This window comes from Sulfobacillus thermosulfidooxidans DSM 9293, assembly GCF_900176145.1.
Taxonomy (GTDB): Bacteria; Bacillota; Sulfobacillia; order Sulfobacillales; family Sulfobacillaceae; genus Sulfobacillus; species Sulfobacillus thermosulfidooxidans.
The window spans coordinates 853,819-969,161 of the sequence record NZ_FWWY01000001.1 but is presented as its reverse complement, the minus strand read 5'-3'; the positions used below and the strand labels follow the sequence as shown (position 1 = coordinate 969,161).

The window sequence follows — 115,343 nt, the reverse complement described above, 5'->3', positions numbered from 1 at the left end:
TATCATAAAGCCATCCGGTTTGACGAGGACAAGATAAATGTTGGCGAGCAAACCATCCGGGAAACATTTTCAGACCCGCTTGCGTATCCGAAACCGGAAGATGAAGAGCGAGCGTTGCCAATTGGTGGGCGACTTTTGACGTGACCCGTTCAAACCATGGGCGTTTATCCTCTGTGCGGTAGGCAACTGCACAGGAATGGGGGTAGGTTTCCAATAAGGACGCCATAATGGGCAAAGACTGTGGAGGATACTCAAGATCGGCATCCATGAAGGCTACAAGATCACCAGTGCTTACGGCAAACCCCTTGGCAATGGCATACCCTTTGCCTAATGACTGGGTTGTGGCAATAATGCGGCAGGGAACGGAAAGCAATTGGCGACAGGCCCATTTAGCTTGCGAAACCGTATCGTCACAGGACATATCATCAACCACAATGATTTCAAAGACGTAACCAGCAGCTTTAAGGATTTCGGCCACCGTCATCATGGTCCCTGCGATAAGGAGGGCTTCGTTTTTGGCGGGAATGATGACCGAAATGGTGGGCCGTAAGTGGGTAGAATGGGTACTTCTTAACGCGTGTCTCACCCGGCATCCCTTTCTTTCGTGGAATTGTTCGTTACCTTTACGCTAGCATCCGGTGTTCAACAGAGCAGTCCCAGCCATGGTCGCATGTGCCGTCTCGGACTTTGTCTCGACAGCACTTCCCAGGAAAAATCTGTTGCGGCACGAACGGTGTGGCAAAAAAACGCTTTACAGGATCCAAAACGCGGTGATTCAATCATTTTGACGACGGGAAAAAAGTGGTCTATAATCTAAGAACTTGCAACGAGAGGGAGCGTTCAAATCCCCAAGTCCGATGATAGCGAGCTGATGAGGGTGGGAGATCAGCCGGATGGATTTGAGCTATGGCCCTTGAGCAGGAGTGCGAAATTTGAGTAGTACTCCCGGTGTCTTCCGTTAACGGACCAAAGAGGCCCTATGGTGAACAAGGGTGGTACCGCGGCAATCGTCCGCCCCTTGACAGTGGGGCATTTTTTTATGGAAAACCCGTGAAATACAGATGAGGAAGGTGTGCAGCATGACATCAGGCGAGAAGCAGGGATCGACCGGGCAGAAGGTCTGGTATTTAACAACGCCCATTTATTATCCCAGTGATAATTTGCATATCGGTCACGCTTACACGACGGTGGCAGCCGATGCATTGGCTCGCTTTCACCGGTTAAAGGGAGAGCCGGTTTGGTTTGTGACCGGAACCGATGAACACGGGCAAAAGATTGCGCAAAAGGCTCAAGAAGCGGGAAAAACACCTAAAGAATTCGTCGATGGCATCGTCAGTTTTATCCGTGATCCCTTGTGGAAAACCTTAGGCATTTCCTATGACCGCTTTATTCGCACTACCGATCCCGATCATGCCCAGGTGGTCCAAAATGTGTTTGAGCAACTGCTAGCCCAAGGCGACATCTATAAGGGGACCTATGAAGGATGGTATTGTCTTCCCGACGAAACGTTTTGGACCGAATCGAAATTGGTCGATGGAAAGTGTCCCGATTGTGGACGGCCGGTAGAGCGGGTTCAACAAGATAGTTATTTCTTTAAAATGAGTCGCTACCAGGACCGGATGATTGAATATATTCTGTCCCATCCCGATTTTATTCAGCCGACTAGCCGCCGCAATGAGATGCTGAGTTTCCTCGAAAGCGGGCTCGAAGATCTGTCGATTTCTCGGACGGGGATGAGTTGGGGCATTCCCGTGCCTCATGATCCGGAACACGTGATTTATGTCTGGTTTGATGCCCTAGTCAATTATTTGACGGCTGCTGGCTATCTAGAGGATCCCGACAAGTTTGCTAGGACATGGCCCCCCAATGTTCAACTGGTTGGCAAAGAAATTGTGCGGTTTCATACCATTATTTGGCCTATCATTCTGATGGCACTAAATTTGCCCTTACCCGAACGGGTCTTTGGGCATGGGTGGTTGTTGATTGGTGATACCAAAATGTCTAAGTCCCGCGGTAATGCAGTAGATCCTATTGCCTTAACCAAGAAGTACGGGGTCGATGCCGTGCGCTATTATCTTTTGCGGGAAGTGCCCTTTGGCGCGGATGGAAGTTATACCGAAGATGCCTTAAGACTCCGGATTAACGTGGATTTGGCGAATGATTTAGGGAACTTGCTAAGCCGGACGACCGCGATGATTAACCGTTTCGCCCAAGGGCAAATTCCTGAGCCCCATCCATCGCCCAAGGAGATCGATCGCAGCTTAGCGAAATTGGCTGCGGAGATTTTTGATGAAGTGGACAAGGCGATGCAACAACTTCTGATTTCCGACGCCTTAACCCAAATCTACCGGTTGATTCATGCCGCCAATAAATATATTGAAGACCGGGCTCCGTGGAATTTAGCCAAGGATCCGGCTCAGAAAGAAGACCTTGACAATGTGCTGTATAATTTGGCAGAGACGTTGCGCATCGTTTCTGTCTTATTAACGCCGTTTTTGATTGAAACGCCGCAAAAGATTCGGCAGCAACTGGGTCTAACGCACCCCGTGGTTTCTTACCAAGAAGCCATTTTTGGCCAGCTGCAAGGCGGTGAACGCATTAACCGGGGAGATCCGTTGTTTCCGCGCTTAGAGTTATATAGTGAGCCAGAGGAAGATAAGGAGGCAGGACGTGTCGTGTCGGCATCACCAAGTGTCACCGGTGTGAGTGCTCAGGATTCTCACAATGCTCCTGAACAGGTCAATGAAATAACCATTGAAGAATTTCAAAAGATTGATTTGCGGGTGGGGACTATCCGGCACGCCGAAGTGGTACCTAACGCCGATCGTCTGTTGAAATTGACCGTATTTGATGGGCTGCGGGAACGAACGATTGTATCCGGGATTCGGGCACATTACAATCCCGAGCAGCTGATCGGACAACAAGTGGTATTGGTGGCCAATTTGAAACCGGTGAAGTTGCGGGGCATTTTGAGTGAAGGAATGCTGTTAGCAGGATCCGACAACGGGCAACTAAGCCTTGTTGCGCCTGTAGTGAAGTTGCCTGAAGGGGCCCGGGTCAAGTGAACCTGCGAGGATTTGACTCACATTGTCATCTTCAGGATCCCGCGTTTGACCCCGATCGGGAGGAGGTTTATCAGCGGGCGCGTGAACAAGACTTGGGGATGATTATCCCCGGTTATGACATGCCGTCCTCTGAGCAGGCGATCCGTTTTGCCCAGGTCCACGAGGCGACCTGGGCCCTAATTGGTGTGCACCCGCATGATGCCAAAACGTTTACGGATGCCGACAAAGAACAATTGAAAACGTGGGCGAGGGAACAGCCTGTCATCGGTATAGGCGAAATTGGCCTCGACTATCATTACATGAACAGTCCTAAAGACGTTCAAATCGCAGTATTTCGGGAGCAAGCGGAACTCGCTCGGGCGTTGAATTTACCCATTGTCGTTCATTCCCGAGAAGCGGAGGAAGACACTCTTGGGGTCTTGCGCGATATACCAGGCATTCAAGGCATTTTGCATTGTTTTACCGGAAGTCCAGAATTTGCCCGGGCGCTACTCGATTTAGGGTTCTATCTATCTTTTGCCGGACCGATTTCTTTTAAGAGCGCCCATGGGCTACGGGATATTGTCAAGTGGGTTCCTATGGACCGCCTGCTCATTGAAACCGATTCGCCATACTTATCTCCAGTGCCGTGGAGAGGGCGCCGGAATGAGCCGCTGCGGGTCATTCGCGTAGCTGAAGTGGTCGCGGCTCAAAAAAATTTTTCGACACAGCAGGTATTTGAAGCGACTGCGTCGAATATATTCTCTGTGTTTCGCGTTTTAGGACGATAATTACAGTTTTTGGAAGATATGGAGGCGAATGGTAGCGGAAGAGCACTGATGCATATCAGTGAACTCTCGCCGAAGAGCAAAACAGAATCATAAAGGAGGACAGCTTTTGGCTACATGGACTCTAAAAGCGGTACGGCCATGGTTATTTGGAGCCTTAGCCGCTACAGCCATTGGCACGGGGCTGGCTAGCACACATTATCGACCAGTAAGTATCAATGTTTTCAGCCCAACAGGCAATCGATCGATCAAATTATGGACGTTTAAAACGAAGGTTCGGAACATATTAGCTCAAGCACATATTCCGTTAAGTTCCCGGGATAAAGTGCAGGTCGTGGAGAAAAATGGGAATACGGCGATTTCCATTCGGGAAGCTGTACCCGTATGGGTGCGCACCGCTCATCGACATTTCAAGTATTGGACCACAGATTATCATGTCGGCAGTATTTTGTCGGCACTAGGCATCAAACTCGGTCCATTAGACAAAGTTAGACCACCGCTCACGGCTTCCATTGCTCCAGGAAGCACCGTCGATGTCATTCGCCAGTGGTTGGTCAAGAAAACGATTACGTCAAGTTTGCCTTTTACTGTTACCTATCGTCCTGATCCGAATCTTATTAAAGGACGGCACCAAGTCCTTCAAAATGGACAGCAGGGTGTAGAATCGACCACCATTCAATACCTCGTCCAAGATGGTTCTCCCCTTACTGGCAAGGTTGTTGCCAAGAAAATTATGAAATCCCCCTCACCAGAAGTCATAGCTTACGGAACCGCTCAACCGTTAACGGTGAATGGGCAAGCTTTACCCATTACAGGGGAACTCTATATGGTCAGTACGGGATATTGGCCGAATCCGGCTTGGTCTACAGGGTTAACCGCGATGGGAACCGCCGCGCATTATGGGATTGTTGCCGTAGATCCGGCGGTGATTCCTTTGGGGACTCATCTTTATATCCCTGGATATGGCTATGCCGTGGCAGAAGATACGGGTTCCGCCATTGTGGGAAACCGGATTGACTTGTGTTTTAATGATCAAAGTCAGGCTATTGAGTGGGGCGTACGACCATTAACAGTGTATATTCTTGGTAATTAATTGAGGCAGGTGTCAGTTCACACGACAGATATTATTGATCCCAGAACGGTTCAGGGACTACAACGGGTGCTCGCAACGGTCATGGTACGGCCAGAAAAACGGTTAGGCCAAAACTTTTTAATTGCGCCAGAAGCATTTGATCTAATTGCGGATGCCATCTTGAAGACGCGGCCGGACTGGGTCTTGGAAATCGGTCCTGGCCCTGGCGGACTGACACGGGCCCTGTTAGAAAGGGGGCTCACGGTCGTTGCGATTGAAGTGGATCCGACGTGGGTAAATTGGCTTTCCCAGACATTGTGTTCGGTGTATCCTAAGACGCTAACGGTTCTAGAACAGGACGCCTTAAGCATTTCGTGGCAATCGTTAGCGGATGAACGGGGAGGCTCCTGGAGCATTTGCGGGAATCTCCCCTATTACATTACCTCGCCCCTGTTGGCTAAATTGTTTGAAGATGCATCGTCCTGGCAACAAGCCGTGTTCATGGTCCAAAAAGAGGTCGCTGTGCGTTTGTTAGCGGAACCGGGACAAAGAGAGACCTCTGCGCTTAGCGTGTTGTTGCGTTATGTCGCAGATATTCGGGGCTTAGGCGAAGTCTCCCGGCAACAATTCTATCCCCCACCGGAAGTTGATTCATTTGTGATACAATTAACACGAATCCCATCACCGGCGATTCCCTTTGAGTCTCTTCAACGGGTGGTACGCGCGGCGTTTTTGCATAGGCGCAAGATGATCCGGCAGTCATTAGCCAAGGCTCCAGGCTCGTCATGGAATTCGCAACAGTGGGCAAGAATTTTGACTGAAGGAGGCATTGATCCGGCAAAACGAGCCGAGGCGTTATCGTGGTCGGAATGGATTCAATTAGCCAGGCTAGCGGCGAAAAAGTGAGGTGATTGAGCATGCTTTTCGAAAGTCCTTCCAAAGGGCGGTTAACGATCGAAAGTATGTTTGGTGAGATTCTTGGATATATCTCTGAAGCCCCGAATGCACGCTATAAACTGATTATTGGATCGGATTCGCATACGCGCCATGAAACCATTTTTGTCACGGCTGTGGTCATTCATCGTCTCGGAAAAGGGGGACGATACTTTTTTAGCAAATCCCAGCGTCGAGCTATCAAAAGCTTGCGGCAAAAGATTATGTATGAGACGTCATTAAGCTTAAATGTGGCGGCCCAATTGACCGACCTTTTGCAGAAATCAGGGCATCCTGATTTGGATGTGGAAATCCACATTGACGTCGGGCAGCAAGGGGAGACCAAAGATTTAATTCGAGAAATTGTGGGGATGGTTACCGGAAGCGGATACCATGCCGCGATTAAACCGTTTTCTTTTGGAGCCTCCAAAGTCGCCGACAAGTATACGAAATAAGCTGGCAAATCCTTCGCTCATCTAGCTGGTATTTTTACCAAAGTGGGGCGGGAAATGAACTGGCTCTGTTAGCCACTGTCTCTTGCAACGTCTTACCCTCAATGATGGCTTGAATGATGGCGATGGACATCATCTTGCGATTGTGCTTCGGGTCAAAAGCGCCTGACCCATTCTTGAATGTCGCCTGAATCCTTTCTTGGCGCGAAGATTGATAACCACATATGACCTACTGAATTTGTCTTGCCAATCACAATCTGTGTTCCGATCACCCATGTTCTTTGGCTCATTGAGCGACGTCAAAAGGCGTTCAGCTGTCCACTGATTTTCGTGATCGTTTAAAAAATAGTATTGACCAGATCTTCATGGACTTGGTAGAATAAATGTCTTTAACTTGACACCTATAGAAATAAATGCTAACCTTTATACGTTGCCCTTCATCAGCTGAGGAAGGAAGTGAGCGTGTGGCCGCTAAAAGTATCCTCGAGGATATAAAAAAAGAACTCGAATCCCACGTCGGAGAGAAAATTCGACTGAAAGCCAATAAAGGTCGGAAAAAGGTTGACGAAAAAGAAGGTATTCTGGAAAAAACGTATCCCCATATTTTTGTCGTCAAAATTGAAGAAGAACACCTTTCCGAGAAAAGCGAACGGCGCGTCTCGTATTCTTATACCGACGTGCTAACTGAAACGGTTGAGCTTATCCTTCCTGAATCTCTGTCGAATTAGTCACGGTGGTCTCCCTGGGAGACCTTTTTCGTATAAAACGATGAATATGCGAACACACTGAGAACGCCTTAGGGCGTTCTTTTTCTTTATGCGATACTCAACACGAGTTCTTGGGAACAGGAGGCAATGGACATCGGCCCGCTTGTTATTATTGGCGGAAAAGAAGATAAGACCAGAACGCCGGAAATCCTTTTGCAGTTTGTAAAGCTCATTCAAAAATCCCACCGTCGCGATGTTGTGGGGGTGGTAACCACGGCATCACAACTTGAAGAACAGGTCTTTCGTACATATCAACACGCTTTTGAGGACATTGGAATGGTTCGTGTCGAGCCGGTCATTATTGACTCACGTGCCGAGGCCAACGCGCCTTTTTGGTACCAACGCGTGACAGAGCTCGGGGCTCTCTTTTTTGCGGGGGGCGATCAATTACGGATTACCAGTCTTTTAGGGGGAACCGTATTTGACATGGCACTGCACCAGGCCTTTCGTGAAGGTCTCATCATTGCTGGAACGTCTGCGGGAGCCGCCATGATGTCGACAACGATGATCGTCGAGGGAGAGCAGGACGATATTCCGACGAAGAGTTCTGTCCGTTTAGCGACAGGGATGGGATTGTGGCCACATACGGTGGTGGATCAACATTTTACCCAGCGCGGGCGTCTTGGACGACTCTTGGCGGCATTAGCGCAAAATCCCGGGGTGTTAGGGGTGGGCATTGATGAGGATACAGCCATTTTTGTGGATCAAGACCGCGAGTGGCTGGAAGTCTGGGGATCTCAAACCGTGAGCATTCTTGACGGACGGAGTATTGGCGAGAGTAATGTCCACAGCACTCCTTTAGGCCAACCCCTCTCTATAACCCATGTGACCCTGCATGTATTGTCGAAAGGTTACGGATTTCATTTGAAAACTCGGCAGCCGATGCGTGTCGAGGAGGAGGACAGCGGTGAATATTGATATCACATCTGAGCGATTTTATCCAGGACCCAATCGCCATACCTTGCATAGTGCCTATGAAGCTATTGTGCATCTGGGCTCTTATGGATCCACTCCAACGTGTGAACGGCAAGATTTTGTATCTCAGATTTTGACTCTACTACCAGGCCTCCACGATCATGTGTGTTCGTTGGGAGTGCCCGGGGGGTTTGTGACACGTCTTCAACAAGGCACTTATTTAGGGCATGTGATGGAACATGTGGCTCTGGAATTTTTGTATTTAGCCGGCGAAGAGGGTCATTATGGCAAAACGCGAGAAATTCCTGGTCAAGATGGTGTGCGAATTGTGTTTGAAAGCGAAACCGAAGAAGGTGGACGACTAGCTTTGCAAGCGGCGAGCCAATGGGTCAAGGCGTTATGGGATCAGGAGAGGATCTTGGCATGGTCACATGCGTTATCTACCCTTCTTGATCAAATTCGAGAATATCATTTGGGTCCGTCGACCCGGGCAATTATTAATGCGGCCAAGGCCCGGGACATTCCGGTTTGGCGACTCACGCAAGAGAACATGGTGCGCTTAGGCCAAGGAATTTATCAAAAACGCATTATGGCTGCCTTGAGCGATGAGACGTCGGCTATTGCCGTAGATGTTTGTCAGGATAAAGAGTTAACCAAGCAATTGTTGCAACGCCACGGCATTATGGTGCCGAGAGGCCGTAGTGTGAAGAGCCATGAGGATGCCATAGCGGCGGCACAGGAACTGGGATATCCGGTGGTGGTCAAACCGCAACGTGGGCATCAAGGTCAAGGCGTCAGCCTCAATGTCCAAGATGCGAATGAATTGTCCCGGGCCTATGCATGGGCTGCCGAGCATAGTGATGATGGAGCCATCATGATTGAAGAGCAGGCGCCAGGAAAGCCCTACCGGATTTTGGTGGTCGGAAATAAAGTGGTTGCTGCCAGCTTGCGGTGGCCACCCTCAGTAACGGGAGACGGTATCCACAGCATCGATCAATTGATAGAACAAGAAAACCACAATCCCTTGCGCGGGCTTCATCACACGTTGCCGTTAAGCCCAATTGTCCGGGATCAAGGAACCATGATGGCACTCATCCACCAACATTTGACCCTTCACAGTATTCCAAATCCAGGTCAGAAAGTTTGGCTAAGGGAAAGTGCCAATCTTTCTAGTGGAGGCGAAGCGGTGGATGTGACCGATGACATTTCTGGGGCCTTAGCATGGGATATGGTCAGAACCGCACAAATTGTTGGGTTAGATATTGCGGGGATCGATATCGTCACGCCCAATTTGAGCGAGGATCTTAGGAGCAGTGGCGGGATGGTGATTGAAGTCAATGCGGTCCCTGGTCTTCGTATGCATGTCTATCCTTCCCACGGTCAAAGCCGTCCAGTGGGTGAAGCCATTATTCAGCATTTATTTCCCCATCATAACGGGCGTATTCCGGTGTGCGCGATTACGGGGACCAATGGCAAAACCACGGTGACGCGCATGCTGGCGCATATTTGGCGGCAGACGGGTCGGGTGGTGGGAATGACGTCGACGGGAGGAATTATGATCGGCAATCATCTGGTGCAGTCCGGGGACTTAACAGGTCCCTGGTCGGCCCAAGTCGTTTTAGGGGATCCGACGGTGGAGGTAGCCATTTTAGAAACGGCCCGGGGAGGCATGGCCCGTTATGGCCTGGGATTTTCCGATCTCGACGTGGCCGTGGTCACCAATATTGGACCGGATCATTTGGGACAAGATGGGATTGATACCTTAGAGGATTTGACCCATCTGAAAGCGTTGCTGGTGGATGTCGTTCGACCCGGAGGCACAGTGGTGTTAAATGCCGATGATCCCTATGTGGTGAAAATGGCCCAGCGAACCCCAAACCGCATTATATGGTTTTCGACAAATAAAGATCAGACCTTTATTACTGAGCAAGTGGCTGAAGGCCGTGGGGCGGTAGTCCTGAGTCATGGATATCTTGTCTACCGCGATCAAGATGGAATGCGCCGGATTATCGGAAACCGGGTGCTGCCAGCCAGTTGGCATGGGCGGGCAGAAATTAACGTCAAAAATGCTATGGCGGCGGCTGCGGCGGCCATTGCGATGGGACTGGATCCGGCTTTTGTGGGCAAAAGTTTAAGTCATTTTGCGGTGGAACAAGGAGCCAATCCCGGGCGCTTAGAGTTGATTCATGGCGAAGCAGTGGACGTGTTATTGGATTATGCGCACAATGCTCCCGCTCTCGAAGCGCTGGGACAAATTGTGAAACGTCTGCGCTATGGGCATGTGCGTACGGTGCTGGGATTACCGGGTGATAGACGCAATCAAGATTTGGAACAGGCCATCAAGGCGGCTGCTGCGTTTTCGGGTGACATTGTGGTTCGGGAAGATGCGGATCTTCGGGGCCGAAAGCCCGGAGAAATGACCGAATTCATGACCCGTACCCTTCAACAAGTCGGGTTTAAGCCAGGACAGCTCATGACAGTTCCCCAAGAAAGGGAGGCCGTCATTCACGCGGTAAAGACCGCACCCCCCCATAGTTTGGTCGTGGTATTGCTTGAAAATTATCAAACGGTTAAGGACGCGGTGTGCCGCGTTCTTCAGCCCGTGAAAGATACCGAGGACGTTTCATAACGTCCCAAAAAATGGCCGGTTTGAGACATCTTTAGCTCCCTGGCGCTTTGGTGTAAGATACTCGCAGTACAGCCCAGGAGGGATTTTAACGCAACCGGATACATGGCGGCTAAAAGCCTATGCCAAAATTAATTTAGGATTATGGGTGGAGCCTCGTGATGCACGAGGCTATCATCCTGTCCGTTCTTTGATGCAGACGATCCAGTTTTTTGACCAGATCGAGATTCGGCGAGCGAGTGCGTATCATGTCGATATGCTTAAGGGCCCAGGATTACCTTCTGCGCATCCGGTATCCCTACCCGTCCACGACAATTTAGTGACCAAGGCCTATAGACTCGTCCGAAGTTTAGATAAAGCGGTTCCTACGGTGCACATTCGTGTACGGAAGTATATTCCTATGGGAGCAGGACTTGGTGGCGGCAGTGCAGACGCTGCCAGCATATTGCGTTGGGCAGGACAGTTTATGTCCGCACCTCTACCTGCCAAAGACGCAGCCGTATTAGGGATGGACGTGCCATTTCTCGTTCAGGGGGGAACCGCGAAAGCTAGCGGTTACGGAGAAGAAGTGGAACATTTACCTCCTCTGCGTGATTGGTATGTTCTCTTGGTAAGCCCTAACTTTGGGCTATCAACCAGGCGCGTCTATGAGGCTTTTGACGCGCTGAACTTGGCACATCGCCCAGGACATACGTTAGAGGAGATTGTGGAGGCATTGCGCCAGGGAATATTACCCGATAACCTATTTAACGCCTTAGAACCTGCGGCATGGACAGTGAATTCGGCTTTACAATCTCTAAAAGAGACCTTAACCTCTTTAACCTCGAAACCGTGGTTTTTGACGGGGAGCGGATCGACGTATTTTACCTTGTTGCGCGATAGAGATGAAGCGTCGGCTATAAAGCACCGGTTGCAAAAACAGCCTCTTGCGAGGCTTAGTCATATTGAAGTGGCAGAGTTTGGGGAGCCTGGGACTTGCGAAAATCCCGAAAATATTTAGGACAGACCAGAGAAAAATTGTTTAGGGCGCAAAGCGGTGGTGAAGAGTTCTCTTTATGCGGTAAGATGACTACAATTCCCAAGTGGTGTCTATAAACCCGAAGGGACGGCATCTTCCATGGGAAGAGCCGCGAGATGAAGGAAAACAGGATGAGGAAAGGTTGATGGATCCCTTGAACCAACGTCCAGCGATCGTGCTGGCGGGTCAGCACAATGACGGTAAATTACGCACGATCTCAGATAAAGAGTGGGAAGCGGAAATTTTATTGCAAGGTCGTCCCATGGTCGAGTATGTGGTGGAAGCCTTGCGCAATTCCGGCCGTGTGAATCCCATAATCGTTGTCGGTCCACCCCATTTAGGGTTGCACGATGTGATCTGGGCCGATGTCCATGACGATATGCTGGAGAATGTCCTAAGCGGGTTAAATGCGGTGGATGAACCTACTGTACTCATTGCCACGGCGGATATCCCTTTATTGACAGGTTATATCGTGAATGCTTTTTTGGATCAAGCTGATCCCCGCTACGATGTCGTCTATCCCGTGATTGAAAAATCTGTGGTGGAGGCGAAATTTCCCGATACCCACCGTACCTATGTGCGGTTAAAAGATGGCACATTTACGGGAGGGAACCTGTTAATGGTCAAAAAAGACGCCGTAATCAAAAGTCATCGGACGGTACGCGATTTACTCAGCCACCGCAAGTCGCCGATGCGTCTGGCATCAGATATTGGCCTCATGACCTTGGCGCGTTGGTTAATGGGAAATCTTCGCATTGTGGATGCCGAACGGCGAATGAAAACATTGCTGGACGTGGACGGTAAGGCGTTAATATTTGATTATCCGGAAGTGGGGGTTGATGTTGATAAACCCGAAGACTGGGTTCTGGCTGACAAATGGCTGAGCCAAACCGATCAGACCTCCTTCCTCGTACCATGAATCATCTTGAATCATCACAGATCACGATGTAGCTTTCTTAAAATCGTCTCATAAGAAAGCATAAGACGCGTACAACCATAAAAACCTTGGGGCAAGACAAGAAGTTTTAAAGAAGAAACACAAGAAAAAAGGACAAAGGAAAGGAAGGAGGGAACATCACGGACATTAAATCGCCAAGCCGCATGCGTGAGCGGTACAAACGACTGATTGTGCTGACCAGCTATTTGCTTGATCATCCCCGTATTCAGCTGAGTTTAACGGAATTGAGCGGAATATTGCAAGTCGCAAAATCGACTCTGTCGGAAGATCTGATGTTTGTGAAGGGTATCTTAGAAAGTTCCGGGCGGGGAAGGGTGATGACCCAAGTCGGCGTGCAAGGGGGCGTCATATATTTGCCCAACTTGGACCGGGCGCGGGCCAGAAATTCCTTGCAACAATGGGCCGAGCGTTTAATGGAACCGGAGCGATTAACGGCGGATGGTTTTCTTTATATGACCGATTTATTATTTGATCCCGCTATGGTGGATCCGTTAGGGGAATTGTTGGCTGCGCCATTTAACAAACTCCATGTCGATTCGGTGGCCACCGTGGAAACTAAAGGGATTCCTTTGGCCATGGCTTGTGCTAGGGCATTAGGCACTGAAGTGGTGTTAATTCGGCGCGATAGCCGCCTGTCGGAAGGGTCGGCTTTATCGATAAACTATTTATCCGGGTCATCCCGGCGGATTCAATCGATGTCTTTAAGCCGCCGCGCGTTAAAGCCGGGTAGTTCGGTATTGTTTGTTGATGACTTTATGAAGGCCGGGGGTACGGCACGGGCGGCATCGGATCTCTTAGGAGAATTTGGGGCCACGGTGGTTGGCGTCGGCGTGTTAGTGGCGACACGCGAGCCAGCCAATAAACTGGTTGACAAGTTTTGGAGTTTATTAGAGTGGCAAGAAAACGCCCCGTCTCGTGTGGTGCCGAGTGAATGGGCCAATGCGCTATGCGAAATGAGAGAGGAGCACTAAAGAATGCATGTGGGTCAAGAGCTAACAATAGAGAGTATTAGACAAGCGGCCAAAGCCTTGCAAGGTGTGACGGTCATGACTCCCCTGCAAGAATCGGTCTACATCAATGACCTGTTAGGCGCACGGGTTTTTTTTAAATTAGAAAATCTCCAACGTACGGGATCCTTCAAATTACGCGGGGCATACAACCGCATTCGGCAATTGACGCCGGAAGAATTAAAACGGGGTGTCATTGCCGCATCGGCGGGCAATCATGCCCAGGGTGTAGCCCTGGCTGCGGGTTTGGTTGGCACGACCTCGTTAATTTATATGCCAGAAGGGGCTTCGTTAACGAAAATCGAATCCACCCGGGGATATGGCGCGGATATTTGTCTCTTTGGAGAAACCTTTGATGATGCCTATCATGAAGCGGAACGCGTGGCCCAAGAAACGGGCCGCGTCTTGATTCCGGCATTTAATGATCCGGCAATCATTGCGGGCCAAGGAACGATTGCCCTGGAAATGTTGGATGAGCGTCCCCATTTGGATGTATTGGTTGTGCCTGTTGGGGGAGGTGGGTTGATTGCGGGCATGGCGCTAGCGGCGAAAGAGCAAAACTGCCGCATCAAGGTGATAGGGGTTCAAACCGATTCCGTGCCCGCATTTGTCCTATCGCGGCAGGAGCATCACGTGGTGGAAGCACATGGAGGGCGAACGATTGCGGACGGGATTGCGGTCAAGCGCCCTGGAGACTTGACGTTTGAACTGGTCGAGCAATATGTGGATGATGTGGTCACCGTTTCCGAACATGATATTTCTCGCGCGATTCTGATATTTTTGGAGCGCACGAAGCTGGTGGTCGAAGGGGCAGGGGCGGTCGGCTTAGCGGCGATGTTGGCCGGCAAAATTCCTTTAGGGTTAGGAACGGTGGGTGTGGTCGTCAGTGGGGGCAATATTGATGTCACCTTATTAAACCGCATTATTGAAAAAGGGTTAGTGGAAGAAGGACGTCAAGTGCACCTCAAAACAACCGTGGGAGACAGGCCTGGTCAATTGGCCCGGGTGTTGCGCCGGGTTGCGGAATTAAAAGCCAATGTCATCCGTGTCGAGCATGAACGATGGAATCCGCAGCTGTCGCCGGCTGAAGTCGCCATTCAAATGGTACTGGAAACACGCAATGTGGAGCACGTCCAACAATTAGTGACGAAATTGCGTGAAGATGGCTACGATGTGGAGATTCTGAATTAAAAGATTCGCAACAAAAATTTCGACAATATAGAGGATCTCGAGCAATAAATGGCGAATAATTTAATCCCCGGATGTCCGGGCCACCTAACTTGGCTACAAGGAGGATTCAGCGTGGAAATAACGGATGTGCGGTTACGCCGAATGACAACTGAGGGAAAGATGAAAGCCGTCGCGTCGGTGACCCTGGATGGGGAATTCGTCATTCATGATGTTAAAGTGGTAGAAGGTCTCAAAGGACTATTCGTGGCGATGCCAAGCCGGAAAACGCCGGATGGTGAATTTCGGGATGTTGCGCATCCCATTACGCAAGCAGCTCGGGAGCGGATACAAAAAGCCGTGTTAGAGGTCTTTCACGGAGGTGTTTAACCAATCGACATTGCCATTGTAGATATTAAGGGTCCGCCTCTAGGCGGACTCTTTTTTGCTAGGGGAAGACATTCATCCCACGGCGAAATTTTGGTATGCTAACCATGGTATGAGGAACGTCAGGCCCCAGGAATCGGAGGGATCGTTTTGGCGCAGACGGTAGCCGTTATTTTGGCCGCAGGGCGCGGCACCAGGATGCATTCTGGGTTAGCAAAGGCATTACATGAATTAGGTGGTGTCCCGATGGTCGAGCATGTGGTGCGGGCCGTCCGGGAAGCAGGATTAGGAAAACCGTGGGTTGTGGTGGGTCACCAAGCTGACCGCGTCGAAGAAGTGTTGGAAGGGCAGGCGGAATTTGTCCGCCAACCGGAAATGCATGGAACGGGTGATGCGTTAGCGCAAGCTCTTCAGGTGATGGATTCTGATGTGGATCATGTGGTCGTCCTGGTTGCAGATTGCCCGTTAGTTCCGCCTTCTCTGATCGAAAAAGTGTTGCAGGTTCACCGCGATTCACAGGCCGCCGCCACGATTGTCAGTATGATTGTTCAGGACCCCTCAGGTTACGGACGCATCGTGCGGGGAGATGATGATCGGGTAAAGGCGATCGTCGAAGACAAAGACGCGATGAGTGATCCCGCACTCTACCAGATTAATGAGGTTAATACAGGTCTTGGGGTATGGTCTGTTACCGGGTTGGCCAAATTACTGGATACCTTGCCGTGGCATCACGATGAAAAATATTTAACCGATGCCGTGGCCCGCTTAATTGCTGCAGGGAAGCGGGTCGAAGCGTATGTGGCGCCTGATCCAGCGCGCGTGATGGGTATTAATACACGCCGCGATCTGGCGCAAGCCGAAGCCTATCTCCGGGAATTGACCTTGAACCGGTTATTTGACCAGGGCGTGACGATTGTCGATCCGGCTTCGACTTATGTCGATGTGGATGTTGAGGTCGGGCAAGATACGGTCATCTATCCGATGACCTTTCTGCGGGGAAAAACTCGGATAGGACGAGAATGTCATATCGGGCCGATGACATCGATTGTTTCCAGTCGCTTAGGAGATGGGGTCAGAGTAGACCGGTCCGTAGTGGAACAAAGTTCGTTAGCCAGTCATTCTTCTGTCGGACCATTTAGTCATTTGCGTCCAGGAACCTCTTTGGACCATAATGTGAAAATCGGGAACTTTGTCGAGTTAAAGAATACTCGCGTGGGAACCGGGAGTAAAGCCGGGCATCATTCGTATTTAGGTGATGCGACTATTGGAGGCGGCGTGAATATTGGTGCCGGAACGGTCATCGTGAATTATGATGGGCAAGCCAAACATCCGACATTTATTGGGGATGGCGCCTTCATTGGCTGTAATGCCAATCTCGTAGCGCCCGTGGAAGTAGGACCTGGTGCCTATGTCGCGGCGGGATCCACTATTACGCAAAACGTACCACCGGATGCTTTGGCCATTGCCCGTAGCCGGCAGGAAAACAAGCCCGACTGGGCACGTCAACGACGAAAATCATAGAATGGAGTAAAAAGGCATGCAGGAAGGGGACCGTTGTTCCAATGAGCTTTGAACGGGAAGGAGAACTCAAGATCTTTACAGGGACAGCGAATCGTGCGCTGGCCGAAAAAATTGTGTCACATTTGGGGCTCTCCTTGGGACAGGCCGATGTCGGCCGATTTTCTAATGGAGAGATACGGGTCCGCCTTCTTGAAAATGTGCGAGGCACCGATGTTTTTATTGTGCAACCGACTTCACATCCGGTGAACGATAACTTGATGGAGCTCTTGCTTCTGATCGATGCGGCACGCCGGGCGTCGGCAAGACGGGTCACAGCTGTGGTGCCCTTTTATGGGTATGCCAGGCAAGATCGCAAAGAACAGGGCCGTGAGCCCATTTCGGCCAAATTGGTCGCGAATCTCATTACGGTCGCGGGAGCTCGTCGTGTTTTAACCATGGACTTACACGCGCCTCAAATTCAGGGATTTTTTGATATTCCCGTGGATAATTTACAAGGGGTGCGAATCTTATCTGAAGCCATTCATCAAAAGCATTTAGATAACTTGATGATCTTTTCCCCAGATGCCGGCGGCGTGTACCGGGCACGGAAAATGGCTAAATACTTAGAAGCCCCGTTAGGGTTTATTGATAAACGGCGTCCTGGACCTAATGTTTCAGAAGTTGTCAATGTGATCGGAAAAGTCCGGGATAAGACCGTAGTCATTGTGGATGACATGATTGATACCGGCGGTACCATTGCCCAAGCTGCTCAAGCGATCATGGATCTGGGAGCCCGAGCGGTGTATGCGGCTTGTACCCACCCGGTATTTTCTGGAAGGGCGCCGCAAGTCTTACGGGATTCATCAATTGTGGAATTTTTTGTGACCGATACGATACCATTACAGGAGCCCATGGCGCGGACTACCGTGATTTCTGTTGCTGCCTTATTGGCTGAAGCCATTATGCGCGTGCATGAAGATTTGTCGGTGTCCAAGCTGTTTGAATGATGATGAGCGAGATTCGTGCCATTGTGGGATTAGGAAATCCCGGATTAGATTATGCCAAAACGCGACACAATGCCGGGTTCTTGGCACTGGACCGTTTAGCCGCGCGCAGGGGAGGCCATTTTGTTCGCAACCGCTTTGGATTGGTGAGCAAATGGGGCAATATTATTTTGTTAAAGCCCTTAACCTTTATGAACCTGAGCGGCGAGGCGGTCGGGGCATTAGCGAAGTTCTATAAACTGCCGGCGCAGAGTATTTTGGTGATCTCAGATGATTTGGATTTGCCACTGGGAAAAATCCGGGTGCGGGCCCATGGTTCCAGTGGCGGTCACAATGGTTTGAAATCCATTACGCACGTGTTGGGGACGGATCAATTTCCCCGCATTAAAATTGGGATTTCCCGTCCGCCCGAACATGTAGAGGTCATTGATTGGGTGCTTGGCCGGTTTAGTCGCGAGGAATGGAAAGTTCTCGATGGGGTTTTAGATGAAGTCGCCGAAGCCTGCGAATGGGCTGTGGTCAAAGGGATTGCGGATACGATGAATCGCTTCAATGGCCTCTAGCCCTTGTCTATTGCGTAGCATAAGGGGGCGCGGGACACACTAACGGTAACTTCTGACATCAAGGAGGCCGTTATGGTTGTTTACCGTTGCCGTCATTGTCACCGAATCATTGGCGAATATGGGGGGCCGTGGGACGACCCCCTCCTTGGACTTTCAAAACTGACACCATCTGAGCAACGCGATATGCTGCAAGATATTGGGCCGGATCACGTGCAAGTGAATGTCCTATGTGAGGGGTGTCTGCCCATCCCTTATGATGAAGGCTTATGGTATAACTAGGGAAAAGTTAGATCACCCATTTCTGCACGAAAGCCTGAACCTACAGAGCGAAAATGTGCAAATGAGTTCAGATGCTAACCGATGAAAGGACTTGTGATGGCTGATTTAAGTTCGCTTAAAACCTTGTGGTCTGACTTGGCTCCCTATCGCAATTTGGTGGAGGAATTGAAACAAGGCAAGACAACCCAAGTTTTTGGGTTGTCAGGGTCTTTGCCGTCCTTTTTGACGGCTAAGGTGGCTGAAGACATTGCGAGACCGTGTTTAATCGTCACCGTCGGCTTTCAGGAAGCGCGGGCGTTTGAAGCCGAGTTGACCCAATTTCTTCCGGAGGCCCCCATTTATTTGTTGCCACCAAGGCCCTATATCGTTGGCGAGGTTCAGGCGCAGAGCCATGACTGGACCTTGATGCGGCTTGAAGCGTTAACACAGGCGGCGCATAATCCCCGGGCCATTGTGATTGGCTCCGTTGAGGCCTGCCGCCAGCTGATTTTGCCTGTACATGCTGAGCCCTTAGAGGTTACCGTGGGCCAAAAATTACCTCGCGACGCTGTCATGCTAAAGCTCGATCGTCTCGGCTACCGCCGGGAGGGAGAAGCCACAGAACAAGGAACGTTTGCGGTGCGTGGAGGTTTAATTGATGTCTTTGTACCCGGCGGCCCCGCTTACCGCATGGAATGGTTTGATGATGAGATTGATTCCTTGCGGATTTTTGATGTTACAACCCAAAAAACCATAGAGATGATTCAAAAAGCCCAAATTGGACCAGCTGCGGAAGTCCTTTTAACTCCTGAACAGCGCCAGCGTGGTATTGATCAAATTGCTCACGAATCCGAGTTGTTGATCCGTAATTTGGAGTCTATGGGTCAATTTGATAAGGCGCAAAAAGCCAAAGAACGGTTTGGACGATGGCTAGGTGATTTAGCAGAAGGGCGCATATTTGCCGGGATCGAGCGTTTTGCCCCGGCATTTGGCTCCTTGAAATCTATTACCCAGATATTTTCGACGAAACCATTAGTCATCTATCATGATTTACCGCGCATTGGGGAGGCCCTGTTAGGGAGGGATGCTGATGAGCGGGAAGAGCGTCAACGCCACTTAGAACGCGGCGATTTCCTCCCTTTAGAAGCGCATGGCACCTTAGATCACGAACAGTTCTTTTCCCGGTTGAAAGGCTATGGCGAGCTCAGCTTGTCGCTTATGCCTCATAATCGCCGGGAGAGTGATCTTCATCTCAATCTTACGGGCCGACCTGCACCCAGGATTCATGGACAAATGGAATTGCTCAAAGCGGAGATTTCTCGCCTTCGCAAATCCCGGATGCGGGTAGGATTGGTGTTGCGCGATGTCCAGGCCGTGAATGTGATGCAGCGCCAGCTCTTAGACCTGGGGATTAGTTCCCGGGAGGGTTTAGGGGAACGCGGCGAAGTGGGACTGTTGACGGGCCAATTGGGACATGGATTTATCCTCTCGGAATTGTCATTGGCATTACTGGGAGAAACCGAGCTATCTGGCCGGGAACTGAAACTGACACCTAGGAAAAATCGGGAGAGTCGGCAAACGGTCCGAATTGGGGATTTGCATCCCGGAGATTATGTAGTCCATATCACCCACGGAATTGGGCGTTATTTGGGCATTAAAACCCTTACGATTCAAGACCAGCATAAAGACTATTTGCATGTGCAATATGCGGGTCAAGATACTCTCTATGTCCCCACTGATCAATTAGGACTCATTCAAAAATATATTGGGATTGAAGGCCAAGAACCCAAACTATCTAAAATGGGGGGACAAGAATGGTCCCGAGTTAAGGATAAAGTGCGGGCTTCCGTGCGGCAAATGGCCGAAGAATTGATCCGGTTATATGCCATTCGGGAATCCCGCCCTGGTTTTAGTTTTGCTCCCGACACGCCATGGCAACAAGAGTTTGAAGCAGCCTTTGGCTATGATGAAACGGAAGACCAAATGCGGTCGATAGAAGAAATTAAACGAGATATGGAACGTCCCCGTCCTATGGATCGCTTGCTTTGTGGGGATGTCGGCTACGGCAAAACAGAAGTGGCCTTTCGTGCGGCATTTAAAGCCATTATGTCGGGAAAACAGGTGGCGTTTTTGGTACCCACGACCTTATTAGCGGATCAACACTATACCACTGCCAAAGCACGATTTTCTGGTTTTCCGGTTGCGGTCGAGGTCTTAAGCCGATTTCGGACGCCAAAACAGCAGCGGGATATTTTAGAGCGGTTACACCAAGGGCAAATTGATCTCATTATTGGTACCCACCGTCTGTTAGGCAAAGATGTTAAGTTTCGCGACTTAGGTTTGCTCATTGTGGATGAAGAGCACCGCTTTGGCGTGGCGCATAAAGAGCGGATCAAAGCACTACGGGAAAATATCGATGTGTTGACCCTATCCGCTACCCCGATTCCCAGGACGCTACATATGGCGATGGTGGGGGTTAGGGATATGAGTCTTATCGAAACCCCTCCATTAGACCGTCTTCCGGTGGAAACCGTGGTGGCGGAATTTGATGAAGATCTCGTTCGCGAAGCCATCCGCCGGGAGTTAGATCGCGGAGGGCAAGTTTATTATGTCCAAAACCGAATCTTGGCAATTGACCAAACGGTTTCTCGCTTGCAAAAAATGTTTCCGGATGTGGCTATTGGTGTTGTGCACGGTCGCATGGACGAAACCCGGATCGAAGATGTGATGGCCCGTTTCATTGAGCAAGAATATGACATATTGGTGGCCACCAGCATTATTGAATCCGGTTTGGATATTCCCAATGCTAATACGCTTATCGTCGAGGACGCCGACCGTCTGGGTCTAGCCCAGCTCTATCAATTGCGGGGACGTGTTGGTCGTTCCGCCCGTTTAGCCTATGCCTACTTTACCTATAAACGGGACAAGGTGCTCTCTCCCCAAGCCGAGAAAAGGCTTGAAGCCATTAGAGAATTTACGGAGCTCGGGGCGGGCTATCAAATTGCCTTGCGTGATTTGGAAATTCGCGGTGCGGGTAATTTGCTAGGCGCGGAGCAGCATGGCTTTATTGCCTCGGTAGGATTCGATTTATATACACAATTGTTATCCGAAGCCGTACGTGAACTCAAAGGAGAGGCTGTTCAAACAGACATTGAACCGCAAATTGATATTTCTGTGGATGCCTATCTTCCGGATTTCTATATCAATGTTCCCAGCGCCAAAGTCGAACTGTATAAACGGCTGGTCTCTGCCAAAAACTTAGAGGAAATTGAGGCTTTGGCGGAAGAAATTGAAGACCGGTTCGGCCCGTTGCCTGTTGAGGTGACGCGTTTATTACAGTTATCGAGAGTTCGGGTTATGGCGAAAGAGTTAAAGATTGTTCAGTTAAGCCATAAGAAAGATCGGATCGTCTTGACGACCTTGCCTGAAACCCCTATGGGCGTGGATGTCATCCGGCAATTGGCGGCTCGCTATCCCGGCCGGTTAATTCCTTCCCCCGCTAAAGCACCTGAATTGAGTGTGAAATTGCCACTTCGGCACAGCGTCGAACATGCGTTAGACGTGGCCGAAGATGTGCTCCTCACCATGAAAGGGGCTCTTGCTGGTGCAAAAGAGGAAAGCGGTTAATGGCTTTTTTGGCCTATTGGGTTGGGGGTTATTGGCGTCACTGACAGCTTGCGGAAACTCCGATCCGGCTAATGTCGCCGAAGTCAATGGACAACTCATTTCTCATGCGCAGTGGCAAGCAGTTCTGCGAGCCAATGCGCTGTTAACGGGCAAGCTGCCTAATTTCTCGCCCCAATGGAAGACCTACCAAGTCAAAACGTATGCGGATCAACTGGCCGTGGTCCATTATAGTCAAAAGAAACACTGGCTTTCTCCCACCATGGCGAAAAGTGAAGCCCAAGCCAAGATTCAACAGGTCTTGAACCGTGAGCATCTGACCTTAACCCAAGCCCTTAACCGCTATCACTTAACAGCCCCTGATCTGAAGAACTATGTGACGCAACAAGAGTGGCTGCTGGCCGCCTTTAATCATGCAACCAGTCATGTGCCAGCCCCTTCCCTGAACGAAATTACTCAATATTACCATAGCCATCAGGACCAATTTTTGACCCCTAAAGAAGTCCTAGCGCGTGAAATCGTGGTGAAAAATGCTAGCTTGGCCCAAAGTGTGATGCAGCAATATAAACGCGGCGCACACTTTCAGGCACTGGCCCAAAAATTCTCGATCGATCACCAAAATGCGCTATCTGGAGGCGAAATGGGATGGGTACCAATTCCTGCCCATTCCACCTCTCCCACCATTCAATTCCTTCGTGCCCATTCTCCGGGACAAGAGGGTATAGTTCATATGCATTTAGGCTACGCTATCATCGAAGTTCAAGCGGAGCAAGGTGGAAAGCCATTGCCGCTGAATCATACCACAGAAGCCGGCATTCGAACCGAGTTGTGGAACCAGCACAAGACACAGGTCTTTGACCACTGGTCTCAACCGATCATACGCCAAGCTCACGTCAGAATTTTTTAGTCAGCTGGTTTTTCTACCATCCGGTATATCTGGAAAAAATGCATAAACGCCGCGGTTCGTCGATATACTACCCCTGAAAGGCCGCAGGCGAAAGGAGGGCCATCAGTGAAAGCTACCGGCATTGTGCGCCGAATAGATGATTTGGGTCGGGTGGTGATACCCAAAGAAATACGGAGAACGTTAAGGATTCGTGAAGGAGACCCCTTAGAAATTTTTGTTGATCGGGATGGAGAGGTTATTCTCAAAAAATATTCACCGATTGGGGAATTGGGAGATTTCGCCAAAGAATATGCGGATTCGTTATATGAGGCGGTCGGCCACATTGCTCTCATTGCGGATCGGGACGCCGTTATTGCGGTGGCCGGAGCTCCTAAAAAGGAATTCCTGAATAAGCCCTTGGGGGCTCTGGTGGAAAAGGCGATGGAAGAACGTAAAACGCTGGCCTACAATCGTGGTGATCACAAACCGAAGGGTAGCTTAATTGGGGATGATGAAGACGATAAGTTCCTTGCGGAAGTTATCGCACCGATTATTTCAGAAGGCGATCCTATCGGAGCCGTCATCATTTGTAGTCGAGAACCTGATGTACGTATGGGAGAAATGGAGATTAAATTGGCAGAAACAGCGGCGGGCTTCCTAGCGAAGCAGATGGAACAATAATTTTCACCCGTCATCCTCCACATCCCACTCTTATCCGGTAGGAAGTCCGCAATGGTCGCTGAGTCGTGCCGATCATTGCGGTTTTCTTATGCAGCCTATGTCCTAGCTCGCATCTTATCACTACACACCATGTGGTGGCGTCGGCGCTGGCTGTAGATTCCATGTGTCATAGCCTTCCGAGTCGGGCCTGTTTGGAAAATCAATGGGATCAAAATTAAAGTTGATAGCATAAACTTTCCACCCCGCCCCTTGAGAAGAATCCGGCGATTTGGTTAACCATAGGGTGACAATTTCGGTGGTATTAACCTGACCATGTGGCTTATAGATGCGAGTGACTGTCAGGCGGTAATCGACAATGGCCTGGGACAGGGTCATTGAGTAAATAGCTTTTTGAGCAATGTTCACGTGCATGGATACCAGCCGAGGAGGGTTTTGCCCGGCAAGCGACCGCATTTCATCGTAGAGCCATGCAGTAAAAAAATCGGCCTGGCTGCCTGTCACAAGATGCTGGTCAAGCACTGCTAATTGCTTTGAGGATTCTCTGGGATTTAAGGCGAGTTCCGCCTGTAAGACTTGATTAGTGACCGCAAAAATCTGCTGCTTCGGTTCTTGAAGACGGTGATAGCCGATAATCCCCGCTGATACAAAAATGGCAACACCGGCAGACAAGATAAGCCAAATTTGTCGCTTTCTCATAGCAGGTCCGCCTTTCCTTTTTCCAGTATAGGGATTTATGATACAAACGCAAGTCATTTAGAGATAACGATTGCTATGAGCTGATATCCAAAAAACGTCTTGCGTCATAGCATTCGGGTTCGGCATGATGAAGACAGGGCTTGTGGCAGGATTTGCTTGGGAGGCGGATAGATTGGCATATGAAGTTGGCGAAAAATCGCAAGCGTGGTTTGAACGGGCCACACGAGTGATTCCTGGTGGGGTCAATTCGCCTGCGCGGTCATTTCGCGCGGTGGGGGGAGATCCCCCCGTGGTTATGGCTCGCGGTATGGGCCCCTATTTTGAAGATGTTGATGGTCGGCGCTATATAGATTATCTTGCCGCTTTTGGACCGTTAGTCCTGGGCCATGCGAATTCCCATGTCGTGCAAGCGATTAAGGATCATGTGGATGAGGGCACATTATGGGGTACCCCCGCTCCAAAGGAAATTGAACTGGCAGAAACGTTGGTCGCAAGCATTGAAGGGTTAGAGCAAGTGCGGTTTACATCAACGGGTACCGAAGCGGTCATGTCGGCTATTCGATTGGCCCGGGCATTTACCGGGAGACCTGTGGTGGTCAAATTTGAAGGGGCCTATCACGGTCATAGTGATGGCATGTTAGTCAAGGCGGGTTCCGGCGCATCAACCGTGGGTACGCAAGATAGTCTGGGCGTCCCTTGGGGCGTGGTGAAGGATGTCATCAGTTTGCCCTACAATGATATTGCCATTTTGGAAGAAACTTTGGCCAAGATCGGGGATCAGGTCGCCTGTGTGTTGGCCGAGCCCATTGTGGGCAATATGGGCATTGTTCCGCCGAAAGACGGCTACCTGCAACAGATGAAAGAGTTAACCCATAAGGCGGGGGCGCTGTTAATCTTTGATGAAGTGATTACCGCATACCGTTTCCATTATGGGTCGGCGGCGTCATTGCTCGGAGTCATTCCTGATCTCTACGCGTTAGGGAAGATTATTGGCGGAGGATTACCGGCAGGGGCCTATGGAGGCCGTTATGATGTAATGCAGTACGTATCCCCTTTGGGCGGCATGTTCCAAGCGGGCACTTTAGCAGGCAATCCCTTGTCTTCGGTGGCCGGGCTTGCGACGTTGGAGGTCTTGCAACGCGAGGATCCTTATCAGCGCATGGCGGAGCTTGCCAAGATTCTTGAAGAGAATATTTTAGAAATCGCTCAGGAATTTGATCAGCCCATTACCATAAACCGTGTAGGATCAGCATTTACCGTGTTTTTTCAGGAAAATCCTGTTTATGACTATACCACGGCTAAAATGTCTGATCCGGTGAAATTTGCACGTTTTCACCGGCTTATGTTGGAACGGGGCATTTATTTGGCACCGAGCCGTTTTGAAGCGTGGTTTGTGTCTGCCGCACACACCAGACAAGAAATTGACAAAACGCTCGAAGCCTGCCGGGAGAGTTTTCGGGAACTGTCCCGGGGTTAATCGGAGGTTTATCGGATTAAGTCTCAGAACAAGCTCGAAAGAGCTTGTTCTTTTTATGATCTCCCACCGAATATCCTGCATGAGAAGCAATGACGCAGGTTAGGTGGTTGGGTGATGAAGAAAAGTACGTTGTGGCGGGGAGCCTTTTGGCTATCCCTGGGTGCTCTGATTTCGAAGTCCATTGGAGCCATTTACCGGATTTTTTTGCCACGCATATTAGGGGACTACGGCGTCGGACTATTTCAAATGGCCTATCCGTTATATGCCCTGCTCCTCGCTGTATCTGTGAATGGAATCCCCACAGCATTATCCAAAGAAACAGCAGAAAAGTTATCGCATCATGATATTAAATCGGCAGAACAATTAGCGGCTTGGGCTCAAATTTTTCTTTCCGGAATTGGCTTGGTGATGGCCATCATGTTGGAATTTTTGGCACCTTGGGTTGCACGTTACGTTTTTCATGAACCCGAAGCGACGTTATCCATCCGCGCTTTGGCGCCCGCTTTGGCGTTTGTGGCCTCGGAGGCTAGTTTGCGGGGATATTTTCAGGGCTATCAAGAGATGGCTCCAACAGCGATTTCGCAAATCTTGGAACAAGTCTCCCGGGTCGCGGTGATGTTTCCCTTAGCCTTGATGTGGTTGCCCAAGGGAACCGCGTGGGCAGCCGCAGGGGCGACGGTGGGGGCCCCAGTTGGGGCGATGATCGGCATGCTTTTTTTATTGGGAGCGCGGTTAAAAAGAAGACGGTGGATTTTATACCGTCCCATTCCCTGGGCCCAGTTGCGGCAATTATTTTTGGTGGCGATGCCGATGTCCTTGTCAGGTCTTTTGTTCCCGTTGATGTTTTTAGCGGATTCTATGTTTGTGCCCGAACAGCTGGTGAAAACAGGATTAAGCTTGCGTCAAGCCACGGCCCAATTTGGGCGGTTGAGCGGGGAGGCCATGCCGTTAATTAATTTGACCATGGTCGTGGGAGCAGCACTGGCGGTATCGCTTGTTCCGGCTATTGCCCAAGCTATGGCAGAAAATGACCGGCAACTGGCCGCCAAACGGGTAAATCTGGCGGTGCATATGATTTGGTTATTAGGGCTACCGATGGCCGGCGGATTAATTGTGTTAGCGAAACCGCTAACACGGCTCTTATATGGAGAAAGCGGTGCTATGCGGGCTTTGCAGGTATTGGCTGTGGGCAGTGCTATTTTGGCCATTCAACAAGTCTTAGGGTCATCATTGCAAGCCAGTGGACACGGATGGATTCCTGTGAAAAATTTACTGTTCGGGGCTTTCGCCAAATTCGTTTTGACATGGTGGTTAACCCCTTTGCCCTCCTTGGGCATTCGGGGAGCCGCTATTGGAACGGTGGGGGCAAGCGTTGTGACAGCATGGCTGAACTGGAAAGATTGGTCAAACATTGTGCACCCCTTAGAGAGTCCCTGGAAAGATGCCATGTGGCCTTTTGTGGGGACCATTGTGATGGTGATGGGGATTCAAACCTGGATGCGATTTTGCCATATCCCAGGGATTATTGGATCTGTCGTGAGTGCGATTGTGGTGGGAATCGCCATTTATTTTGTGCTAATGGCCGCTTTAGGTGAGTTAAATGTGTTAAAGGCCTTGCGAGAATAGGCTAAAACCCTATATTCTTTGGTATGTCAGGGATAACCTGGTATACTGAGATATCGCTTTGAGGAAAGGAGCCTGGAACGTTGTCCGAATGGACATTTCGCCCTTCAGGTGACGCAGAAGATCGTTTCATTATTGAAGGCCCATTTGACGGGGAAGATCTCTATGTGCGCTTTGGCGCCTATTTTCCTGGCAATTCGCGGGCGCTTCTTCTGCCCCAGGGTGAAACGCCCAGGGAAATCGAGTGGAAAGATCTCAAAACGATTCAATTACAAGCGGGCGACCGCTTGCAACTTCCGGGTAATCCGACCTCCGTCGGTCCTTTAGAGCATGTCATGACGCGGTTATTAGCGGAAGATGGCTGCCCGTGGGACCGTGAACAAACTCCTTTATCCCTCCTCCGCTATTTACTGGATGAAAGCTATGAAGCCAGTGAAGCGATTGTTGCCGGGGATGAAGCGGGATTGGCAGACGAATTGGGCGATGTCCTGCTGCAAGTCGTGTTTCACAGCGCCATAGCGAAGACGTTTTCCTTAGCCGATGTGGTTCACGGTCAAGTAGCGAAACTGATTCGGCGGCATCCTCATGTCTTTTCGGATGAACACGGGGCAACCGCCTCAGCAGTCGCTAGCCAGTGGGAGCAACTTAAAACCCTGGATCCTCCACGAACTCACGCGGCTGAGTGGGTATACCCAAGTTTAGTCTGGGCGAGGCGTCTTGGTAAACGCGGAATTTTGCCAACGAGTAACGTTTTCGAGGCCGTATCCGAACTCCTTAAGGTATATATTGGAAATGGTGAGGGAAAACTGGAAGAAACGTTGGCAGATGCGGCCTGGGCCGTTGCCGACGTGAGCCGTCAGTATCATCAGGATGCGGAATGGTCCTTATGGACACGATTGGCGTTTTTCAGTAATGGCATGAATTTCTCCTAAGCGAGACAGGATTTTTTCTCTTTTTGGCGAATAACGAGCATGAATCTCAGTGAAATTTAGTGAATGATCAGGAGGGATGGCAGTGAACAAAGCGGATTTAGTATCAAGCGTAGCGGAACGGGCTGGCATGAGTAAGAAGGATGCTGAGCGTGCAGTCAACGCCATGGTGGAGTCCATTGAAGAGGCCTTAACCAAAGGGGATAAGGTTTCATTGGTCGGTTTTGGAACATTTGAAGTGCGCGAACGTGCCGCGCGGATTGGGCGGAACCCGAGGACCGGCGACACCTTGGAAATTGCGGGAGGCAAAGTGCCAGCATTTAAAGCGGGAAAAGCTCTCAAAGAGTCCGTGGCTAAATAATCGTGGTATATGACGGAGCCCTGCTGTTCGCAGGGCTTTTTTGCCTGGCATGATAAGAAATAAGAACGGACAAAAAGTTAAGGGGTGGTTCCATGCGTATTGATAAGTTTCTAAAAGTTAGCCGGATTATCAAACGGCGAACCTTAGCCAAAGAAGTCTGTGATAGTGGGCGGGTATCGGTCAATGGCAAGATCGTCAAGGCCGGTTACGAAGTTCATGTGGGCGACCAATTGGAAATTCAATTGCCGTCTGGAACCAGGCGTGTCGTGATTGAAAAGATTGTGGAAAATGTTCCGGCCAACCGCGCATCGGAACTCTTTCATGAGGTCTAGCGGGCCTTTTTCCGGCATAGTCTTCTATGACATCGAAGAAAGCGGGGCTGTGCCATGGACGAAAAACGCGACAAGACTCGCACACATCTCTTGACCTTGACTAACCGCACTCAATTAACCATCGAAGGCGTTCAGCATGTAGAAAACTTTGACGACGACGTCATTATGTTATCCACAGATATGGGCATTTTAACGATCAAAGGGCATAATTTGCGGATCCACCAGTTGGATCTCGATTCCGGCAGTTTTGTGGCCGAAGGGGATATTGATTCCCTCGTCTATTCCCGTAAAAAGCCTGGCAAAAGTGACGGCACATGGGCGAGATTATGGCGCTAGGAGTGATGTCTTCATGATGTCACCGGAATTTACCATTGCGGCATGGCTGTTAGCCGGGATCAGTTTAGGGCTGTTATCGACGATTTATGGAGCCATGCGGACGCAATGGCACATCTGGAATGTCATTGGTCATTTTTTGGACTGGCTATGGTTTGTGATAGCGGCTCTTTTGATTTTAGTCGTTTATTTATGGACTGATTGGGGTGTGTTTCATGCGTGGAGCTTGTTGGTTATCGCTCTCGGTTACGGGTTATGGGTTTGGTTGGCTGCCCCGACAACCTTTGGTTGGATATCACGGATTTTGTTTGTTGAGGCGCGCATGGTCTTTTATGTGACATTTCCCTTCCGTTGGTTTCTTCGCACATTGATCACGCCTTTTCACCATATGCTGCGATCGGCCCACCAAAAAATTTTGGCCCCGAAAAAAAAGCCTCCTTCGCCCCCACCTAATTCCCCCGAAATGTAGTGCGAAAACCTCTTGCCTGTTTTATAATGTAAAAACCATGTCATAATTTTGTAATAAGTTTGTACACAGTTTGTACACAACCTGTGGATAACTTGGAGAGATTATGCAAATTGAAATTCGCGGACTCGAGAAATTATCATTTCGTGAACGCCAAGTGGTGGCCTTAAAGGAAACAGGAGTGTCCAGTGAGGCCATTGCGAAACGGTTGGGTCTGTCGCCGGCAACGGTGGCAACGCTTTACAACCGGGCGAAAACCAAAGGGTATCAAGTCGTTCTGGTCATTAGTGGGGATCCGCTGGGCGTTATGGCTGCGGAGGATGAGGACGAGGAGGAGATTTAGTGGCTATTGCTGGACAAAAACGGGTACGCTTACGTTGGAATTGGAAGCGCTTTGTCACCGTGTTTGTGTTGGGTTATTTAAGTTTTTGGACCGTTCAATCGGGAATTCACATTTGGGTTTTGTGGCATGATGAACTGACGTTAAATCATAATATCCAAGCCGTGCAAACACAAAATGCGAAACTGCAACAAGATATTCAAGAACTAAAAAATCCGGTAATGGTTAAAAAGATGATTACGGGAAAGATGGCCATTCCTGATCCGGCTCTCAACCAACCATAAAATCCGAGGACTCGCGCAAGCCATTTTTTGCTAAACGATTACTAGCCTTTCAACGAGGCATTTGCGCTGTCTTGAAACCGTAGAGGGGCGCGGGATTCGCAGAGGCTCATAAAGAATTTCCCCCATTCATGGACGGAGGAATGCGGCTTTTCGGTTCCCGGTCGGCCGCCGGCGGCCGATTTGACCCCACCCGCGGCACACCGTGCCGCGATCCCCGAAACCCGCAAAACCCTAAGAAAAACGGGCCGAGCTCTGGTAAAATTGAAGTACCAACCACAATTTTCCGAAAGGAGCTCTCCCGTATGGCTATCATACCACAACTTTCTCTCTTTTCGTGGCAAGATCTCGAAGAATTAGGCGACCTCGAACGCCTCGTGCTCGTCCTCGAGACGGTCCCGGATGAAACCCTCATGGCCCACCTGGAAGCCGCCCGTGGGCATGGGCGGAATGCGTACCCGGTCCGGGCGATGTGGAATTCGGTGTTGGCCGGGGTGGTTTTCCAACACCCCAGCATCGAGAGCCTTCGCCGAGAACTGGCCCGCAATGCGCAACTGCGCATGCTGTGCGGGTTCCGCAACGCGGCCGTCCCGCCCGCGTCGGCCTACACCCGATTTCTGCATCGTCTGATGGCCGAACAGGATACCGTGGACGGGATGTTTGAGCAGCTGGTGGATGACCTCGCCGCCGTGCTCCCGAATTTCGGTCAGCGCTTGGCCATGGACAGCAAGGGTATCTCGTCGCGGGCCGTGCGGCCCGCCAAAAACCCCACCGCCGATGGGCGCCGGGACGTCGATGCCGATTTTGGACGGAAGGAATACCGCGGTGTGCATGAGGACGGGACTACCTGGACCAAAGTGGTCAAGTGGTTCGGGTATAAGCTGCACCTGGTGGTGGATTCGACGTACGAATTGCCGGTGGCGTGGGAGGTGACGAAAGCGTCGGTGTCCGATGTGACCCGGGCGATGCCCATGTTGGATCATCTGCACCATCGCCACGGGGTGCTGCTGTCCCGTGCCGTCCTTTTAACGGCCGACCGGGGCTATGATGATACCAAATTGATCGCCGCCTGCTGGGATAGCTACCAGATTAAGCCGGTGATCGATATCCGGAATATGTGGCGGGACCCGGATGCCACGCGAGTGCTACCGGGCCATTCGACGGTGACCTACAATTATCGTGGCGACGTCTTTTGTCAGGATCCGGTCACGGGTCAGGTTCACACCATGAGTAACGGCGGATTCGAAGTCAGGCGCCAACGTCTCAAAAAGCGGTGCCCCGCCCGCTTTGCGGGCGTGTCCTGCCGGGGTCAAGACACCTGCCCCGTCGTCCAGGGCCTGCGCATTCCCTTACAGACCGATCGGCGGATTTTTACGCCCATGGACCGGGCCAGTTATCAATGGAAGCGCGAGTATGCCCATCGCACGGCGGTGGAACGGGTGAACAGTCGGTTGGATGTGTCGTTCGGGTTGGAACTCCATACCATTCGGGGGCTAAAGAAAATGCAACTCCGCTGCGGGTTGGCCCTCATCGTGATGTTGGCGATGGCGCTCGGGCGGATACGGCAACGGCAACCGGAGCGGATGCGCCGCCTCGTGGGGTCGTGAACCCCACCCCCATTCATCGAAATCCCGGAACGGCCCGTCGGGCCGCTGCTTCGGCGTCGATTCATCCTGTTCCGCCATAATTGAGGCCCATTCACCCTCTGGGATCTGCGTGACAAACGGCTGTGGAGTCGCCGCAGATTGACTGAAATCGGCTACAGCGGAAAAAACTCCAACCTTTTACCGATTGACAGTTATGACCTTGCATTTTATAATTAACGTTGTCGTGAGGCGAGTTGAGCTTTTATTTAGGAGGATAATATAAGACGTATGCCGTCTGAACTTGAAGTAGGGCAGATCGTAGAAGGAACTGTGAGCGGTATCGCACCGTTTGGAGCTTTTGTTGTGTTGCCCACCGGAAAGACTGGGTTGGTTCACATTTCGGAAGTGGCAGATGCATACGTTAAGGACATCAAAGATTATCTGAAAGAAAGTGACAAAGTCACGGTGAAGGTTCTTTCAATGGATCCTTCCGGAAAAATTGCACTTTCGATTCGTCAAGCTCAACCGAAGGCTCAGCGTGAAACGCCATCGCCACGTGATTCCGGTCATCGTGAGCGACGTGCTTCATCGCAAATATCTTTTGAAGATAAGATGCAACGGTTTATGAAAGATAGTGAAGATCGTTTACAGGATTTGCGGAGAAATACGGAATCTAAACGAGGCGGTCGAGGCGCTAGTCGCTAATTGAATAATTTGCCGGGATGGCGGAATAGGCAGACGCAGAGGACTTAAAATCCTCCGGGCAGGGATGCTCGTACCGGTTCAAGTCCGGTTCCCGGCACCATTATACGCGTGATAAACGCGTTATTTTTTTGTTCCTTTAGGGATTTCTCATTTTGCCCTCTTATCCTTGAGATTGGAAATCATTCCATTTTCCATTACAAAAACCTAGCTGGTAATTTTTTATGGAGCTCCCCGAAGACAACCAAACCGTTTATTATGATTGATAGGGATAATGAGGGGGATATGCATCAATGATCAATCGTCAAAGCCGTAATCGCAGCATTGTGTTTATGGCAGTGGTCACCGCATCCTTTGCTGTGGTGGGGACGCGATTTTGGTATTTGCAAGTCAAAGAAGGAAGTCATTACGAAGCCTTAGCGCAAGCCGATACCTTGCGTAAGCTACCGATTCCAGCACCCCGAGGTAACATTGTGACTGCGGACGGAAAAGTTGTGGCGACATCCAAACCGTCCTGGACACTATATTACCTCGCCAATGGGCAAAACATGCCCCCGTCTGAATTGAGCCTGTTGGGTAAGGAATTAGGCGAGTCACCAACGTACTTGAGTCACTTGATTAGTAAGCAAATTGCTCAGCTACCGCCTTACGATCCAGTTGTTATTACTTCGGGGCTTACGGCCAGTGAAATGACTAATATCGAAGAAAACATCAATGAACTGCCCAATTTGCGCATTCAACCCATTGCGGTTCGTTATTATCCTTATGGCAATTTGATGGGAAATATCATTGGCTATACCCAGCGCATCAATGCCCAGGAATATCAACAGCTGAAGAATAAAGGGTTTTCCATGACTTCGATTGTCGGGGCGGCGGGTTTGGAATACGAATACAATCAATATCTTCATGGGCATGCTGGTGGGGAGTATGCAGAAGTGAATCGGCAAGGGCAGCTTGTCAAGTTGCTTAGCCGTTCCGGTCCGACGCCAGGGGATACGCTTCATTTAACCATTAATTGGCGCCTAGAAGAAACGGCGCAAAACTCATTAGCTTATGTCATGAAAGCCATGCGACACTCCACCGTCGGCTTTTCGCATAGTGCGGGGGCTGTGCAAGGTGCCGTGATTGCCATGAATCCCAATAATGGCGATATCTTGGCGATGGCGAGTTTACCCACTTATAATCCCAATAAGTTACTGCCGACAAATCCCAAAGAATACAGTAGTTATTATACTAAGTTGACTTCCAGTCCATTAGCCAAAATGGGCATTAGTCCTTTCATTGACGAGGCCATTTCGGGTTGGTTTGCACCGGGATCGGTATTTAAACCGATTATGGCCGTGGCTGCCTTAGCTTCCGGCGTCATTACTCCTACCACCGAAATTTATGATCCCGGTTATTTTCCTAAAGACCGGGCTTTTGGCAATTGGTATGCGCCCGGTTTTGGCTGGTTGAATGTGGAGCAGGCCTTGGGACTGTCTGACGACGTGTTTTTCTACACCTTGGGTTATGATATGGGCATCAATACCATGGATAAATGGATGCGGAAGTTTTTGCTGAATAAACCCACGCACATTGATTTACCAGGAGAGATCACGAGTCAAATTCCCACACCGGCTCGTTTAGCTGCATCGGGGCAAGGCCCTTGGACGTGGGGATGGAACTTGAATACCGTGATTGGCCAAGGTATTGCGCGCTACACCTTAATTGCCTTGGCCCGTGCCGATGCCGCTATTGCCAATGGCGGAACCCTGTACTGGCCACATTTGGTTAGTGAAATTACCACGCCTTCGGGCAAAGTCGTGAAAAAGTTTAACCCGGTAGTCCAAGGAAAAATTAATTTGCCCTATTCCATCTGGCATGCTGTCCATCAGGGCATGGATATGTCTGCTCAGGATCCCGACATTGCTAAAGGCGTCTCGGGAACTGGTTATGGCGCGTTAGCGGGGCTTCCGGTGCCGGTGGCTTCGAAGACAGGAACGGCTCAGGTCGTGGGACAATCAAATAATTACAACGCCTTCTTCTTGACCTATGGTCCCATGCCGCATCCCAAAATTTTGATTCTGGTCTATATCCGCGAAGGAAATTGGGGGGCGGACTCGGGATTTGTGGCGCGAGCTATTTACGATCAGTATTTCAAAATTCAAGACCCCAAAGCCCAGCCCTTATTTGACAGTGTCTTTGGCCTGAACTGGAAGTGGCCTTATAGCTATCAAAAACCCGCGGCGCCGAAATATTAACGGGTTGAGGATGAATTCCGGCGCCGGTTCCAATAGTATTTGATGGATGCTAAATTTTGTTTCATCAATTCAGAAAGAGGTAACGCATCAATCACCGCTGCTGGCGGTGGTTCGCCTTCTGCTCCCACCTCTTGCCATGTACTGCCGGACTCTACGGGCCAAAAGGCTATGCCCCCTTGGCGTGCGATCTTATGGGAGGGGGAGCAAAATGAGCCAGGAACCGTGAGCACCACATCAACATGGTGGTCGACCAGGGCCTTAGCTGCTGTCGGGCGCCTGTGGGTTTCCGCGGTGTAAGCTGGATTGGGATAGTCTTCGGTAATGTTATTCTCGGTATCCCGGACCCGGATGATCGGTCCATCCGGCAGGGGGACAATCGTTTTTTGATCGGGGCCAATAACAGCTCCTATACGCATCGTCGTCACCGTCCTTTGGTCGTTCATTTATGCATCACTTATGAGACGTCATCATTCAATAAAGCGATAACCCGTTCCCGAAAACTATCTGGCCAGGCATGACTTCGCTGAGTTTCCTGATCAATCAATACGATGGTACTGTCTTGATTGGCAATTAAGGTGCCGTGTTCTTTTTCTATAACCAAATGATATAAATTTAGGGAGGATCGGCCGATGGATGCAATCCCCGTATAGACTTTCAGCACTTGGCGAAAATAGGCTGGGGCTAGATAGCTAATGGATTGTCTAGCCAAGACCAAAGAATAGCGTTCGGACCACCAGTCGAAGTCTTCCCCGATTAAACTGTCGATAAACTCAGTGCGGGCTTGTTCAAAATAAATGACATAGGACACTTGGCTGACATGTTTATTAGCATCGGTTTCACAAAATCGTACGCGTATTTCCGTTTCATGGACAAAGCGTTTGCCGCCTATCAGAATTCCTTGCATAACCAGCCTGCCTTTCGTGTCATGATGTTCGGGAGAAGTCGCGCTATTGCTTGGGGCATCTCCTTAAGCGTCTTGATGGTTAGATCAGCCTGATAGTGAGCAGGCGATAAGGGGTCAAGGCCGTCTTGTTCTTCCCCTACATCATTACGCCTCAGGTGAACCGCAAAAATGGATGCCCGTTTAGCTCCCAACACGTCATGGGCCAGACGATCCCCAATATGTACATCCAAATCCGGTATACCATCAAAAATCCGGGGATCGGGTTTGGTGAATCCACTTTCGGATCCGGTCCATGATGCCAATATCTTATCCCATCCGAGCGCCTTGAGATAGGGGAGTTGATTAGTCATAAAGCCGTTCGTGACCAAATGGAGGCGAACGGGATAAGAAACGGACCAGTGCAAGAAATCCCATACATCGGGATAAACCAAGGGCAGGACCTGGGCTCGAGGAGGCACGACAGGATCGGGTAAATGGGTCTGAAATAGAGTTTGGACAATATCTTTCCAGTCATAGGCTTCGGTTGATTGACCCTTTTGGAGCCGGCTGAGACTTTCTTGTCGCATGAGTTGCCATAGTTGAGCCCATGACTGGCGATGGGATTGACTAAAGGATATGAGCCACGGTTTGAGGTGAAGCCGCCAATACGGATTTTGCATGAGCGTGCCGTCGAAGTCGCAACTGATATTCAGGGGCCTTGTGAGCACAAATAGCCTCCTTGCGGATAATTTCACAAACTTTGTGGGAACTTGCTTTAATTTTGTTATTATAGACGAAAAGTTGATAAAGGGTGACGGGAACAGAATGCTAATTGTGCAAAAATATGGCGGCAGCTCGCTGCAATCGGCTGACCATATCAAAAATGTTGCAAAAAAAGTGCAGCACACCGTAGAACAGGGACATCAAGTCGTTGTCGTGGTATCGGCCATGGGGGATAACACCGATGCGCTGTTAGAACTGGCTGAGAAATTGGCTACCATGCCCTCCGCCAGGGAATTGGATCAATTATTGTCAACAGGGGAAACACAGTCGAGTGCCCTGATGGCGATGACGCTCGAACACTTAGGGATTCCGGCCAAATCATTTTCAGGGCGCCAAGCCGGAATTATTACCAGTTACGATTATGGAAAGGCACGCATCGAACAAGTAGACCCCAAAGAGCTTCGCAATGCCTTAGCGGTCGGCATAACGCCGGTGGTGGCCGGATTTCAAGGAGTCACGCGTTCAGGTGATGTGGCAACATTAGGTCGGGGAGGATCGGACCTCACCGCCATTGCCATCGCGAATGCTTTAGGAGCGGACCGCTGCGAGATTTATTCGGATGTGGCTGGCGTCTATACGGCTGACCCGCGTATTATTCCCTCCGCCTCGCCGCTCGGTATGTTGAGCTACGACGAAATGCTCGAACTGGCCAGTCAAGGGGCCCAAGTCTTACAGACTCAAGCCGTGGAATTTGCCAAAGGGCAACAAGTGCCGATTTACGCCCGGTCGACCTTTAGTGATGAACCGGGAACTGTCATCGCAGAGGGCGAAAGTATTGAAAAACCGCCTGTGACGGCCGTGGCTTTAAACCGTCATATTGCGAAATTAGGCCTTTTAGGTGTCCCAGATGCTCCAGGGGTGGCCGCATTGATTTTTGGCGAATTAGCCAAGCACGGCATTAACGTCGAACTCATTATCCAAGCCGTTTCCCATAATCAATTAAATGATATTGCCTTTACTATCGAAGAACAGGATGTAAAACGAGCAGAACCCATTGTGAAGAGCTGTTTACAGCAACTGGGGGGCCATTCGCTGGTCATTGACACGCATGTGGCGAAAGTCTCCGCGATTGGTTCCGGCATGCTGGGACGTCCGGGGGTGGCGGCGCGGGTGTTTAAGGCCTTGGCCAACGGGAACATCAACATTCAAATGATTGGAACCTCAGAAATCAAGATTTCCTGCATCATTGATCGCAGTGATGCGGAACGTGCCCTGGGTCTTATCCATGAAGAATTCAATTTGGGGAAGTCCGCAGAAATGATTGAAGACTAAAGATCCAAAAAGTGTGTTGATAGACGAGGAGTCAAAAAAAGGGCAGCATCGCTGCCCTTCTTGGATTTATGAGAGGGTTTTATTCCCACCTCGAGAGACTTTAGGTTGATGCCCGGGACCGAAGGAGAGGGGCCATTTTTCCAGCCATAATCCCCATCATGCGTAATCCAGCCTGGACATCTTTGTCTTTCATCACTCGCATGAGGCCTGCCAACCCGCCTAAATGTTGCATGTCTTGTGCCGATTCTTTGGCCGCCTCTTGGAAGGCATTACGGAGAACTTCCGCGAAGGAAGCCTCTCCCGCCATATCCAAGACGGTTTGGAAAAAGGCATTCAAATTTTCACGGGTTAGGGTTTCAGACGCGAGTCCGACGACTGTGGCCAGTTGATTAAAGACGCCTTGCGCCCGCATTTCGGCCAATAATTCTAATAACTCCTTTAAAGTCGAAGTGCTTCCGCCGGGAGAAAACTCGAGGCTTCGGCTGCGTAGCCCGTGATAACACTCCCCATGGGTCCTTCTAATAATTTGGTCAGGACCGTCACCAAATCGCCTAACTGTGCTAGCCCTTGCCATTGCGCTTCCGTTAACACGGACTCCGGGCGCTGTAATTCTGTATTTGGCATTCCCATCACCCCTTTGTCAGCATTTCCGTCAGAAAGTCTGCTACGGGGATGCCCCAATCCGGCACTTTGCCTTTGGTGCGGAAGAACATCTCTTTATACTGGACTTTGAGTAAATAGGGCACATGACCCATACGAAATACTTCGCGGTTGCCGCCATACCAGGTATTGGAACTAATATAGAAGGCTTTGTTATTGCCCATATCCCCAATACAGTCGACGATAGGCTTCATGGGTTGATCGGCGAGTTCTTTATTCATTAGGCCGACATCTTTAGCAATTTGCCGGGCCGCAACTTCTGCTCCCATATGGGCCAAGATGCCCAATTTGGGTACGGTTACCGCAGCAGCATCCCCACACGCAAACACATTGGGATATTTGGGATTGCGCATGGTCATATCGGTAATGACAAATCCAACGTCATCGGAAATGGGCAAATCCTTCATGAAAGCATGGGGAACCCAGTCAGGAAAGATAATTTTCAGTTCAGCGTCTAAACTGGGCCCATTGGCAAATTCAATCCCGTCTTTGGTAATCCGGGTAATATCGTGGGTATTGTTCCGGTAATGAAAACCCATCGTGCCCGCTTTGGCCAAGAGAGCATGGACAATGCCTTGTCCGGCGTCCTCAGCGATCCATTCGGCCGGGGTAAACACGGTCACTTTGTCGGGTCCACCTAAGTTACGGGACTGCAGCCAATTTCCCATGGTTAACATGACCTCTACAGGAGGACCTTCACAGGCTGCTTCGGCCGTGGGAACCAAATCCCTTGTCTTTGTTCCCTGGTGAAAGCGTGCGGACCCGATGGCGACAGGCCCTCCCTTATATTCATGATAAAGGTAATGACGCAAACGATTGCCGTAATAGGTGTCGCTGACCGTGTGGCCATATTCATGAAACCCTTCAATTTTGTCGTAGGCTAACCGGGCACCGACCGCGATGATGAGGTAATCATAGTGAATGCGATTGACTGCGGCTCCGAGCCGTTCGACCGGAAGAAATTCCACGGTTTGTGTTTCCACATCGATGCCTTGGACATCTCCCTGAATGAAATCCATATGATCTTCTTTCATGGCAGGAATCAGGGGCATATGCATGGAATAAAGGGGATTACGATTTTCAAACACTTCCATAGGAATATTGGGGACAAATAACAGATACGTTTTGCGGTCAATAACAGTGATGTTTACGGCATCGCCCGCCATTTCCCGGACTTTTTGCGGCAGCACCAAGACCTGCGAAATTTGAACCAAGTACCAAAACGTGTGGTTTTGCCATGACGGCCCACCTCCTTTAGACAATTGCATGCTAGGAAGTATCATCTCCTGTTCAATGAAATTGACTCCAACAATTTCTGGATTCGATGCCAACAACTTACGTGAAAGACGATCTGGACGTATGATGAAGGAAAGGTCGTAGCATTATCCGAAAGGGGACGAACAACACGGGCATTATTTATCACATTGTGTTAATTGCGCATATCGCGACGGCATTAGGAGGATTTTTAGGAGCCCTTGCCTTATCCATTGATGCTTACCGTTGGCGTCATCAACGGGAATTACCGGACTACTTTTGGAAATACCAAACCTATGTGCAGATTAATACCGTCCTCCTCGGCATATTTGGTACTACCTTATACCTCATGGGAGGACGTCCCAAGGTGGAATGGCATTTGCTTTATGGAGCGGTCGCGCTGTTGACGGTTATGGTAGAACGAGGCGTGGGAAGAGGGCGCCAGCTCCGTCAAGTCTTGGCCGAAGACTACGGACGATTTCACGAGGTATGGGTATATTTTGGCCTGAATTTGTTTTTAATGGCCATGTATGGCCGGGGATTGACGACAGGATTTTTTGGTTTTTAAAAAGGCCGGGACTAATTGATGTCCCGGCGCATCTCTTCTTTTATTTGGGTTGAGGTATGGATAGGGCCCATTTTTTGAATACTGGTGTCCGAACAAAAGCAAAAGCGAGCGCTTTCTTAGCGAGTGGCCATTCCCTTCCCACTCGTACCACCTGGTGTTCTTTAGACCACAAAGATTGGCGCACGAATAACCCCTGGCCATCCCCAAGGTCCAAGACGCAGCTCATTTCGTGATCATATTCCCGGTGTTTGGGTGTTGCACTTTCTAAGTCTTGAGCGATATTATACGCCGCGACCTCTGCTTGCAGCATGGCGGTATGACCTTGTTTGGGTCCTTCAAAGGCGACCGCACTGCCGACTACATAGATATCGGAATAATGAATGGACTGCATATCTTTTTCCGTATCAAGCCAACCTCGGGCATTATTCGCCACTAATGTCTGTTGGGCAGGTTCGCCCCGAAATGGCGGGGTGATAATAGTGAGGACAGAAGGCAATTCTTCTCCATTGGATAAAATGACGCGGTCTTTTTGTACGGCGCGAACCTGCACAGGTCCTTGCCGCTTGATGTGATGGGTGGCAAAGACTTTTGCGAGGAACTCGCTGGCTTTGGGTCCAGCAGGTGCCCAGAGTTTTGGCAGGGGGTCAATAAATTGGATGGTTCCCGTTAGGTGGTGATGAGTGATATAGTGCGATAACTCAAGAGCCACTTCAAATGCTGGACCTCCCGTTTGGACGTTTTGCGCCCATCCTACGACGACAGGGCCGCCTTGATATTGTGATAAAGCCTGTTTTAGGGAGAGGGCGGATTTCATCGTACAGACATTGTAGCCGTATTCTTTTAATCCTGGGATTTCCTCGTAAGCGAGCTTTTCACCGAGAGCGACAATCAGTTTATCGTAGTTTACCGGTCCTTGGCTGGTTTCGACGATTTTCTTGTCTCCATCAATCGATGAGATGGAAGCTTGAATAAATTGAATTCCGGATTGCTGATAAACCTCTGGTAAGTTAAAGGTGATCGATTCTGGTGTGGCTTTACCAAAGGCCACGAGCACCAATGATGGGCGATACACAAATTGAGCATTTTGGTCGATTACCGTAATCTGATGTCGGGATAAATCGAGGTGCTTTTTGAGTTTCATGGCGGCTGTGAGGCCGCCAAAACCGCTTCCCGCAATGATAATACGTGCCATAGAAATCCTCCTTCACATTAATGCAATTTATTTGCAAGTGCACTTATTATACGATTAATCAAGTTTGATGATCATGGCCCATATGGTCGTGATCGCAGTAGTTCGAAAGAAGGAATGAAAATCACCTGGCATACGACATTTGTCATGATAATGTGTCTAAATGGTCCATCAAGAATGGTCGATCGGACATAGACCGAGGTGGCTCAGGATCCTAAACTAACATTGAGAAAGGAATGTGATGGATATGACAGCGATGGTGCAGCCTCTTCATCCTTCAACCACACAAATATTTCATGGCGTTCTTATTGCGGGCCTGTTGATGGTGGGGATCATTGGCCTGGCATGGGGTGTTGTGACGATCGAACGTATATGGAGTGCCGTGGAGATGTGGCGAGATCGGACATTACTCCATGCCACCTACCGGGCACAAGGGCCCTTGTGTGTTTTACGGTCTGTGGCGTTTTGGCCTTTTATGCGAAAGGTGGTTTCGCGCCATAAAAAAGTTCCGCGACGTCACGGATTTCCTCACCGTTCTTCAGTGAGCTGGACAATTTTCAAGAATCATGCGCGAACTTTATAAACAACATGCGGCTGAACCCTTTCGTGGACGGCGGCATCGATTTCTTGATTCGCGTTGATTGGTTGATAGAGGTTGGCTTGGCCTTTTTTCAAATGATTCCTAATAACGCCCGACTCACGGCGGCAATGCGGTTGGTCAATAAGGAGAGATCGTCTGAGAGTTCCAGCAATGTGGAGGTAAAGCGCAACTGGGATTCCTCCACATGGGTGAGAATATTCAGCCGAATTTTAGCCTCTTGCCGAAGGAGTTCGGGATTTTCCTGGACTAACGAGAGGGCTTGTTCATCATCGTCTAATGAAATGGCGTCAGCCAATCGGTGGTATTGTTCACCTAACCGGGTTAATAAGGCTAAGGTATCATTCCATAATCCAGGAGGCCAACTAAAATTCCGGCGCACCAACTTATCCCGGGTATTCATGACTTTAATGGCCGTATCCGATAGATGTTCCAAATGATTAGCCAGGTATAATAAGCGGACTTGACTGGTTAACTCGGTATCCGTCAAATGGCTCACTTGTCCTAATTGGAACAAATAATGGGTAATCGCATGGTGTAAAAGATCGACGTCAGATTCGGCTTGGCGCATGCTGCGGGAGATACTTTCCCGGGGCATTTCGAGATAAGCTGGTAAATTGTCGAAAATTTGATTTTGAATGATACGAGCCATTCGCGCAATTTCTTGTGCGGCTCGAGTAAGGGCCACATGAGGGTCATCTAATAAATCCATGTCCAATAAGGGACTGATTGGCTTAGGACGGATGTCTGGCAGCCAGCGCTGCATAAGGCGAGCAATAGGGCCTAAAAACGGTAAGAAGACAACCGCTAAGAGGATGTTAAAGAGCGTATGTGCATCAGCCAATACCCGTCCCGGGGCGGTTTCCACCGACAATAACACGTGTTCGAATAAGCCCAGGGATGCCCACGCTAAAAGGGACAGCGAGAATTTCATGAGAAAGTAGGCGGTTGCGGTACGCTTGGCACTACGGGATCCTCCGAGCCAGGCACTATACATGGCTGCAGCGGTCGACCCCACATTGGCTGCAAAAACGATAACAAGACCCGTCGGCAAAGAAATCAGCCCATGGAGACGAAAGGTGATCGCCAAGGCGATGACGGTGGCAGAGTTTTGAATGACTGCTGTGAAAAGAAGCACCAATAAGTACGTAAGAAGAGCATTGTGATTTAGCAATTTAAGCGCGCTCTTGACGCCGGCTTCGGCGGACAAATTATGAACAGCGCCGATCATGACCATCATGCCATAAAAAATAAGGCCAAAACCAAGCGTCAGCGAGCCCAATGATGCATTCTCTTTGCCCCGTTGAATGATGAGAATGACAACGCCTAAAAAGACTAAAATTGGTGCATAGCGAATAAAATCAAAAGAGATTAACTGAACGGTTAAGGTGGTACCGATGGCGGCACCCAATATCACTTCTAAAGCTTGTCTCAATTCTAAGAGGCCGGCACTGACAAAGCTGACAACCATTACCGTAATGGCGCTGGAAGAGCCCGCCAGCATGGTTGTGGTAATGCCAAGAATCACAGAACCCAACGGATTTTTGGTCATGACAAGCAATAAGGATTTAAGCCAACCCGCGGTTAACCGTCTTAGACTCTCGCTGGTTTGGGATAGTCCGAATGTAAAAAGTGCCATCCCTCCTAATAATGCTAGCCAGCTTTGGGTCATGAGTGTGCTCCTTAATTAATCATGTTCTTCAGAATGACCTGAAGGAAAGGGTGAGCGCCGAAAAGGACGACGATCTCCATTTTCTACAAATACTGTCATTTCTGCAATATTAACCGCGTGGTCCGCAATGCGTTCCAGATAACGGGCAACTAACGAGAGATAACTGGCTTGTTCCACGACCTCTCGATGTTGGCGCATGGCTTCCATCAATTCATCATGTAAATGAATATATAACGCATCGACCGCATCATCTTGGTGGTAAACGTCATGAGCTAAGGCAATGTCATGATTGTTGACCGCTTGCGCCGCTAATTTCAACATGGTTAACGTCATCGTGCCAAGACGGGGGATGTCAATCAACGGTTTAAAGTATGGACTATGGGCGAGAATTTCTGTGACTTCAGCAATATCACAGGAATAGTCCGCAATCCGTTCTAAATCGCGTACGATACGTAAGGACGCGGCCAAGATGCGAAGATCTTTTTGTCTCGGCTGCTGCAAGGAAATTAATTGCAGGGAATCTTCTTCAATCGCGTTGGTTTCGTCATCGACATAATCATCATGGTCAAGAACCCACTGGGCAGCCTCTTTATCTTGCTGGTAGAGCGAGTTAAGGGCTTGGCCTAACATCTGATAGACATCATCAGCCAGGTGATTAACGCGCCGAATAATGTCTTCGAGTGAACGGTCATAACTGCTAACAAACATAAGCCTCGCCCCTGTAAAAGTTTTTCAGTCTATTATACTCTGTACAACAGGTATTCGATTCTGGTTGACCAAATATAGGTCGCTCTGCTATGCCATAAGAGTGTGTTTGCCCAATTCGAACGCGGGTAGGATTTGGGACCCGCGAAGGGTTCGATAAATATGTTACATTTACTAATAGCATTCGGGGCGCCTGGAGCTTTATCTTATACAAATGGGCGGGTTACCCCGCCTGGACAAAATAAGGAGTCACAAAGACAATGGCACGATGGTTGGTAATTTTAGCGGGAGGACGCGGAGAACGGTTTTGGCCTTTATCCCGCATGATGCATCCTAAGCAATTTCTGACGCTAATGGGGAACCATAGTATGATTCGTACCACCCGGGATCGTGTTCGTTCGCTGATTGGACCGGAAAATACCTGGGTCGTGACGGGTCAAGATTATGTCGACAAAGTGAAAACCAATCTTCCTGATGTTCCTTCCTCCCATATCCTCGGTGAGCCTGTGGGAAGAAATACGGCACCATCTATTGCCTGGGCCGCTGCGTCAATTTATCAAGAAGACCCAGCTGCGGTGATATTGATTTTACCTTCGGACCATCTTATTAAATATCAGAAACGCTTTCAGAAATTAGCGGATCTGGCGTTGCGATCTGCGGAAGCTCGCGGTGGATTTTACACCTTCGGGATCATTCCGACTCATGCGGAAACTGGTTATGGCTATATTGAACACGGCAGTGAAGTGGAACATGGGATCTTGCATGTGAAACGATTCGTCGAGAAGCCGCCCTTGGAAGAGGCGCAAGGGATGGTGGAATCGGGACGCTTCTTATGGAATTCTGGAATGTTTGCATTTAAAGCCGAAGAGTATTTAACAGCCCTCAGGATGTTAATCCCTGATCTTTATGAAGGAATTATGGCCTTGATTCATCATCCGGATCGGGTCGATACGATTTTCCCCGAACTTCCCCAAGTGTCGGTGGATCATGGGATCATGGAAAAAGTGAAAAACGTTTATGTATTACCCGCCGATATTGGTTGGGATGATGTGGGAACCTTTGCCGCATTGGCCAGGCACCTTCCCCGTAACGATGAACAAAATGCTGCTAAGGGTCACGCAATATTCGTGGATAGCCAAAATGTTACAGCGATCTCAGAAGGTCCCGTTGTGTCTTTTATCGGTGTGAAGGACCTGTTTGTAGTGGCTACCAAAGATGCTGTGCTTATCTTATCTCCCGATCGTAGTCAAGATGTCCGTCAAGTGGTGCAGGCCCTCAAAGAAGGACAACATGAGCACTTATTGTAGGCCGCTAGGATGCTGAATATGGCAGACCAGAATGAAATCTTGATGGTGTGAATGAGATAGGGGACGGGAACCGTCGAAGACGTACGTAGAAGGGATAGCAAGAGATAGAGTGAACGGGCATTAAAACCAGAAAGGCAGGAATACGATGATGACAGTCAGAAAAGCGGTTATACCAGCAGCGGGATTAGGTACCCGGTTTTTGCCGGCAACCAAAGCCCAGCCCAAAGAAATGCTGTCCTTAATCGATAAGCCTACAATTCAATATATTGTTGAAGAAGCGGTATCCTCCGGGATTGATGACCTCTTGGTGGTAATCGGACGGGATAAAGGGAGCATTGAGGACCACTTTGATCGCGCTCCCGAACTCGAGGAATTTCTTCGCAAGCGGGGGAAGACAGATTTATTAGAGGTGGTAATGGGAGTCTCGCGTTTAGCGAATCTCCACTTTATTCGACAAAAAGAACCGTTGGGGCTGGGACACGCCGTATTGTCGGCTCGTCGTCACGTCGGGCAAGAACCGTTTGCCGTATTACTGGGCGATGACGTGATGCAAGCCAATCCCCCTGTGCTCAAACAATTGATGAATCGGTGGAGACCCGAACTTTCGGTTGTTGCGGTGCAACCTATCAATCGTGAAGAAGCCAACCGCTACGGGATTGTTTACGGAAACTGGACCGCTGATGGGACATTTAAGGTGTCTCATTTAGTCGAAAAACCTCCCGTTTCTGAGGCACCTGAGAAGCCTCTAGCCATTATGGGACGGTATATTTTAGATCCGGCTGTGTTTGCGGTTTTAGAAGATATTAATCCCGGTGCCGGCGGCGAGATTCAATTGACCGACGCTTTGGATGTACTTGCTCGTCAGGGACAGCTGATTGCGGTACCGTATCAAGGCAAGCGCTTTGATGTTGGGGAAAAGCTGGGATTTATCAAAGCCACGGTGGAAGCTGCGTTAGACCGGGATGATCTGCGAGATGACGTTATTGCCTACTTAAAAAATTTAGTCGCCCAACTACAAGTCGAAGATCCTTCGTTATAGTCAAGGCATAGTCACCGTATAACGAAAACATCTTTTCTGCCTGTGCTTTTTCGCCACCACTTGACCTGGTATGGAAACTTTCGTCGTGCCGACCTGTGTGGGAAATGCCCCGAATTGCCTGCGATTTTAGCCCACATACCACAGCCTGTTCTGGTGTGACGTGACATTGTGGACCATGTCCAATTTTGGACATGGTCCATCATTGTGTCGAGAATTTCTTCCATCCCCATGCCAACAACTACCAGAAAATGCCATAGAGTTTTTGTTATCGTTCGTCGTGAATTGTTTAAGGAGGCGTACACCATGGCAGGAAGTCTTCTCTTAATGGATATGCATGTCAGTTCCGAACAAGAACCGCTGTTACCATCTCACAATAGTGAAAAATTATCGCTTCGCGGGGTGCAATTTGTTATGGCGGTACTGGGCTGGGTTTTGGGGCAAGCGATGATTTACCATCGGCCCGCGCCTTTTCTCTGGATTGCCCTATTACTGGTCTGGCCCCGGTGGCGCCGGTTCTTTGGACCTATGCTGATTGGGGGTATCCTCGGGACGGCCTTAGGCATTAATGGTTGGTCGGCATTAGTAGTTGCTGCTTTGGCGATCACGGTGCCTGTTCCCTGGCGACGGGCTGGCTGGCAGTGGATGCAGTGGCCATTATTAATTGGGGGCACAGCGCTGTTATTTTTAGTGGGACATGCTCTTAATGTCTTTGATAGTGTTATTACCGCCCTGATATGCGCAGGCGCCTTGCTGCTATACTGGGCGGCGGGTCGCCAAATTCAGGTGATTGATACGGGCCAGGGCGATCAAACCACCTTAATTATGGGTCTAGCTGCTATGGGATCCTTTATTGCTGGGCTGGAAGGCTGGAAGTTTGGCCCTTTAGCTCCGAGCCTTTTGGTCGGCGGCGTATTAATATTGGCGGCCGCTATCTTAAATGGTCCTGGAGGCGGCGCCGTGGCCGGAGCCACATTGGGTTTTACTTTAGCCGTCCGCGGCACAGGTCCCGGCGACGAAATCGGGATCCTTGTTACGGGCGGCTTTCTTGCTGGGGTATTAGCGACGCGATATTGGCGTTTGGCTTCTCTAGGGTTAATGTTAGGGATTGTGCTCTACGCGGTATTGGTTAATTTGCCCAAGGAACTCAGCATATTGTGGATTTCCTTGGGAACGGCCTCTTTACTGATTCAGTTGTTACCCGGATCTATGGTCGATCTGGGGCGGGTTTGGGCAGAGTTACTGGTGCGCGGGGACACGCCGGATACCTTGCCCGCTCGATTAAACAAAATTGCCGCCGTAATGCAAGAAATGTCTCACGCGTTTCGAATCGACGATGAAGATTCTTCGCCGGAGACGAATTTGGTAGAAGCCATCGTGCAAGGCGTCTGTAAAAAATGCTCCCTGTACCGTGCGTGCTGGGAAGATGAATTTTATCGCTCTTACCGAGCTCTTTTAGATTTGACCTCATCGAGCCAAGAGGAGCTGTTAACCTTACACGATTTGAATCCTGAGCTGCAAAAACGCTGTATTCGCCCGGAGGCGATCATTCAATCTGCTAATATTCACGTAAACAAGGAAAAAGAGCGGGCCCATTTTCGCATGCGTGTCAAAGAGTCGCGGGCGTTGGCAGAACGCCAATTAGGGGGTCTGGCGGAACTCATTAAGGACATGGCCCATGACTTTGATGCATCTTATGCACGAGATGGGGTAAAAAAGTTAACCCCCGCACTGGATTATGCTGTGGGATTGGCTAAACGGCCCAGACGGGGAGGGCTGATTAGTGGAGATAGCGACTTGGTGCGAGAACTTCCTAAACATCGGGTCATTTTTGGTTTATCAGATGGGATGGGAGTTGGACCCAGGGCGGCTTGGGAAAGTGGTACCGCGATGGCCTTGTTGGAACAATTGTTGCAAGCCGGGTTTTCGCAAAAGTTAGCGGTTAGAGCGGTTAATACCACATTATTGCTTAGATCGGTAGAGGATCATTTCGCGACTCTCGACTTGTTTTTAATGGACCGCATGGGGCGAGGGGGAGAATTAATCAAAGTGGCGGCAGCACCGACGTTTTTTTGCCGGCAGGGCCGGGTGGAAATTATTCGGTCTCACAGTCTTCCGGTAGGAATTTTACAAGAGGTGCCCGTAGACCCCATCTATCATACGCTAGAACCTGGAGATGTTGTGGTGATGGTGACCGATGGGACTTTGGAAATCCAAGATGCAGCGGCCGAAGAAAAATTGCGTCGCTTATTGGAAGAAATGCCGGTGGTTGCGCCACAAGTTATGGCGGAAACGATTTTAAGTTATATGTTGGGTCATGACCAAGACGGACGGGATGATGCGGCAGTGATGGTGATTCAAGTCTTGGCTCATGGGCAAAAGCCTAAGACCACGGAGGTCACCGAGCCCGATCCGCCTATTGTGGAATGGCAAAGGCTCACTCCGCGGCCTCTACGTCATCTGCGCTAGCTTTCTGGGCGATAAAGGAAAAGAAGGAAAGTAGCAGATGGTTTGAGATGCCCTTTTAGCCCGTTAGGCATTAGCCACTAGCGTGCTCTTTCTTGGGTGCCTTGGGCCTCAACATACCGTTTAATGGTGTCCAAAGACACTTCTCCAGCACTTGCAACATAATAGGCGCGGTGCCAAAAGTACGGTTTTTGATAAAATTTGGCCAGGTGTTCAGCAAAGTGATGGCGCATCCGCCGAGAACTAGCCGATTTGAGGTTATTGACTAAGGTGGAAATATTTAATGCCGGATGGATGCTGATGAAAAGATGCACGTGATCCGCTTCCCCTTCGAAATCGATTAGGGTACAGCGCCAGTCACTCAGGATTTCTTCGAAAGCCCCACGTAAGGCATGAAGAAGCTCTGGCGTCAAAATTGGACGCCGATATTTGGTCACAAAGACAATATGTAACCGAAGCGAATATACAACGAGCGAGGCCGATTTCATTTCTTTTTCGTCCATGATGACCTAATGATATAATGAGCATACATGCGTGTGCAAGGGTGTTATGGGGTCAAAGAGTTGCCGTCACCCCTTTCTTAATCCTGTAAAGCAATAATAAGTTACAAAAATCTTCTGCCAGCCCTAAAGACAAGTGGCTACAGTTTTTAAGGTTAAAGGACCACCGATATGGACAGTCATGAGCTAGAACAGGTTTTTTTACAGCAGATTCAAAAATTATGTAAGCCGAACGCGCCATTGGTGGTAGGTGTGAGTGGTGGAGCGGATTCGATGGCATTAATGGCGCTGCTCGTTCACGTAAAGGATAAGTGGCCCATGATTCTTTATCCAGTGCATATTGATCACGGTTTAAGACCGACAGCTGCTCAAGATGCGCGCTTTGTGGAAGAGACGTTGCGGGAACGCTTTGGCTTATCGGTGGCGATCGAACGTATTCACATTGTGCCCGAAGCGGGAGAATCGATTGAAATGGCGGCCCGCCGACAGCGGTATGCCGTATTAGAACAACACCGGGCGCGCTATGGGATTCACAGCCGCATCGTTGTGGGCCATCACCAGCGTGACCAGGCCGAAACCGTTCTGATGCGGGTGATTATGGGAACTGGCGTGCAAGGCTTACAGGGAATGAAAGAACAAAATGGGATGATTATCCGGCCATTGTTATCCTTTTCACCTGACGTATTGCGAGAATACTTGCAGGCGAACGACTTAGCGTGGCGAGAAGATGAGAGTAATCAGGATACATATTTTCTGCGCAATCGCATTCGGTGGGATTTACTCCCTTTATTACAACGCCGCTTTAACCCCCAAATTGAACAGGCCTTAGCGGCCTTAGCCGTCCGCGCTCAAGAAGCGTACGCCCTGATTCATGAACAAGCCCGGGATTTTCTTCGAAGCCATCATATTAAAACGGCAGACAATCCATTACGGTTGCCCAATCGCTTTGGAGCACTCAATCCCGCTGTCCAAGCGGATATTTTTGAAATGATTGCAGGCGAATGGAACCTTCGTCTTAACCGGCATCATATTGAAGAAGCCATTCAAGGACGGGCGAACTGGCCCAAGGGTGTGGTTGTCACACGCGATATTCAAGGCTGGAGGATTAGTCGTCCCCCATCACGGGAACTTATTCCAAGGCCCATGTGGGCTGCGCAAGTTTTGCCTCGGGAAGGAATTGTCCACCTTGGCCCTCATAACCGCTTAGTTATCCAAACGGTGCCATTTCAAGGTCCTCGTCCCCATGTGGTGCAAATCAATAACGAACGTTGGCCACAGATCGCTGTGAGGCCATGGATGGCGGGTGACCGGATTGAACCCTTAGGGATGAAGGGCCATCACAAGAAAATCGGAGATATTTTTACGGATTATAAAATTCCTCGCCATAAGCGTTTGGCATGGCCTATCATTGTCGCTGCCTCAGATGTTCACGAGATTCTAGGTATTGCGGGCATCATGAGTGCAGAAAGTGCCAGATGCGCCCCAGGACAATTGTGTACGGCAATTGAATACCAACAAGATAATGATTTTGCATAAGGGAGATTGAAGCGGCCCGAGCCACGATTTTCCGTGAAGTGCAAGAGCGTTTTTCCTTATAAGAGCGAACTCAAGCTTTTCAGCAGATTAAGAGATTCTCTTGGACGACCCGGTCTGGGTTCTTGCTCTGAAAGCGCCCTGGTAGCCAGTGAGGATGATCACATAGGTCTTGGAATAACGACAAAAACGGTATCGGGTCGATGTTCTTGAAGCTAACGATTCTCATGCCGCTTCCCCCATATGCTTGGCTAATTCCCGCCTTTGACTTGATCGTCTTATGGATTAGGCATCTTGATGAAATAAATTGAACAGATTTGCTTTCTCCTCCACGAACTCATAAACGGCATGGATTAATCCCTTGTGATGAATAGCACGACGATTGAGGGGACACTGTGTCCTCTCATTGCACGATTGTGGACCATGACGCTCAGTGAGTATTTTTATACCTAGCGATGTAAACTTTGTCTACTCGATTTGACTAGTATCGGGGCTCTAATTCGAACATCGCAAGGCTTAATGCGGGGGTGAAATCATGGCAGATCGTATACCCAACGAATTGACGGAACAAGGTTCCCCCGATTGGAGCCGGCGTCAATTTTTATGGGGACTTGGAGGGCTTGCCGTAGCAGGGACTGTATCCTTGTTAGGACGCCAAGGCATCGTCTCAGCGGCTCGGTCACTGTTCGGGTCGCCTGTGACCTCAGGTGCTGTGAATTTATATGCCTTTGATTATTATTATGTGCCGAACTACATGGTATGGCGGGTAGGAGATTATTTGGAAGTTACATTCCAAAATCAGAGCCATACGCATTGGCACGAATGGACTATTGGCCGTCATGTGAATGAATCTTACTTTCAAGCGTTCGGTGAGTTGCCGGCCGATGCATGGAAAGTAGACTTTTGGGATGGCGTGCCCGTAACACTCAGCAATCCTTATAAAATTGATAACTTCGTACCCAATAAGGCCATTGTGACGTATGAAGGGCCGAAATCCCTATACAATATCGCCTCGGGTGGCGACTTCAGTCCCACACTCAAACCGGGGGGCAGTTTGACTTTGTCGTTCCAAGTTCCGGATAAACCCGGTATTTGGGACTTTGGGTGCTTTGTCCAGCAATACATTCATTACCGGACAGGTATGCGCGGCATTATCAATATTGTTAAGGCGTGATTGTGAAGTCGGCGAGTAAAAGGAGTGACATGAGTGGAGAGTATTCTCTTCGGCATAGTGTGGATTATCTTATCGGCAATAGGCGAATGGGCTGGCCGAATCCTTATTAATCACAATCCGCTCTATTACACCGCATCCAATATCGGCGTGATGGTCGAGCAGGCGTTCGATTTCATTTTGGTGGTTCTCATCCCCATTTTTGCCTTTGTAGTCCTCACATTCATTTGGACCATGGTCCGCTTTCATGTGAAAAAAGGCGAAAAACCGGAATTGCCACAACACTGGGCGCGGAGCAATCGGTGGTTTGTTGGCATATGGGTGTTAGGCAGCATTGTGGTCAATGTATTGTTTGTGCTTCACCCAACCACCAGTGCGACGGAACAATTCTTTGCGATGGAACAACCGTCGGCACCTCAAAATCGGCACGCGCTGGTTGTCGATGTCACCGCACGACAGTGGGAGTGGATTTTTAGCTATCCTCAATATGGACTGGTGCAAACCGTCAACCAAAATGGGCAGGATCTTCTCGAAGTACCCGTAGGGCGGCCAGTTGAACTGGTGCTGCGTTCGTATGACCCGTACCACACCTATGACCAATACGTTGATGTCATCCACAGTTTTTGGGTGCCCTCATGGGGGGTTAAAGAGGACGTCATTCCCGGGGAAACGCGTATTTTGTATATCACCCCGACCAAGATTACCTCATTTGCCCAAAATCCCATGAGCCGCGTGCAATGTGCGGAAGTCTGTGGACCGGGACATCCGTGGATGGAAGCACCATTAAATGTCGTGAGTGCTTCGCAGTTCCAAAACTGGATTGCGCAAGAAAAAGCTTTACAGAGTAATCAGGGTTAAGCCATTCACTTCTGTGGTTGGATTACCGGTCGGATAAAGGTCATAAAACTGCAAGAAGTGTAGGAATTGCTGGAATTACCGGAATGAACGGAATTAAGGAGGGATAACTTTGGCACAAGCGTTGGTATCTCCCACTTCATCGCCAAAACCGAGGACCCGGGCTCCGATGCCGCCGGTGTTGCGAGGTTTTCTGTGGGCCGGCATTGGGTTTGTAATTATGAATGTCATCGTGGATATTGTCGATCCCTTTCGAGGACATTCGTTTGTTACCGGGCCATCAGCGACTTTTGGCTGGGTTGGGGCGGTCATTGGGTGGCTTCTTGGCGTCGGTGTTCTAGAAGGCGTCGTTTTACCGATGTTTGGATTCCGTACCAATTGGCAAGAAAGGACCACCGGATGGAAACGGTATTTTGAATATTCCACGGATCACAAGGTTATCGGTTTGCAATATCTGGGATCGGCCATGGGCGGATTTCTCATTGCTGGATTTATCGCGATGTTGATGCGCTGGGAGTTAATGAGCGACCATTTAACGATTTTCCACTATCCCAGCAACTATCTCTCTGCCGTGGGGATTCACGGAACAATTATGATGTTCTCGGTAGCCAATGTGGCGTTGCTTGGGGGATTTGGCAATTACATGGTTCCCATAATGATTGGGGCCCGGGGAACTGCCTTTCCGAAATTATCCGGAATTAGTGTCTGGTTAGTTCCTGCGGGAATTTTGACCGTGTTATTTAGTCCCTTATTAGGGGCTTGGACAACAGGATGGCGAGGATATGAACCCTTGGCCAGCCAAGATGCTAACGGGATTCTCTTCTATTACTTGGGTGTGGCTGCACTGACTACCTCCACCTTTATCGTCGCACTCAATATGGTGACGACGATTATGTTCCGCCGTGCGCCCGGCATGACCTGGGGACGTCTGCCACTATTTGCCTGGGGCCAAGTGACGGTCGGTCTTTTGGTGTTAATCTGGATACCAGAAATTCAAACGACCTTCGTTTTGGGTCTGTTGGAAAAATTGGTGCCTTTCAATTTCTTTACGGCAACTGGAAGCGTCCTAAGTTATTTGGAGCTTTTCTGGTTGTTTGGGCATCCCGAAGTGTATATGATTGCGGTTCCTGCATTTGCGTTGTGGAATGAAATTATTCCGGTCATGGCACAAAAATCATTGTTTGCCCGGGAATGGGCGGTCATTGGGCTGGTTTTTGTCATGATGCTATCGGGCTTAGTCTGGGCTCACCACATGTTTACCAACATGCGTAACAGTGAGATTTTGCCTTTTGCCTTCTTCACGGAAATGATTTCGATTCCGACCGGATTTGCTTATATGGCAGGAATCGGCACTATGTGGCGAGGCAAGGTCCGACTCACCACGCCGATGCTATTGGTGTTAATGAGTATGTTCAACTTCCTAATTGGGGGACTGACCGGAGTGTTTCTGGCCGACCCGATTGTCAACTTGCAGCTGCATGACACGTTTTGGGTGGTTGGACACTTCCACTACACCGTCATTGGAAGTGTGGTCTTTACCGCGCTGGCAGGATTGTATTACTGGCTTCCGAAAATGTCAGGACGGATGTACAGCGAGTTTTGGGGTAAATTCCTGTCGATTGCATTGTTCCTGTTTTTCAATCTGACCTTCAGTCAATTCTTCTTGCTCGGGCTGCATGGGATGAACCGCTGGGTTCCGGCGTATCCCGCCTATTTGCAACCCATGAATTTCGAAGTCTCGATTTTCGCCTTCCTGTTAGGATTCTCTTTCGTAGCACATTTTGTCCACGTGATTTGGGCGTGGGTGAAAGGTCCCAAAGCGGCCGACAATCCTTGGCAGGCCCGGACACCCGAATGGTTTACGTCTTCCCCGCCGCCCCGTGAGAACTTTCCTGTTCAACCAGAAATTGTCTCCAGTCTATACATTTACGGTGCGCAACAACCCGTTGCAGTACAAATGTCGGCTCAGCAAGAATTAGCAGCCGCCAGCGACTTTAACAAGGGAGGAGATTCGGATAATGGCTAGTCACAACATGACTCGCGGTGCTTGGACCATTGAGGAAAATCCTGCCTTGCGCAGGCGCATGTACCGTTTTGGGATGAGTGTGTTTATCTTCAGTCAGTTGATTCCTCTCATTGTCTTAATTGATATGCGGTATCTTTCGGCGGGGACATACGTCTCGCCGAAGGCCAGCCCGTGGATTGGCTTGATTGCGGCCCTCTTTATGCTGATTTCTTTGGTCATCGCCTGGAAAGTCAAAATTGGCGCTGCCCACAGTAAAGACCTTACGCCGTTATTAAAATGGGTGACCTTCTTAGGGACAGGAGCTCTTTTAATCACGTTTTACCAATGGGCGTTGCGTTTTGATCCTACCACCAGTCGTTTTGGTGAAATTTACTATACCATGACGGGATTTGCGGTGTTTTATGTGGTCGTCGGTCTTATCGGCTTGCTGTCTGCCCTCTCTAGGGCACGGTTTGTCGACCCCCAAGAGGATGGATACTGGCACATTGAAGCGGTGTCCTACTTGTGGTCGGGTATCGCGGTGATCTGGATTATCACGTATGTGGTTTTATTTCTTGTTTAGTGATAGTGAAAGTCCCGCGGTTAAATGTCAAGAACCGATCAGCTTAGGACAACGACGAACAGGGCCAGGTCAACATAAACCTGCCTAAAAGGAGGTGGTAGATAATGGCAAATCAGTTGTCAATCCCTTTAGTGCGGCATCAACTTCCTTTCGTCGTAGATTTGGCCCCGGGTCAGCATCCCGTAGACCACGCCGACCAACTTGCGTGCCGTCAAGACCAACGCCCGCTTATGCGCGTGGTGCGTGGCTTCGTGGTACTTCTTCTCGTAAAAGGCTTTGAACTGCGGGTCCCGCACCCGGACCCTCTCCGCCGCTTCGATGAAGTAGTACCGCAAATAGACGTTCCCCGTCCGCGTCAGCGGACGGATGTCGGCATCAAAATTCCCCGATTGATGCGGGCGCCAGGTCAGCCCCGCATATTTGGCCAAGGCATTTTCCGACGGAAATCGTTCGATGGGACCGATTTCGGCCAAGAGGCCCGCGCCATAGACCGGACCAATCCCCGGAATCGTGGTCAGGGTTTGGCGAAACGCCTGCATGTCACGGGCAATCACTTTGTCCAGCGCCTGTTGTTGATGTTCCAAGGCCCGGATGGTGTCCAAATGCAGGACCAAGCTTTGGTGCCGCGCGTCCTGCTCGTCCGGATGCAACCGAAAGGCGCGCCGCGCCAAGCGGTGCAAGGTCTGCGCAATGTCATCGGGCGCTTTCAGCCGTTGGCGACCGGCCGCCGCGATTTCCGCCACCAGATCCGCCAGCGGGATGGCTGCCAGCGTATCGGGCGTGTAGCGTTCCAACACGGTTTGCGACGCTACCCCAAAGACGTTCGAGAAAAACGGCTCCTCCGTATGGGCATACTGCCCCCAGACACAACAATTGCACCAACGCGCGATTTTTTTCTTGGGTGATGAGGTGGCTCAGCTGCCGACGATGGCGGGTCAAGACCTGCAACGCCGCATAGCGCGGATCCGGCGGGGTCCAGGGCGTGACGCGCCCAAACCGCATGACATCCGCAATCAGGGCGGCATCCGCTCGATCGGTTTTGCCCCGATCCACATAGGTCTCTCGGAATTTCTGGACGACTTTCGGATTGAGGACGTACCAGGTGGGTTGCCACCGCTGCAAGTCGGGGGTTTGCGTCAGCCATTCCATCAGCGGCACATGGTACACGGACGTGGCCTCGACGCCAATGGCCAGCCGCGCGTACGGCGCGGCGTGGGGGTGCAGCCAGGCGACGAATTGCTCGGCCCCCGCCTGATCGTTGGGGACGGTCGTCCGCGCGACGACCTGGCCATCCGCCGCCATCGCGCAGACGACGTGAGCCCCGAGACTGGTGTCAATACCGACGTACAACACGCTATCCATGGGATTTCACCTCCCTTCGCGGAGGAATGCATCGGGAACGGGATTTCGCCGACGCGCCGACGCCTTCGCCGCAACCTCGCTTATAAGCCGTCATCGCCACCCGCGGTGTGCGATAGACCGGTGCCACGGGTCTCCACGGGGGAGCGGCATCCCGCGCGTTAACTGTGACGAAGCGGCGTCGCCGACTCACAGACTTTCGAAGCCGTCAATCCGGCAGGAGGAATGCAGTCTTGAATCGTCCCGATCTTCTTCGAGCATCGCCGACGAAACCCGATCTGGCAAGCCTGATCATCCCGAATGCCGATTGCTGCTGGCCGCGAGGCAGGCCTCAAGATAAAGCCTCAGGGTAGCAGAATCAATTTCTTTATACGAGAATCCTGTAATAAAGTGTCCGGGGCGTATTTAGGGATTGAGTAAAGAATGGCCCCTCTGATAGGGTTGGAGTAGCGAACAACAACCAAATTCAGGGGGGCACAGTTCAATGGCTAAGCACAGTGTAGAGCAGAGCGACGGAAGAAAGCAAGGACTGGGGGTGGGCGGCATCGACGTGGCGAAGGACTGGCATTATGTGCAATGGCTGGACACGAACGGGCGGCCTGTCGGTAAAGCCTTTCGGTTCGCCAATACCCGTGCGGGATTTGAGGCGATGTGGGAGCGGCGGCCGTCCGAGGAGGTCCGCGTTGGCATGGAGTCCACCGGGCACTATTGGGTTGGGTTGGCCCATTGGCTCCGTGCGCACGGCGCGGAGGTGGTGCTGGTGCAGCCGGCTCACGTCCATCGACTCAAGGAATTGGATGACAATACCCCGACCAAGACCGACGCCAAGGATGCCCGGGTTATCGCCCGACTCGTCTATGATGGCCGGTGGTTCCGGTGGGAGCCGCGCGGCGGCGCGCTGGCCCAGCTGGCCACGTTGGCGGTGACGCGTCGGCAGCACCACCAGGACGTCATGCGATGGCGAGCGCGCATTGCCGGCTGGATCCATCAATACTTTCCGGAATTCTTCACGGTCTTCAAGGCGTGGGATGGGAAAGCGGCGCTGACGACGCTGGATACGCTCCCGACGCCGGACTTGGTGTTAGCGCAGTCCGTGGATGCGATAGCGGACCAGTTTAAGGCCGCCACCACACATCGCGTCGGCGCTAAACGCGCCCACGCCTTGCACCAGGCCGCCGTGGACTCCATTGGGATTCCCGTAGGCCGGGCGACTGCGCGTCTCCAACTCGCCTCCTATCTTCGGAGTTGGCGCGCGGCGCTCGCCGCGCAAACGGCCATTGAAGCCGCGCAAGCCGCCATTTTAGAGGACTGGACTCCTGCTCAGCCGTTATTCAGCATTCCGGGATTCGGGCCCCAGGTCATTGCCACGGTGTTGGGCGAGTTGGGGGACTTGTCCCGATTCGCCGATGCGCGCCAAGCGCAGAAAATGGCGGGACTCAATCTCACCCAAACCAGCTCGGGACACCGCCAAGGCCCAACGCATATTGCCAAACGGGGACGTCCCGCCGCGCGTGCCGTGCTGTATCAGGCCGCGTGCGTCGCGGTGGCCAAGGATCCCCAGTGGAAGGCCTGGTATCAGTCGCTCACCCGACGGGCGGCGCATCCGCTCGCCCCGAAAGCCGCCATGGTGGCGGTCGCGACGAAGCTCCTCCGGGTGGCCTGGGCGTGCATGAAGCACGGACAGGCGTATGATGCGGCGCGACTGTTCCCCCTGGGGGAGGTGTCGACCGCCGCGTAACGATGGAGGGGCTTCGGTTCTGTCTCGGGCGTGGGAAGTCGTCTCCCTCCTGTTGGGCTTTCACTCGGTGAAATGACCCCGTATACGAGTCCGGCTCCCACGTCATTACTACCGCACGTCAAGCTGAACGAAGGATTGGTCGGGCATAGACCCTGTGAGACATGGTAGGGTTCGCTAACGTGGTCACGGTAATGAAAGACCGTTCGAGAGGGAACCGAAGCGAAATCCCTTGAAAGATTGTGAAAGGGTTAGGAAACAGGACAAAACATTGAGGTAGGAGGAGAGTCGTAAGCGTCAAATAATCCCCACCTTGCGGTGGGGATTCTCGTGTGTTCTGAATTCTTAAGGGGTTGCCGGATTGGCAGGAGTTCTGACGTGGGCCGGGAGCGTCGGCGACCAGGGCAGGCAGTCGGCCCAGCTGGCGGCGTTCGAGAGGTCGCGTTGCGGCAATTGTTCGAAGAGATATTGGAGATAAGCACGCGGTTCCAAGCCGTTTTCTTTGGCGGTTTGAATGAGACTCAAGGTGATCGCGCTGGCTTGCGCTCCGCGCGGCGTGTTGGCAAAGAGCCAGTTTTTGCGGCCCGTCACAAAGGGTTTGATGGCCCGTTCACTGCGGTTGTTGTCTACCTCGAGTCGTCCATCCTCGAGAAATCGCGTCAGCGGTTTCCATTGATTCAGGCAATAGGTCACCGCCTTGCCCAAGGGACTGTGGGGCAGGGTGTGCCGTTTTTGCCGACGTAACCATTGCGCAAAGCGAGCCAAAACCGGGCGACTCCGCGCGTGCCGCGCGGTGTGCCGATCCGCCGCGGAGACATCCCGCAGATCCCGTTCGATGCGGAAGATCGCGTTGCAGAATTCGAGTCCGTCCCGAATGGCGCTCGGGCCGTCGCGGGCCGCCGGCGGCAACGTTTGCAGGGCCTCAACAAAATACCGTCGTGCATGCGCCCAACAGCCGATCAGCGTGGCATCTGGGACCTCGCGATAGCCGACATAGCCGTCACATTGCAAGTAACCCCGAAATCCCGTCAGAAATTGTCGCGCATAGGCTCCCTGCCGTCCCGGCTGATACTCATAGAGCACAATCGGGGGACCCTCTCGTCCCGTTCGATAGAGCCACATATAGGATTTTTGCTCGGCCCGGCGGCCCGTTTCATGGAGTACGGTCAGCGTCGTTTCATCCGCTTGCACGATATCCTGCTGAACCAAGGAGTGCTTCAACGTCCGATAGACGGGTTTGAGCCACGTGTGCGCGGCATAAATAACCCAGTTGGCTAAGGTCTGACGGGACAACGGCACGCCAAGGCGTGCCCACTCCTGTTCCTGCCGATACAGAGGCAGATGTTCGGTAAATTTTTGGTGGAGGGTAAAAGCCAAAAGGGACGGGGACGCCAGACTTCCGGGATAGACCGGGCGGGGCATCGGAGCCGTTTTGATAGGCGTGGTGAGCGCGTCGCGCTCACACTGCCGACACGCGTAAACCTCTTGGACATGTTCGATGACTTTGACTTGCGCGGGAATGACTTGTAACTCTCGACGGATTTCCTGGCTCATCGCATGCAGGGGGCCGTGACAGGTGTCACAGACCCGGTCACCCTCCGGAAGAACGTAGGTAATGCGCTCCACGGGCAGATGAGCTAAGGCCAATTCGCGCTGTCCCGCCGTCTTTTTCTTGCGCGTATACGTGATGGTTTCTTGGGCAGCATCCATCGGCGATCCCGCCAGCGTTTCCGCTTCGTTAAAAAGGTGCAGTTGGTGGGCATCAGACCGTTCTTGGGAGGCCCCGAATTGACGATGTTTGGCTAAGCGAAACTGTTCTTCATACCATTGCACGCGCTGCTGCAGTTCGGCTATTTGGTGTTCTAGACGGGCGACTTCGGCGGCCCATTGTTCGACGGTACGTTCGGATGACATCATAAAGTATCATTCGCCACCCGAAGGCCCAATTCCTTGTCCCACCGAAATTTTTCTCGATCAGAGGACATGCCGATGACGCAAGGCTTGATACGCTGCGGGTTGTTCCAGGGATAGTCCATCCAGAAGCCACTGCAATTGGCGCAGCGTAATGGCCTGGGGCGAGGTCGTGGCCGTCATCGGCCACGCTAAGTGGCCGCGTTCCAACCGGAAGTAATGGAGCCAAAAGCCATGATCGGCCCATTCCAAAATTTTCAGTTTGTTGCGCTCCCGATTGCAAAAGACAAAGAGCGCCGCACTACAGGGATCCAAGTGGAAGGTACTGTGGACCAAGGCAGCCAAACTGTCAATGGATTTCCGCAAATCGGTCGCCCCCACCGCTAAATACACGGGACGGCTCGTCCCGCCGATAATCATGACGACAGAGCCCGGACAACCGCTTGAAACAAGGGCGGATCGAAATCGGGACCGACCCGAATTTCTGCCGGACCGATGCGGACGATCAATGTGGCCCCCGGGTTCGTCGCCGTTGGCGACGGCCACGCCACCCAAGCGGGTGGTGCGGCATGCTGAGTCGCTGCCCGGAATTTGCGGAGCCAATACGCTAATTGATGAACGGTCACTCCATGGGCTGCGGCCCATTGCGGCCGCGTTTGACCACTCGCCTGAAAGTCCGCTACCCGTTCTGCCCAAACTTCCTGTAACGCTTCGTGTTCCTCGTGTGTCATGACCCATCACCTCATCCTATTTTGGGGGAATTATGGATCAATGTCCCCAAAATCAGAAGGTGGGGATTATTTGACGCTTACGGAGAGTCAATGAATAACTTTTTTCCTACATTGCCCTTAAAAATTCCTTTTAGCCCGGGAATATCCCACTGGTGGGATCCCATGTGGTGGATCTTTCAAATTCTGGTGATGTCCTTTTTATTGCTGTCTCTTCGCAAGGTGGCTTTGGATATTGACCGAGACCGGGGAGAAGGGTCAAAGAGCCAACGTAAATCCCGTTGACCGAGGAAGCGGTATTAGGTTTCAAGCCGAACGTGTTGGATGTAAGGAGAATCCATAGTGGACGAAAAACTTTGTGTCCCGAAACGGAAATGGACCAAAGAAAATATTGTGAACGCTATCAAAGACCGTGCTAGGCACAACCGCCCGATGAACTCTTTCGCGGTGCGCCAAGAGGATGAAGGGCTGTGGCAAGCGGCCAAACGTCATTTTGGCGGGTGGAAAGAAGCTTTAAACGAGGCAGGAATATCGGTGGATTCCCCGGTGTCCCCGAGATCGCGGGCGCGAGCTGGGACGTGGTCCCGGGAGATTATCATCACACGCATTCAGCAATACCGTGATCAAGGCAGTCATCTTGCGGCACATCAAATGCAGAAGATTGATAACCGGTTGGTTTCGGCAGCAGGATATTATTTTGGTTCATGGGCCAAGGCTTTAGAAGCCGCCGGCGTCAATGCTGACGCCGTGCGGTTCTCTGTCCCTTGGAGTGCTGAGCGGGTTAAAATGCTTATTATTGATGCCAAAAACTCCGGTGCAGATTTATCGGATCGCTCGATTCGCTTTTGGAACCGAGCTCTGTATCGCGCAGCCTGTGAGCATTTTGGATCATGGGAAGCTGCGGTCCAAAGCGCGCTACAGACTAGCAATATGGAGATGAAGTGGAATAGCGAACGGGTCAAGCGCTTAATTTATGATTACTTTATTCATGGTTTCTCACTTAACGAAGCATTTCGCTACCATCCAAGACTTTCTCATGCTGTCATTCATCATTATGGGAGTCTCGAGAATTTAGCAACAGAATTGAATTTGCCGCAATCATTCATTAGTCGAACAGCAACCAGTCAAGCCCAAGCCAGACAACTTAAGGCCTGGCGATTGGAGAGGGGATTATCCCAAGAAGATGTTGCTAAAGCGCTTGACCTCTCTCCCTTGATGGTTGAGACCTATGAAAATGCTAAAATTGCGATTCCCTGGGACGTTTATTGGAAATGGGCTACACTTACAGGGAAACGCCGTCAAGCGTTCAAGGCATTATTCGCCAGCCATAAGAAGCACACTGCGCACGTCTATGCCCATGCGTCCATCAAGTGGGGCGGGAGGCGACGGTTTTCGAGTAACAGTTTATGTTTTGTTGTGGATCCGGCGGGAAGGATCCGCCACTGGGGTAAAAATCTGACGAGGATCACTGGAATTCATCCAAAAGACAGTGAAGGGCACCCGTGTTCTGACATCGTCCATACCTATTTGGAGCCGGGTCAACCTTACTGTGGCAAAACGTGTCCGGTAAAACCGGGACCATTAGGCGATGAGCCGCCTATTGTGCACTGGCAACATCCTTTGGGTCCGAAAGTGCGGATGCATATGATGACCGACACATTAGGATGGACGACTCATTGGATTGAACCGGTGCCAGACGAATTTACGAGAATATGATACATTATAAAGAATATAGTGATTAAAAAAGGCAGGGCTTTCAGTGATTAAAAGCAATATTCCGCATTTTATGGTCGATGAAAACTGGCAAATCACGGCGTGTGACAGCACTGTAGCAGAATGGATGGGGCACAGTGTGGAGGACGTTGTTGGTAAGTCGTGTTTTGACATGGTGGATGGTCATAATCTTGACGGATCGTCTTTTTGCCGGCCGGTATGCCCGCTGACCACTGCGAGCCGCCATGCATTGACCATTAATCCGGTCATGATTTTGAATAATCCTCATAACCCGCGTCAAATTGTTCGGGTGCATTATGTCATCTTAGACAACCCCAAGGGAATTTTGCATTTTGTGCGTCCTCTCCATGATCCGAATAAATCTTCGCGGACACTCACCAAAAACCAGCTGCAATTAGTTCAAGGATTGGCTATGGGTCTTACTCACCGTCAAATTGCGGAACAAAACCATATTGCGTTAAGTACGGTGACCACACAACTTAAGCGCATTCGGCGCACGTTATCTTGTGCATCGGACCGACATTTGGTCACGTGGTATTGGAATCAAGATCAACATTAGAATATTCCGACACATTAAGATGAAGACGAAGGGAAAGAGTTGTCAGGGTTGCTTCCCTGCATCCGCATAAATCGTGTCAGTGCATGGCGTTCTGTTGGTGCCTCCCACATCTCACATACTCGTCGAATATGCGTGTTAACAGTGCTTAACGAGATGTTTAAATGTTGAGCAATTTCTCGGCGCGTTAGTCCTTGAGCTAATAATGTAAAGATTTGCTGTTGACGAGGGGTTAAGGGGTTCGCCGGTTTAAAATCGCGATTGACCGGTTGGATCCAGTGAATGATGGTTAACGGATCATCCCAGATGGCAAAGTGGATTTGTACTAATTGCTGTCCCATATAACGCGTCGGGATGATCACGAACATGGGTTGATCGGCCGTATGTCCGGCTTCTGTTACGAGAGGACAGGATTTCTGGCAAAAATCCATGCCAGTAAACAACTGCGCAGCAAATACCTCATGACAAGGCCGGTGTAATACTTCACTTTCCGTCATCCCTGTAAATTGACTCAGACTGTCATTCCAATGCTCAATAGCAAACTGACTGTTCACCACAAAGCAGGCTCCATTACTCCAAATCATGCTCAAACCTCCTGCCTAGGTCTCTTTCAGCCGATATTCTTTTGCGGACCGGTAATAGATACTTTTGCAGTTTACGTTCTGTAAGCGTCGCATTTCCATTCCTTCGAAGAAACCAGGTAACTTGCAGAGAGGGCCGCCTTTCCAAGTGGAACGTGGATACCGATGTCTATCGTACTACATTTTCTATAGTTTTATAACTAGAATTATAACTTAAGCTTTCTCGATATCTGGCTCGAGAGATTTTCATCTCATGCTTAAGCGATCCATAAAAGGGCGTTTATTGTTCACGCGGTATAACCTCCTTTATGGCTTTAATCTTGGCCAGAAGGATTATCGATTCTCAAGTGCTTAAGACTCTATCGTGAGTTTTTCGTGCCCTAACGTAGAGGATGTCGGTGGCACAACGCTTATAAAGATGAGGAAAGATGAGGGTTAACGGCTTAGTTAGAAAGTAGCCTTTCTATCACGACCCATTGCCGTCGTAACACCAAGGAATTGTCCTGTCCAAACAACAGAGGCATAGCTCTACCGGGGTCTTCTTCCGAACGACTGGGTTCTGAAACAGGGTGACACCACTTAAAAGGTTAATGACCCGGAAGATAACGACCGCCATGTTCGTGATGAATAAGGTTATGATGAAAATCAAGAAGGAATTAATCCGCAGTGTTTGGCCCAAGTTAATGCTTCTTCTTTATTATGAGCATCAGCCTTGCGGTAAATGCTGGCCACATGGGCTCGTACCGTCCCGGGACTGACATGAAGAAGATGCGCAATTGTGCGGTAAGAATAATCTTGCGCCATCAAGTTTAATACTTCCTGTTCACGCGGTGTTAATACAGAAGGCACGGTTATGGGGGGTGCTAGTTCTTGCTTCAGGGCGAGAGCGAGATCGTGTGAACGTTCTTTGACAAGGTGCGCATCACCGGTAAGCAGATCCGGGGTTAAGGACTGATCCACATGTGCATCTAGGGTGCTCACAAATTCGTTTATTGCTATGAGACTGTTGTCGTATAGGTGTTGAAGTTTTCTATGACTTTCACTGAGCTGACGGATGAGATAGCCAAAAAGACTGGATATGACGAGAAGTAGCGTCATGATAATAGGCCAGTTCGGATGGGGAAAAGTATGCATTAAGTGATGTAAAGACCACATACGGAATCCAATCAAGAGAAAGCCTGCGCCGACGAGTTGGATATTGAATGTTGCAAACCAATAGGCCCCTTCTGCGATGGCGATGGGAGCCAGAATTAGACCGGGGACATTGGGACTGGAGAGATAGAGAATATAGAAGGCCAAAGCATATAGAATATCCCGAACACAAGAATTGACGATTGCTGTACTGCGGTGAAGTTGCCATATACACCAGAGAACATCAATTAATGCCAGTGTACCAATACCGATGGCTGGCCAAATGTCCCGCGATAGATTAATTAATTCCGCAAAACATAAGATGGGAACCGTAAATCGTAAACCGATAAGGACCTTCGGGGGATCGAGACTGTAATACATGAATTGTCAATCCTCTTTCTCTTTAACAAAAATCTCAAGTCCGTCCATAAAGTTATAGTCCTTTATCATTATCATAGGAAATGTGAAGAATTTCAATGTTTTGAACTGTCTTAGAAAAAAATAAGACAATGTCCAATAGTATCCAAGAAATCCCTCTTTATACAGTGGGATAGCAATACACCCACTAAAAAAGAGGTGAGCATGTTGAAAAAAACAAGCATGATGATTGTTGGCGTTGTTGGGATGATGAGTCTTGGATTGATGGCTTTGGGGACCGGATCCAGGGCCTTGGCCGATAATCAGAAGGCACAAGAAGGCTTAACAGCCAAAGCTACAGGGCAAATGGCCATTCGGCTCTTTCCCAGTGGGACCAAGACGGTGGTCTTGTGTTCTCCCAGCGACAGTGAGGGAATTGCTTTGGGACAAGCGCTCGCTACCAAATTATCAGGCGCCTTATTGCTGGTCCAAAATGCTCATGTGCTTGGTCAAGCAACAGCAGAAGCTTTGGCGGCGCTGAGTGTTCCAGAAGTTGCTCCCGCGGGGACAGTGCAGCCGTTTCAATTGCCGCCTGGTAAGCCCATGATTTATGTTCTCGGCAATTCCCAACAAATCAGCTCAGCCATTATCGCGGAACTTAAGGCCCAAGGTTACCAGGTGCAACGTTTAGCGGGACAGGGAGCGCATTTGGTGAGCGAAGTCATCGCTCAAGTGGCTCCTGCACTGCCGTTGAAACCGGATACCGCAGGATTTCTTCAAAATTGGCCAGTGTATGCTTATGGACCTTCTCATAACTCGGCCTTCAAGATTCCGAAATCGGCTCCTCAATGGGAAAAAGTCGGAGTGCGGTGGAATTTTGCCGAGGATGCTGCCGTCCCCTTGAATGCACCCTTTCCCGATTTGGCCAACTTAGGGGAACGCGGTGCTCCCGTGAAAATGACGCAGAATCTTGGAAATGCGGTGGGGGTCAGCGCGGTCAACGGCATAATTTATGCGGAGTCCGATGATTACCATCTCTATGCGTTAAACGCTAAAACCGGTGCTTTGCTATGGCAAACCGGCCAACTGGCCAACAATCTTATGGGCAATCCCATTGTCGCGGACAATATGGTGTATGTGACTGCAGGCGATACCGGCTTCCCATTCTCGCAAGTATTGAAATACGAGTTGTCGCAAGGCACCTCGACTTTGGTCCGGGGTCTCATGTATTCGGCCATTTATGCATTTAACGCTAAAACCGGGCGGATGGTATGGCGGCAAGATTTTCATGGTAACGCCATGCCGTCGCCGGTATATTACAACGGTACAGTCTATGTGGCAACGGGTGGGGGGCATTTGTGGGCCTTTAATGCGCTGACGGGGACTGTCAAATGGCAAGCCGCATTACAGGGGTTTGACAGTATGTCGAGTCCGAATGTCTACACAAATCCTGTTACTCATCAAACCGAAATTGTTGTCGGGACGTCTGATCAAAATCACGTGGTGGCCGTCAATGCGGCGAACGGGTCGATTTTGTGGACGCAGAAAACCGCGCTAAACATTTTCAATACGGGTATGGGAGACAATTCCCCGACGGTAGACCAGGCAAGAAATCTCATCATTCAAGATTCGGTCGTCAATTTTAATAAAGCGAATCACACGACGAACCTTGCCATTTATGCGATGAATGCGGCAACGGGTCAAGTTCTTTGGGCCACGGACTTGGGCAGAGGGAATGCGCCTCCCGCCTATAAAGCGGGTGTCAGCATGATTCATAACGGTGTTGTGTATGTGGGCTCACCTGTTACCTCAACGATTTATGCGTTAAATGAAGCCAACGGAAAAATTTTGTGGACGTTTCCTATCAAAAATGCAGGGCCGGCCGGAGCCGGACGCGGGAATCCTGTCTACGCCGATGGGGTGTTGTGGGTCGCAGCAGGACCAAAAGTTTACGCGCTGAATCCTCAAACGGGACAAGAACTGGGTTCCTATGCTCCAGGTGGCCGATTTGGGATTGTGAATCCGGTGATCGTGGGCGGAACGATGTATTTGGACAACTCCTATGACTGGGTCCAGGCGATTCCGCTTAAAACCATTGATCCTGCCGTCACGATTCGTTACGAGTAATTCCTATATGTTCAGAAAGAAAAAAGAACCAGGAGGACTGTCTCTCCTGTTCTTTTTTATGCGTTAGGCACGATGCTGCGGTAAAGGGGCTGTTCCACAGTTTTGTTGCATAGACTCGTGATGAGGTGATTCGATGGAACCCGAGTCCTTAACATCGCCCATTCGCCATGTGGTCAATCGCTTAATTATTTGGGGCGCTGACGGCGTTTATTTTCTCACCGTGTTATGTGTATTAGCCCTATCGATTCGCGTCGTGGCGGGAATTCTTAAAATCTTATGGTTCGCGCCGTCTTATGCGGCGATGTTGTCCGCCTTAGATCCCCTACTGTTATTGTTAATGCTTGCGGAACTTCTTCATACGGTCGCCTTAACATTGCAAAATCATCACTTGCCATTGCGGCCGTTGTTGGCTCTCATTTTCATTGCGGTGTTACGTCACGGAGTGGTATTGGCGTCGACGATGTCGTTGGCGTCGTGGAATGCCGGTGCTACGCTTTTGGGAATTCTTGCACTCTCCTTTTTGTTAGCGCAAATTCCTCCGCAAAATGCCGATTAAGAGGTTCGTTCATTAGTATGAACTGGTCTTACCGCACGAACTATATGAAAAAGTGTTTACGAATCGGGGGATCCATTTTTTCACAGCAATGAGAACGTGATGTGCGATTATGCGCAACAAGAATCCGGGCAGGGAATAGCACGAGAACCCCTGATTTTTTCCTAGTGCTTAGGGATGGGCCCAGAATTGTGCTATGATGATTGCAATTTTCAGACGTCATCATTACATAGAGGATTTCTCTTTGCCAGAAGGAATATAATAATATGGTATAATAACGCAACTTGGCCTAAACGAAGTTTTAACGCCTGTGAGCGAGAGGAGGCCGTTTCGTGACAAATCGATGGCTACGAGGAGTTCTGACGCTCATTTTGTCAGTGCTCTTTATTGTGACGTTATGGGAACTAATGAGCGGGCAGACGTCCACAACGACTCAGGAATCATACAGTCGCCTGTTATCCATGGCCAATAGTGGGCAAGTTCAAAGGGTCCGCATCGATCCCCAAACGCATACTGTCTATGCGACGACAACAACCGGTAAGCATTTCCAAACGACCTATGCGACAGGTGGAACGGCATCGCTTGCCAATGATCTCACTAATGATCATGTCACCGTCAATATCATGAAGCCTGCAACGACATCGTTGTGGCTGAGTTTAATAGGTAACATCCTTCCCTTGTTGGTGATCGTCTTTATGCTTTATTTTGTGTTCAACCAAACCCAAGGGGGAGGCAACCGGGTCATGCAATTTGGTAAGTCGCGTGCGAGACTACACACGGACGATACCAATCGCGTGACGTTTGCTGATGTGGCCGGTGTGGATGAAGAAAAACAGGAATTACAAGAAGTGGTTGATTTCCTCCGGTACCCCAAGAAGTATTTGGAACTCGGTGCGCGGATTCCCAAAGGCATTTTACTATCTGGCGCGCCTGGGACAGGTAAAACGTTACTGGCGAAAGCAGTAGCGGGAGAAGCTGGTGTACCGTTTTTCTCGGATAGTGGTTCGGATTTCGTTGAAATGTTTGTTGGTGTGGGAGCATCGCGAGTCCGTGATTTATTTGACCAAGCCAAGAAGAATGCTCCCTGTATCCTATTTATTGACGAAATCGACGCTGTTGGCCGGATGCGTGGCGCCGGATATGGGGGCGGACATGATGAACGCGAGCAGACACTCAATCAATTATTGGTTGAAATGGATGGCTTCGGCGTCAATGAAGGCATTATTGTGATTGCTGCCACGAACCGTCCTGATGTGTTAGATCCCGCATTGTTACGTCCAGGACGATTTGACCGTCAAGTGATTGTGCACAGGCCCGATGTGCGGGGACGGGAGGCCATTTTGAAAGTGCATACCCGGGGTAAGCCCCTTGCTGAGGATGTCGATCTCGCCGTGATCGCGAAGAGAACGCCGGGCTACACGGGAGCGGACTTGGCGAACTTGGCGAATGAAGCGGCATTGCTTGCCGCAAGGCGCCGAGAAAAGGCCATTCACATGTCTGACTTCGAAGAGGCGGCCGAGCGGATTATGGCGGGGCCGCAGAAAAAGAGCCGGGTGATCTCGGAAAAAGAAAAGAAGGCCGTGGCTTTTCACGAATCAGGGCACACATTAGTGGGAATGCTCGTGCCTCATGGCGATCCTGTACACAAAGTGACCATTATTCCCCGGGGCATGGCGATGGGATATACCTTGCCGTTGCCGGATGAAGATCGTTATTTAGTCACCAAATCACAAATTCTTGATCAAGTGGCGATGGCCCTAGGAGGTCGTGCAGCGGAAGAGCTGGTTTTCGGGGAAATTTCCACGGGGGCACAAAACGACTTGGAAAAATCAACGTCCATGGTTCGGCAGATGATTACCGAATATGGCATGTCCGAGGAATTGGGCCCCATGACTTATGGGCAAAAACAAGACCAAATTTTCCTAGGACGCGATTTGGCGCGGGACCGCGACTACAGTGAAGATGTCGCGTCGGCGATTGACCGTGAAGTCCGCCAAATTGTTATGGAACAGTATCAACGAGCTAAACACATTTTGATGACACACCGAACGACTTTAAATCGCTTAGCTTTAACCTTAATGGAGAAAGAAACCTTGTTGGCGGATGAATTGCAGGCGATTGTGCATGGTCGTGAAGTGGCCATCTAATTTAGCGGCCCGAAAGCACGCGAGTATTTCCCGTGCTTTCGGGCTATTCTTATGTTATGAGTCAGCAACCTCTGACTAAAATGCAGAAGTTAAGCGTACATAAAGCAAGGCAAGTAGGGGAAAGGAGTGGATGGTTTGTCCGTTACCGCCAAAGATGAAGGATTTGTGGGGCAGATTCACCAAGGAAGTGGGTGGTATTGTTTTTCAACGCCTCGGTTTAAAACCATTACCCTTCATGCATTTATCATCAATGAATTGACTGCGGATGAGGCAGCTTTTGGTGCGTTGTTACCGCATGTCCTACAACGGGGAACGCAAAAGTGGCCCACGTATATGCAAATGGAGCAGACCTTGGAAGATATGTATGGGGCCTCCTTTCGGGCTGATGTAGGAAAAATTGGAGACAAACAGCTCATTTCTTTCCATTTAGAAATTGTCAATGGCCGCTATCTACCTGGCCATCCCGATACACTAAATTTGGGTCTAGACTTTCTGCAAGAGGTTTTAGATCATCCACTCGTTCATGACCACGCTTTTCACGAAGCCATCGTTCAGCAAGAGAAAGATTTGTTGAAACGGCGGATTCAAGGATTAATTAACGATAAGGGACAATATGCCGTGACCCGCTTGATTGAGGCGATGGCGGACGGGCGTCGGTTTGGCCTAAGAAAACTGGGTCGGGTGGAGGACTTGGAACGGATTACCCCTCATACCCTGTATGAATATTATCGAAAGGTTCATCAGACTCACCCCATCATCCTGTTTGCTGTGGGAGATATTGATCCCGTGCGGATCGAGCAGTTTATGCAGCATTACCAACATGAAGATCCCCGACACGAATTGCAGCGCATTGATCCTTATACCCCCCATTATCATGACCGTACCTTGATTGAACGCCAAGATATTCGGCAGGGTAAAATCAACATGGGATATTACACCGGTATTACGCTTGATAATGCCCGCTATCCGGCTTTAATGATGTATGCAGGGATTTTGGGGGGATTTCCCCATTCCAAACTCTTTTTGAATGTGCGTGAGCGGGCAAGCTTGGCGTATTATGCCTACGCGCGGCTGGATGCCGCACTGGGATATATGTTAATCGGCGCCGGGATTGAATTTGAGGATTTTGACGCCGCGGTCAAGATTATTGCCCAACAACTGGAGGCCATGAAGCAAGGAGATATTAGCGATCAAGAATGGGAATTTACCTTGAGAGCTTTTGATAACGATATCTTGTCGGAAGAAGACAACCCCAGTCAAATCATCTCACGCCAACTGGAACATTTGTTGGTTGGAGGTGGCCTCATGGGAGAAGCGCTCAAAGACGCACTACATCAAGTCACCCGGGATCAGGTACAAGAAGTGGCGCAGCATGTGCGTTTGGATACGGTGTTCTTTTTAACACGTGATAGTGATGAAACTGCTACAGGGACGGAGGCCACAACCCCATGACGCACGAGGCTCAACTCATTGAAAATGAAGCGATCGGCGAACAGTTAAGTCGCCTTGTCTTGCCCTCAGGGCTCACCGTGGTTGTTTTTCCACGACCCGGGTTTAAGAAAACCTTTGCCACCTTCGCCACCCATTATGGATCCATTGACAATGCGTTCCGTGATCCCAAAACCGGCCAGGTTGTGGAGGTGCCGGACGGGATTGCTCACTTTCTGGAACATAAAATGTTTGAGAAGAAAGGCGGCGGCGACGCGTTTGATGATTTCGCGCGACTTGGCGCCTCATCGAATGCGTATACGGATTACACGTCAACCACTTTTCTTTTTCAAACGACGAGCCATGTGCTGGACAATTTAGGAATCCTCTTGGATTTTGTCCAGGAACCTTATTTTACGGACGCTAACGTCGAAAAAGAAAAGGGGATTATCGAGCAAGAGATTCGCATGTACTTAGATATGCCAGGGGACCGGCTCCATTCCAACTTGATGAAGGCCTTATATGTGAACCATCCCGTGCGCATTGATATTGCTGGGACTGTGGAATCGATTCGAACCATTACCCCGGAAGATTTGTATACGTGCTACCGGACATTTTACCACCCCAGTAACATGGTATTGCTTGTGATAGGCGACATCGATCCGCAAAGGGTGTTCGATTACACGTGGGAAAATCAAAAAGCCAAGGCGTATGGGAACCAGTCGCCAATCACACGGATTTATCCGGATGAACCCCACAGGGTTAACGAAAAGCACCGGGAACAAGAGATGGTGGTATCCATGCCCTTATTCGTCATGGGTTATAAAGATACCCAAACGGGTTTGGTAGGACGGGAATTACTGCGCCATGAAATAACTTACGGATTGATGTGGCAAATGCTGTGCGGCAAGAGTTCCCCATTGTTTCAACATCTCTATCAGCAGGGACTGATCAATGACCGGTTCTATGCCCGCTATGGAGCGTCCACGACCTTTGGCTTTAGCACGGTGGGCGGAGAAACACCCGATCCCAAGGCGTTAGAAGCACAGCTGGTGGATGGGCTTCAGCATGCTCCCTTGCGCGAAGAGGATTTGGCCCGGGCTAAAAAGCGCGAACTCGGGGAATTCATTGCCCTGTTTCAAAACCCCGAAGAATTGGCTTATGCATTTAACCATCTGTTTTTCCGGCAAATCGATATTTTTGATTATGTTGATACCATTTTATCGATTGGTTTGGACGATATTGAACAGGCTCGGCAAGTTCATCTCCAAGAGTCAGAACGAGCCAGTTCCGTCATCAAACCCATTTCATCATGATCAGGAAAAAAGGAGACTAGACGATGGAAACAGTTATCCTGACTGGTGACGATTTAGACATTGAACAAGCATATCATGTCGCCCATGATCACTATCCCGTAGCATTGAGCGAGGAGGCCGCCAACAAAATGGCGGCCTCCCGTGCTATGGTAACGCGTTACTTAGCTGAAGGAAAAAGTGTTTACGGCGTCACGACGGGGTTTGGACGATTTAGCGATGTGCTCATCCCCGAAGACAAACGCCAAGAATTACAAATCAATTTGTTGCGCAGTCACAGCGCGGGGGTGGGGGAACCGTTTGGCGAAGAGATTGTTCGAGGCATGATGGTTCTTCGCGCCAATGCTTTGGCGAAAGGTTATTCAGGCATTCGTGAATCAGTCGTCCGCTTGGTCATTGACATGCTTAATCGTGGCGTGGTTCCCGTTATTCCGTCCCAAGGTTCAGTCGGGGCCAGCGGAGATTTAGCCCCCCTGGCTCATCTGGCTCTTGTCCTCATTGGGGAAGGCTGGGCCCAGGTTCATGGAGGGCCGAAAATACCCGGAGGTCAGGCACTTAAGAGCGTGGGGCTTGAGCCCGTCATTCTCGAAGCGAAAGAAGGGCTGGCCCTCATTAACGGCACACAAGCCATGGGATCTTTGGGCGTTAGCGCAAGTACTCAAGCGAAATTCCTGGGCCTGTGGGCGGATGTCGCAGCCTCATTAAGCATCGAGGCTTTACGCGGCATTCCCATGGCATTTCATCCCCAAGTGGCTCTTGTGCGGCCTCATCCAGGGCAGCGCATTGTGCAACAGCACTTGCGGACCATGTTAGAAGGCAGTCACCTGGTCACAGAACCAGGCGAATTGCGGATGCAAGATGCTTATTCCTTGCGCGCTACCCCCCAGGTACACGGGGCTTGTCTTGACGCTTTAGGGCACGTTCAAGAGGTCCTCTCTCGCGAAATCAACAGCGCCACGGACAATCCCTTATTATTTCCTGAGGAAGAGTTGGTGATATCGGCAGGGAATTTTCATGGGGAACCTCTCGCTCTGGTTTTAGACTATTTAGCCATTTTAGCAGCGGAATGGGCGAATATTAGCGAACGGCGAATTGAACGCATGGTAAACCCGGCCCTATCAGGATTGCCGCCGTTTTTAACACGGCATGGCGGCGTATTTTCTGGGTTGATGCTGGCACAATATACCGCGGCCAGTTTGGTTTCCGAAAACAAAGTGTGGGCCCATCCGTCGAGTGTGGATTCCATTCCCACCTCTGCAAATCAGGAAGATCATGTCTCCATGGGAACCACTGCGGGGCGTAAGGCGCTCATGGTGGTGAATAATTTGCGCTATGTGTTAAGTATTGAACTGTTATGCGGGGCCCAAGCGTGTGATTTACTTGGGCCCGAGCATATGGCCCCGAGAACGCATGCGGTTTACCAATGGATTCGGCAGTTAGTCCCGCCTTTAGAAGCTGACCGTCCGCTGGCTCCGGATATTGAGCGCATTGCCGAGGCCCTCTTAGCATCCGATACGATCAACTGGTTAGAAAACCTGTTGATGGCTTAAAGGGCCTAACAAGCCTTGTTGTTCAGCCCATAAAATCGCGGCGGTGACAGGGTCATCGCTGCCTGTGGGGGTGACGTAATCGGCCACCAGGTGGCATTCTGGTAATCCCTGACCCACCGCGATGCCGATACCGGCCCACTTCAGCATAGGGACATCATTTAGCCCGTCGCCAATGGCTAAAATGTTTTGGCGGGCAATATGGTAGTGATGGGCCAGCTTTTCTAATCCTTCCGCTTTGGTGACACCAGGAGCGCAGATGTTGACCTCTCGGTAGTGGCCATGATCGAAAATGGTCAATTCATAATCGGGGCCAATCAGACCAAAGTCTTGAATAAATTGATCAACGCTCTTCTGTCCCAGCAGCAAAATTTCTAAAGGTTGCCGGGGAATCACAGTGCCTGGACTGACTAAACGATCACTGGGCTTTTGCCAGCGGTCATAATCATCAGGCAACCGAGTTAACAACACAGGTTGTTGATAACCTAAATAAAACCGCATATGGGCTTGATGGCGAAAGGACCACTCAAACATTTCTTGAGCCCGGGGCCGGGGAATGCCATGGCGGTATAAATCGGCAGGATGTTTTGAGGGATCAAAGACATAGGCACCGTTATGCGCGACAATGGCTCCGGTAATTCCGAGTTCTTGTTGTGCTTTGAGTGCCGTACGCCAGCTTCTTCCTGTGGCGATAATTACATGAATGCCATTATGCCATAATTGACGCAATAACTGCGCCGCCTTAGGCTGGACATGAATCTCTTGGTTTAACAGCGTGCCATCCAAATCGCATGCAATCATCTGTATCACAGTAATCCGCCTCTTTTCTACCCATGGCTTCATGCAGGGATTTCAGTCTGGTAAAACGTATTGTATAAAAAACGAAACGTCGCGTGGGAGGAATACGGGATTGATTAAAGTTATTTTGGGCTCCCCTCGCCAATTACAGGAACGGTGGCTGTCCGACTATCGTCAGGGGGCTTTGGCGGGGCCAACAATGGTTCCTAATGAGACGTTGGCCCAGTTCTTGTATGGATTGCTCAAGGCCATGGTACCCCAGATGCGCCAGATGCCACGGATTGAAAGTTTGTGGGACTTTGCCCGTTCCCTGCTGCCACAGGGGGCAAAAATTGCGCCCATTGGCATGGAAAAGGCGTTGGCCTCACTCCTTGCTCGGGATTTGCACCAGGAACTGCCTCACCAAGTCCCGGGTATTTATCTTAATATTATCCGGCATGTCTTAGAACTGCGCAGGCGACAAATTGTCCTCCCATCCTTTGATGGTATTCCCTGGCCCCTGATATTACGCTGGCTTGAAGATATTTGGCCCGAATCTCTCTACGATGAGTTTCGAGTTTATCAATATGCGAGTCAGGCCCCATTGGTGACAGGGGATATGGCTTCGCTGGCGATTTATGGCTATGTGGAAGCCCATGAATCCCAGTGGCAACTGCTTCATGCCTTGTCGCACCATTATTCTATCATCGTCTACACGCCTTGGTTGACGCATTATGATAATAGCCTGGCCGAAGATTGGATTAAAAAATGGCGGGAGCAAGGGGCAATCGTTGAAATGTTGCCGGAGAATGCCAAAAAGCCACGTCAATCGGCCATTTCTGTCAGGCCTGGTACCTTAATGTTGCACAGCATAATCGACCAGGTTGCCAGTCGCCAGGGAGAAAATCTCTTGCTGGTTTTGGGGGGCATGGATTCCACTTCGCTCATGCGTTTGGCAAAAAGACGGGGTGTGATATTCCGCGAAAAGGATCCGGTTCTCTCCCAAGCGAAGAATGTATGGGCCGCTTTTTGGCGGCTGGTTCAAAACCAAGGAGATGAGGCCACAAAACGGCTTTGGCTCGAAGTCATAGAGGAGCACGGGCGCAGTGCTTCTGACGCACTGGGGTATGTGCACCGCTTTAGTGAACAGTTGCGACAAATTCATTTGTGGCAAGAACTGGTTGAACTGGTTGATGACGCGGCCCGTTTTCACGATATAGATGATTTAAGCCGCACGCTCACAGCGTGTCGGGACTGGGTGATTTATGATCAGTGGCACATCCCACCGCGAGTCGATCTCATCGAAGAATTATGGGAACTCTTACCTTTTAAAAAGTCCTATGGTGGCCGGAGCGGGATTCTTTGGGCCGAGGGGCTTAATGCCCGCATGTTAACTGCCAAGACCATCATTGTGGCGGCCATCCATGAAGGAACTTTTCCCCGGGGTGTCGTCTTAGATTCTTTATGGATTCCGGAACTCGCCCAACTCTATGGGTTGCCGGGACCTGATCATGCGCACCAGCAAGATTTACATTTGCTGCATGTGCTTATTGAATCAGCCGAGCAAGAAATCTGTTGGGTGGTGCCGCAGTACGACGACGAAAAGTTGTGGTGGCCTGAGGGTTTGGCACCGGAAGAGGAATTTGATGGACCAGACCAAGTCCCCATCTCCTCGGCTACCAGAAATATGGCGAAGATTCGAGACTGGTATGTCAGCCACTATGATAGTGAGGTCTTAGATGCGTATCAAGGGATGATTGGGCAAGAACTGGCTGAAGCGTTGTGGCCCCATGAGGTGACACCGACGGCACTCGAGCAGTACGGAACGTGTCCATTAGCTTTTTTCTACGAGCAGGTTTTGGGGCTAAAATCACCGTGGGACGAGGATTTGTATACGATTTCCCCGTCCGTGAAAGGACAATGGATGCACAAAGTGCTTGAGCTTGCGGTCAAGTCCGACCAACCCATTACCGCCCAACGTCTGCGTCAATTTGTTGAAGAGATCGCTGCCCGGATTCCTCCTAAAAACAAGGTGCTTCAGGCCGTGCTGAGCCACGTCAAAGACGATGTTGTGCGCGATTTGTTGCAGGTATGGCCACTCATTGCGCCGTCGTCTTCGGATATTGTGGATACCGAATACCCCCTGCAATGGACGCTATACACCGAGGCAGGTTCCTGGCAGGTTAAAGGGCGGCTCGACCGGGTGGATTATGCAAAAGATGGGACCATCACGATTACCGATTATAAGACGGGAATCCTCAAGAATCCCGATAAGATTGCCGCCAACAATTTGCAGTTGCCCTTATATTACGAGGGTATGCGACACCATGTTTCCGAGGGCGCGATAGTGGCGCAAGTGCAGGGTATATCAGCCAAAAATCAATTTGTTCGGCGCCTTTTGTCTTTGGATGGAGCCCAAGATGATACGGCCTTGCAACTGGTGAATCAAATCGCCTCGCGCGTCAAACAAGGCGAATTTTTTCCTTTGCCGCGGCTTCAGGATGACCCGTGCCGGATTTGTGCCTATGTTCAGCTATGCTCGGCGGATATTAAAGGGATTCGGCGACGTAAGAAGGCTCCTGACGATGAGTACTGGCAATTATGGGAGGATTAAAAACGATGCCGGAGATTGTGGATCAACACATTCGCGATCAAATCATTCAAGATTTTTATCATAACATTTTGGTCGAAGCCGGGGCGGGAACGGGGAAAACTACCTTACTCGTAGAGCGAACGATCACCGCCATCGTGGAACATGGCATGAGTCTGGAACGGATGGCGCTTATCACGTTTATGGAAAAAGCGGCCACGGAAATTAAACTACGCGTCCGTCGTCGGCTTGAGGAGTTGTTAGCCAGTGGCACTCTTGACACCGTTTATAGGAAACGGGTGCAACAGGCTCTTTATCAGTTGTCCTTATCGCAGATTACGACGATCCATGGATTTGCTCTGCGCTTTTTACAGTCTCAGGGTCATCATGCCCCTGTCCCCTTATCCTTTCGCGTCATGGATAGCTATCAAAGCGAACAATTATTCCAGGAGGCATTCTACGATTGGACCGAAAGCGACCCGTTCCGCGCTCGGCGCCTTGCTGATTTGTTCAATTGGGGTCTGCCTTTTGAACGTTTTATGGAAATGGCTCAGTACCTTAGTACGCAAAGTGACATTCCCTCGTATTCGGCCACAAAACCTTCTACGGATTTTATGGATGATGTGAGGGCACAGGTCCAAGAATTAGAGGATATCGCACGAAGATACGCGAGTCCGTCTGACCAGGGATTACGACAAATTCACGATATTGCCCAGTTTTGTCAGAACTTCGCTCGATTAGATCCTTCACAGCGGATAAAAGCCTTAGCCACTTGGCAGGTGAGTGCCGGTAAAGGTGCCAAAAAGAACTGGCAGGATCCCGATCGTTTAACCGAACAGAAAGCCTATATCGCCGGGTTAAAAGCCCGCCTTGACCTATTTAAGCAGCAGCTCGCGGATTACCTCTTAAGTGAGGTGCGGGCCCTTGTTGCCGAAGACTTTTTGCCGTTTTGGAAGGACAGGCGGTGGAAGTTAGGATTATTGACCTTTGATGACTTATTATGGGAAACCCGTGATGTTTTGCGACAGCACGGTGCTAAAGACCGTTATGACTTAATTATGGTGGATGAATTTCAAGATACCGATGCGCTCCAGGCGGAAATCATTGTTCGCATGTTGGCTGAGGAACCCAAAAGTCATTGGCTCGAGGCGCGGATTCCCCAAGGCAAGCTGTTTGTCGTGGGTGATCCCAAACAGTCGATTTATCGATTCCGTGGGGCTGACGTTGAGATCTACCAGCGAGTACGCCAAAAGATTGAGCAGGAAGGGGGCATTGCTTTATCCATTGTGCAAAATTTCCGTACCCCTCCGGAAATTCTTGAGCCAGTGAACCAGTTGTTCGCGGCAAATTGGCCCCGAGTATTTGATCCATTGCGTCCCTTTGTGTCGCCTTATAGCCCTTTAATGCCGTTTTACCCCCAAAGTTCAGAAACCCGGTTGATCGTGGATGGGGGGCCCACCCCAAAAGGAGCCTATGCAATGCGTGTATGGGAAGCGCGCCTTATTGCTCGCCATTTACGAGAGATGGTATTGGAGGATCCTGTGTGGGTGCGTGATGAAAAAGAGGGTGGTCGACGCCGCATTCGCTTAGGCGATGTGGCGCTATTAATGCCTCATCGCACGGGTTTACACATTTACCAGGAAATTTTGCAGCAAGAAGGCATCACGGTTGCTCCCGAAGGGGGGATTCGTTTTTTTGAACGGGATGAAATTCGGGGATTCCAACAATTTTTATCCGCCCTGCGCAATCCCTATGAAGAGTTATATACGGCAGGCTGGTTATTATCCCCGTGGGTGGGCGTGTCTGTGAAGGATCTGGCTCAACACAAAGCCCAAGGAGGGACTTTAAATTATTTGAGCGCTGCAGCCAACCAAGGACATGGGGTGGTGACATCGGCTTTGCAGATGCTAAAAGTTTGGCATCAAAAATGGTGGGAATGGCGAATAGAGGATCTGTTCTGGGCCTTGTACGAATGGAGTGCCTTATCTGGGGTGTTATCAGAGCGGCAAGATGTGGCCAGCTTGTCTAATTTAGCCAAGATGGCCGATTTATCTCGAGATTTGGGTGACCGGTGGGGTAATGATGAATTTTGTTTATGGCTGCAACGAAAAGTCAGCCGTCAAGACAAAGAAGAAGAAGGACCGCTACCCAAAGCCCAAGATGCCGTGCATATTGTCACCGTACACAAAAGTAAGGGGTTGGAGTGGCCATTAGTGGTAGTGGCCAATTGGCAGTGGGATATGGTAGCCAAACATCCCGGTGTGCGTATTGTTTCCGACCGCATGGCCTTAGCATTAGGAGATTTACGCAGCCACTGGTGGGATGAACTAGCCGAAGAAGATCAACACAGAAGCCGAGCGGAACAAGAACGGCTTTATTATGTGGCCTTAACCCGGGCGCGCGATTACCTTGTCGTGATCGATACCTTTTCAGAAGAAGATGACGGATATCACGCTGCGTGGAGTTTATATCAACGGACCCGTTAAAGTCAGAAGATATCGTCTTGAGGTCTGTCCGTGTTCCCTCCTGCATAGCGTGGAGCAGGGGGGAGATTGGTCATGATGTCTTGGATAAGGAAAAGACCGTGGATTATCGCCTTGCTCATCGTCATGGGCGTTTTAGGGATTTTCGTGCGCCAGCATTTGTACCGGCGACAAATATGGCATTTCACGTCCCATCCGGTCACGGTATGGAGTGAGCCCTTTGGGCACCGCGCCGACTCATTGGCATTAGCCAAAGGGTTAGATGGCCAGATTTATGGTCCCTTAGCGTTTGTGATCTGGCACAATCACCCGATTATCGCCGATAGCTATCAACACCGGATTATTATTAGTACCCATCCCTGGCATATTATTGCCACGCCCGAACTCTTAGTGGAAGATTTGGTATATATGGGAAAATCCTTGTATTTTGTGGATAACCATACATTGGCCGTTTACCGGATTGAACAGGGTAAACCCGTAAAAATTATTCAATTTCACCCATCGCCGGGACAAAGCGAAGCCATCTGGCACATGGCTGGAGATGGCCAGCATTTACTTTTGGAAGGCGTGAAGCTAGGACAAGGACAATATGAAACCTGGTTGCGCCAATATAAACCCAATGGCCAGTTGGTGCAAACCCTCAATGTCGCCAAAACCCGGTGGAATAATCCCTTTGAAGTGAGTAGCCATTACCCCATTGGTGTCGTGGTGCGTTCGTTTGTGGTGGCACCCAATCGCCAATTGGTGATTGAGGTGGCTGGGGATAATCCCTATGAACGCCTGATTCAGCTTTATAATGTGCGTAATCAGTTGATTCGGCAGACGCAATTTATCTCGCCCGAAGCGATCGTTCACAGCCAACTCTTAGGGGTCAATAAAATGGGCTGGATTTATTTAGGGATCAATTTAACCGAACCCGGCAAGGCCCTCGTTGAAATCTTGACGCCTAAGGGACGCACCATGGTGATGAAAGTGCGCAGCGTTCCCGTTGGCAGTGTGGTGTATGGGGCTGTAGAGCCGAGTGGGTCTCTGTATCTTTTGCAGAGTACAGCAAAGGAGTATTGTATAGTCAAATGGGCACTGGTACCATCAGAACGCTGGACGTGGAACGGGCAGGTCATTTAAGCCGGGAATTCCAACCACGCGTCAAAACGGTACGAGTGTTGATAGGAATAGGGTGCAAGAAAAAAGCGACTTCGGAATCAAATAATGCTAGACAATATGATCATGGAGGGAAAGGGTTTATGCTTGCGATAATTGGGGGACGCGTGGAAACGATTAGTCATGGTGCCATGCATTCGGCTACGGTCCTGATTGATGATGATGGACAAATCCTTGCAGTGGGATCTGATATTTTGATTCCGGAAGACGCCCACATCATTGACGCTCATGGACAGTACGTTTTGCCGGGATTTATTGATTCTCATACCCACCTCGGCGTGTTTAATGATGGCGAAGGGAAAGAAGGAGCCGATGGGAATGAAATGACTAATCCCCTGACCCCGGGGATTCGCGCAATCGATGGCTTCAATCCCGCCGATGTGGCTTTAATTGATGCGATCCAAGGGGGAATCACGGCGGCTTGGGTGACACCTGGCAGTGGCAATGTCATTGGCGGGCAGGGTGCGACCTTGCGCCTTTATGGCCAACATCTTGAGGAAATGATCCTCAAAGCGCCGTCGGGCATGAAAAGTGCTATGGGGGAAAATCCCAAAAGGGTGTATGGTACCGACAAGAAATTTCCCATGACCCGTATGGGCGTTGCCAAAGCGCTACGGGAAGCTTTTGTGGCGGCCCTAAACTATCGTCAGCAACGGGAAAAGGATCCCACCCATCCCCGCAATTTAGATCATGAAGCGTTGCTCATGGTGATTGATGGTGTGATTCCGCTGCGGACGCATGCTCACCGGGCGGATGACATTGAAACAGCCCTGCGCATTGGCCGAGAATTTGGCGTGAGGCAAGTGATCGAACATGGTACGGAAGCATTTAAGGTGGTTGACGAGTTAGTCCTATACCAGATCCCGGTGTCTTTAGGGCCGGCTTTAGTGGCACGGGTGAAACCTGAGGTGCGGGCTCGCGGATTTCACACCCCAGCCATTTTAGCAAAACATGGCGTGAAATTTTCCCTTATCACCGATCATCCTGTCGTGCCCGTCCAATATTTGGTGGTTTCCGCGGCTTTAGCCGTACGCGAAGGGCTTGATGAGCAAACGGCTTTACGGGCGATTACTCTCAACGCGGCAGAAATTTGCGGGGTTTCGGACCGCATCGGCTCAATCGAACCGGGCAAGGATGGCGACATTGTGATTTGGACAGGCCACCCCTTTGATTGGCGTAGTCAGGTGGATAAAACCATTATTCGCGGGCAGGTTGTTTATGATCGGAATAGGAGCAATTTGGAGGAATGAAGTCTGTGAGTCGGGTATTTCAGTGTCAGCAACGCGCTCTCGTGTTGGGAGAGAATACGAAAATCATGGGAATCGTGAATGTCACGCCCGATTCATTTTCTGATGGTGGGCAATATGTCGAATTGAACCGGATTTTGGAACATGTCGAGCAGCTGGTGCAAGACGGGGCAGATATTATTGATATTGGAGCCGAATCGACACGTCCGGGTTATGAACCCGTCGCCAAGGAAATAGAATGGCAACGACTCGAGGAACCGATTTTGGCGATCCGTTCTCACTGGCCTGACGTTTGCCTTTCTGTCGATACGCAAAAAGCTTGGGTGGCTGACCGGGCCGTCAAAGCCGGGGTCGATATCGTCAATGATATATGGGGACTGGCGGGTGATCCCGACATGGCCCAGGTTGTTTCCCAGCATCAAGCGGGTCTGGTGATGATGTTTAACCGCGTCAGCCCGTGGTTGCCTGGGACTATCGATATTGGTGCCATGGTCGACTTCTTTCGCCAGCAACTGGATTTTGCTCGGCATCAGGGGATTGCAGAAGACCATATTTTAATTGATCCCGGTTTAGGATTTGGGTATGGTGTTGATGACAACTGGATCGTTTTACGTCATTTAGAGGAGTTTGTCGGCTATGGAGCCGGTCTGTTGTTGGGACCGAGTCGCAAACGATTTCTTGGCAGCGTTACGGACAAACCACCTAGGGAGCGCGATGTCGCCACGGCTGCGGTGGCGGCGTTGGCCGTCCCCTACCATGTGGATGTGTTGCGCGTTCACAATGTGAAGACCACCCGTGATGCTTTGCGTGTGGCTGATAAGTGGTACCGCGATGTATGATTGGATTCGGCTTTATGACTTGCGTTACCAAAGCTGTCATGGCGCGCTGCCCCATGAGCATGTGGTACCGCAAGAATTTCGTGTCGATATCGAAATTGGCCTCGATACCCGTCAAGCCGCAACGCATGACGCTTTAGAATTGACTGTCAATTATGCAGAGGTGGTTAGCCGGGTCACCGAGATTATGCAAGGCCCTCCCATCAACTTGATCGAAACCATCGCCCAACGCATCGCGGATGTGGTGTTAACCTTCTCATATGTGGGTAAAGTGGGAGTACGGGTGAAAAAGATGGCGCCACCCGTGTCTTCTGTCATGGGGTACGCAGAAGTGGAGATTTGGCGCGATGCATAATGTGTTTCTGGCTTTAGGGGGAAATCAGGGAGATCCTTTACAGTGCTTTATGCTGGCCCATGAAACGTTTAGCCAAATGGGCACGATCAAGCGCTGTTCCGGGATTTATCAAACGGCTCCGCAAGGAGGTCCACCGCAACCGGATTATTTGAATGCGGTATTGTGGCTCGAGACATCATGGTCTTGTGAGGAGATTTTGATGCGTGCTCTTCAGACTGAGCACCGTTGTGGACGGGTTCGATCCGAACGTTTTGGTCCCAGAACATTAGACATCGACATTTTGTTATATGATGACGCCATTATCGAACGTGAAAATTTAATTATCCCCCACCCCCGCTTGCATCTGCGCCGTTTTGTTCTAGAACCCTTGCAGGAAATTGCGCCGAATCTGGTCATTCCCGCCAAGGGACCTGTGCAATCCTTATTGCAACATGTCATCACACAGCGGGTAATACGGGTACAAGATTGGCCGAGTACACATTAAAGGAGCGAGAGTTTGAGCGACAATTTTATGGATGAGGGATTTCGGCGGGATGAATCCGGATGGTTAGGACAAGACTTGAGGGTTTTCCCTACGGTCGGGTCCACCAACCACGTTTTGCGTGAACGTCTTAAGGAAGAGAATGTGCCGCCTGGGGCAACCATTATTGCCCTGGAACAAACCCAAGGGCGGGGTCGGTTAGGGCGCAGTTGGTGGTCACCGCCTGGACGGGGCCTTTACGTATCCACGCTGTTATATCCCCCGAGACTTCAGCACGCAGGGATTTTAAGCTTGCTCGCCGCCGTTGCATTAACCGATGCGGTGAGGCGGATCACGAACCTTACGGCGGGAATAAAATGGCCGAATGACGGCATTATTCAGGGAAAAAAATATGCTGGCATTTTGGTTGAAGCGGGAACAGCACCGATTTCCTGGGCTATTGTTGGTATGGGGATTAATGTCACAGGCCAGGTGCCGGGGGACATTGCGCATGCTATCACGTTGGAGCAAGCGGGAGCTAAGAAGCTCACATTAGAATTATTATGGCAGGCGTTAGCTCACGATTTAGAAGCCCGTTATGAAAGCTGGCTCGTAGAAGGCAATGCGGGGATTATTGAGGCGTGGCGGGCTTATAGTGTGACGTTAGGACAGATCGTTTTGGCTCAGGGCCCTTTTGGCCAGTTTACAGGAAGGGCGGAAGATGTCGACGAAGAGGGGCGATTACTCATTCGTCACGGCTCCAGCCTTATTCCTGTATCCAGTGGAGAAGTCAGTGTGCGTGCTCCCGATGGTTCATATGCCCCGTCGTCCGGCGCTGGCTAATCCTTGAGACGGTAATGTAAATCGGCCATTTCGATCGCCGCTAAAGCGGCTTCGGCGCCTTTATTACCCGCTTTGCCATCAGCGCGGTCTTCAGCCTGAGCCATGGTATCACAGGTCAGAATGCCAAAGATGACCGGGATATTGCTATGACGATTTAAATCTGCCAAGGCCGAGGATGTGCTCGCGGCAATGAAGTCAAAATGCGGGGTTTCTCCTCGCACGATAGCTCCTAAGGTAATGATCGCTGCATATTTTTTATTGCCATTTAATAAATAATGAACCATGTTGGGAATTTCAAAAGCTCCGGGAGTCCAAAATACGTCCACGGCATCGGCAGGAACGCCGTGACGAATTAAGGTATCGACCGCGCCTTCAAGAAGGCGATCGGTGACGCGCTGGTTAAATCGGCTGACGACAATCGCCCAGCGTTGTCCGGGATGCGTCATGAGAAAACCTTGATGTTCAGCCACAGTATCTACAAACCCCACTCTCTTTATACGAAATGTGCAGAACTCCTGTCTTTACCCTAATCCATCCAGTGGCCCATTTTGACCTTCTTTGTCTCTAAATAGAAGGCATTTTCTTCACGGGGCGTACTGTGAATGGGGACCCGTTCCACAATTTTAATGCCATAGCCTTCTAGGGCATAGTATTTTTCGGGTTATTCGTTAACAAACGAATTTCGTGAACTCCTAAATCGGCAAGAATTTGTGCTCCCACTCCATAGTCCCGTGAATCCGGTGGGAAGCCTAGGGCTTGATTGGCCGAAACGGTATCATATCCCGCCTCTTGTAACGCATACGCCTTAATTTTATTAGCCAAGCCAATACCGCGCCCTTCTTGCCGCATATAGAGAAGGACACCCCGACCTTCATCGGCAATTTTCTTTAAAGCCATGTCCAATTGATCGCCGCAATCGCAGCGTTTAGATCCAAATACGTCGCCCGTGAGACATTCGGAATGAACCCGGACCAAAACAGGCCGGCCATCTGTTACATCTCCCATCACCAACGCCAAATGGGTATCTTTCGTTTCTTTTTCCGTATAGGCAATTGCGGTAAAGGTTCCATAACGTGTTGGCAGCTGGGCACGGCCCTCTCGGACAAATAAGGTTTCGCGCTGTCGTCGGTAACGGATGAGGTCGGCGATAGTAATCAGTTTAAGACCAAATTTTTTACGAAATGCCTGCAATTGGGGCAAGCGTGCCATCGTTCCGTTAGTATCCATAATTTCGCAAATCACCGCAGCGGGTGTTAAACCAGCAAGTCGCATCAAATCCACACTGGCTTCGGTGTGTCCTGGTCGTCTTAAGACGCCTTCATCTTTAGCACGGAGAGGAAAAATATGACCGGGTCGCACAAAATCTTCTGGGCGGCTGTGGGGATCAATTAAGGCTTTAATGGTAGCAGCCCGGTCATGAGCGGAAATGCCTGTCGTGGTCGTATAGCGGGCATCGACCGATACGGTAAACGCGGTACTCATGGACTCATCAGGGGCATCAACCATGGAGGGAATGGCTAATTCGCGCAGGCGCTCTGATGTCATTGGCACGCAGATTAAACCCCGGCCCCATTGCGCCATAAAATTAATCGCCTCAGGTGTTACAAAATCGGCGGCCATGACTAAGTCGCCTTCATTTTCACGGTCTTCGTCATCGACGACCACAATCATCTCGCCTTGTTTTAACGCATCAAGGGCCTCTTCAATCGTATTGAACTCAAAGAGATTTTCTTCATTCTCCATAATTGACCACCTTCTGTTCGTGTCCTAAATAGGGGGCACATAATTGTTGAACATATTTCCCGAGCACATCAAATTCGAGGTTGACCGCTTGATCGAGTTGCAGTGCTCCCAAATTCGTGTGCGAGAGGGTATAGGGGATGAGGGTCACCTGAAACGTGGTTTCATCTACGGCGACCACCGTGAGACTCACTCCATCGACCGTAATAGATCCAAAGGGCACGATCAGCGTTCGATATGGTGAAGGATACCGGAAAAAGACGTGCCGCGCTTCGCCTTCGGCGACAATCCGGTCGACGTGGCCTTGTGTATCGACATGGCCTTGCACCCAGTGCCCGCCAAGACGGGTCGTGGGGGTCACAGCGCGCTCCAAGTTCAGTGCCTGACCCGTCTTAAGCTGTCCTAACGTGGTGATAGACAAGGTGGTGGGGGAACATTCCACCTGGAAAGAGTCAGAATGATGATGGATGACGGTCAAGCAGACCCCATTCACGGCGATGGATTCGCCCTCTTCGAGAGTACCGGATTTATCATAGCCAATGGTCAAAATGCGGGAATGGGCATCCTTAGCTGTATCCACGGCTAACAGTTGTCCCACGTGTTCGACTAACCCACTAAACATGAAGGCCCTCCTGTGTTTTGATGTGATGGGATGAAGACGTGTTCACGGAACCAAACAATCCATGAATCATCACATCTTCTCCCATTTTGTGAACATCGATAGGTCCTACCGGATAAGCATCAGCTAAGCGCGCAATGCCCTCTCCCATAACGGGCGTTGGAGCGACCCCTCCGATAATGATGGGAGAAATAAAACTGTACCATTCATCAGCCAACTGTTCTGCAATGAAACTGGCATGAACCCGGGGGCCTCCTTCGACCAATACCGAGAGCACATGTCGGGACGCCAGCTCGGCCAACACCTCGTGTAAATCGACGACGCCAGATGGATCTTGTGACACTTCAATGACTTCGCCGCCCGCAGAGAAAATATCTCGTTGCCAGTCAATCGACGATTGTGAGGTGGTAAAAATCAAGGTCGGTGCCGAGGAATTTTGTTGGAATATCCGCGCCGAGGCGGGAGTGCGGCCGTGAGAATCTAATATGACCCGAATAGGATCCCGTCCCGGTTTCGGACCCCGGTAGGTTAATGCGGGATCATCGGCCAAGATGGTGCCCACGCCCACCAAAATGGCGTCATGCAACCGGCGGAGTTCATGAACCTTTGCAAGGGATTTTTCATGTGTAATATAGCGGGAATCTCCGGTTTTGGTGGCGACCTTACCGTCAAGACTCATGGCAGATTTTAATGTAATATAGGGTCGACGTTTTTGACTCCAGGTTATAAATGCATGATTTAACGCGCGAGCGGTCTTTTCGCCATCACCAACCTCTACAGTGATCCCGGCTTGTTTGAGGCGTTGGATACCGCCTCCTTTGACCTCTGGATTAGGATCAGTCATGGCGATGACCACGTGGGTAATACCCGCGTCAATAATGGCCTCGGTGCATGGCGGGGTGCGTCCAACATGATTACAGGGCTCAAGAGTCACGTATAATGTGCCACCTTGAGCCTTTTCCCCTGCTTTTCGTAATGCCACAATCTCTGCATGGGGACCACCTGGGCGCTTGTGATATCCTTCACCGACAATTTGCCCATGGGAATCCAGAATGACTGCTCCCACCATCGGATTTGGCGATGTCGTATACCGGCCCCTGCGTGCGAGCGATAACGCGCGCTGCATTACCTGACTCTCCATCCGTCTTCCCCCCATAAAAAAATCCCCCAAATTCGGGGGATGGAAAAATTGTATAAGCCAAAATAGGCTTAACCTTCTCCCATCCAGACTGTACTGTCGGCGCCGGACTCACACCGGACTCCTGCCTTGCGGCTCGCGGGCTTACTCACATCAGTGAGATCACCGCCGGTCGGGAATTGAGGAATAACCTCTCACCACGCCCCGAAGGTTTCATGACATTCTTATCTTATGGCTTTTGTCAGAAAAAATCAAATGGCCGAGAATTTTTCCTTGAATTGGCTGTTTAGCAACCATTGTTATTTCGTGTCATGAATCCGGCAATGGTCTGTTTTGCGGATTATGACGGCATAGATGCATAATCCTCCAGCCAAAACCAAAGCCCATAAAGCGAGATGCTGAAAAATCGTCTGAATATGAAGGGCCCGCGATGGAAGCAGCACAATGACGAGCATGCCAAGGAATGATCCCATCTCACCAAACGCCTGAAGTCGAGCCTGCGATAAGGCGGCAGTGTGACCCGATCGCGACGTTAAAACGATGGCGGTGAGACTGTCCTGAATCATCCACCAGCTAAACCCTATCAGAACCGTCGCCACACAAAAAAGCGCATAGCCGATATCTTGGGAAATGATAAACCACGAAATAGCCAATAATCCAAACCACAGGGCCATGAATTGTGATAGCTTCGTATAAGAGAGACGCCTAAGAACCTGGCCACTAAAAATCCCCGATCCGCCCCAAAGAGTCATAATCACCCCATAGCTTAAAGACCCTTTATGAAGAATATGGAACAAGTAGGCCATGGACATGACGTTGCCTATCCACACCAGAAAATTCGCGACCCATATTACGAAAAGCGGCATCTCTATGCGCCTGGCAGATCGCACCTGAGATGTTAAGTGTTCCTTCTTTGCGGGTGAAATCTTAGAAAGCTGAGCAATGAAAGCGAGGCCTATGAGATAGAAAACGGCATTAATGAGGAAGCCCTGGCGGTAGCCGCATAACCTAAGAACCCATCCCGCCAATAGCGGACCGATGAGATCAATGAGGCTCTCGGTTTGGCGAAGCCAGGCAATAAGGCGCCCAGTAGAGATTCCATTATCGGTTTTGGTCAAATACGGAGCCTCCGCGATTTGATAGAGGCTACGACTCGCAGCGAAAACAAATAACACCGCGATGGCTTGGGGAAAATGGTTGACTTGCCACAGAGTGATGGCCGCTAGCAAGCGGATGACATAGGTGAAAACCATAACAGATTTGGAAGAGTATCGTCGTCCAATTATTTGATAGACAGACGTCATAAATAGGCCAGGAATGGATCCCATCAAGAAGTACCAAGCATAGGCTTTAGGCGAAGCATTGAGATGGGTCAGGAAAAGACCCAAAGCAATTTCGCGGAAATGTGCTGCTAAGCTCACACTGGCATTATTCGCGAGGAGCCAGAACTCGTCTTGATGGCTAGATGAGCTAGAGACGGATTGCGACATAAAAAATACCCCCTTCGGATGAATGACCGAAAAGGGAGGATATGGCCAATTTCTCTTACAGCGAGTTTTGGGCAGATCTCTCCCTAGGAGGAGATTGGGCAATTGTCAAAGGGAGAGACATGATCCACCTCATTTATAAATCTTGAACTATTTTACAGGATATCATAGAAATCAATGGCTTTGTGGTCTAAACATCGGCTGGAATTAACATGACCGGGAGTTTGTCGCCAGCTTGATAGGGGCCGGAATTTTCCGGGACAATCATGAGGGCTTCAACGCCGATCCACGACGTTTGTACCGCGGAATCTTGTTTGCTGTAGGGCCAGACATAGACTTGCTCGCCCTCTTGCACGAGACGACTTCGAACATAGTGACGACGATCTTGAATCTCCGTGAAAGACTCATACAATGGTAGGGATAGAACCGTGCGCTGCCATTGATGCACGTTCATCATTTCGCGAATGACCGGACGTACGAAAAGTTCAAAAGTGACTAATGCCGATACCGGATTTCCCGGCAACCCGAAAAAAGGATGACCGTGAAGATGACCAAATGTGACGGGTTTTCCGGGTTTCATGTTGACGCGCCATAAATCTAAGGAGCCTTCTTCTGATAACACATCCTTAACCCAGTCAAAGTCGCCGACGGAGACACCCCCCGAACTCAAAATGATGTCTTGCGTAGCAGCTTCAAGAAACTTGGCACGGATCGCCTCTTTAGTATCTTTGGCTGGTGAGAGTACCCAAGGTTCTCCACCGGCCGCAAGAACGGCGGCAGCCAACGCATAGCTGTTCGAATTGCGGATTTGCCCGGGCCCTAACGGAGAACCCGGTTCGATTAACTCATCCCCGGTCGAAACGATGGCGACCTTGGGGCGTTGATAAACGCTAACCGTTGCGATTCCTAAGGTGGCGAGAATACCCACAATAGGCGGTTTTATAGGGTGGCCGGCATGAAGTACGATGTCGCCTCGGCGAATATCTTGTCCCTGTGGACGGACATTTTGAGAGGAACGCACAGGGGCTAAAGCGAGTACCTGATTATCTGACAACTTCTTGGTCCATTCCACTTGGATAACGGCATCCGCCCCCGGGGGTAAAGGAGCTCCCGTCATGATTTTATAGGCCTCGCCGTGATGTACGGGCTGATGAGATGGATGGCCTGCTGCGATCGTTCCTTTGACCGTGAGGGCGATGGGATGATTGGCGTTTGCGTTTTGGACATCCTGTGCTATAATCGCATACCCATCCATAGAACTGTTGGTGAAGCCTGGGATATCCTCGTCACTGATTATATCTTCGGCTAATACTCTTCCTAGTGCCTGCAGCAACGGGACACGCTCTTTAGGCATTACGGGAGGGAGATCCGATAATATCCGTTGTTGGGCTTCTTCAACCGTCATGAGCATAAAGTAGTTTCATCCTTCCTCTTGCCTTTTGCCTCTTGCCTCTTGCCTCTTGCCTCTTAGGTTAGGTCTACTCAGGATTCTTAGACCTTTATTGCCATCTCACAGCTAGGGATCATACCGTGAACGGAAATCATGAATTATTCAGCTTCATTGTAGCAAACTGCTTTTGTTTTCCAAGCATTATCCTGTACAAGTGTAAAGGGGGATGGTATTGTCATCGGAAGGAAATAAGTCGCAGGAAGGAGCAGACCCGGGTGGATACGCCTAGACGCTTTGTGGACTATTTATTAGCAATTGACATCGGCAATACCCACATCAAAGTGGGATTATATCATCATGGTCAATGGCAAGAAGAATGGCGTTTGTCGACCGATCCCAAACGCACAGCGGATGAATATCGCATTCCTTTAAAGAGTTTTTTGCAAGATGTTTTGGTGGAACAGGTCGATCAAGTCGTGATGGCTTCGGTCGTCCCGTTATTAACACCCGTGTTCCACCGGGTTGCTCGCACATTATCCGACGCTCCACCCTTAGATGTGACTCCTCCGGGTTATGGATTAAAAGTGCAGTATACACCTCCCGATTCTCTAGGGGCAGACCGTTTTGTCAACGCATTAGGCGCATGGCGCAAATACCGCATGAATTTAGTTGTGGTGGATGTCGGCACAACGGCAACCGTCGATGCCGTCTCTCATGATGGCGTCTTTTTAGGTGGAACCATAGCCCCTGGACCTCACTTTTTGGCTCAGGCATTAGCTCAAGGCACTGCCCGCTTACCGCTTATTCCGCCGGCGATTCCTGACAAATTGTTGGGACAAAATACCCAGGAAGCGATTGCCATTGGAGTCGGGCATGGCTTTATTGGGATGGTTAATGAGTTGATTATCCGGACATGGCAGGTATTAGGAGAGAAAGCACCCGTTATCTTGACCGGAGGGTGGGCGAACCGGATTATGAGCCATTTACCCTGCGAAGCGAAATATGAACCGATGTTGACTTTAGATGGATTGCGTTATGCGGCCGAGTATCATTTTCAGCGCAGTTAGATTTGGCACAGTTTTTCGGAAGAAGACTGAGAATTGGATTGGTATCGTCTTTACCGTGGTCAACATAAGATGGGCCATGAGGAGATGATGCCATGATGCGGTATGTTGGACGACCAAAACGCCTTCAGCCGTCCCAAGACGATCAGCTTGGTGATGTGACAGCGAAAAAAGACACCATTAAGCAAGCTTTTGTAAAACTTCTGGTGGAACGCGCGCCAGCCGCAATGATTTGGTATGATTTTGCACCTCATTACAGTTTTCAATGGCCCGAATGGTCGCAAAATGCATTTTCTAAAGAACGAAAAGATTGGTTGGCCCTCTCTCAGTTAACGATGACCAGTGATGACCAGGAAGTACGGCACTGGGGACGTTTTGCGCGTCTGGCGGCGAACCGGATTGCACAAGGAGCGTGGCAATCCCCTCTCGCTCCACTGCATACGTTACGTTCGTCGTTTTTTACTCTATGGCTTTTGCATACTCAAGGAGAGGATATTGCCTGGGACCGGGTATGCACCCTCGCTGCGGATTGGCTTCATAACTTGATAGAACAACGCGGAGGCGATATTTTTGCTCGGGCTCAACTTCAAGGTGAAGCTGATGACTTCAAACGCTGGCTTAGGACGGTAGCGGCAGCTCAAGACGGACTAGCTCAACTGGTCGAGCCTCTCGCCGTCGCCTTAGATGATTATGTGGCTCAAATTGATAAGCGTGCTATGTGTCCCGTTGATGTTCCCTGGGCGACCAGTGCGCATGTCAATGCATGGGAATGGCATAACCGGCGGATTCTCTATGAAATGCCCAGTTTTAGTCCTGTTCCGGTCATGTCAGTCACATCGTTAACAGAGGATTTCCCTCGGGCGATATGGCCACAAGAAATGGATAAGACGATTCCGCAATATGTTCTGGTTCCTGCTTTAGAGCGTTCGAGTTGGGTTCGGTTCACACCTGAACCGACCGTATTTTTTGGACCTAATGCCCAAGGAGCGATTATTTTAAGTCAACTCTATTTATGGTGGGTTCAGCAATGTCGTCACGATCGCATCAACTTTGTTTTAACACCATCTCCAATTTTTGAAAGTGTGCTCTATGTTTTGGTGACGTATCTTCCCGAGGAGGTTTCAAAAGGGTTAACCCTATGGAAGCAAAAGTGGCGAAATACAGTCGATGCCTTAGCCTTGGCGGATGCGTGGATGTGGCTAGAAGGGGCTGAGCCCGACGTCGTCCAGGCGTGGCTTAAACCGCTCTTAGGCGATGAGCGTGCTACAGCATGGGTCCTTCGGTTAAAAACTGATCCCAGTTACTTTTTAGTGGTCCATAGTTTGGCGGAGCACATTTTGGAAGAGAGCCTGGGACAGGGCTATGAATGGCCAGGATTCACCCGGGGACCCATTGATTATCTGCTGCCCTGAAAAGCCTGCTGACGGTGGGGAAATCCTTGCGGATGGTCCCCACAGATAGAATCCTAGAAGAGGATCCCAGGACTTCTTGCAACTTTATCCTTCTCAAAACCGGCAATGGGTTGCAGGAGAAAAGAATTAGACCGGTACATTCACGAATCGTTCTGAGTGAGAGGCTGCAACGCCAAAGAGATTTACGGTGCATGCTGATAAAGCCTGTCCGAGCCTATAGGGTCATGGTAAAATAAGTCGGAATTGACAAATAAGGAGAAGAATTCTATGACCCCGGCGAGTTTATTGGACAAATTGGAAGAGGTCGTCATTGGCAAACGCCAACAAGCGTTGTGGCTGCTCGTTGCGTTGGTTGCTGGAGGTCACGTTCTTATCGAAGATGTTCCGGGTGTGGCGAAAACACGCTTGGTGAAAGCGTTGGCTCAAATACTTCAGTTATCGTTCTCGCGCATTCAGGCGACCCCTGACTTGTTACCGTCTGATATAACCGGCGGTATGGTGTACGAACCCTCTACGCAAAGCTTGCAGTTCAGACCAGGACCCATATTTCATCAAATGGTTCTCGTCGATGAAATTAACCGGGCTACGCCGCGCTCGCAATCTGCGTTACTTGAAAGCATGGAAGAATCGCAAGTCAGTGTGGATGGGACGACCTATCCATTGCCCGAGCCCTTTATGCTCGTGGCGACAGCCAATCCGGTGGAAATGGCGGGTACCTTTCCCTTGCCCGAAGCGCAAAAAGACCGGTTTTTACTCTCATTTGCCATGGGTTATCCCACATTGGAAGAAGAACAGCAAATGGCTTACCAATTATCACACGCCGACCCGGCCAATGATCTCGTCCACGAAATCTCTGTCGATGAGGTTCTTCGCTGGCGCCAAGAGGCTGATTCCGTGCAGGTGAGCCGACCCATTAATGATTACATTGTGGGATTAGTTCGTGCAACCAGAAGCCATCCTCAAATATTGCTTGGGGCATCGCCTCGTGCTGTGGTGCAATGGATTCGGGCCTTAAAGGCTTATGCGTGGATAAAAGGACAAACCTTTTGCACACCGGATGACGTGCAAGCCTTAATGCCGGTCATATTAGGGCATCGCTTGATTATCCAAGGCGGACCCAGACAAAACGTGTTTGATGAGCGGCAACGTGTATTGCGGGAGATCTTAAAGGAAATTCAGGACAGTGTCGTTGTTCCGGTTGAAAGTCTGTCATGATCTGGACAACGTGGTCGTCTCGAGGAATTCAGATTATCGCTGTAATCCTCTTTCTCACGGGAGTGCTCACACAAGAATTTTTGATAGTCACCACCGCGATCTTTATCTTGGTGGCCTTATTTCTGGCCAATTATATGGCTCTGCAAGCTTTTTCTCATCTACAAATTTCGAGTGACAGACAGCACATTATTGTGGAAAGTGGCGAGACTTTTCATTGGTCTGCAGTCATTGCCAATCCGTTGAATATCGCTGCCGGGCGCATTCAGTTACGACAAGATATTCCAAGTGGGTTTAGCCAATCGGCCCCCGAATTGAAAACGGAATTTGTCTTAGGCCCTCATCAGCAAGCCCGTGTGGATATGATGCTTGTGTCCGAAAACCGGGGCCGCTGGATTTTTCCGCCGCTGGATTTATATCAAACGGATTTATTAGGATGGACGGATATTGCTACCCAAAAAGCGTCACCGGTTATGGTCACGGTTTGGCCTAAACGGATTATTTTACCAGCTGACTTTTGGCGGTCGGCCCGGGCCATGGGAGATATTAAAGGGCAACGGTGGGATGAGCCTGATCCATCATTATATATAGGGATTCGTCGATACCAGCCTGGCGATCCGCTGAAATGGGTCCACCCATATGCATCAATGCGGATGAGAGAACTCATGATAAAAGAAATTGATCATACGCGTTCTTTTCATGTCGAAGTGATCTGTCACCCCTTAAGTCAGTTACAGTCATGGTATGGGATCGATCGGGAGGCCGTGGAAGATTGTTTTGTTTTGGCGGCGAGCGCGGTGGAATCCGCTTTGAATCAAGACTTTGCTTGCGGTTTAACGATTTCCTGCCCACTACCAGGTTATGGACACGGAGTATCTCTCCCACCAGTTACCGGTCACAGCGTGGTGGCGGAATATTTGACGAATTTGGCATGGGCAATACCCTCAGGTTCTTTGTCGTCGAATTTAGAAATGTTAATGAACCAGATTATCTTGCGCAATGAACGGCCCGGATTGATTGTTGTCGTATCTCCGTTATGGGATCCTGTGTTATCACCATATTTACGACTTTTGGCGGAACAGGGCTATGTCATTGGATGGCTGACAACCAGTGCTGAGGCTCATTGTGATGATGATGTGGATATCCGGTGGCAATGGAAAAAAGGACGGGAGATTTATGCTCAATATATGGCCCGTGTTATTTGACTTAACTTGGATTTTAACGACCGCGTGGCTAGCAAATCACAACGCCCTGGCATTGGTCGCATTAGCTGGCCTTTATCTGGTGATGCGGTTACTTCCAGCGGGTAATCGCCAACGATTCGGTGTGATCATCTTGTTGGGGATTGCCGCCGTATTCGGCTCTGTGTTGGGAGTGATTTTGGGGTTGATTACCGTAGGACTTGTCTACTTGCAAAATCATGATCCGCATAATCGCCGTTATGCATACATTTTAGGGATCATAGCGTGGACTATTTTGGTTGTGGCGAAACCTTCTGATCAGTTTTTGCCTTATCTTCTGTTGGTGATGGCCATTGGCGGACTCATTGTTGGCGATTGGCGGAAAGATACGGAAACCACAACTATGGCCATTCTCGGAATCTCTCTTATTGGCTCCTTAATGATTGCCATCCTGCTGTGGTTAATGCCGTGGGACTATGTGATTGCCCACGTCGTGGGAGCCATTGGCGGCATCATTGTCGCATTGCTGTTAACGGTCATGCCCAAACTCAAACTGCGGCATAAAGTTAATACGTCTTCGACCACGCAAGGATTGCATAACCTCCATGAGCATCTTAAGGGGCATAGCGCGGTGGGTTCTGATGTCTTGGTGATATTAATCGGTTTTGGCATCATTATGACGGTATTTTGGCTTTTACGTCGCAGGCATTATGAGATGGCCACGCTAGCGGATCATGATGAGGCCATTTCGGTGGAACTGGAAAGCATCCGTATACCCAAAAAATCTTTGTGGCAGAAAGAATCTCTGACCCCAGTCCGATTCTTCGTCAGACGTCAACTTAAAAAAGCGCAACGTCAAGGACATGCAAAGCCCAAGGGAATGACATTCCGGCAATGGATCCGGGAGAAATTTGATAACCGGGAAGTGGCCGATGAAATAGCTCAGATTTATGAGCGCATTCGCTATGGCTTTGAACCTGATACAAAAATCATGGGTAAACGTCTACAAGGCCTATGGAATGACCACAAATCTGAGCCACCAGCTTCTCCCGAAAAATAGCTTGATGGTGTGACTTAAGTTGCACCTTAACCGAGCTTACAACATATAGGCAATATCTGATGCTCCCGTGGGATATGCGAAGGGCATGCGGCGAAGTTCGGTTCGAGTGATTCCGCTTCTTATCGCCAGTGCGAAAATATTAATCACTTCTTCTGCATGGGGGCCTAGGACATGGGCCCCGACAATTTTGTCGGTGTCCCTATCGACGAGCACTTTAAAGGCCGAGAGGGGACTGAGCACCCTCCTTGACGAATACCAAGAGGTGGTCTCTGCTGTGAGCACCTGCAACGAATAGCCTTGGGCCTGGGCTTCTTCTTCGAGCATTCCGACCCGCGCAAGTGCCGGATTCGTGTAAACAATCGTGGGAATTGCGGAGTAATCTAATGGTTTAGGATGGTTGCCTAAGAGATGAGCGGCCAAAAAGTTTCCTTCCATCACGGCTACGGGAGTCAGTGGGAGTCCTGGCGTGTCTGCAGCGTCGCCAGCAGCATAAACATGTGCATTGCCGAGACTTTGCAGGTTCGTATTCACCGTGACGCCGCGCAAGGTCGTCGGGACATGGGCATGTTCCAAGTGTAGATGTGATAAATTGGGTATTCGTCCCGCCCCATGGACAACGCGATCGGCGGCAAATGATTGCGCATTGTGAAACGTGTCGACGGTGTGCACAACTTGGTCTCCAATGATGCCTTCGATAGATGTCACTTCTGTATTCAAGTGTATGTCAATGCCTTTGGCCATTGAATATTGCCGCAACCGTTCGACCATTTGTGGATCAAATCCCGGTAAGATTTGCGGTCCTCGCTGTAAAATGGTGACCTGGGCTCCCGCACTGTGGGCAATATGGGCAAATTCTAGGGAAATATAACCGCCACCAATAAAAATTACCCGTTTGGGCAGGGTGTCCCAATTTAAGAACTCGTCACTGGTATATACTTTTCCTGAAATCGGCATATTTAAGGGGGCCGGTGTGGAACCTGTCGCAATCAGAATATGTTCGGCTTCCACTTCGGTCTCACCAATCATCAACGATTGATCTCCCTTAAACCGAGCCGGGCCTTGAAATGTGGTGATGCCAATCGAGTGTAACCAGCTTTCCATGTGCTGCGGAACGGGATCAGTGAAGGTCCGTTTAAAATCTATCAGTTGGGCCCAATTGATTTGACCGGCCGCATCCAATATATGCGTCCTGTAAAACCTCTGCGAGGTCTTGGCGAGTTCAGCTGCACCGACCAGAACCTTTTTCGGATCACATCCGCGCTGGGCACAGGTTCCGCCAAAAGGGAGATCATCGGCGATGCCAACCCTCCAACCGGCTTGGCGACACTGGTCCGCGACGGTTGTCCCCGCAGAACCCGTTCCAATAACGAACAAATCAAATCGCTGTGCCATCATGAATTGCTCCTTCCTTATTCCCAAAATACCCCCCTAAACCCCGGAAGTTCTATTATCCTCGTCGCAATTGACCATATCACGCGCGAACTTTGCCATCTGCAATCTACTTCACAAACAGATCGGGATTCCCTGGTGGAAAATTAGAAGGATTGATGAAATCTAGGTTCTCTCATCAATGTTCATGATGGTTCTATTCAAGTTTCACCCCAGGGGATATTATCGGCTCATGCGTCGCGAAACACGCTGTCCCCATGTGGTCAACAAAATGGTCGTAGAACACCGGAAGAAATTCCGAATACCACCAACCACAGGAGGTTAAAAAACAATGGCTGAAGGCACGCGATATTACACATGGGCTATGACACAATGGATTCCTGCGATTACGAGTCATGAAATGCAAGATGTTGATGAGGCGCTCTTTAAAATGGGCTATGATTTGCGACAATTGATGGAAAACGCAGGGGCTGCTATGGCCTATCTGGCAGCTCGTTACCTGCATGAAAATCCCGCAGGAAAAAAGATCGCTGTGCTGTGCGGCCATGGACATAACGGTGGAGGAGGGATGGTTGCGGCCCGGCGTCTGCATATTTATGGTGCGCAACCTGAAGTTCTTGTGCCTGCTGGGACCTTGAAACCTGTAACATGGCACCAAAGGCGACTATTAGAGAACATGGGAGTGCGTGTTAGTCAAATATCTCGTGTCGATGAGCAAAGTTGGCAGACAATTATCGGGGCGGATTTGGTGATTGACGCATTAGTAGGATATGGTCTTAAGGGTCCACTGAGCGGAGTTGTGGCGGACATGCTGAACCATGTGGGCACAATGAGCTGCCCTGTCATATCCTTAGACGTGCCCTCGGGCTTATCGAGTGATGGAGAAATTCTCAACGGTGCCATCATTGAAGCGACGGCTACCATGACTTTGGCCTTACCGAAAAAAGGATTAGTCATGCCGCAGGCTCAAGGCTATGTGGGTGATCTCTATTTGGCGGATATTGGGGTGCCCGGAGAATTGTATCGGAAAATGGGATGGTCCATGGCACCAATTTTTAATGGGTCCCCCTACATCCCGTTGACTGACACCAAGACGGGAGAGGAAGGCGATAGATAAGGGGACGGCAAGGCATAAGGGACAATATCCTGTGGTATAATAATTGGGCAATTTTTAAAAAGAGGTGATACACGGTGCAAATAGGAACAATGACCATCGACCCTCCGGTGCTGCTTGCTCCAATGGCGGGAGTATCAAACCGTGCTTACCGAGCTATTGCACGCAAGCAGGGGGCCACATTGTGTATCACTGAAATGGTCAATGCCAATGCCCTGCTGCATAAAAGTGCTAAAAGTTTTTGGCTGATGGAAATGGATCCCGGAGAAAGTCCTGTGGGCATTCAAATTGCGGGGTCCGATCCGGAATTAATGGCGGAAGCTGCACGCCAGGCCGAACAGCAGGGTTGTGATTTGATTGACATTAATATGGGCTGTCCGGCACCCAAGGTTGTCAAAAATGGTGATGGGTCTGCGTTGTTAAATGATGCTGCAACCGCTGTGGCTGTTGTTCGCGAGGTCGTGTCAGCGGTTCACATTCCGGTCACCGTAAAAATGCGTGCGGGATGGGACCATAACACCATTACGGCCCCGTCATTAGCCGAGGAATTTGAGCGCGTCGGGGCTAAAGCCATTGCGATTCATGCCCGGACTCGTGACGATTTATATGTGCGCCCGGCCAATTGGGATTTTATTCGGCAAGTGAAAGAACGGGTAAGTATACCTGTCATTGGTAATGGTGATATTAGAACACCGGAAGATGCTGTGCGCATGATGGAGCTTACCGGAGCCGATGGAGTCATGATTGGACGAGCCTCCTTTGGAGATCCGTGGATTTTCAAGCGCATTACCGAATTTGTCCGGTCGGGTCATCACTTAGAGCCTCCCAGTGCGATAGAACGCGCGGAAATGGCGTTGTACCATGTTCGCCGGATGGTGGAGATTAAAGGAGAAAGTGTCGGAATCCGCGAGATGCGTAAACAATTGACATGGTATCTCCATGGAACACCCGGGTCGAGTGCTTACCGCAACCGCTGTTATGCGCTCAATACACTAGAAGACGCTGAAAACCTCATTAACGAATGGTTGGATCACGCCAGGAATGAGGATCTTTCGTGGATCTGATTCGTGTTGGCGATAAAGTGATTAGCTTATCACGAATAGCCAATGTTACGGAGCAAATTCTTTTGGCCAGGTCCCAAGGCATGTCGCAACAGGATGTGGCCAAAAAATTTGGTGTTGACCGTTCCTTTGTCTCCCGCCTTGAAACATTGGGGGAATTACGCAAGGGACGGTCTATTGCGGTTATTGGCTTTCCCATTGCGAACCCTGAAGAAGTTCGGACATTATGCCAGGAACTAGGGGTAGAATTGTGTTGGGTGATGACTAACCAAGAACGCTGGGAATATGCACAAAGCCGTAATGGTATCGAACTTGTGAATGAAATTATGGATTTGGCCAATAAATTTCGCCAATTTGATGTGGTGATTTTATTGGCGTCCAATGCCCGGGTACGGCTGATGGCTGCCCTATTGGATAGTCGCACCGTGATTCCTCTGGTCTTAGGAGAAACCCCTCTCAGTACAGATGTCGTTGTGGATATCGCCGCACTTAAACGAACGATTCTGACGGTTATCGATTCGCCGGAGAATAAAAAATGAGGGTTATAACCATTGCGCTCGACTGATAAATGTATATAATAGGTCCACATAGCATAGATAGCCAATTTCTGTCGTAGGATTCAATAGCAAGCTCTTATTAGAAGAAAGCGGGGAATCGTTTTGAGCGATAAAGAGTTGCTAGTATCTGAAGAAGGATTGAAAAAATTAGAAAGCGAGCTGGAGTATCTTAAAACGGTACGGCGCCATGAAATTTCGGAACGTATCAAGACGGCTCGCGAATTTGGTGACATCTCGGAGAATTCCGAGTATGAGGATGCAAAAAATGAGCAGGCTTTTGTAGAAGGACGAATTCAAACCATTGAGAAGATGCTGCGTCAAGCCAAAGTGGTCAATAGCGATAATGCGGATCCGACGGCGGTACACATTGGATCTGTGGTGACAGTCAAAGATTTGGAAGAGGATTTCGAAGAGGAGTATACAGTCGTAGGGGCAGCAGAGGCTGATCCGAATAAAAACCACATTTCCAATGAATCCCCCGTGGGGAAAGCCCTGATGGGTGCCAAAGTCGGACAGATTGTCGAAGTGAGTGCCCCTGTTGGAAAAATTCGGATGCAGGTTATGAAGATATCGTAAGAGCTGTGGAGGTTATATTTTGGCAGAAGATAGTTTTGATCCCCGCGCCGTTCGAATCAGCAAATTAGAAGCGCTTAAGGCGCGGGGAGTGAATCCCTATGAGCCGACTCGCTTTGATGCCACAGCCTTCAGCCAAGAAATCAAAGAACATTATGAACAGTGGGAAGGTCAATGGGTACGGGTAGCAGGGCGGATTATGGCAATCCGTACCCATGGTCGAGCAATGTTCTTAGATTTGGTTGATCAACAAGGCAAAATACAATGTCATTTGCGAGAAGATATTGTTGGTGAAAACGCCTTCGCGTTGACAGAATTTATGGATCTGGGCGACATCGTCGGGGTGGAAGGAACGGTCTTCAAAACCCGGCGGGGCGAAGTAACCATTGAGGTGCGTCAATATCAATTTTTAAGTAAAAGTTTGCTCGATCTTCCGGATAAACGTCATGGTCTAACCAATGTCGACTTAAGGTACCGTCAACGCTATGTGGATTTATTGGTGAATCCTGAAGTACGCGAAGTCTTTAACATTCGTAGCAAGACGATTACCTATATTCGCCAATTTTTGGCGGAGCGGGACTTTGTAGAAGTTGAGACACCGGTGTTACTGCCGATAGCGGGTGGCACAGAAGCGCGCCCTTTTGTGACCCATCACAATGCGTTGGATATGACGTTATATTTGCGCATTGCCTTGGAACTTCATCTCAAACGACTCATCGTCGGGGGATTTGACCGGGTTTATGAAATCGGCCGGGTTTTTCGCAATGAGGGCATTTCGACAAAACATAACCCAGAATTTACCATGCTAGAATTGTATCAAGCCTATACGGATTATCAAGGCATTATGGAATTGGTTGAATCACTTTTGTCCTATTTAGTGACACGAATAAAGGGACAAGCGGTTATCGAATATCAAGGACAGCAGCTCGATTTTACGCCGCCTTTTGCTCGTGTCGACATGGTTGAGCGTCTGTACGAGAAAACGGGTGTGCGTTGGGAGAGTATTGTTACCACGGAAGATGCTCATCAATTTGCGAAAAAGCTAGGGATTGCAGTTGACCCGCGCTTTGATCGTTCCCAGGTCATGGATAAGATTGTTGGACAAGTCGTCGAGCCCGATTTAATCCAACCAACATTTTTGTGGCACCATCCCGTTGATATTTCGCCTTTAGCGAAACGGGATCCCAAAAATCCATCGCTGACGGAGCGCTTTGAGCTATTTGTGGCAGGTCGTGAACTCGCCAATGCTTTTTCAGAGCTCAATGATCCCTTAGATCAGCGTGAACGATTTTTGCGACAACAAGAACAACGGCGGCAGGGAAATGATGAAGTGCCCCCATTAGACGAAGATTTCCTCAATGCTTTGGAACATGGGATGCCGCCTACGGGAGGATTGGGAATCGGCATTGACCGGTTGGTGATGTTATTAACAGATAGTCCATCCATTCGTGATGTCATTCTCTTTCCGACCATGCGTCCATTAACGCCGGGGACTATGCCCGAACCCTAGGCTAGGAATCATCGGCAAAAGACGATAAGATAGCTGTGTACAAATTTGTGCACAGCTATCTTTTTGGGAGGCTTCGGATGAAACACGTGGTCAGTGTGAGCCTTGGCAGTGCAGTGCGTGATCATGATACCGAACTTGATATTTTTGGCGAAAAGGTTCATGTAAGTCGGCGTGGCACCAATGGCGATCTCGAGCGCGCCCGGGAAATGATTCAGCAACTCGATAATCATGTAGATGCTATTGGGTTAGGCGGCATTGATCGCTATTTAGTGGTTAATGGGCAACGCTATGAAATTGAAGATGCTAAAGGTTTAGCTGCGGCGGCGCAAACAACCCCAGTGGTAGATGGCAGCGGTGTGAAGGCGATATGGGAATATCAGGTCATCAATCAACTTGTCCAGCATCAGATTATCCATCCGCCAATGAAGGTCTTGTTAGTCTCAGCCTTAGACCGTTTTGGGATGGCCCAAGCATTTTACGAAAATGGTTTTGAGACCGTTGCCGGCGATTTTATCTTCGCGAGTCATATTGACTACCCCATTAATTCCTTAGCGGAACTAGAGAAATTTGCCCGGCGATTATTACCAAATTTGACGAAGATGCCCTTTGCCACGCTATACCCTACGGGACAGGAACAAGAGCAAATTTCTTCGGATACCACTTATCATCATTACTTTGCAGATGCCGATATTATTGCTGGGGATTTTCATTTTATTCGCCGTCACTTGCCACAAAACCTCGCGGGCAAACTCATGGTCACCAACACCACCACGAGCCAAGACCGTGATTTATTAAAAGAGCGTCGTCTTAAGGCACTTATCACGACCACACCGGTTGTACACGGGAGAAGTTTTGGCACTAATGTGATTGAAGCAGCCATTGTCGCGGCGACTGGAGTAAAACCTGATGACAGCGCATGGGCCAAAACAGTCCTTGATGCCGGGTTACGGTATGACTTCACGCGGTTCGATTAGCGGTTAGTGACCACGACGAATTGTGGCGACAATATGCAAGGGAGTAGAAACAATGAGTATGCTATCGACTTTCGAAGACTTTGCGCGCGCCTGTAACGAAAATGAACGGCTGCGGCAAATGAACCGGGACTGGAACCGGACGATTGTTATTGAGACAACGGATAGTCATCAGTGGTATTGGCTCCGCAGTCAAAAGGGCGTTATTGAAGCTGGCGAAGGCGATGTTCCCTATGCCGACATGCATATCGAAGGGACAGAGGACATTATTCAGGCCGTTTTTTCGGGCCAGATGAGTCCGACCGAACCGTATAATGCGGGAGATTTGTTAGTTAAGGGCCATCAGGATGACTTGATGCGTCTTGATATTATTACGCTATTAATTTGGGGGGAGTGACAATGGCCAGGCGCCAAGTGCTGCCTTTACGGACAGCGGTCTCGACCAGTGCGGGTCTTGCGTCTGCGGCGATCAACTTCCTTGCCTGTGTGGAAGTTGCAGAATATGCCGGAGGCCCCTCAGCATGGATCGCCTTATTGGTGGCTGGAGCCCTGATTGTTTTTTCCGCTAGCAATTTTGCAGAATTAAGTGGTCTTTATCCTTCGGCAGCCGCGATTCGGGTATGGACGCGGCGTGGACTGAATGATTCGTTATCATTGATTATCTCGTTAGTTTATGCCTTAACGGTAATTTTTGTTATTGCTGCCGATGCCTTTGTGTTAGCCAACGCCTTTCATGCAGGTATTCCCCAGATTCCCGGATGGTTATGGATTGTCGTCTTGCTGTTGGTGATCGTCATTGCCAACTTACGCGGAATCCGGATTGCAGGACGTATTCAAGATGCCAACGCGCTGTTATTGTTGGCGACCTTGAGCATAATCAGTCTGGTGATTTTAGGTAAGGTACCCTTGCCCCCTGTATCAAAATTTTTGCATGTAGGTCCCGGAATTTTTCAAAGTATTGCTTTGGGTGTGTTCATTTATGTGGGTTTTGAATGGGTTACCCCATTAGCCGAGGAATTTTCTGATGCACGGGCCATACCACGCGGCATGTATATCGCTTTGGGTTTGATTGCCATAGCGTTCGCCTTATTTACTGTGGCGTTAACGACAATTTTTCCGAAAACTGAACAATTAAAGACCACCTTGATACCTCAGCTGCTGGCGGGGCAGAAGGCACTGGGAGAAGTGGGATTTTGGTGGATGCTTTTTGTGACCATGACGACGGCCATGACGACTTTTAATGGGGGTCTATTTACGGCGTCCCGTTTTGTGTACGCGCTGGCGAGAGAAAAGTCTTTACCCAAGGTCTTTGCGCATTTAAACGATCGTTGGGTTCCTTCTTATGCCCTGATGACTCTGGCAGGTTTATCCCTTGTTCTGGCCCTGGTGATTTTTGCCACGGGACAATTCACGATATTGATTAATGCGGGAGCGGGTGTCGAGGGGCTGATTTATGCTCTGTCGGCACTGTTGGTTATTCGGTTGCGGCGTAAAGAACCAACTCGCGCGCGTCCCTTCCACGCCTTGGGCGTGCCTTGGCTCACCGCTATGGTGGGAATTGTCTTTTTGTTGCTCGGAGTGGGAGCGCTCATGACGTCATCTTCACCGGTCCCTTGGCCTTTAGTGTTTGTCGGCACTTTAGTGATTCTGACTTCCCTTTATGTCTATAAGGTCGTTCCGCAATTAAAAACGAAAAATCCTGTTAAGTCGATGAAGCGGGCGCGCGAAGAAACCATAGAGTAAATGTGGTGCCCTCTTCTCCTGTTTCTAGGGTGATATATCCTTTTTGTGAGCGCATCAAAGCTTCGGCAATACTTAATCCGAGACCCGTACCGCTTTTTCCCCGGCCATTTTGACCGCGGTAAAAGCGAGTGAAAATATGCGGAATATCTTCTTCAGGGATACCGGGACCATGATCGCGTATGGCAATCCCGCAGCGTTCTCCTTGCGGTAATACCGTAATCTCGATGGTTCCGCCATCTGGACTGTATTTGACGGCGTTTTCGAGAACCGCCCATAAGGCTCGTCGAGCGAAGGGTTCATGAATCAAGACGGCCGCTTGTCCCGGATCGTGAAGGAGGATATGCAAACTCGGATTCAAGGCGCGGGCATCTTCACTGGCATCTTCCAATAAGGTGCGAAGAGAATGTTTTTGTAATTGAGCTGGCCCTTCGTTGCGCACGTGTTCAAGCGTTAAAAGATCGCCGACGAGGGTAATCATTTCAGAGACGGCCCTATCCATAGCTGTTAAGCTATCCTCTTCGGTGGCCCGGTCGATACTATCCCAGTTGCGTAAAATATCGAGATTACCCCGAATAACTTCAAGGGGGGTTCGCAACTGATGGGCGGCATCCGCTAATAAAGTCCGGTCTCTTTGCCACCGAGCTTCTAAGGTTTGTACCAGTTCTGATAACAACCGCGCGAGCTGGCTAAATTCATCGTCCGTTCGAGATGGATTTTCGACAGGAAGAAATTGATTCGTGGATAACATATGTTCTACGGAACGGGTCATGCGTTTGACCGGCTCCAGAACCCGGTGCGTCGTCCATCGTCCGAGCAAAACACCCCCTGCTGCTGCAGCAATCCCGACTATCGTCATCACGAGAACAAGATCCCCAAGTAAATCCAAGTCGGGTTTCAATGGCCAATCAATGACATAAGTGAGGTCTGCGTGGTATTCAACTAAACGTAGCGAAATGGGTTCACGTGCCAAGCCTCCTATTAAGGGTCCAATAGGGCGAGGAGCAGTGTTAGGAGAGCGCAAGATGACATGACCATGCTGCAGGATCCAAATATGCGGATCGACCGAGCGGGTATATTCATGCACGATCACACTCAGTGTATTACCATGAGCCTGTTTGAGGCCGGCATACACGCTTAAGGCGTCAGAAGCGGCGGCATCATATAAGTGAAAGCTGACAGCCAAAATGGTGATAATAGCAAAAACAACCACCAGGCTGACGATGGCCCCTCCTGTTTGGATAGTAAAACGGGTGCGAAGACTACGTGGGAAGTTCACGACGGATTCTCGTATTTCAACACATAACCCACTCCACGGATCGTCACTAAATTGAGTTCATCGGTTGGTAGTCCGATTTTTTGTCGGAGATAGCCAACATAGACATCGACAATGTTAGAGGCTCCGGAATATCCCCATCCCCAGACACGATCGAGAATCATGTCCCGGGTTAGAGTAATCCCCACATTTTGCATAAAGTACTGTAAGAGATCAAATTCTCGCCGTGTGAGTTCAATGGGGGTATTGTTCAAACGGACCTCATGCCGCATCGGATACAGTTCCAAAGGACCGACTTTAAGGGTATCATCTTGATGGAAAACGTTGGCAGGTCTTCGGGTGAGGGCACGCATACGTGCTAACAATTCCATAGTCGCAAATGGTTTCACCAGATAATCATCGGCACCGGCATCGAGTCCTCGGACACGGTCAACCACGGCATCGCGTGCCGTTAAAATTAATATCGGGGTATCTGACACTTGACGAAGAGATTGACACACTTTAATACCATCAATATCGGGGAGCATTAAGTCTAAAATCACGACGTCGTAATTCCCTCCAATGGCTTCAGAAAGTCCATCACGGCCTTTATTGCACCAGTGAACATCCCATCCCGCATGACGGAGTTCTAACGTAATAAGACGGGCAACGCGGTCGTCATCTTCGATGAGCAAGGTGTGCAATCCATTCCCATCCTTTCGTGTCTCAAGCCATGTCTTTTGATAGAGGAAGTGGCTCCCTAAAGTTCTGTTTAAAGGGAAGACACGGCTTTTAAGCTTATTATAACGAAATACCTGTCTATTTCGCGGGCTCGTGGCATAGGTATTACGTACGATAGTGGGGGAGGATCTTCTATGACTCGCGATAAAGGAATTCGACATGCTTATTATCAGCGCCCCTTGTTTGTGGTGACAGCGATATTTCTCGTCATTGCCTTGGTAGGGGGATTGATTTATGGCCAGAACAGTCGCGTCATAGCAAGTTGGGATCGCGCCTTGCTACATCCCGCTGAAGCTTCCATAGTCGTGCCGACTACTGGTCCCAGACCCGAGAAAACGGCTCAAAATCCTGGTCCTTCGGATGGACTGCCGCCCGGCATGGTATTAGGGTATTTTTATGACCCGGGAAACCAGGGAAATGCTGCCGCTATGCTTCAGCATTATCTCCCCTTTTTAACGGGTATTATTCCATTTTGGTATACGATCAATGCGAATGGATATATTAGTGGTCAAACCAATCCCACGGTTTTGCAAATAGCACGCCAACATCACTTATGGACATTTGCCCTAGTTGAAAATATGGCGGGACAGTCTGTATTTGGACCTTTATTGAGTAATCCGGTGGCGAGTCAAAGAGCTATTGAGAATATGTTAACACTCGTGGAAGATAATGGCTATGATGGGGTGAACTTGGACTGGGAAGGGATGGCTCCCTCTGAGCAAAAGGCTTTTACTCAATTTGTTTCGCATTTGTCGCAAGTGTTTCATCGTCATGGCTATTATGTCACACTGAGTCTGCCCGCAGAGACCAGTTACCAGCCCACGAACTCTTGGACAGGAGCTTATAATTACCCGGCTTTGGCCAAGAGTGCAGATTTATTAATGATTATGGCTTACGACGAACATTGGGCCGGAGGGAGCCCTGGGCCTATTGCATCCCCGTCATGGGTGAAAGCTGTGTTGAATTACACCATATCAGTAGTTCCCCCTAGTAAAGTGATTTTAGGGATTCCCGGATATGGCTATGATTGGAGTAATTCTGGCGCGATTGCGTTATCTTATGGGCAAGCCCAGTCGTTGGAACAACAATACACCCATGAAACCGGAAAAAATCATTTTGTCTATGTGCAAAATGGCGCTGTTCATTCAGTTTGGTTTGAGGATACGCAAAGTTTGCTATCTAAAATACAATTGGTTTCTGGTTACGAACTGCGTGGTATTGCGCTGTGGCGCCTAGGCATTGAAGATCCAAAAATCTGGGACTTTTTGCAATGATAAAAAGTCGCACGATCCCCTTGTTTTTAGCATAAGGCCGTGTTATTATATCAAAGCTGTCCGACAGGGCAGCACGGCCATGAGGTCAAGACCTCGGGCAGTCGGTCCTTGAAAACTATATCGTCATGTTGAAGTGAAAGTTATCGAATCACGTCAGAAGACAGAAATGAGTCATGGAGAGTTTGATCCTGGCTCAGGACGAACGCTGGCGGCGTGCGTAATACATGCAAGTCGAGCGGACCTTCGGGTCAGCGGCGGACGGGTGAGGAACACGTGAGTGATCGGGCTGTGAGTGGGGGATATCGGGCCGAAAGGCGCGGCAATCCCGCATACGTTCCGGGGAACCGGAAGAAAGCTTGGCAACAGGCGCTCACAGGGGAGCTCGCGGCCCATTAGCTAGTTGGGGGGGGTAATGGCCTCCCAAGGCGACGATGGGTAGCCGGCCTGAGAGGGTGAACGGCCACACTGGGACTGAGACACGGCCCAGACTCCTACGGGAGGCAGCAGTAGGGAATCTTCCACAATGGGCGCAAGCCTGATGGAGCAACGCCGCGTGAGTGAAGACGGCCTTCGGGTTGTAAAGCTCTGTCTGTCGGGACGAAGACCGGCCCGGAAGGGCCGGGGAGCCGGTACCGACGGAGGAAGCCCCTGCAAACTACGTGCCAGCAGCCGCGGTAAGACGTAGGGGGCAAGCGTTGTCCGGAATTACTGGGCGTAAAGGGCGTGTAGGCGGTGCGATACGTAGCGGTTTTAAGCCTCCGGCTCACCCGGAGGAGGGCGGCTAAACGGTCGCGCTAGAGGGCAGGAGAGGTGCGTGGAATTCCTGGTGGAGCGGTGAAATGCGTAGAGATCAGGAAGAACACCCGTGGCGAAGGCGGCGCACTGGCCTGGCCCTGACGCTGAGGCGCGACAGCGTGGGGAGCGAACGGGATTAGATACCCCGGTAGTCCACGCCGTAAACGATGGGTACTAGGTGTCGCCCGGGTCCACCGGGCGGTGCCGGAGCTAACGCACTAAGTACCCCGCCTGGGGAGTACGGCCGCAAGGTTGAAACTCAAAGGAATTGACGGGGGCCCGCACAAGCAGTGGAGCATGTGGTTTAATTCGACGCAACGCGCAGAACCTTACCAGGACTGGACACGCTCGTGAGCGCCGCGAAAGCGGCGGGCCCTTCGGGGAGCGAGCGCAGGTGCTGCATGGTTGTCGTCAGCTCGTGTCGTGAGATGTTGGGTTAAGTCCCGCAACGAGCGCAACCCTTGTCGTGTGTTGCCAGCGGTTCGGCCGGGCACTCACACGGAAACTGCCGGTGACAAACCGGAGGAAGGTGGGGATGACGTCAAATCCGCATGGCCTTGATGTTCTGGGCTACACACGTGCTACAATGGTCCCGACAACGGGATGCGACGGCGCGAGCCGGAGCCAATCCTTCAAACGGGATCTCAGTTCGGATTGCAGGCTGCAACTCGCCTGCATGAAGCCGGAATTGCTAGTAATCGCCCATCAGCATGGGGCGGTGAATTCGTTCCCGGGCCTTGTACACACCGCCCGTCACACCACGAGAGTCGGCCACACCCCGAAGCCGGGCGATCCAACCGCAGATGCGGAGGGTCCCGTCGACGGTGGGGTCGGTGATTGGGGTGAAGTCGTAACAAGGTAGCCGTATCGGAAGGTGCGGCTGGATCACCTCCTTTCTAGGGAGCTTCACATGACGATATGGTTTCCGAGGACCGACGGCGGCGCAGAGCGCCGCGGCCGGCGGACCTTGACAACTTTACAGGAGAAAGAGACAACCAGCACACGGGGGATGCCTCGGGTGCGGATGGGGCGAAGAAGGTCGTGGCACGCCACGAAAGGCCTCGGGGAGCGGCGTCGCACGCAACGATCCGAGGGTCACCGAATGGGGAAACCCCCAGACCGGCAGGTCTGGACGGTTCGCCACAGGGCGAAACCGAGTCCAAAGCGGGGAACTGAAACATCTCAGTACCTGCGTCGAGAAAGCGTCAGCGAATCCCGTAGTAGCGGCGAGCGAACCGGGACGAGTCCAAACGTTCGAGGCGTGACCGGACATACCGGCGCCTCGGGCGGGTTGCGGGCCTGTCTTGTCGGCGTATGTCGACCGACACCGGCTCTGCGCCGTCGATCCGAAGCTGTTGGAATGCAGCGCCCTAGCGGGTGAGAGCCCCGTCGGAGCAGACGCGCGCAGACCGGGACAGGTTCCAGAGTACCACGGTCCTCGTGGAAGACCGTGGGAAGCCGGGCGGCCCACCGCCCAAGACTCCCGACCATCCGTCACCGATAGCGCAGAGTACCGTGAGGGAACGGTGAAAAGCCCCCCGGGAGGGGAGTGAAAGAGATCCTGAAACCGTGTGCTGTCAAGCCGTCAGAGTGGGGTTCGCCTCATGATGGCGTGCCTATTGAAGAATGAACCGGCGAGTGACCGGCAGGCCGCGAGGTTAACGACCGGGAGGTCGGGAGCCGGAGCGCAAGCGAGTCTGAAGAGGGCGGCCAGTGGCCGCCGGTCGACCCGAAACCGTGTGATCTAGCCGGCGCCAGGCTGCAATCCCCTTAAGCCGGGATGAAGGGCCGCACCCGTGTCCGTTGAAAAGGGCTGGGACGAGCGGCGGCTAGGGGTGAAATGCCAATCGAACACGGAGATAGCTGGTTCTCCCCGAAATCGCTTGAGGGCGAGCCTCCCCGACCAATACCGACGGGGTAGCGCTCTGTGAATGGAAGGGGTCCGTGAAGGATTACTGCCTGTTCGCAAACGACAAAGTCGTCGGTAGGCGGGAGAGAGTCAGACGTTGGGGGATAAGCTCCAAGGTCAAAAGGGTAAGAGCCCAGATCGTCCGCTAAGGTCCCCAAATGACCACTGAGTGGCAAAGGTCGTCGCGTGATCGAGACAGCCAGGAGGTTGGCTTAGAAGCAGCCATCCTTGAAAGAGTGCGTAATAGCTCACTGGTCGCAGTCGCGCGGCGCCGAGAATGTGCGGGGCTAAGTGGTCTACCGAAGCGGCGAATCGGCCTCCTTAGGAGGCCGGTGGTAGGGGAGCGTCCGCCGGGGGGCGAAGCGTGCGGGGAACCGTGCGTGGACCGCGGCGGAGTGCGAATGCCGGTATGAGTAGCGAAAAGGCCCGTGAGAATCGGGCCCGCCGAAAGCCGCAGGGTTCCGGAGGCAGGATCGTCCGCTCCGGGTTAGTCGGGCCTAAGGCGAGGCCGTTGAGGCGTAGTCGATGGAGACACGGTGGAGATTCCGTGACCAGCCGATCACGGCGAAGGGAGCAGGACGTGGTCCGCGGGGGTCTGCGCCCCGTTGGTCGTGGGCGTCCCGCAAGGGGGACGGAACCGCAAGTACGGAAGAGAGCTCGGCGGACCACCGAGAAAAGTGCAACTGGAGTGATCGGGTGTCCGTACCCGAAACCGACACAGGTAGGCGAGGCGAGGAGCCTCAGGCGCGCGAGTGACCTCTCGTTAAGGAACTCGGCAAATTACCCCCGTAACTTCGGGAGAAGGGGGCCCGGCCGCAGCCGCGGCCGGGGGCACTACAGCGGCCCAAGCGACTGTTTACCAAAAACACAGGTCCCTGCGAAGTCGTAAGACGCCGTATAGGGGCTGACGCCTGCCCGGTGCTGGAAGGTTAAGGTGAGGGGTGCAAGCTCCGACCCGAAGCCCCAGTCAACGGCGGCCGTAACTATAACGGTCCTAAGGTAGCGAAATTCCTTGTCGGGTAAGTTCCGACCCGCACGAAAGGCGTAACGACTTGGGCACTGTCTCAACGAGAGACTCGGTGAAATTGCAAGTCCTGTGAAGATGCAGGATACTTACGACTGGACAGAAAGACCCCGTGGAGCTTTACTGTAGCCTGCCATGGAACGCGCGCGACGTGTGTACAGGATAGGTGGGAGGCGGAGAAGCCGCCGCGTTAGCGGCGGGGGAGCCATCCTTGGGATACCACCCTCACGGCGTGCACGATCTAACCGCCGCCGGCACCCGGCGCGGGACAGTGGCAGGGGGGCAGTTTGACTGGGGCGGTCGCCTCCTAAAGCGTAACGGAGGCGCCCCATGGTTCCCTCAGCACGGTTGGACAGCGTGCAGGGCGTGCAAAGGCACAAGGGAGCTTGACTGCGAGCGTGACAACGCGAGCAGAGCCGAAAGGCGGGCTTAGTGATCCGGTGGCACCGCGTGGCAGGGCCATCGCGCAACGGATAAAAGCTACCCCGGGGATAACAGGCTGATCTTCCCCAAGAGTCCATATCGACGGGAAGGTTTGGCACCTCGATGTCGGCTCATCGCATCCTGGGGCTGAAGTCGGTCCCAAGGGTTTGGCTGTTCGCCAATTAAAGCGGTACGTGAGCTGGGTTCAGAACGTCGTGAGACAGTTCGGTCCCTCTCCGTCGTAAGCGGTGGATACTTGAGGGGCGCGACTCCTAGTACGAGAGGACCGGAGTGGACGAACCGCTGGTGTGCCCAGTTGTGTTGCCCAATGCAGCGCTGGGAAGCTAGGTTCGGAGCGGAGAAGCGCTGACCGCATCTAAGCGCGAAACCGACCCCAAGATGAGGTATCCGAGGCGGCCTATGGGCCGCCACGAGACCCCCACACGACCAGTGGGTAGATAGGTGGTCCGTGGACACCCGGTAACGGGCGGAGCGAGACCATACTAATCGGTCGAGATCTTTCTCCTGTGAAGTTGTGAGGGTCTGTGGAGCCCCGAAGTTTGTCGGTGCTTTAGGTCGCGTGTGTTGACCCGTTCCCATCTCGCACACGGTCGTCCCCCACGCGGCCGCTGGTGGTACTGGATCCGTCGGGATCTGGGAGGCCCAGTGGTGCCGACAGATATTTTAGA

The 115,343-nt window shown here is 50.5% G+C and carries 103 protein-coding genes, 1 tRNA gene, 3 rRNA genes, 1 pseudogene and 1 riboswitch (1 of these 109 running past the window's edge); of the genes and pseudogenes, 79 read left to right on the top strand and 29 right to left on the bottom strand.

Features of this window, described 5'->3' with window-relative positions:
* Positions 1–586, bottom strand: partial view of a glycosyltransferase family 2 protein gene (locus tag B8987_RS05050; protein ID WP_020374284.1) — the 5' portion only. 317 nt of this gene lie to the left of the window's left edge; 586 of the gene's 903 nt are visible here — the first part of the coding sequence; its start codon is at positions 584–586; its stop codon lies off the left edge, out of view.
* A 493-nt stretch (positions 587–1,079) separates the two neighbouring features.
* Here B8987_RS05050 and metG point away from each other — a divergent pair, with 493 nt between their 5' ends.
* The 20 genes from metG (at position 1,080) to spoVT (ending at position 23,650) form a co-directional block, all read left to right on the top strand.
* Positions 1,080–3,065, top strand: a complete 1,986-nt coding sequence (metG, locus tag B8987_RS05045; RefSeq protein WP_020374285.1) for a methionine--tRNA ligase — start codon at positions 1,080–1,082, stop codon at positions 3,063–3,065.
* Complete coding sequence (locus B8987_RS05040) at positions 3,062–3,835, top strand: TatD family hydrolase (protein ID WP_020374286.1); 774 nt, start codon at positions 3,062–3,064, stop codon at positions 3,833–3,835. The genes metG and B8987_RS05040 overlap by 4 nt, the downstream gene beginning before the upstream one ends.
* 106 nt (positions 3,836–3,941) lie before the next feature.
* Positions 3,942–4,925: a 3D domain-containing protein gene (locus tag B8987_RS05035; protein ID WP_020374287.1), complete on the top strand. Its 984-nt coding sequence runs from the start codon at positions 3,942–3,944 to the stop codon at positions 4,923–4,925.
* 9 nt (positions 4,926–4,934) lie between these two features.
* Positions 4,935–5,810, top strand: a complete 876-nt coding sequence (rsmA, locus tag B8987_RS05030; RefSeq protein WP_020374288.1) for a 16S rRNA (adenine(1518)-N(6)/adenine(1519)-N(6))-dimethyltransferase RsmA — start codon at positions 4,935–4,937, stop codon at positions 5,808–5,810.
* A gap of 11 nt (positions 5,811–5,821) precedes the next feature.
* Complete coding sequence (locus B8987_RS05025) at positions 5,822–6,292, top strand: ribonuclease H-like YkuK family protein (protein WP_020374289.1); 471 nt, start codon at positions 5,822–5,824, stop codon at positions 6,290–6,292.
* Positions 6,293–6,753: 461 nt separating this feature from the next.
* Positions 6,754–7,017 carry a Veg family protein gene (locus B8987_RS05020; protein WP_020374290.1) on the top strand — a complete coding sequence of 88 codons (264 nt, stop codon included), beginning with the start codon at positions 6,754–6,756 and terminating at the stop codon, positions 7,015–7,017.
* Between the two features lie 126 nt (positions 7,018–7,143).
* Positions 7,144–7,974, top strand: coding sequence for a cyanophycinase (locus tag B8987_RS05015; RefSeq protein ID WP_020374291.1), 831 nt, complete (start codon positions 7,144–7,146; stop codon positions 7,972–7,974).
* Positions 7,964–10,600 (top strand): cyanophycin synthetase, encoded by a 2,637-nt coding sequence (cphA, locus tag B8987_RS05010; protein WP_020374292.1) that lies wholly within the window; start codon positions 7,964–7,966, stop codon positions 10,598–10,600. Before B8987_RS05015 ends, cphA begins: the two co-directional genes overlap by 11 nt.
* Positions 10,581–11,597, top strand: coding sequence for a 4-(cytidine 5'-diphospho)-2-C-methyl-D-erythritol kinase (gene ispE / locus B8987_RS05005; protein WP_081503219.1), 1,017 nt, complete (start codon positions 10,581–10,583; stop codon positions 11,595–11,597). Before cphA ends, ispE begins: the two co-directional genes overlap by 20 nt.
* Positions 11,598–11,760: 163 nt before the next feature.
* Positions 11,761–12,534 (top strand): molybdenum cofactor guanylyltransferase, encoded by a 774-nt coding sequence (gene mobA / locus B8987_RS05000; protein WP_020374294.1) that lies wholly within the window; start codon positions 11,761–11,763, stop codon positions 12,532–12,534.
* A gap of 182 nt (positions 12,535–12,716) precedes the next feature.
* Positions 12,717–13,544, top strand: a complete 828-nt coding sequence (purR, locus tag B8987_RS04995; protein ID WP_020374295.1) for a pur operon repressor — start codon at positions 12,717–12,719, stop codon at positions 13,542–13,544.
* A gap of 3 nt (positions 13,545–13,547) precedes the next feature.
* Positions 13,548–14,771 (top strand): threonine ammonia-lyase, encoded by a 1,224-nt coding sequence (gene ilvA / locus B8987_RS04990; RefSeq protein ID WP_020374296.1) that lies wholly within the window; start codon positions 13,548–13,550, stop codon positions 14,769–14,771.
* Between the two features lie 111 nt (positions 14,772–14,882).
* Positions 14,883–15,137 (top strand): septation regulator SpoVG, encoded by a 255-nt coding sequence (gene spoVG, locus B8987_RS04985; protein WP_020374297.1) that lies wholly within the window; start codon positions 14,883–14,885, stop codon positions 15,135–15,137.
* A gap of 147 nt (positions 15,138–15,284) precedes the next feature.
* On the top strand, positions 15,285–16,655 hold the full coding sequence (glmU, locus tag B8987_RS04980; protein ID WP_020374298.1) for a bifunctional UDP-N-acetylglucosamine diphosphorylase/glucosamine-1-phosphate N-acetyltransferase GlmU: 1,371 nt from the start codon (positions 15,285–15,287) through the stop codon (positions 16,653–16,655).
* 41 nt (positions 16,656–16,696) lie between these two features.
* Positions 16,697–17,641, top strand: coding sequence for a ribose-phosphate diphosphokinase (locus tag B8987_RS04975; RefSeq protein ID WP_020374299.1), 945 nt, complete (start codon positions 16,697–16,699; stop codon positions 17,639–17,641).
* On the top strand, positions 17,638–18,201 hold the full coding sequence (gene pth, locus B8987_RS04970) for an aminoacyl-tRNA hydrolase (protein ID WP_020374300.1): 564 nt from the start codon (positions 17,638–17,640) through the stop codon (positions 18,199–18,201). The genes B8987_RS04975 and pth overlap by 4 nt, the downstream gene beginning before the upstream one ends.
* Positions 18,202–18,273: 72 nt before the next feature.
* A complete protein-coding gene (locus tag B8987_RS04965; RefSeq protein ID WP_076005295.1) occupies positions 18,274–18,480 on the top strand; it encodes an anti-sigma-F factor Fin in 207 nt (68 codons plus the stop codon).
* A 96-nt stretch (positions 18,481–18,576) separates the two neighbouring features.
* Entirely contained in the window at positions 18,577–22,086 is a 3,510-nt protein-coding gene (gene mfd, locus B8987_RS04960) for a transcription-repair coupling factor (RefSeq protein WP_051005394.1), read from the top strand.
* On the top strand, positions 22,064–22,990 hold the full coding sequence (locus B8987_RS04955; RefSeq protein ID WP_020374302.1) for a peptidylprolyl isomerase: 927 nt from the start codon (positions 22,064–22,066) through the stop codon (positions 22,988–22,990). The genes mfd and B8987_RS04955 overlap by 23 nt, the downstream gene beginning before the upstream one ends.
* 105 nt (positions 22,991–23,095) lie before the next feature.
* Entirely contained in the window at positions 23,096–23,650 is a 555-nt protein-coding gene (gene spoVT / locus B8987_RS04950; protein ID WP_020374303.1) for a stage V sporulation protein T, read from the top strand.
* 120 nt (positions 23,651–23,770) lie between these two features.
* On the opposite strand, the gene B8987_RS04945 is transcribed toward spoVT, so the two are convergent.
* The gene (locus tag B8987_RS04945) at positions 23,771–24,346 is read right to left on the bottom strand and encodes a hypothetical protein (protein WP_020374304.1); all 576 of its coding nucleotides are present in this window, start codon (positions 24,344–24,346) and stop codon (positions 23,771–23,773) included.
* Between the two features lie 172 nt (positions 24,347–24,518).
* Between B8987_RS04945 and hemL the strand changes: the two genes are divergently transcribed.
* The 13 genes from hemL to mrdA all read left to right on the top strand — a co-directional run bounded on the left by hemL (position 24,519) and on the right by mrdA (position 35,016).
* Positions 24,519–25,823 carry a glutamate-1-semialdehyde 2,1-aminomutase gene (hemL, locus tag B8987_RS04940; protein WP_020374305.1) on the top strand — a complete coding sequence of 435 codons (1,305 nt, stop codon included), beginning with the start codon at positions 24,519–24,521 and terminating at the stop codon, positions 25,821–25,823.
* Between the two features lie 114 nt (positions 25,824–25,937).
* On the top strand, positions 25,938–27,449 hold the full coding sequence (locus B8987_RS04935) for a putative polysaccharide biosynthesis protein (RefSeq protein ID WP_020374306.1): 1,512 nt from the start codon (positions 25,938–25,940) through the stop codon (positions 27,447–27,449).
* 80 nt (positions 27,450–27,529) lie between these two features.
* Positions 27,530–28,378 (top strand): MazG nucleotide pyrophosphohydrolase domain-containing protein, encoded by an 849-nt coding sequence (locus B8987_RS04930; RefSeq protein WP_020374307.1) that lies wholly within the window; start codon positions 27,530–27,532, stop codon positions 28,376–28,378.
* Positions 28,379–28,460: 82 nt separating this feature from the next.
* Positions 28,461–28,736 (top strand): HU family DNA-binding protein, encoded by a 276-nt coding sequence (locus tag B8987_RS04925; RefSeq protein ID WP_020374308.1) that lies wholly within the window; start codon positions 28,461–28,463, stop codon positions 28,734–28,736.
* Between the two features lie 92 nt (positions 28,737–28,828).
* Entirely contained in the window at positions 28,829–29,068 is a 240-nt protein-coding gene (locus tag B8987_RS04920; protein WP_020374309.1) for an RNA-binding S4 domain-containing protein, read from the top strand.
* A 54-nt stretch (positions 29,069–29,122) separates the two neighbouring features.
* Positions 29,123–29,404 carry a sporulation protein YabP gene (yabP, locus tag B8987_RS04915; protein WP_020374310.1) on the top strand — a complete coding sequence of 94 codons (282 nt, stop codon included), beginning with the start codon at positions 29,123–29,125 and terminating at the stop codon, positions 29,402–29,404.
* Between the two features lie 13 nt (positions 29,405–29,417).
* Positions 29,418–29,870 carry a spore cortex biosynthesis protein YabQ gene (yabQ, locus tag B8987_RS04910; RefSeq protein ID WP_020374311.1) on the top strand — a complete coding sequence of 151 codons (453 nt, stop codon included), beginning with the start codon at positions 29,418–29,420 and terminating at the stop codon, positions 29,868–29,870.
* Positions 29,871–29,973: 103 nt separating this feature from the next.
* A complete protein-coding gene (locus B8987_RS04905; protein ID WP_020374312.1) occupies positions 29,974–30,210 on the top strand; it encodes a sigma factor-like helix-turn-helix DNA-binding protein in 237 nt (78 codons plus the stop codon).
* The gene (locus tag B8987_RS04900) at positions 30,210–30,491 is read left to right on the top strand and encodes a hypothetical protein (RefSeq protein WP_020374313.1); all 282 of its coding nucleotides are present in this window, start codon (positions 30,210–30,212) and stop codon (positions 30,489–30,491) included. Before B8987_RS04905 ends, B8987_RS04900 begins: the two co-directional genes overlap by 1 nt.
* 302 nt (positions 30,492–30,793) lie before the next feature.
* Positions 30,794–32,095, top strand: coding sequence for a transposase (locus B8987_RS04890; protein WP_084660898.1), 1,302 nt, complete (start codon positions 30,794–30,796; stop codon positions 32,093–32,095).
* Between the two features lie 267 nt (positions 32,096–32,362).
* A complete protein-coding gene (locus tag B8987_RS04885; RefSeq protein WP_020374314.1) occupies positions 32,363–32,779 on the top strand; it encodes a S1 RNA-binding domain-containing protein in 417 nt (138 codons plus the stop codon).
* Positions 32,780–32,790: 11 nt separating this feature from the next.
* Positions 32,791–32,879 (top strand) — tRNA-Leu (locus B8987_RS04880).
* A 190-nt stretch (positions 32,880–33,069) separates the two neighbouring features.
* The gene (mrdA, locus tag B8987_RS04875) at positions 33,070–35,016 is read left to right on the top strand and encodes a penicillin-binding protein 2 (RefSeq protein ID WP_020374316.1); all 1,947 of its coding nucleotides are present in this window, start codon (positions 33,070–33,072) and stop codon (positions 35,014–35,016) included.
* On the opposite strand, the gene B8987_RS04870 is transcribed toward mrdA, so the two are convergent.
* From B8987_RS04870 to B8987_RS04860, 3 genes are read right to left on the bottom strand one after another with little or no spacing between them, the layout of a single operon-like run.
* Positions 35,013–35,432 (bottom strand): NifB/NifX family molybdenum-iron cluster-binding protein, encoded by a 420-nt coding sequence (locus B8987_RS04870; protein ID WP_020374317.1) that lies wholly within the window; start codon positions 35,430–35,432, stop codon positions 35,013–35,015. The two genes, mrdA and B8987_RS04870, sit on opposite strands and share 4 nt — an antisense overlap.
* A gap of 38 nt (positions 35,433–35,470) precedes the next feature.
* On the bottom strand, positions 35,471–35,920 hold the full coding sequence (locus B8987_RS04865) for an acyl-CoA thioesterase (protein WP_020374318.1): 450 nt from the start codon (positions 35,918–35,920) through the stop codon (positions 35,471–35,473).
* Positions 35,905–36,627: an HAD family hydrolase gene (locus B8987_RS04860; RefSeq protein WP_020374319.1), complete on the bottom strand. Its 723-nt coding sequence runs from the start codon at positions 36,625–36,627 to the stop codon at positions 35,905–35,907. The genes B8987_RS04865 and B8987_RS04860 overlap by 16 nt, the downstream gene beginning before the upstream one ends.
* Before the next feature lie 97 nt (positions 36,628–36,724).
* On the opposite strand from B8987_RS04860, the gene B8987_RS04855 reads away from it, so the two are divergent.
* Complete coding sequence (locus tag B8987_RS04855; protein ID WP_020374320.1) at positions 36,725–37,954, top strand: aspartate kinase; 1,230 nt, start codon at positions 36,725–36,727, stop codon at positions 37,952–37,954.
* Between the two features lie 100 nt (positions 37,955–38,054).
* On the opposite strand, the gene B8987_RS04850 is transcribed toward B8987_RS04855, so the two are convergent.
* Genes B8987_RS04850 through B8987_RS04845 form a run of 3 tightly spaced genes read right to left on the bottom strand, consistent with a single transcriptional unit; the run spans position 38,055 to position 39,882 of the window.
* Positions 38,055–38,366 carry a helical membrane plugin domain-containing protein gene (locus B8987_RS04850; RefSeq protein WP_242940688.1) on the bottom strand — a complete coding sequence of 104 codons (312 nt, stop codon included), beginning with the start codon at positions 38,364–38,366 and terminating at the stop codon, positions 38,055–38,057.
* 26 nt (positions 38,367–38,392) lie between these two features.
* On the bottom strand, positions 38,393–38,578 hold the full coding sequence (locus B8987_RS19580; protein ID WP_020374322.1) for a hypothetical protein: 186 nt from the start codon (positions 38,576–38,578) through the stop codon (positions 38,393–38,395).
* 5 nt (positions 38,579–38,583) lie between these two features.
* On the bottom strand, positions 38,584–39,882 hold the full coding sequence (locus B8987_RS04845) for an NAD(P)/FAD-dependent oxidoreductase (protein WP_242823948.1): 1,299 nt from the start codon (positions 39,880–39,882) through the stop codon (positions 38,584–38,586).
* A 158-nt stretch (positions 39,883–40,040) separates the two neighbouring features.
* On the opposite strand from B8987_RS04845, the gene B8987_RS04840 reads away from it, so the two are divergent.
* Positions 40,041–40,436, top strand: coding sequence for a hypothetical protein (locus B8987_RS04840; protein ID WP_020374323.1), 396 nt, complete (start codon positions 40,041–40,043; stop codon positions 40,434–40,436).
* A gap of 40 nt (positions 40,437–40,476) precedes the next feature.
* Here the strand turns inward: B8987_RS04840 and B8987_RS04835 are convergent, their stop codons facing one another.
* Positions 40,477–41,628 (bottom strand): NAD(P)/FAD-dependent oxidoreductase, encoded by a 1,152-nt coding sequence (locus B8987_RS04835; protein ID WP_020374324.1) that lies wholly within the window; start codon positions 41,626–41,628, stop codon positions 40,477–40,479.
* A 238-nt stretch (positions 41,629–41,866) separates the two neighbouring features.
* On the opposite strand from B8987_RS04835, the gene B8987_RS04830 reads away from it, so the two are divergent.
* Positions 41,867–42,208, top strand: coding sequence for a hypothetical protein (locus tag B8987_RS04830; RefSeq protein ID WP_020374325.1), 342 nt, complete (start codon positions 41,867–41,869; stop codon positions 42,206–42,208).
* Positions 42,209–42,296: 88 nt separating this feature from the next.
* Here B8987_RS04830 and B8987_RS04825 read toward each other — a convergent pair whose 3' ends face one another.
* Positions 42,297–43,895, bottom strand: coding sequence for a Na/Pi cotransporter family protein (locus tag B8987_RS04825; RefSeq protein WP_020374326.1), 1,599 nt, complete (start codon positions 43,893–43,895; stop codon positions 42,297–42,299).
* A 15-nt stretch (positions 43,896–43,910) separates the two neighbouring features.
* Positions 43,911–44,603, bottom strand: coding sequence for a phosphate signaling complex protein PhoU (phoU, locus tag B8987_RS04820; RefSeq protein WP_020374327.1), 693 nt, complete (start codon positions 44,601–44,603; stop codon positions 43,911–43,913).
* Positions 44,604–44,860: 257 nt separating this feature from the next.
* On the opposite strand from phoU, the gene B8987_RS04815 reads away from it, so the two are divergent.
* The 3 genes from B8987_RS04815 (at position 44,861) to B8987_RS04805 (ending at position 49,412) form a co-directional block, all read left to right on the top strand.
* Positions 44,861–45,907: a mannose-1-phosphate guanylyltransferase gene (locus B8987_RS04815; protein ID WP_020374328.1), complete on the top strand. Its 1,047-nt coding sequence runs from the start codon at positions 44,861–44,863 to the stop codon at positions 45,905–45,907.
* Between the two features lie 145 nt (positions 45,908–46,052).
* Positions 46,053–46,946, top strand: coding sequence for a UTP--glucose-1-phosphate uridylyltransferase GalU (gene galU, locus B8987_RS04810; protein ID WP_100217870.1), 894 nt, complete (start codon positions 46,053–46,055; stop codon positions 46,944–46,946).
* A gap of 303 nt (positions 46,947–47,249) precedes the next feature.
* A complete protein-coding gene (locus tag B8987_RS04805) occupies positions 47,250–49,412 on the top strand; it encodes a SpoIIE family protein phosphatase (protein WP_020374330.1) in 2,163 nt (720 codons plus the stop codon).
* A 77-nt stretch (positions 49,413–49,489) separates the two neighbouring features.
* On the opposite strand, the gene tnpA (B8987_RS04800) is transcribed toward B8987_RS04805, so the two are convergent.
* Positions 49,490–49,897: an IS200/IS605 family transposase gene (gene tnpA / locus B8987_RS04800; protein WP_020374331.1), complete on the bottom strand. Its 408-nt coding sequence runs from the start codon at positions 49,895–49,897 to the stop codon at positions 49,490–49,492.
* A gap of 183 nt (positions 49,898–50,080) precedes the next feature.
* Between tnpA (B8987_RS04800) and tilS the strand changes: the two genes are divergently transcribed.
* The 5 genes from tilS to B8987_RS04775 all read left to right on the top strand — a co-directional run bounded on the left by tilS (position 50,081) and on the right by B8987_RS04775 (position 56,056).
* On the top strand, positions 50,081–51,445 hold the full coding sequence (gene tilS, locus B8987_RS04795; protein ID WP_020374332.1) for a tRNA lysidine(34) synthetase TilS: 1,365 nt from the start codon (positions 50,081–50,083) through the stop codon (positions 51,443–51,445).
* Positions 51,446–51,977: 532 nt separating this feature from the next.
* Positions 51,978–52,616, top strand: coding sequence for a cupredoxin domain-containing protein (locus B8987_RS04790; protein ID WP_020374333.1), 639 nt, complete (start codon positions 51,978–51,980; stop codon positions 52,614–52,616).
* Positions 52,617–52,649: 33 nt separating this feature from the next.
* Positions 52,650–53,471, top strand: a complete 822-nt coding sequence (locus tag B8987_RS04785) for a cytochrome c oxidase subunit II (RefSeq protein ID WP_020374334.1) — start codon at positions 52,650–52,652, stop codon at positions 53,469–53,471.
* 109 nt (positions 53,472–53,580) lie between these two features.
* Positions 53,581–55,494 (top strand): cytochrome c oxidase subunit I, encoded by a 1,914-nt coding sequence (locus B8987_RS04780; protein WP_020374335.1) that lies wholly within the window; start codon positions 53,581–53,583, stop codon positions 55,492–55,494.
* Entirely contained in the window at positions 55,487–56,056 is a 570-nt protein-coding gene (locus B8987_RS04775) for a cytochrome c oxidase subunit 3 family protein (RefSeq protein WP_020374336.1), read from the top strand. Before B8987_RS04780 ends, B8987_RS04775 begins: the two co-directional genes overlap by 8 nt.
* 128 nt (positions 56,057–56,184) lie before the next feature.
* Here the strand turns inward: B8987_RS04775 and B8987_RS04770 are convergent, their stop codons facing one another.
* Both B8987_RS04770 and B8987_RS19920 read right to left on the bottom strand, forming a co-directional pair.
* Positions 56,185–56,799 (bottom strand): IS110 family RNA-guided transposase, encoded by a 615-nt coding sequence (locus B8987_RS04770; protein WP_020375103.1) that lies wholly within the window; start codon positions 56,797–56,799, stop codon positions 56,185–56,187.
* Entirely contained in the window at positions 56,750–57,418 is a 669-nt protein-coding gene (locus B8987_RS19920; RefSeq protein WP_084660933.1) for an IS110 family transposase, read from the bottom strand. Before B8987_RS19920 ends, B8987_RS04770 begins: the two co-directional genes overlap by 50 nt.
* A gap of 481 nt (positions 57,419–57,899) precedes the next feature.
* On the opposite strand from B8987_RS19920, the gene B8987_RS04760 reads away from it, so the two are divergent.
* The gene (locus B8987_RS04760; RefSeq protein ID WP_084660932.1) at positions 57,900–59,153 is read left to right on the top strand and encodes an IS110 family RNA-guided transposase; all 1,254 of its coding nucleotides are present in this window, start codon (positions 57,900–57,902) and stop codon (positions 59,151–59,153) included.
* Positions 59,154–59,495: 342 nt separating this feature from the next.
* On the opposite strand, the gene tnpC is transcribed toward B8987_RS04760, so the two are convergent.
* Genes tnpC through tnpA (B8987_RS04745) form a run of 3 tightly spaced genes read right to left on the bottom strand, consistent with a single transcriptional unit; the run spans position 59,496 to position 61,792 of the window.
* Positions 59,496–61,067: an IS66 family transposase gene (tnpC, locus tag B8987_RS04755; protein WP_084660931.1), complete on the bottom strand. Its 1,572-nt coding sequence runs from the start codon at positions 61,065–61,067 to the stop codon at positions 59,496–59,498.
* 57 nt (positions 61,068–61,124) lie between these two features.
* The gene (tnpB, locus tag B8987_RS04750; RefSeq protein ID WP_026040445.1) at positions 61,125–61,454 is read right to left on the bottom strand and encodes an IS66 family insertion sequence element accessory protein TnpB; all 330 of its coding nucleotides are present in this window, start codon (positions 61,452–61,454) and stop codon (positions 61,125–61,127) included.
* 23 nt (positions 61,455–61,477) lie between these two features.
* Positions 61,478–61,792: an IS66 family insertion sequence element accessory protein TnpA gene (gene tnpA, locus B8987_RS04745; RefSeq protein WP_020372964.1), complete on the bottom strand. Its 315-nt coding sequence runs from the start codon at positions 61,790–61,792 to the stop codon at positions 61,478–61,480.
* A 90-nt stretch (positions 61,793–61,882) separates the two neighbouring features.
* Here tnpA (B8987_RS04745) and B8987_RS04740 point away from each other — a divergent pair, with 90 nt between their 5' ends.
* The 3 genes from B8987_RS04740 to B8987_RS04730 are packed head-to-tail and all read left to right on the top strand — an operon-like array spanning position 61,883 to position 64,082.
* A complete protein-coding gene (locus B8987_RS04740) occupies positions 61,883–62,074 on the top strand; it encodes a hypothetical protein (protein ID WP_028961923.1) in 192 nt (63 codons plus the stop codon).
* A gap of 57 nt (positions 62,075–62,131) precedes the next feature.
* Entirely contained in the window at positions 62,132–63,505 is a 1,374-nt protein-coding gene (locus tag B8987_RS04735) for a helix-turn-helix domain-containing protein (protein ID WP_020374342.1), read from the top strand.
* A gap of 43 nt (positions 63,506–63,548) precedes the next feature.
* Positions 63,549–64,082 (top strand): LuxR C-terminal-related transcriptional regulator, encoded by a 534-nt coding sequence (locus tag B8987_RS04730; protein WP_020374343.1) that lies wholly within the window; start codon positions 63,549–63,551, stop codon positions 64,080–64,082.
* Between the two features lie 14 nt (positions 64,083–64,096).
* Here the strand turns inward: B8987_RS04730 and B8987_RS04725 are convergent, their stop codons facing one another.
* Both B8987_RS04725 and B8987_RS04720 read right to left on the bottom strand, forming a co-directional pair.
* Positions 64,097–64,663, bottom strand: a complete 567-nt coding sequence (locus tag B8987_RS04725; RefSeq protein ID WP_020374344.1) for a helix-turn-helix transcriptional regulator — start codon at positions 64,661–64,663, stop codon at positions 64,097–64,099.
* Between the two features lie 642 nt (positions 64,664–65,305).
* Positions 65,306–66,172, bottom strand: coding sequence for a helix-turn-helix transcriptional regulator (locus tag B8987_RS04720; protein ID WP_020374345.1), 867 nt, complete (start codon positions 66,170–66,172; stop codon positions 65,306–65,308).
* A gap of 201 nt (positions 66,173–66,373) precedes the next feature.
* Between B8987_RS04720 and B8987_RS04715 the strand changes: the two genes are divergently transcribed.
* From B8987_RS04715 to hutH, 6 genes are all read left to right on the top strand, one after another.
* The gene (locus B8987_RS04715) at positions 66,374–68,275 is read left to right on the top strand and encodes an outer membrane protein assembly factor BamB family protein (protein ID WP_020374347.1); all 1,902 of its coding nucleotides are present in this window, start codon (positions 66,374–66,376) and stop codon (positions 68,273–68,275) included.
* 133 nt (positions 68,276–68,408) lie between these two features.
* Positions 68,409–68,831: a phosphate-starvation-inducible PsiE family protein gene (locus B8987_RS04710; protein ID WP_020374348.1), complete on the top strand. Its 423-nt coding sequence runs from the start codon at positions 68,409–68,411 to the stop codon at positions 68,829–68,831.
* A 329-nt stretch (positions 68,832–69,160) separates the two neighbouring features.
* The gene (ftsH, locus tag B8987_RS04705) at positions 69,161–70,975 is read left to right on the top strand and encodes an ATP-dependent zinc metalloprotease FtsH (protein WP_020374349.1); all 1,815 of its coding nucleotides are present in this window, start codon (positions 69,161–69,163) and stop codon (positions 70,973–70,975) included.
* Between the two features lie 126 nt (positions 70,976–71,101).
* Positions 71,102–72,427: an EF-P 5-aminopentanol modification-associated protein YfmF gene (gene yfmF / locus B8987_RS04700; RefSeq protein WP_020374350.1), complete on the top strand. Its 1,326-nt coding sequence runs from the start codon at positions 71,102–71,104 to the stop codon at positions 72,425–72,427.
* Positions 72,424–73,719: an EF-P 5-aminopentanol modification-associated protein YfmH gene (gene yfmH, locus B8987_RS04695; RefSeq protein WP_020374351.1), complete on the top strand. Its 1,296-nt coding sequence runs from the start codon at positions 72,424–72,426 to the stop codon at positions 73,717–73,719. The genes yfmF and yfmH overlap by 4 nt, the downstream gene beginning before the upstream one ends.
* A gap of 23 nt (positions 73,720–73,742) precedes the next feature.
* On the top strand, positions 73,743–75,266 hold the full coding sequence (hutH, locus tag B8987_RS04690; protein ID WP_020374352.1) for a histidine ammonia-lyase: 1,524 nt from the start codon (positions 73,743–73,745) through the stop codon (positions 75,264–75,266).
* Here the strand turns inward: hutH and B8987_RS04685 are convergent.
* Complete coding sequence (locus B8987_RS04685) at positions 75,243–76,064, bottom strand: Cof-type HAD-IIB family hydrolase (RefSeq protein ID WP_242823762.1); 822 nt, start codon at positions 76,062–76,064, stop codon at positions 75,243–75,245. The two genes, hutH and B8987_RS04685, sit on opposite strands and share 24 nt — an antisense overlap.
* Positions 76,065–76,173: 109 nt before the next feature.
* Here B8987_RS04685 and B8987_RS04680 point away from each other — a divergent pair, with 109 nt between their 5' ends.
* The 8 genes from B8987_RS04680 (at position 76,174) to B8987_RS04645 (ending at position 86,015) form a co-directional block, all read left to right on the top strand.
* Positions 76,174–78,654, top strand: a complete 2,481-nt coding sequence (locus B8987_RS04680; RefSeq protein WP_020374354.1) for a PD-(D/E)XK nuclease family protein — start codon at positions 76,174–76,176, stop codon at positions 78,652–78,654.
* A 5-nt stretch (positions 78,655–78,659) separates the two neighbouring features.
* Positions 78,660–81,116 carry a UvrD-helicase domain-containing protein gene (locus B8987_RS04675; RefSeq protein WP_176213152.1) on the top strand — a complete coding sequence of 819 codons (2,457 nt, stop codon included), beginning with the start codon at positions 78,660–78,662 and terminating at the stop codon, positions 81,114–81,116.
* A gap of 72 nt (positions 81,117–81,188) precedes the next feature.
* Positions 81,189–82,238 carry a hypothetical protein gene (locus B8987_RS04670; protein ID WP_084660929.1) on the top strand — a complete coding sequence of 350 codons (1,050 nt, stop codon included), beginning with the start codon at positions 81,189–81,191 and terminating at the stop codon, positions 82,236–82,238.
* A gap of 119 nt (positions 82,239–82,357) precedes the next feature.
* Positions 82,358–83,524 (top strand): amidohydrolase, encoded by a 1,167-nt coding sequence (locus tag B8987_RS04665; protein WP_084660928.1) that lies wholly within the window; start codon positions 82,358–82,360, stop codon positions 83,522–83,524.
* On the top strand, positions 83,521–84,360 hold the full coding sequence (gene folP, locus B8987_RS04660; RefSeq protein ID WP_037911939.1) for a dihydropteroate synthase: 840 nt from the start codon (positions 83,521–83,523) through the stop codon (positions 84,358–84,360). Before B8987_RS04665 ends, folP begins: the two co-directional genes overlap by 4 nt.
* Positions 84,353–84,712, top strand: coding sequence for a dihydroneopterin aldolase (folB, locus tag B8987_RS04655; protein WP_176213151.1), 360 nt, complete (start codon positions 84,353–84,355; stop codon positions 84,710–84,712). The genes folP and folB overlap by 8 nt, the downstream gene beginning before the upstream one ends.
* The gene (gene folK / locus B8987_RS04650; protein ID WP_084660926.1) at positions 84,705–85,196 is read left to right on the top strand and encodes a 2-amino-4-hydroxy-6-hydroxymethyldihydropteridine diphosphokinase; all 492 of its coding nucleotides are present in this window, start codon (positions 84,705–84,707) and stop codon (positions 85,194–85,196) included. The genes folB and folK overlap by 8 nt, the downstream gene beginning before the upstream one ends.
* A gap of 12 nt (positions 85,197–85,208) precedes the next feature.
* Complete coding sequence (locus B8987_RS04645; protein WP_084660925.1) at positions 85,209–86,015, top strand: biotin--[acetyl-CoA-carboxylase] ligase; 807 nt, start codon at positions 85,209–85,211, stop codon at positions 86,013–86,015.
* Here B8987_RS04645 and ribH read toward each other — a convergent pair.
* The 6 genes and pseudogenes from ribH to B8987_RS04615 all read right to left on the bottom strand — a co-directional run bounded on the left by ribH (position 86,012) and on the right by B8987_RS04615 (position 92,410).
* Complete coding sequence (gene ribH, locus B8987_RS04640; protein ID WP_081503230.1) at positions 86,012–86,461, bottom strand: 6,7-dimethyl-8-ribityllumazine synthase; 450 nt, start codon at positions 86,459–86,461, stop codon at positions 86,012–86,014. The two genes, B8987_RS04645 and ribH, sit on opposite strands and share 4 nt — an antisense overlap.
* 80 nt (positions 86,462–86,541) lie before the next feature.
* A pseudogene (locus B8987_RS04635) lies at positions 86,542–87,758 on the bottom strand (bifunctional 3,4-dihydroxy-2-butanone-4-phosphate synthase/GTP cyclohydrolase II).
* Positions 87,748–88,377 (bottom strand): riboflavin synthase, encoded by a 630-nt coding sequence (locus B8987_RS04630; protein ID WP_020374364.1) that lies wholly within the window; start codon positions 88,375–88,377, stop codon positions 87,748–87,750. Before B8987_RS04630 ends, B8987_RS04635 begins: the two are co-directional and overlap by 11 nt.
* Entirely contained in the window at positions 88,370–89,515 is a 1,146-nt protein-coding gene (gene ribD / locus B8987_RS04625) for a bifunctional diaminohydroxyphosphoribosylaminopyrimidine deaminase/5-amino-6-(5-phosphoribosylamino)uracil reductase RibD (RefSeq protein ID WP_051005396.1), read from the bottom strand. Before ribD ends, B8987_RS04630 begins: the two co-directional genes overlap by 8 nt.
* A gap of 67 nt (positions 89,516–89,582) precedes the next feature.
* Positions 89,583–89,728: riboswitch (FMN riboswitch) on the bottom strand.
* Between the two features lie 83 nt (positions 89,729–89,811).
* Complete coding sequence (locus tag B8987_RS04620; protein WP_020374366.1) at positions 89,812–91,002, bottom strand: MFS transporter; 1,191 nt, start codon at positions 91,000–91,002, stop codon at positions 89,812–89,814.
* Between the two features lie 187 nt (positions 91,003–91,189).
* Positions 91,190–92,410, bottom strand: a complete 1,221-nt coding sequence (locus B8987_RS04615) for a molybdopterin molybdotransferase MoeA (protein ID WP_020374367.1) — start codon at positions 92,408–92,410, stop codon at positions 91,190–91,192.
* Positions 92,411–92,664: 254 nt separating this feature from the next.
* On the opposite strand from B8987_RS04615, the gene B8987_RS04610 reads away from it, so the two are divergent.
* The 5 genes from B8987_RS04610 (at position 92,665) to B8987_RS04590 (ending at position 98,318) form a co-directional block, all read left to right on the top strand.
* Complete coding sequence (locus B8987_RS04610; RefSeq protein WP_020374368.1) at positions 92,665–93,456, top strand: type III pantothenate kinase; 792 nt, start codon at positions 92,665–92,667, stop codon at positions 93,454–93,456.
* A gap of 92 nt (positions 93,457–93,548) precedes the next feature.
* The gene (locus B8987_RS04605) at positions 93,549–94,865 is read left to right on the top strand and encodes a hypothetical protein (RefSeq protein ID WP_084660924.1); all 1,317 of its coding nucleotides are present in this window, start codon (positions 93,549–93,551) and stop codon (positions 94,863–94,865) included.
* Between the two features lie 267 nt (positions 94,866–95,132).
* Positions 95,133–96,080 carry an AAA family ATPase gene (locus B8987_RS04600; protein WP_084660923.1) on the top strand — a complete coding sequence of 316 codons (948 nt, stop codon included), beginning with the start codon at positions 95,133–95,135 and terminating at the stop codon, positions 96,078–96,080.
* The gene (locus tag B8987_RS04595) at positions 96,077–97,282 is read left to right on the top strand and encodes a DUF58 domain-containing protein (RefSeq protein ID WP_084660922.1); all 1,206 of its coding nucleotides are present in this window, start codon (positions 96,077–96,079) and stop codon (positions 97,280–97,282) included. Before B8987_RS04600 ends, B8987_RS04595 begins: the two co-directional genes overlap by 4 nt.
* Entirely contained in the window at positions 97,254–98,318 is a 1,065-nt protein-coding gene (locus B8987_RS04590; RefSeq protein ID WP_084660921.1) for a hypothetical protein, read from the top strand. Before B8987_RS04595 ends, B8987_RS04590 begins: the two co-directional genes overlap by 29 nt.
* A 36-nt stretch (positions 98,319–98,354) precedes the next feature.
* On the opposite strand, the gene B8987_RS04585 is transcribed toward B8987_RS04590, so the two are convergent.
* Positions 98,355–99,713, bottom strand: a complete 1,359-nt coding sequence (locus tag B8987_RS04585) for a dihydrolipoyl dehydrogenase family protein (RefSeq protein WP_207651507.1) — start codon at positions 99,711–99,713, stop codon at positions 98,355–98,357.
* 325 nt (positions 99,714–100,038) lie between these two features.
* On the opposite strand from B8987_RS04585, the gene B8987_RS04580 reads away from it, so the two are divergent.
* The 8 genes from B8987_RS04580 to B8987_RS04545 all read left to right on the top strand — a co-directional run bounded on the left by B8987_RS04580 (position 100,039) and on the right by B8987_RS04545 (position 107,236).
* Positions 100,039–100,824: an NAD(P)H-hydrate epimerase gene (locus B8987_RS04580; RefSeq protein WP_084660920.1), complete on the top strand. Its 786-nt coding sequence runs from the start codon at positions 100,039–100,041 to the stop codon at positions 100,822–100,824.
* Between the two features lie 74 nt (positions 100,825–100,898).
* The gene (gene dusB, locus B8987_RS04575) at positions 100,899–101,885 is read left to right on the top strand and encodes a tRNA dihydrouridine synthase DusB (RefSeq protein WP_028961945.1); all 987 of its coding nucleotides are present in this window, start codon (positions 100,899–100,901) and stop codon (positions 101,883–101,885) included.
* Entirely contained in the window at positions 101,876–102,421 is a 546-nt protein-coding gene (locus B8987_RS04570) for a helix-turn-helix domain-containing protein (protein WP_028961946.1), read from the top strand. Before dusB ends, B8987_RS04570 begins: the two co-directional genes overlap by 10 nt.
* Before the next feature lie 120 nt (positions 102,422–102,541).
* Positions 102,542–103,015, top strand: a complete 474-nt coding sequence (greA, locus tag B8987_RS04565) for a transcription elongation factor GreA (protein ID WP_020374378.1) — start codon at positions 102,542–102,544, stop codon at positions 103,013–103,015.
* A gap of 19 nt (positions 103,016–103,034) precedes the next feature.
* Positions 103,035–104,522 (top strand): lysine--tRNA ligase, encoded by a 1,488-nt coding sequence (gene lysS / locus B8987_RS04560; protein WP_084660919.1) that lies wholly within the window; start codon positions 103,035–103,037, stop codon positions 104,520–104,522.
* Between the two features lie 77 nt (positions 104,523–104,599).
* Positions 104,600–105,496 (top strand): hypothetical protein, encoded by an 897-nt coding sequence (locus B8987_RS04555; RefSeq protein ID WP_037911941.1) that lies wholly within the window; start codon positions 104,600–104,602, stop codon positions 105,494–105,496.
* 52 nt (positions 105,497–105,548) lie between these two features.
* Positions 105,549–105,890, top strand: coding sequence for an SCP2 sterol-binding domain-containing protein (locus tag B8987_RS04550; protein ID WP_028961949.1), 342 nt, complete (start codon positions 105,549–105,551; stop codon positions 105,888–105,890).
* A 2-nt stretch (positions 105,891–105,892) separates the two neighbouring features.
* Positions 105,893–107,236 carry an APC family permease gene (locus B8987_RS04545; protein WP_084660918.1) on the top strand — a complete coding sequence of 448 codons (1,344 nt, stop codon included), beginning with the start codon at positions 105,893–105,895 and terminating at the stop codon, positions 107,234–107,236.
* Here the strand turns inward: B8987_RS04545 and B8987_RS04540 are convergent.
* The gene (locus tag B8987_RS04540) at positions 107,196–108,512 is read right to left on the bottom strand and encodes a HAMP domain-containing sensor histidine kinase (RefSeq protein ID WP_139793465.1); all 1,317 of its coding nucleotides are present in this window, start codon (positions 108,510–108,512) and stop codon (positions 107,196–107,198) included. The genes B8987_RS04545 and B8987_RS04540 overlap by 41 nt on opposite strands.
* Complete coding sequence (locus tag B8987_RS04535; protein WP_020374384.1) at positions 108,509–109,192, bottom strand: response regulator transcription factor; 684 nt, start codon at positions 109,190–109,192, stop codon at positions 108,509–108,511. The genes B8987_RS04540 and B8987_RS04535 overlap by 4 nt, the downstream gene beginning before the upstream one ends.
* Positions 109,193–109,363: 171 nt before the next feature.
* Here B8987_RS04535 and B8987_RS04530 point away from each other — a divergent pair, with 171 nt between their 5' ends.
* The 4 genes from B8987_RS04530 to rrf all read left to right on the top strand — a co-directional run bounded on the left by B8987_RS04530 (position 109,364) and on the right by rrf (position 115,332).
* Entirely contained in the window at positions 109,364–110,503 is a 1,140-nt protein-coding gene (locus tag B8987_RS04530; protein ID WP_028961951.1) for a glycosyl hydrolase family 18 protein, read from the top strand.
* A 170-nt stretch (positions 110,504–110,673) separates the two neighbouring features.
* Positions 110,674–112,194: ribosomal RNA gene (locus tag B8987_RS04525) — 16S ribosomal RNA — on the top strand.
* 86 nt (positions 112,195–112,280) lie between these two features.
* Positions 112,281–115,181, top strand: a 23S ribosomal RNA gene (locus tag B8987_RS04520).
* Positions 115,182–115,216: 35 nt separating this feature from the next.
* Positions 115,217–115,332: ribosomal RNA gene (rrf, locus tag B8987_RS20210) — 5S ribosomal RNA — on the top strand.
* Together the 16S, 23S and 5S rRNA genes form the textbook arrangement of a ribosomal RNA operon.
* The last annotated feature ends 11 nt before the right edge of the window (positions 115,333–115,343 follow it).

Coding starts and splice junctions, on each gene's coding strand:
- B8987_RS04935 (WP_020374306.1), top strand. CDS start 25,938: ATGAAGAAAAGTACGTTGTGGCGGGGAGCCTTTTGGCTATCCCTGGGT.
- folB (WP_176213151.1), top strand. CDS start 84,353: ATGTATGATTGGATTCGGCTTTATGACTTGCGTTACCAAAGCTGTCAT.
- B8987_RS04605 (WP_084660924.1), top strand. CDS start 93,549: ATGATGCGGTATGTTGGACGACCAAAACGCCTTCAGCCGTCCCAAGAC.
- mfd (WP_051005394.1), top strand. CDS start 18,577: ATGGCTGATTTAAGTTCGCTTAAAACCTTGTGGTCTGACTTGGCTCCC.
- B8987_RS04945 (WP_020374304.1), bottom strand. CDS start 24,346: ATGAGAAAGCGACAAATTTGGCTTATCTTGTCTGCCGGTGTTGCCATT.
- B8987_RS04870 (WP_020374317.1), bottom strand. CDS start 35,432: ATGCGTATAGGAGCTGTTATTGGCCCCGATCAAAAAACGATTGTCCCC.
- B8987_RS04920 (WP_020374309.1), top strand. CDS start 28,829: ATGCGTATTGATAAGTTTCTAAAAGTTAGCCGGATTATCAAACGGCGA.
- B8987_RS04675 (WP_176213152.1), top strand. CDS start 78,660: ATGCCGGAGATTGTGGATCAACACATTCGCGATCAAATCATTCAAGAT.
- B8987_RS04890 (WP_084660898.1), top strand. CDS start 30,794: ATGGCTATCATACCACAACTTTCTCTCTTTTCGTGGCAAGATCTCGAA.
- folP (WP_037911939.1), top strand. CDS start 83,521: ATGAAGTCTGTGAGTCGGGTATTTCAGTGTCAGCAACGCGCTCTCGTG.
- yabP (WP_020374310.1), top strand. CDS start 29,123: ATGGACGAAAAACGCGACAAGACTCGCACACATCTCTTGACCTTGACT.
- B8987_RS04600 (WP_084660923.1), top strand. CDS start 95,133: ATGACCCCGGCGAGTTTATTGGACAAATTGGAAGAGGTCGTCATTGGC.
- B8987_RS04615 (WP_020374367.1), bottom strand. CDS start 92,410: ATGCTCATGACGGTTGAAGAAGCCCAACAACGGATATTATCGGATCTC.
- B8987_RS04725 (WP_020374344.1), bottom strand. CDS start 64,663: ATGATTTGGAGTAATGGAGCCTGCTTTGTGGTGAACAGTCAGTTTGCT.
- B8987_RS04855 (WP_020374320.1), top strand. CDS start 36,725: ATGCTAATTGTGCAAAAATATGGCGGCAGCTCGCTGCAATCGGCTGAC.
- tnpA (WP_020372964.1), bottom strand. CDS start 61,792: ATGACACACGAGGAACACGAAGCGTTACAGGAAGTTTGGGCAGAACGG.
- B8987_RS04555 (WP_037911941.1), top strand. CDS start 104,600: ATGAAACACGTGGTCAGTGTGAGCCTTGGCAGTGCAGTGCGTGATCAT.
- purR (WP_020374295.1), top strand. CDS start 12,717: ATGCGTGAGCGGTACAAACGACTGATTGTGCTGACCAGCTATTTGCTT.
- B8987_RS04670 (WP_084660929.1), top strand. CDS start 81,189: ATGATGTCTTGGATAAGGAAAAGACCGTGGATTATCGCCTTGCTCATC.
- yfmH (WP_020374351.1), top strand. CDS start 72,424: ATGACGCACGAGGCTCAACTCATTGAAAATGAAGCGATCGGCGAACAG.
- B8987_RS04830 (WP_020374325.1), top strand. CDS start 41,867: ATGGATATGACAGCGATGGTGCAGCCTCTTCATCCTTCAACCACACAA.
- mobA (WP_020374294.1), top strand. CDS start 11,761: ATGGATCCCTTGAACCAACGTCCAGCGATCGTGCTGGCGGGTCAGCAC.
- B8987_RS04580 (WP_084660920.1), top strand. CDS start 100,039: ATGGCTGAAGGCACGCGATATTACACATGGGCTATGACACAATGGATT.
- B8987_RS04905 (WP_020374312.1), top strand. CDS start 29,974: ATGCAAATTGAAATTCGCGGACTCGAGAAATTATCATTTCGTGAACGC.
- B8987_RS04545 (WP_084660918.1), top strand. CDS start 105,893: ATGGCCAGGCGCCAAGTGCTGCCTTTACGGACAGCGGTCTCGACCAGT.
- B8987_RS04775 (WP_020374336.1), top strand. CDS start 55,487: ATGGCTAGTCACAACATGACTCGCGGTGCTTGGACCATTGAGGAAAAT.
- B8987_RS04595 (WP_084660922.1), top strand. CDS start 96,077: ATGATCTGGACAACGTGGTCGTCTCGAGGAATTCAGATTATCGCTGTA.
- ribH (WP_081503230.1), bottom strand. CDS start 86,461: ATGACGCATCCCGGACAACGCTGGGCGATTGTCGTCAGCCGATTTAAC.
- B8987_RS04790 (WP_020374333.1), top strand. CDS start 51,978: ATGGCAGATCGTATACCCAACGAATTGACGGAACAAGGTTCCCCCGAT.
- B8987_RS04965 (WP_076005295.1), top strand. CDS start 18,274: ATGGTTGTTTACCGTTGCCGTCATTGTCACCGAATCATTGGCGAATAT.
- B8987_RS04975 (WP_020374299.1), top strand. CDS start 16,697: ATGAGCTTTGAACGGGAAGGAGAACTCAAGATCTTTACAGGGACAGCG.
- B8987_RS04665 (WP_084660928.1), top strand. CDS start 82,358: ATGCTTGCGATAATTGGGGGACGCGTGGAAACGATTAGTCATGGTGCC.
- B8987_RS04850 (WP_242940688.1), bottom strand. CDS start 38,366: ATGCGGGCGCAAGGCGTCTTTAATCAACTGGCCACAGTCGTCGGACTC.
- B8987_RS04865 (WP_020374318.1), bottom strand. CDS start 35,920: ATGCAAGGAATTCTGATAGGCGGCAAACGCTTTGTCCATGAAACGGAA.
- ilvA (WP_020374296.1), top strand. CDS start 13,548: ATGCATGTGGGTCAAGAGCTAACAATAGAGAGTATTAGACAAGCGGCC.
- B8987_RS04585 (WP_207651507.1), bottom strand. CDS start 99,713: ATGATGGCACAGCGATTTGATTTGTTCGTTATTGGAACGGGTTCTGCG.
- B8987_RS04845 (WP_242823948.1), bottom strand. CDS start 39,882: ATGCAATTGTCTAAAGGAGGTGGGCCGTCATGGCAAAACCACACGTTT.
- B8987_RS04685 (WP_242823762.1), bottom strand. CDS start 76,064: ATGATTGCATGCGATTTGGATGGCACGCTGTTAAACCAAGAGATTCAT.
- phoU (WP_020374327.1), bottom strand. CDS start 44,603: ATGTTTGTTAGCAGTTATGACCGTTCACTCGAAGACATTATTCGGCGC.
- B8987_RS04815 (WP_020374328.1), top strand. CDS start 44,861: ATGGCACGATGGTTGGTAATTTTAGCGGGAGGACGCGGAGAACGGTTT.
- B8987_RS04760 (WP_084660932.1), top strand. CDS start 57,900: ATGGCTAAGCACAGTGTAGAGCAGAGCGACGGAAGAAAGCAAGGACTG.
- B8987_RS04720 (WP_020374345.1), bottom strand. CDS start 66,172: ATGTATTACAGTCTCGATCCCCCGAAGGTCCTTATCGGTTTACGATTT.
- folK (WP_084660926.1), top strand. CDS start 84,705: ATGCATAATGTGTTTCTGGCTTTAGGGGGAAATCAGGGAGATCCTTTA.
- metG (WP_020374285.1), top strand. CDS start 1,080: ATGACATCAGGCGAGAAGCAGGGATCGACCGGGCAGAAGGTCTGGTAT.
- B8987_RS19920 (WP_084660933.1), bottom strand. CDS start 57,418: ATGGATAGCGTGTTGTACGTCGGTATTGACACCAGTCTCGGGGCTCAC.
- tnpA (WP_020374331.1), bottom strand. CDS start 49,897: ATGAAATCGGCCTCGCTCGTTGTATATTCGCTTCGGTTACATATTGTC.
- tilS (WP_020374332.1), top strand. CDS start 50,081: ATGGACAGTCATGAGCTAGAACAGGTTTTTTTACAGCAGATTCAAAAA.
- B8987_RS19580 (WP_020374322.1), bottom strand. CDS start 38,578: ATGCCAAATACAGAATTACAGCGCCCGGAGTCCGTGTTAACGGAAGCG.
- mrdA (WP_020374316.1), top strand. CDS start 33,070: ATGATCAATCGTCAAAGCCGTAATCGCAGCATTGTGTTTATGGCAGTG.
- B8987_RS04630 (WP_020374364.1), bottom strand. CDS start 88,377: ATGTTTAGTGGGTTAGTCGAACACGTGGGACAACTGTTAGCCGTGGAT.
- B8987_RS04530 (WP_028961951.1), top strand. CDS start 109,364: ATGACTCGCGATAAAGGAATTCGACATGCTTATTATCAGCGCCCCTTG.
- hutH (WP_020374352.1), top strand. CDS start 73,743: ATGGAAACAGTTATCCTGACTGGTGACGATTTAGACATTGAACAAGCA.
- tnpC (WP_084660931.1), bottom strand. CDS start 61,067: ATGATGTCATCCGAACGTACCGTCGAACAATGGGCCGCCGAAGTCGCC.
- B8987_RS04590 (WP_084660921.1), top strand. CDS start 97,254: ATGCTCAATATATGGCCCGTGTTATTTGACTTAACTTGGATTTTAACG.
- B8987_RS04620 (WP_020374366.1), bottom strand. CDS start 91,002: ATGTCGCAATCCGTCTCTAGCTCATCTAGCCATCAAGACGAGTTCTGG.
- B8987_RS04835 (WP_020374324.1), bottom strand. CDS start 41,628: ATGGCACGTATTATCATTGCGGGAAGCGGTTTTGGCGGCCTCACAGCC.
- B8987_RS05015 (WP_020374291.1), top strand. CDS start 7,144: ATGGACATCGGCCCGCTTGTTATTATTGGCGGAAAAGAAGATAAGACC.
- B8987_RS04715 (WP_020374347.1), top strand. CDS start 66,374: ATGTTGAAAAAAACAAGCATGATGATTGTTGGCGTTGTTGGGATGATG.
- B8987_RS04805 (WP_020374330.1), top strand. CDS start 47,250: ATGGCAGGAAGTCTTCTCTTAATGGATATGCATGTCAGTTCCGAACAA.
- B8987_RS04825 (WP_020374326.1), bottom strand. CDS start 43,895: ATGACCCAAAGCTGGCTAGCATTATTAGGAGGGATGGCACTTTTTACA.
- ribD (WP_051005396.1), bottom strand. CDS start 89,515: ATGGAGAGTCAGGTAATGCAGCGCGCGTTATCGCTCGCACGCAGGGGC.
- galU (WP_100217870.1), top strand. CDS start 46,053: ATGATGACAGTCAGAAAAGCGGTTATACCAGCAGCGGGATTAGGTACC.
- pth (WP_020374300.1), top strand. CDS start 17,638: ATGATGATGAGCGAGATTCGTGCCATTGTGGGATTAGGAAATCCCGGA.
- yabQ (WP_020374311.1), top strand. CDS start 29,418: ATGATGTCACCGGAATTTACCATTGCGGCATGGCTGTTAGCCGGGATC.
- B8987_RS04740 (WP_028961923.1), top strand. CDS start 61,883: ATGAATAACTTTTTTCCTACATTGCCCTTAAAAATTCCTTTTAGCCCG.
- B8987_RS04550 (WP_028961949.1), top strand. CDS start 105,549: ATGAGTATGCTATCGACTTTCGAAGACTTTGCGCGCGCCTGTAACGAA.
- B8987_RS04710 (WP_020374348.1), top strand. CDS start 68,409: ATGGAACCCGAGTCCTTAACATCGCCCATTCGCCATGTGGTCAATCGC.
- B8987_RS04885 (WP_020374314.1), top strand. CDS start 32,363: ATGCCGTCTGAACTTGAAGTAGGGCAGATCGTAGAAGGAACTGTGAGC.
- B8987_RS05025 (WP_020374289.1), top strand. CDS start 5,822: ATGCTTTTCGAAAGTCCTTCCAAAGGGCGGTTAACGATCGAAAGTATG.